Genomic DNA, 112451 nt, shown 5'->3' on the forward strand with positions numbered 1-112451 from the left:
GTAAAGTGGACCCATCAGTCAAGACACTTTGCCGCTTAGTTTAAGCTGTGCCCATTTCCAATTCCACAGCTGCATGGCGCTGCCCCGTAATTCCTGCATTTTTCTGCTCGCCGTCATCGTCGCCAAATTTATCGACGATCAGTGCGCCGCCGCCGATCCCCGACCTGTAGACGCGATCCGGCGTTTCATAACGGAGTGCCTGATGCGGGCGCTCCGCGTTGTAGAACGCAAAATACTGCGCCAAGCCGACCATCAGCTCCGCCATGTTGGCATACCCTTTCAAGTACACGTCCTCATACTTCACGTTGCGCCACAGGCGCTCCACGAAGATGTTGTCCAGTGCCCGCCCGCGGCCGTCCATGCTGATCGCTACGCCTTCGCGTTTCAGCACACCAGTAAAGGCCGTGCTGGTAAATTGCGAGCCCTGGTCGCTGTTAAACACTTCCGGCCTGCCATGGTGGCGCAGTGCATCCTCCAGGCAGTCCACGCAGAACGACGCGTCCATGCTATTGCTGATGCGCCAGGACAGCACCTTGCGGCTGTACCAGTCAATCACGGCAACCAGGTAGGCGAAGCCCCGCGCCAGCCTGATATACGTCAGGTCTGTACTCCACACCTGGTTTGGCTGCGTGACCGCCACGCCGCGCAGCAGATACGGGTAGACCTTGTGCTCTGGGTGCGGCTTGCTCGTCGCCGGCCCCGGCGCCATGCCTGCCAAACCCATCCCGCGCATCAGGCGCTGTATCCGCTTGCGATTGACGCAGTAACCGCGCCCTCGTAGGAACACCACCATGCGCCGGCTGCCATAGAACGGCCGGTTCGTGTACTCCTCGTCGATCAAGCTGCGCAGCTGGCTATCCTCTTCGGTCAGACATTGCTCACGCGCTGCAGCTTCCATCCGTCGATAGACCGAAGAGCGCGGAATGCTTGCCAGCTCGCACTGCATCGTCAGCGGCATATCGTCGTCCCGCTCGATCCATCGTGCTCGTCCCGCCGGACTCATTCCCCTAGCTTTTTTTTAAGCCAATCCACCTGCATCTTCAGCTTGCCGATCTCGCTATACAGCTTGTCCTCGGGGCTGCTTTCATCGACCGGTTTGGGGCCGCGCTTAACGTCGAACAGGGCACCGGCATTCTCCAGGATCTCTTTCTTCCACTGACCGACAAGCACCGGATGCACACCGTACTCTTGCGCGATTTCCGTGACCGTCTTCACCCCGCGCACAGCCTCCAAAGCCACCTTGGCCTTGAATTCCGCCGTATGCACCCTGCGTTTTTTGCCTTCACTCATTTGCTATCATCCTTTCGCGGACGACAGCTTAAACCACCGTCTCAATTTCGGGGGCCACTATAGNCGCCGTATGCACCCTGCGTTTTTTGCCTTCACTCATTTGCTATCATCCTTTCGCGGACGACAGCTTAAACCACCGTCTCAATTTCGGGGGCCACTATAGTGGTTCGGATATACCTGTTGCGCAAACCGATGCCATTCTCCTTGCTCAAGGCTGGCAGAAGATCCCCTCCGATTACGAACGAACCGCTGTTTTATGCAAGCAGGGCTACTCCGCACGGTACGATTACGCTGCAGGCTACGTTGGCACCTTGACTTTCGCTGGCGGCAGCCATAACTGCGGGAAGCTCGCTCACAAAGCTTGACACGGCACATCGCCGTTTTCAAATCTTTGTGAATCAGCTTATTTTTGCGACGAATGTCGGGCGAATACAAGTATGTTTGGTCACAAGCATACTGTTAGGTTGTGTCCCATGCGTACAGCATGGATTCGGGTTGGGGACTCGTAGTGAATCCCACAGAACTAACGCCCATAGGGAGCCGGAGCTCCCAAGCGCCAGGTATATGAGCCGATCGCGGCCAAGAGGATTTGGTATGGTGCTTCTCAGCTCTTAATTTGAATCGCCACAACTTCCTTCTGATTTCCGAAGCTGCAAATTCCACTGCCTTGAGGGGTATGGATAACGATCAACGGCTTGGCTTGAGCTTGGGCCGACAACACACCAGCAAGCAACTCTCTGTAAATTGGCGACTCTTTTAAGACGACAAGTTGAGTGCCTGACCAGTCTGCCGTGCATCCGGCAGGCGCTGGCGTGACTTCAATATGAGCGCCGTAACCGCCGACGATCACCGATTTAATGGTGAACGGGCCTTCGGTGGTATTTGCCGCCGACGCGATTGGCGCATGTGCTACAGCGATGGCGCACAAAGCGGAAGAAATCATGATTCGGCCGGTGGCTTTGAGAGAAGAAATGTTCATGTACAAGCTATTGAATGTGTTGAGTCCGCTATAAGAGCCGGTGAGTAATTAATCTTGTTTTACTGATAATGAGCACGAAGGATACTACTATTCGGAAATAAACTCCATTGGTTGTTGTTTTGGGGTTTGTGTGACACGACTATCCGGATTGTTGCAATAAGCGCCGAACCGGTTTATTATTGCGACAAATGTCACACAAAGGCTAATATGGTCACAAGTAGTCTGCTAAGCGGCATCCCCGGCATCCGGCACGGATTCGGAAGCGCGTCGTCGCTTGTTCCGGCCGAACTGGCGCCAGTCTGGGAATTGAGGCCTGCGAAGCGTCAGGTGCACGGCACCCGCGTCGCAGCAATTCATGAGGCGAAGCAGGAAGTGGGCGAAGCTGATGGCTTTCACACCGCTTTGCCGGGTCTTCCAGTCAGTATCATCACCGCCGACTGCGTTCCTTTGCTGCTGGTCCGCCGCGACGGCACGCAAATCGCCGCGGTCCATGCGGGTTGGCGCGGTCTGTACGACGGCATCATTCCCGCAGCACTGGCCGCGATGGGGGCGGGCGCGCCAGTTGTCGCCGCAGTCGGGCCTACCATCTGCGCAGCATGCTACGAAGTGAGCGAAGAGCTGGCAGAGGATTTCGCGCGGCGCTTCCCCGAGCTGCCGCGCAAGGTTGTATTGCCGGCGTACCGCCACCTCGACTTGCGCGCCATCGCCGAGCACCAGTTGCGCGCCGCAGGCGTTGAAGAAATCGAACATGTCGGCGGCTGCACCTGCTGTGCCCGCGATGCCGCAGGCCAACCCATTTACCGCAGTTACCGGCGTGGCGACCGTGGGTCGCAAATGCACTCCGGTCTGTACATCACCACCAAAGGAGAAAAATGAAGGTCATCGCATCCCTCTTCCTGTCCGCTTTCGCAACGGTCGCCATCGCGCAAGACCGCGATTGGAGCGCAGCGCAACAACCGTTCACCATTTACGGCAGCACCCATTACGTCGGCACTGCAGGGATCAGCGCGATTCTGGTGACTTCGCCGCAAGGCCACATCCTGGTCGACGGCACTACCGCCAAAGGCGCGGAAGTGGTGGCGGCGAACATCCGCACGTTGGGCTACAAGCTGAAAGACGTGAAATACATTCTTAGCTCCCACTCGCATGAAGACCATGCTGGCGGCGTCTCCGCCCTGCAAAAACTGACCGGCGCCACCGTGCTGGCCGGCACCGCTAACGTCGAAACTATGCGCACTGGTGTTTCGCCGAAGATCGACCCGCAGTTTGGCAGCCTGTCGAACTTTGCCGGCTCCGCAAAAGTGCGGGGCGTGACCGATGGCGAAGTAATCAAACTCGGCACGTTAGCAGTGACCGCGCACAGCACGCCGGGCCACACTGCCGGCGGCACAAGCTGGAGTTGGCAATCCTGCGAAGCAGAAAAGTGCAAGAACGTAGTGTTTGTTGACAGTGTGACCGCGGTATCGGCCGACAGCTACCGCTTTACCGACCATCCGGAAGTGGTGGCACAGCTGCGCAGCAGCTTCGCCACAATCGAAGGGCTCAAGTGCGACGTCGCGATTGCCGCCCATCCGGAGGTGAACGACTTGTGGGGTCGTCAGCAGCGTTCAGCGAACGAAGGCAGTGCGGCCTATGTTGACACCAATGGCTGCAAGACGATCGTGGAAGCTGGTCGGAAGCGTCTCGAAACACGCTTGGTAAGCGAAGGTAAGTAATCTGGACGGGCATCGCACTAGCGAGCGATGCCGCAGAAGTTCTTACCGTCCCGAGTCGCCGACGTTTAACTCTGAATTCTCTTTTGCTGCAGTCCCGGCTAAGCAAGCGCCAGTGCAGGTGACTCGAACCGATTTTCCCGTAGTTTGCGCAAGCAGCACGGAAGCGCAAGAATACGGTGTCTTCGGTCAGCGTGACCGCAGAATTTGCCGACACTTTCCGCTTTACCAACGATCCGGCTGTGGTTGCACGACTTGGAGATTTGCGTTCCCGCGAGTTTTCATATTACTATGCCTGCTATTTTGCCAACTAATCATCTCCGTCGGAGTGAATCGGACATATGCAGGGCAAGTAACAGGCCCAGGCTTTGATGTCAGATTCGCTCGGATCCACTTTGCCACTAATGGTGGAGATGGTGGGCAATAATACTGGGGGAAGCTCATGAAGCATCTGCGAATTATTCTAAGTCTCGTTTTCTGTATCGGTATGTCACTTTCCATGACGAATGCCATTGCCGGTGAATCGGTCGCGTCGCGCAAGGTGGTCGGCGTCGGATGTCATAACGGATGAGTGGTGTTCAGCGAGCGGCCGCAGGCCGTGGCGGTGCGACTGATTGGGAGTTACTCCAGATTCGACAAAATCCCCAGTTCTGGGATTCACTTCAATTTTGGGAAAAGGGCGCTCAAGTCCCGAACCCGTTTAGATGAGGATGGCCATATGTTAAATACGTCGCTCGCTAACAGGGTATTTCAGCTTTGGGAGTACAGTGTGAGTCACGGTAGTTTGTTGATTCGAAGTCCCCGCGGATCTGATTTTTCAACTAATCTCGACATTATTTGTTGTGGTGTTGAATACATAGCCGCGCCTAGGTTTTTGCGGAATTTGAATATTGTTGACCCAACTGGCCGGTGAAGAGCTCTCTTGCTTGGAAGTAAAGCTAGGTAAAAACATTGCTCCATCTTCTGTGTTAATTCTTAGTTCATCCGGCAATCGCTTTGCGGTTGTCGCCGCGAGCTTCAAATTCGAGGAAAATCAGTGTGACATTTTTGATTCTCCATTTGAAATATAGTGTTATGGTGAATATGTGCAATTGTTAGGTGTGATCCCAGATGGCAATGTCGCGGAGTCGTCGTAAAGTCTGCTCAAGTGGGGCAGCTAGTCTTAAACAGGCGTTTAAGCTGTTGTCCGTGATAGCGCCTGGGTTGTACATGCTCGATTGGGACGCAGATCGCCTGAGCCATAATGTTGAATTGCGTGAAGCGCTTTGCATAGAGCTGAGGAACGTCGATTCGCGCGATGCTCAACGGTAGCCGTCAGGGTAGCAGCGCTTAAGTGCTTGGTTCTATAGATGGCAAACGGCCTGCAAAGCCGTGTGTGCCGGTTCGATTCCGGGCTTCGCCTCCAAAACGTCAAGGTTTTGCCTCCCGTGAGCGGCAAATCTGGAGAAAAACCTCGCTATGGCGGGGATTTTTTGCTCGCCACGAATCGTTTGTGGAAACTCGCAGCCAATCACTCGGCCCGAAAGAGTGCGCTGGAGTCGGATATCATGCTGAATTTTTGCGTTCCGCATTGTCGGGATAAACGGAGGGATCAATTTTGTTTTCAAAAAGTAGAATTTGGTTTAGCGGACTGTTGGTGTTGCTCATCACAGCGGAAGCCGCTGCTGGTGGCTGCACGGTCACCGATATCCCTTCGCTTCAACTCTGTGTTGAGCAGATCAGTTCCTACAACAGCATTGAGATCACCAACGATCTGACATGTTCAGATTCGAGCTGCTGCGGACCGAACGGCACTGCTCTCATTTCCATCGCCAATCAAACTGATAAATTCCTCAACGGCAATGGCCACACAGTCCACCGCATGGGAAGTCAAAAGGTTTGCCCCGTCCTCAATATCGCGAATTCGAAAACCATTCGGGTCAATAAGCTGAACTTCGACGAAAATCAAAACTCAGCTTCCTGTACTTTGGACGAGATCATGCACGGAGGTTGTGCCAACACTCTGAACATCACGGGCAGCACCGATGTCGGCATCGACACTTTGGGTATTTATTATGGCAAAGGCTACCTCGTCGACATCGAAAACTCGAAGGACGTCTATGTGGGGCGCTCCATCTTCGCCGAGGGCGGAGCGGTCGGCGTCTATGTCGGACAGTTCCGTACAGGACTGCCGTCCAAGCATGTGCGGATCATGGATTCGATCTTTGCCCACATTCGGGCAAACGCGGTTGCCTTTGAGGGCGCGTTACCTGGCGACGCCGATGCCCCCAACCAGATTTCCGGCAATATCTTTTTGAAGAATCATTGGTCCGGCTTGTGGCCTGTTGAAGGCGGCGGGATCACAACCGGCGGGCAGTTGCTGATCGATGCTACCGACAATATCCAGGTCACCAACAATATCATCGCCGACGGTTACTGCGAAAACTGCACACCCAATCCAAACGTGACCGGAATCGAAATCGGCACCGGTGCCGGCGCCCGCGCGGAAACGACCTCAAGGCTCATGATCAGCGGGAATTACTTTTACAATCTCTCCGCGACCGCAATTCGAGTGAACCCGGGTTCAAGCGTGATAGGTGAGACCTTTGCGCCCGATAACCAAGTGGCTGGCGTTCTCGCCGTGATCGATCCCAATGGCGAGCCCGGGCCCTTTGCGAGTGCTGTCGGTTTTCCGGTTGCCACGCCGGTCTATCCTTTCACAGGTAACGGTGCGGCTTCTTCGAACCCCTACAGCAAGAGCGCCTACGGCTTTTACCGATATGGGACGAGCGAGCAACACATCGAGGCTCGTTTTGTAAACGAAGTTCCCGGCGCAATCTGGGAGGCAAGCTTCGCTCTGAGTCACATCCCCCGGCTGACGGGTGCTGGTGCGACTCAGCCGATCTATCGCTGTCTGAATTCGACGCAGCCGAAAGACGACTACTTATCTTTGGTTAGAAACTGCGAAGGCGGCGGCAAGCTGCACTCGATCGTCGGTTTCTCCTACGTTTCATCTGATACCCGTGTGATGCCGTTCTACCGCTGTGGCGTTCGCGGCCGTTCCGATCACTTCATCAGCTGGGACGCAAATTGCGAAGGGCAGTGGGTTGAAGGCCAGCTTGGGTATGCCGGGTATTAACAGCAAAGGCCTCTGATTCACAACGTGCCGCAGCACCGCTGCGGCTTCTCGGCTGGCGAGCTCGACTGGGCTATGGCATTGCCGATTGATCTTTATCCGTCTTCTTCTGCTTCGCGCAGTTTGAAGAAAGCACGGATCGTTCGAGAGCATCCGTGACCTGCTTGATTGCCTCTGGCGTGCAGTTTGCAACGGACGGTTTTGAGACAAATTGCGCAGGCTGACGGGTCAGGCTCTTGACGGCGATCACCGCAAGGACTGCTGCGGCGAGGACCGCGATAACCAGGTTCGTGCGAGATTTCAAAGGACGCTCCGTATCGATAGCCAAATAATGACGATGATACGATGCGGTCACGCTCGACGCAAAAAAGCCCGCCTGGTCAGCGGAGAAGCCTGCCAGGCCGGGAAGAAAGATGCCGCGATCGGTTCCGCCGGGCCAGCGCGCCATTCCGGTTTGGAGGCGGATTCGGGAGGCGCGCTGGGGACTGGGGAGCCGGCGGTCTGGATTACTTAGCCGGTGCGGCTTCCTTGGCAGCGGCTACTTCTTTGGATGCAGCGGTTTTTTCGGAGTGCTTGGTCTTTTTCACTTCCTTGGTCGCGCTGGAGTGCTCGTGCGATGCGGCTGGGGCAGCAACGGTGGCCGAGGAGGCTGGCGTCGCAGCTACTGCCGGGGTGGCAGGAGTTGCTGGAGTCGCCTTGGTGCCCTTTTCGGCTGGAACGGCTGGGGTGGCAGGAACGGCAGGAGTTGCTGGGGTGGCCGGAGCGGCTGCGGTGGCAGCAGGCATCGGGGCGGCAGCAGGTTTGGCTGCGTGGCCGCCGGCAGCCGGGGCTTGGGCGAAGGCAGCGGTTGCGAACAGGCCGGCGATCAGGGTGGCGATGGTCTTCTTCATGGTCAAGCTCCTCGGAGAGAAATTGGGTCAGTCGTTTCGGGTGTCGTGCACTATTGCCGTGTCACTGAGCAGAAAACGGCGGCCAATCGGCTGAAGTTGACGGGTATTACACATGGTTACATCTGCCAAAACTGCTTACAAAGTGCGGCAGATAACCGTCCCGCCTCGCCGCCGCCCGTACAGTGGTCCTATGAAGGATTCACTCAAGACCTACAAGGCGAAGCGAGACTTCAGCGTTACGCCGGAACCCGCAGAGGGAGGCCAGCCAGGACGGGGGCGGCTGGCCTTCGTTATCCAGAAACACTGGGCGCGGCGGCTGCATTACGACTTCCGCCTGGAGCTCGACGGCACCATGAAAAGCTGGGCCGTGCCGAAAGGCCCGAGCTACGATACGCACGACAAACGGATGGCGGTGCATGTCGAAGACCATCCGATTTCCTATAACGAGTTTGAAGGCACGATTCCCGAAAAGCAGTACGGCGCAGGGAAGGTGATCATCTGGGATCGCGGTACCTGGGAGCCGGTCGATGACCCGCACAAGGGCTATCGCGCCGGTAAGCTGGTCTTCAACCTGCATGGCCACAAGATGCATGGCCGCTGGGCGCTGGTGCGCATGCGGGGCAAGGGCGAGGACAAGGAGCCCTGGCTGTTGATCAAGGAGAAGGATGAATACGTTCGTCCGGCAGCTGATTTCAGCGTGGTGGACGAGATGCCGGACAGCGTCAAGGCGCTCGGCGCGGCCGTTGCGGCGCCGGCACCAGAGCGGCCGGCTGCACCGCGCATCAAGCGCTTGCCTGCCGAGCTTGAGCCCGAGCTGGCAACCCTGGTCGATGGCCCGCCTGCGTCGCCGGAAGACTGGCTGTTCGAAGTCAAATACGACGGCTATCGCCTGTTGGCCCGCATCGACGGTGGCGACATCACGCTGCACACCCGTAACCGCAACGACTGGACGCACAAGCTTGAGCCGCTGCGCGCTGCGCTTGCCAAGGCCAAGCTGCCGGACGGATGGTACGACGGCGAGATCGTGGTCCATAACGAAGAAGGCCGGCCGGACTTCGGTCTGCTCCAGCAAGCCTTCGATGGCCAGCGCACCAAGGACATCGTCTATTTCCTGTTTGACGCGCCTTACATGGATGGCGAAGATTTGCGCGGCTTGCCCCTCGAGCAGCGCCGCGCCAGGCTGGAGGCAGCTATGGCCAAGGTCAAAGACGACACGATTCGGCTGAGCGCCGTGCTGCAGGCCTCTCCTGATGAAATGCTTGCCGCAGCCTGCAAGATGGGCCTTGAAGGCGTGATCGGCAAGCGCCGCGACTCCACCTATACCGAACGCCGTTCGCGCGACTGGATCAAGCTCAAATGCGCCCAGCGCCAGGAGTTCGTGATTGGCGGGTACACTGACCCGCAAGGCAGCCGCACCGGCATTGGTTCGCTGCTGCTTGGCGTCTACGGCAAAGATGGCGAGCTGCATTACGCCGGCAATGTCGGTACCGGCTTCAATGACCAGACTTTGCGCGATCTCGCCGAAAAATTGAAACGATTGAGGGCCGACGAGAGTCCGTTCAGCGCGAGCAAGGCCGTGGCCCGCAAGGCGCATTGGGTCAAGCCGCAACTGGTGGCGGAAGTCAGCTTCGGCGAATGGACGCGCGGAGGTTCGGTGCGGCATGCTGTCTTCCAGGGGCTGCGCAAGGATAAAAAAGCGGCTGAAATCAGCCGCGAGGTGGCTGCCCACGTGGAGGAGGAAGCCGTGCAAAGCAAACTGCCCGCGTCACTCAAGGTGACCAATCCGGACCGGCTGGTCGACCCGGCCAGCGGCATCAAGAAGATTGACCTGGTGCGCTATTACGCCCTGGTGGCCGACCTGATGCTGGAACACACCAAGGGCCGCCCCGTAGCGCTGCTGCGGGCGCCGGATGGCGTTGGCTCGGAGCTGTTTTTCCAAAAGCACGCCGATGTGAGCAAGCTGCGCGGGTTGAAGGAGTTCCCGCGCGAGCTGGATCCCGATCACCCGCCAATGCTGGAAGTGGGCAGCACGCAAGCCTTGCTGTCTGCCGCGCAGTTCAATGTGATTGAATTCCACACGCAAAACGCCTTTGGGCGTACCTACGAGAAGCCGAACCGCATCCTGTTCGACCTTGACCCGGGCAGCGGTGTCGAATGGTCAAAGATCCAGGAGGCGGCGCAACTTGTGCATGCCTTCCTCGATGAACTGGGCTTGCCTTGCTTCCTGAAGACCAGCGGTGGCAAGGGGCTGCATGTGGTGGTGCCGATCAAGCCTTACTACGATTGGGATACGGTGAAGGCTTTCAGCAAAATGGTCGTCGAGCACATGGCGACAACCCTGCCGGACAGGTTTGCCTTCAAGAGCGGGCCGAAGAACCGGGTCGGCAAGATCTTCATCGATTACCTGCGCAATGGGCGCGGCGCAACCACGGTGGCCGCGTGGTCGGCCCGTGCGCGGCCGGGGCTTGGTATTTCGGTGCCGGTCGGATGGGACGAACTGGCCAGCTTGCGTGGCGGCGATCATTGGACCGTCGCCACCGCCCATACGCGGCTCGACGTCGGCAATACGCCGTGGGCGGATTACGCAAAGGCCGCCGTGGGCCTGGCGCCGGCAATGAAAGCGATCGGCGCGACAGGCTGATTCAGGCGGCCTTGCGGCGCGTGCCGCTGGACTTTGCGCTGGATTTGGCTGCGCTGGTGCGTTTCGCGGCGGATTTGGTGGTGGTTTTGGCGGATGAAGTGCTTGAGCGCGACGAACTTGTACGGCCTTTGCTGGCACCGGCGCCTGTGCTGCGGCGCGTGCGAGGCGTGCGCGGTTCGGCTTCTTCCTCCTCTTCCTCCGGTTCCTCTGCCGCAGCGCCTGCGGACTTGCCCTTGGAGCCGAGGCTCTGTTTGAGCAGCGCCACCAGGTCCACCACATTGCTGGCTTTCGGCACCGGCGATTCGTCGGAAGGTGCGGTGATCGTGTGCGTCTGGCCAGCCTTTACCTTCTTCTCGACCAGCTTGAGCACATCCTCGCGATAGGTGTCGTGGTATTCCTTGGGATTCCATTTCTCGCTCATGTCTTCGACCAGCGACAAGGCCATTTTCAGCTCCTTGTCAGTCAGGCCGGAATCGCCCGGCAGCTTGAGGTCTTCCGGATTGCGGATTTCGGTCGCATAACGCAGCGTATTCATGATGATGCCGTCGCCGACGGAAACCAGCGCGCATAGGTGCTGCCGGGTGCGGATCACCACCGTCGCAATCGCAATGCGGCCGGCCTTGTGCAGCGTCTCGCGTAGCAAGGCATAGACCTTGTCGCCACCGCGTCCGGGCGCGAGGTAGTAGGGTGTTTCATAGAAAGTCAGCGGCACGGAATCCGCATCGACGAAGGCCATGATGTCGATAGTCTGTGTGGCCTTCGGGTTGGCCAGCCGCAAGTCCTCGTCGCTGAGTACCACGTACTCGCCGTCCGAATACTCATAACCTTTGACGATATTGTCCCAGGTGACCTCTTTTCCGCTGCCTTTGTTGTATCGCTTGAAGCCAATCGGCGAGAAGTCCCGCTTGTCCAGCATGGTCAGGTCCAGGTCGTGCGATTCCACTGCCTTGTGCAGTTCCACCGGAATGTGCACCAGGCCGAAACTGATCGCGCCTTTCCAGAGTGCTCGTGCCATGATTACTCTCCGATACTCCCGGTAATCGGAAGGACGATACCGGTGATATAGCTGGCGCAGGAAGGCGCCGCCAGGAAAACGAAGGCCGGCGAAATCTCTTCCGGCTGCGCCGGCCGGTGCATATCGGTCTGTGAACCGAATTCCTTGATCTTGTCGGGCGACTGGTCGGCCGGGTTCAATGGGGTCCACACGGGGCCGGGCGCCACGGCGTTGACGCGAATGCCTTTCTCCAGCAGGTTGGATGCCAGCGACATCGTAAATGCATGGATCGCGCCTTTGGTGGTCGAGTAGTCCAGCAGTTTTTTCGAGCCGCGCAAGCCCACTACCGAGCCGGTATTGAGGATCGAGCTGCCGCTTTTCATGTGCGGCAGGGCGGCCTTGGCCATGTGGAAGTAACCGTAGATATTGGTTTTCATGGTCAGGTCGAAACGTTCCTCGGACAAGTCTTCCAGCGAACCGGCATGTTCCTGGAAGGCGGCGTTGTTGACCAGGATGTCGATCTTGCCGAAGCCACGCAGTACTTCGTCGATCGCATGGCGGCAGAATGCCGGGTCGCGCACGTCGCCTGGAATCAGGATGCAGCGCTGGCCCTCGGCCTCGATGTATTTCTTGGTCTCGTCCGCATCTTGCTGCTCTTCGGCCAGGTAGACCAGCGCCACGTCGGCGCCTTCGCGGGCATACAGCACAGCTACTGCGCGTCCGATGCCGGAGTCGCCACCGGTGATGACCGCGCTCATGCCGGCCAGCTTGCCGCTGCCGCAATAGTCTGGCGCCATGAATTGCGGCTTCAGTTGCATCTGGTGTTCGAGCCCGGGCTTTTCCAAGTGCTGTTCAGGCAGCGGCGGCGCCGGGAAATCGTGCGTTCCGGCTTGTGCCGGCTGCTTCTTTTCCTCAGGCTTTGGCTGCTTGGCGTCGCGCTGGTCCTGTTCTTGCTGGACGGTGCGCTGTTCGCTGCCAGCGCCAGTCTTTTGCTGCGAATTCGACATGGCTTCCTCCTGTGCTCGGAAGTCCAGTATTCGCCGCAGCAACGTTGCTAACCGTGCGCTCCCACACATAATAGGGATGTTGTCTGGAGTGAACTTGTGGCAAACTAAACCGCATGGCTAATGCTGCTGGCCGCCGACATCGTACCGGCCTTTTCCTCCATCCCGATCCCGCGCGACGCCAGGAATTTGTAGCGGCTTGCGCCGAATCGTTCGACCGTTTGCTGACTGCGGACAGCATTGCCAGCGCACGCTATGCGATGGGGCACAACAAGATCTCCCTGCTTGTCATTGACCTTGATGGCCCAGCCATGGCGGCCGGCAACGAGCTGGCCGCCTTGGTGCGAAGCCGGGCCGGCGCGCCGGTGCTGGTGCTGTGCCCTTATACGCGTTCCTCGACCATGGCTGAGCTGATGGCGCAGGGGCCGCTGGCTTATCGGATCACTCCCATTGCACCGGATGCCTTGCGCGACTCCGTGACAGCGTTGCTGGCCCCTGCCGCCAATACCAAAGCGTCAGCGCAGCAGCATTTGCTCGACCTGGAAGCGGATTTGAACGACCTGCTGTCGATCCAGCGTAGCTTGCAGCGTGCACTCTATGGCTCGGAAGAAATCGAACGCATGGGCGCCCGCATCTGCAATGCATTGTGCAGCTATCCCGGCATTTGCCACGCAGCGTTGCTGCAGGCGGTCGATGAGGGGCCATTGCGGCTGGTGGCGCAGGACGGCCGCATCGACCTCGATATCAAGGAAGTGCTGGGCGGGCGCGAAGAATTGCTGGAAGCGCCTGTGCGGCGCGGTGAGCTGGTGCTGCTCGACGCGCCCGCCAAGACCGGCGACCTGGAATTGACGGCCATGCTGGAAGAGCAGGGCGTGCACATGCTGCTGGCTTTCCCGCTGCGCGGCGAGCCCGGCGGCCCGCTGCTGGGCGCCATCAGCATGCTGTTTGACCGTCCCCTGGTCATGAGCCGCGAACATTTCAGTTGCTTCGGCTCAGCCGCACAACTGATCAGCTTCGGCATGGTGATGAGCGAGCTGCGCCACCAGAACAATGCGCTGGGGCTGGAAATCACCCAGATCACGCCATTCGACGGCTTGACCGGCGTTTCCAACCGGCGCCAGGGCGAGCACGTGCTGGACAGCGAAATCCGGCGCGCCCGCCGCTACAGCCTGCCGCTGGCCGTGATCGCTTTTGACCTCGACAGCTTCCGCACCATCAACGAGTTGCACGGCTACACAACAGGCGACCGCGCCCTGTCCATCCTGGCAGCCATGATCCAGTCGCGCCTGCGTAATTCCGACACCATGGCGCGCATGCGCGGCGAGCAATTCATGGTTGTCGCCACCCATACCGTAGCGATTGATGCCTACAAATTGGCCGAAGAGCTGCGCGAAACGATCGCCGCGACCGAACTGCCGGGTGGCGACAGCGTAACGGCCAGCTTCAGCGTGGCCCAGCTGGCGCCTGACGAAGGCGCTACCGAACTGGTAACGCGGCTGGAGGCTGCCCTGCATCGCGCCAAGCGGGCAGGCCGCAACTGCGTCGAACTGGCCATGGCACGCTAAAAAGGCGGCGGCCCGCTTTCGCAAGCCGCCGCAAAGCACGATAGATAGATGATGATCGTCATCCACGTGTGATATATTACATCCATAATAAAAATAATCAAGGAGAGGATCATGCGTGTCAGTAGGGAGCAAGCGGCCCAGAACCGCGAACGCATTGTTGAAACGGCATCCCGGCTGTTCCGGGAAAAAGGCTACGACGGCATCGGCGTGGCCGACCTGATGAAAAGCGCCGGCCTGACGCACGGCGGCTTTTACGGCCATTTCGCCTCCAAGGAAGACTTGCTGGCCGAAGCTTTCGGCAAGGCGATGGAAAATTCCGCAAAGCGCTGGCGCGAGCTGCTGGCCGAACGACCGGCCAATCCGCGCTCCGCACTGGCCCATATGTACCTGACTGCCAAGCACCGCGACAACCCCGGCAAGGGTTGCGCGCTGGCCTCGCTCGGCCCCGATGTGTCGCGGGTCGGTCCGGAAGTGCGGCAGGCGATGGACGACAGCTTCAAGGCGCAACTCGAGGCGCTGGCGCAGGCCCTTCCCGGCGAACCCGGGCAGGCAAGGCGCGATGCCATTGCTGCCTATGCCGCCATGGTGGGCGGCCTGGTACTGGCCCGCTCGGTGGCGGATAAAAAACAGTCCGACGAAATCCTGGCAGCGGTGCTGTCCTCCCTGGAACAGGATCGCTGATGTTGGCCTGGCTTCGAAGCTACCGGCGCGCGATGCTGCCGGGCGATATCAGTGCGGGTATCGTGGTGGCGATGATGATGATCCCGCAAGGCATGGCTTATGCGCTGGTGGCGGGCTTGCCGCCGGTGACAGGCATTTATGCCAGCATCCTGCCTCCGATCGTTTACGCGATCTTCGGCACCAGCATGACGCAATCGGTCGGCCCCATGGCGATCGTGTCGCTGATGACGGCGGCGATCATCGGCCCGATGGCGACAGCCGGTTCCGGCCTGTACTCGGTGCTGGCGGCGCAACTGGCGCTGGTGGCGGGCGCGGTGCTGCTGCTGTGCGGCCTGCTGCGGCTCGGCTTCCTTGCCAACTTCTTCTCGCGTCCCGTGATGAGCGGCTTTACCGTCGGTTCCGCGCTGGTGATCGCGTGGGGCCAGCTGAAGCCCCTGCTGGGGGTAGAGCTGCCGCACTGGCACGGCCCGAGCGCCGCGATGGGACTGGGTTCCGTGCTGCTGCTGGTACTGTCGCGCAGCCATCTTGCGCCCATGCTGCGCGCCCTCGGCATGAAGCCGGCGCGCGCGGACATGGCGACGCGCCTGGCGCCGATGCTGGTGGTGCTGCTTGGCCTGGTGCTGGTACAGTTGCTGGGGCTGGATGCGCTGGGCGTGAAAACCACCGGCAATGTGCCGAACGGCCTGCCGCAACTGAACCTGGCCATGTCGCAGGCGCACTGGCAGCAACTGCTGCAACCGGGCCTGCTGGTCGGCTTCGTGATCTTCATCATGAGCATGTCGGCGGCGCAGTCGCTGGCCTTGAAGCGCAATGAAAAGCTGGTCAGCAACCGCGAACTGCTTGGCTTGGGCGCGGCCAACCTGGCCAGCATGGTGTCGGGCGCATTTCCTGTTACCGGCAGCATGTCGCGCTCCGCAGTGAATTTTGCGGCCGGCGCGCAGACGCCCCTGGCCAGCATCATCACCGCCGCCTTGCTGGCGGTGGCGCTGGTAGCGCCGAACGGCTGGCTGGCATTGCTGCCGATGCCGGTGCTGGCGGCGACCATTATCGTCGCCGTGCTGGGCATGCTGGAGCTGGGCACACTGCGTACCGCGTGGCGCTACGACCGCGGCGATGCCCTGGCGTGGTTTGCCAGTGCCGCCGGCGTGGTGGCGCTGGGCGTGGAAGCGGGCGTGCTGGTGGGCGTGGCGCTGTCGATGGGCACCCTGATCTGGCGCGCCAGCCGGCCGCATATCGCGGTGCTGGGACGCATTGCGGGCAGCGAGCATTTCCGCAATATCGAAAGGTATCCTGCCGAAACCCGGCCTGGCTTGCTGGCCTTGCGCATCGATGCCAACCTGTTCTTCGGCAATGTGGAAGCGGTGCAGGAGCGCATCGAGGATGAATTGCGCAGCCACCCGACCGCACGCAACCTGGTGCTGGTGATGACGGCGGTCAGTTCGATCGATACTTCGGCGCTGTTTGCACTGTCGGAACTGAACACAAGCCTGGCGCGGCGGGGTATCGGCTTCCACCTGGCCGAGGTCAAGGGGCCGGTGATGGACCGCCTGCGCCAGTCCGACCTGTTGCAAACGCTGAACGGCGAAGTCTTCCTCAGCATCGACATCGCGGACAAAAAGTTGCAGTAGCCGCAGGATTGGGTATGATCGCTGCAACATGAGCGGCATATCCATCAAACGATTCTGGGCAGGCTTGCTACTCGCCGCGTGGGCGCTGACCGCCCTTGGCGCGGACCCTGCGGGTGCCCACGTCCTTTTGTTCAACTCCTACAGTCCGGGGCGCCCGGGGATCGACAGCGTCACCGACGCTTTCGTGCAGCGCCTGCGCGAAAGCGGCATTTCGCTCGATCATATCCATGTCGAATTCCTGAACCAGGAGCAGCCCAATGCGGCCCTGGTGGCGCCGGCGCGGCGCGCCTTGCTGATGGCGCAGTACGGCGGCGGTCGCATCGATATGCTGGTAGTGCTGCAGCAGCCGGCGCTGAACTTCGTCGTGCACGAGCTGGCGGACCTGGCGCCGGAGGCGCCTTTGCTGACCGACAGCGAGCCGTCGACGGTGCAACTGGCCGGCAGCCGGCGCCCGGTTTTCCTGTACACCATCGTTCCGGACCTGGGCGCCACCGTCAAGGACATCATGGACCTTTTGCCGCGCACGCGGCGCGTGGTGATACCGGGCGGCGTCAGTGAAGCCGACAGTGCTTTCCAGCGCCAGGCAGAAGTCGACCTGGCGCCGTGGCTGCGCCGCCTGCAGGTCGAATTCCTGCAGAACATGAGCTGGGCCGAACAAATGCGCTACATCGGCAACCTGACGCAGGATACCGTGGTGGTGACGGGCATGTTCAACCGCGATCGCGACGGCTATTCGCTGCCCACCATCGATGCCGCGCGCGACACGATGCGCGCGGCAAACGTGCCGGTGTTTGCGCTGTTCGACAGCATTGTGGGCGAGGGTGCAGTGGGTGGCGCGGTGCGCAACCTGCGCCAATCCGGGCGCGAGCTGGCGGAACACCTACTGGCCGTCATGGCAGGCCGGCTGGCCGCCAACGGCGCACTGACCAAGGTGCCGGTCGGGCCGGTGCAAAGCCTGTACGACTGGCGCCAGCTCGAACGCTGGCATATCGACCCTGCGCCGCTGCAGGGCGCAACCATCCTGTTCCAGCCACCGTCGCTGTGGCAAGCCTATCGCGGCGCGGTCCTTGGTGCTGGCGGCGTGATCGTCATGCTGGCCGGACTGCTGGCGGCAATGCTGGTGCGGCGGCGCCGCTTCGGTTGAATCCACCCGTGGCCTGATACGTTTCTGCACAATCGCGCCATTGACGCCGCTGGGCCTTTGGCCGTAAGGTACACTCCCGGAACCGTTACCAACCTGAGCTTCGGGAGCACCATGAAACAGATTGTCGCAGCACTCGCCATCGCAGCAGCCTTCAGTTCTCCATCCTTCGCAGCAGCCAAGCCCGGTAGTGCCGATGCCCGTTTCACCGCCATCCACAAGGCGGAATGGAAATGGCGCCTGCAACAGCGCCTGGAAGACGATGAGGACGATGTGCGCGGCGTTGAGAGCCGCCTGCCGAACGTCAGCCTCGCGGTGCAGGTGGAGCGCCAGAAAAAATGGGAAGACACGCTGCGCCAACTCGAAAGCATCAAGCCCGAACAGCTTTCGAACAAGGAGCGCATCAACTACCAGGTGTACCGTGCGCAGGTCGCCGCGCTGCTGGATAACCAGCGCTTCCGCGAATACGAAAAGCCGCTGAACGCCGACTCTTCGTTCTGGGGCAACCTGGCGGGCGAAGCGCGCAAATCCTTCCGCACTGCGGAAGACTACCGCAATTACGTGGCGCAATTGAACGACGTGCCGCGCTACTTCAGCGAAGAGATCACCAATATGCGCGCCGGCCTGGCGCGCGGCTTCACGCCGCCCAAGGTCACGCTGGAAGGCCGCGACAAGTCGATTACCTCGGTCACCGACGCCAAGCCGGAAGACGTGGTGTTCTTCAAGCCGTTCAAGGAAATGCCGAACGTGATCCCGGCCGCCGAGCAGCAAGCCCTGAAAGCTGAAGGCTTGAAAGCGATCCGCGAGAAAGTGATCCCGGCGCACGCCGAGCTGCTGAAATTCATGCGCGAGGAATACGTCCCGAAAGCCAAGGAAGCGCTGGCCGCTGAAAGCTACCCGGACGGCAAAGCGTATTACCAGTCAAAGATTGTTGAATTCACGACCACCACGCTGAGCGCCGACCAGATCCATCAGATCGGCCTGGACGAGATGGCGAAGATCCGCGCCGAGATGCAGGACGTGATGAAGCAGGTTGGCTTCAAGGGCGACCTGCCGGCTTTCCTGCAATTCCTGCGCACCGACCCGCAGTTCTATGCCAGGACGCCGGAAGAACTGCTGATGCGCGCGGCATGGATCGCCAAGAAGTTCGACGGCAAGGTCGCCGACTATTTCGGCCGCCTGCCGCGCAGCCGCTTCGCCATCATCCCGGTGGCGCCGGAGATTGCGCCGTTCTACACCTCGGGCCGCGGCGGCCCTGGCGGTTACTGGGTCAACACCTATAACTTGCCGGCCCGCCCGTTGTATTCGCTGCCGGCGCTGACCTTGCATGAATCGGCGCCGGGTCACGCTTTCCAGATGCCGATCGCGCTGGAGCAGAAGGGCCGCCCGCCGTTCCGCAACGCCTACATCTCCGCATACGGCGAGGGCTGGGCGCTGTATTCCGAACGCCTGGGCAGCGAGATGGGCATCTACGAGACGCCGTATGAAGTGTTCGGCATGTTGAGCTACCAGGCCTGGCGCGCATCGCGCCTGGTGGTGGACACCGGCGTGCACGCCAAAGGCTGGACCCGCGAGCAGGCGCAGCAGTACCTGATGGAGAATACGGCGCTGTCTTCGCACGAAGTCATGACCGAAGTGGATCGCTATATTTCATGGCCGGGCCAGGCGCTGTCTTACTACCTGGGCGAGATGGCGATCTTTGAAGCGCGCAAGAAGGCGGAAAAAGCCTTGGGCAGCAAGTTCGACATCCGCGCCTTCCACGACACCATCCTGGAGCTGGGTTCGGTGCCGCTGCCGGTGCTGCAGGCGCGCATCGACGAATTCATCGCCAGCGGCGGCAAGAGCCCTTATCCGAAGGAATAAGCGCACCTGTGTGGTGCATTGCCTTATGCTGGTGCAAAAAAAGTGAGAGAATCACTTGAAAATACTGGCATGAGTCTTGCAGATATAGGTCACATGACTGATCGCACTACACTGACCGTAACAAACCAGGGGAACCGTCCTATCCAGGTCGGCTCCCATTTCCACTTTTTTGAAGTCGATTCGGCGCTGCAGTTCGAGCGCTGGAAGGCGTATGGCATGCGGCTCGATATCGCGCCGGGAACGGCGCTGCGCTTCGAGCCGGGCAAGGCGCACACCATCACGCTGGTGCGCCTTGAGGGGGATGCGGAAGTGGCCGGCTTCAGTGCTGGCGCAAGACGATAGGCGCCATCAGTTCGGGATGCCTGCCGAGGTGGCCTTCGAAACCGGCGCGAATGGCCGCCATATCTGTTTCTTCGTCGCCGGTCATCCACACGTGCTCTGTCATGCCCAGGGTCTTGTTCGGGTAATCGATATACACCAGCACCAGCGGCACCTTGGCGGCCAGCGCCAGTTGGTAGAAGCCGCTTTTCCAGTAAGGCTTGTAGCCGCGCGTGCCTTCCGGCGTGATGCCGACCCAGTACCAGTCTTCCTTCAGCATGGCATCGGCCTGGGCCTGGATCAGGCCTTGCGGCGCACTGCGGTCAACCGGTGCGCCGCCCAGGTAATAGAACCAGCGGCCCAGCAGCGGGATCTTGAACAGGCTGTGCTTGGCCAGCCAGCGGAATGGCAGGTTCAGCGCCCATTTGCCGAGCAGCCCGATGATGAAATCCCAGTTCGAGGTATGTGGGTACACCACAGCGATGCCGCGCGGTTCCGGCAGCGGCTTGAACTTCATCTGCCAGCCGAATGCATGCAACAGGCGTAAGGCGACGCGCTGCTTTAGTGTTGGCAGTTTGTCCGCCTCTAGCTTATAGTAATTCATGCCTTCCCCATTGTTTTATTGGCACCATTAATTGTTAGTTACCTTTGGTGCCGAAAAATTGTGCGGCGGTATTCTATCCCGCCGGTCCTCCGGGCAGCAAGGTGAAATTATGACAAGGCAAGTCTTGTGCGTCGCCGCTACAACGGCAGCGCTGCCGGCGGCTTTGCTTGCCGCCGAACTGACGTTCGATGTCTGCCATGTGGCCGGCCTGGCCGAGGCAGCGGCGGCCTTGCGCGAACAGCACTTCCCGGTCGGCTTGCTGGTGCTCGATCACTGGGACGGCCCGCTCACTGAACTCGACCATTTCCTGCGCCGTCACAGCGGCCTGCGTTGGGTCGCCGTATTCCTGCCGCAGGCGCTGGAAGAAGCGGCTTTCCGCCAACTGGTGCACGATCACTGCGTCGATTTCCACACTTGGCCGCTGGACGCGGCGCGCCTCAGCCATACGCTGGGACATGCGCTTGGGCTGGCGGCACTTGCCGGGCTGGGGCATTTGCCGGAAGAGTGCCAGTCGATGCGGCTGACCGGGCGCAGCACAGCCATTACGCTGCTGCGCCAGCAGGTACTGAAAGTAGCCGGCGCCGACGCGCCGGTGCTGATCTGGGGCGAAAGCGGCACCGGCAAGGAGCTTGTGGCGCGCGCGATACATGAGCATTCGGGCCGCAGCGGCGGGCCCTTCGTGCCCATCAATTGCGGCGCGATCCCGGCCTCGCTGGTGCAATCCGAACTGTTCGGCTATGAGAAGGGCGCCTTTACCGGCGCCGGTCCCGGCAAATGCGGGCTGATCGAGTCGGCCAGCGGCGGTTCCATTTTCCTGGACGAAATCGGCGATCTGCCGCTGGAGCTGCAAGCCAACCTGCTGCGCTTCCTTCAGGAGAAAACCATTTACCGCGTGGGCGGGACGCGCAGTGTGCCGGTCGACGCACGGGTGATCGCGGCTTCGCACGTCAAGCTGAGCGAAGCGGTCGAACGCGGCCTGTTCCGGGAAGATTTGTTCTACCGGCTGAATGTCCTGACCCTGCAAGTGCCGGCCTTGCGCGAACGGCGCGACGACGTTGTGGCGCTCGCGCACGAAGTCTTCCACAGTTACGCCACCGAGCGTGCGCGCCGCGTGCGCGGCTTCAGCAACAGCGCCCTGCGGGCCCTGCGTGCGCACGACTGGCCCGGCAATGTGCGCGAATTGCTGAACCGCGTGCGGCGCGCGGCCGTGATGGCCGATGGGGCCTTGATCCACCCGCATGACCTCGAACTGGATGGGCTCGATAGCACCGCCGCTGCCGAAGACCTTGTCACTACGCGTGCCAGTGCTGAACGGATGGCGCTGCAAGGACGGATCGATGCCGGCCACAGCATTACCTCGGTGGCGCGCGAACTTGGCGTGTCGCGCATGACGCTTTACCGGCTGATGGCCAAGCATGGCATCCAGCGTCCTGCGCGGGGCGGCGAAGATTGAGGCTGCGAACAGCCGAGTAACAAAGATGTGACATTGCTGCGCCGCGTTTTTCTCCCCTTATCTCCTATGGTGGTAGGCAGGGCGTGGCTCCAGGCCTGTCACAGTTGCGTGACAAACTGGCCTCCGTGATGCATGCCACTTGCTGCGCCGCCGCACCAAAGTCGAGCAATTTCAACAGCTTAGTGAAGGTGGCATCAAGCTTGCGATATCGGTTCTGGCCCCAGCTTTGCGGGCGCTTGAAGAACACGACATCAGCGAGGACGAGATGAAGAAAACATTGCTTGCAGCAGCCATCGCACTGGCGATGGGTAGTGCATTCGCGCAGGAGACTCCGCCGCCCAACGTGAGCCAGGCCGGGCCGGGCGCCCAGGCCAACGACAATTCCACGGCCACCCAGGACAGCAGCCAGGCCAATGCCAACAACAACAGTAGCGGTGCGGCCGATGCGGCCGCCATCGGCGCCGCAGCAGCCAACAACGGCGCGACGGCGACATCATCAATGACCAATGCCTTCAATACTTCGACGGCGACCGCCGTCAGCACCCTGACCGGCACGGTCACCAATAACACCATCAACAATATCGGCAATGTAGCCAGCAATGGCGGCAATGCCAATGGCGGTGCGGGCGCCGGCGCGATTGCCGGCGGCGCAGCTGGCGGCAATGCGAACGGCAGCGGCGGCGCGGGCGGCATGTCCAGCGGCGGCGCCGGCGCGGCAGGTGCGGCTGGCGGCGTGGCATTCAATGGCAGCGCCCTCGGCGGGAATGGCAGCGGTGGCGGCGGATCGGGCGGGGCAGCGACTGCCGGCGCTGGAACTGGCGGCACCACCGGTGCTGGCGGCCTGGCTGCCGGTGCTGCGAGCGGCCGCGGTGGCGACGGTGCGCGCGGCGGTGAGGGCGGCGCAGGTGGTGCGGGCGGCGCAGTCGTGGCAGGCGCAGGCGGCGCCGGCGGTGCCGGCGGTGCGGCTGCGGGCGGCGCTGGCGGCCTGGTTGGAACTGCCGGCAGCGGTGCCGGCGGCGCCACTGGCGCTGCCACCGGTGCCCGCGGCGGCGACGGCGGCGCAACAGGTGCTGCCAGCGGCGGTGCGGGCGGGGCAGGCGGGGCAGGCGGGGCAGCAGGCGCCGGCGGCCTGGCTGGCGCGACTGGCAGTGTTGCGACCGGCGCGTCGACCTCGACGCAATCTTCGGCTGGCGGCGCAGCGTCAAGCGGCAGCGCCGGTTCCAGCAATACCGCGTCGAACGGCACCAGCGGCACCGAGCCGCTGACCATCCCCGGCATGGGCGACCAGAACAGCACTGGCGGCACCACCGGCACGGCCGACGGCCGCTCGGCCAATACCGGCAACGCCTCGACTTCCGGCGCCGGCACCAGTGGCGCTGGCGGCACCGGCGGCGCGGGCGGTGGCGGCGGTGCCGGTGCGGCTGGCGGCAGCGGCGCGGCAGCCAGCAATACCGCAGGCAATGGCGCTGCTGGCGGGGCCAATAGTTCGGGCGCCGGCGGCGGCAGCGGCGCGGTGGCGGCAACTGGCGGTGCGGGAGCGGCCGGCACCGGCGGCGCCGGCGGCGGCGGGGCGGCGGGCGGTAATGGCACCAGCACCGGCGGCGCGGGTGCGGCCGGCGGTGCGGGCGGGAATGGCGGCTCCAGCGGCATGGCAAGCAATACCGCTGGTTCGAGCGGCGGGGCCACCGGCGGTACGGGCGGCGCAGCGACGGGCGGCGCTGGTAGCGGTGCGGCCGGCACCGGAGGGGCTGCGACCAACGGCAGTGCCACGGCAGGCGACGGCGGTGCGGGCGGCGCCGGCGGCGGCGGCAATGTAGCTGGCGCGGGCGGCGATGGCGGCACCAATACCGCAGGCAATGCGACCGGCGGCAATGCCACGGGCGGCAATGGCGGGGCTGGCGGCAGCAACAGCGTTACTGCCGGCACCTTCGACATGTCGAACACCATGAGCGGCGTCGGGCAGTCGGCGGCGGGCATCATGGTGATCAGCCAGAACAACGGCATGTCCTCGCTGGTGCAGCAGAGTGTGAACGTGCAGGCCAACCTGGCCGTGGGTAAATAACCCGCGCGGCATCATGCGAAGCTTAGGCAGGCCAGTGCTAGTCCTGGCCCTGAGCGCCGCAGTGGCGCCGGGTCTGGCGGCAGCGTCCCCTTGGGTGGGCGCGCTGCCGCTTGGCCCGCTGTCTGCCGCGGCCGGCCCGCCCCCGCCCGAATCGCGGCCCGAATCGCGGCTCGCGCCCGTGGTTCCGCAGGTGGCAGGCAATGAGCGCCCCGCGCAGGATGAGCGCCTTGAACAGATGCGCGGCGGCAGCGATGCGCCGTGGAGCGATATGAAGCTGGCCGGCACCGTGGCTAACAACAGTGCGGTGAACGTCGTTACCGGTGCCAATATCGTAACTGACGGTGCGTTCAGCAACGCGTCGGGCATGCCGATGGTGATCCAGAACTCGGGCGCCAACGTGTTGATCCAGAATGCAACCATCGTCAACGTGCAGATCAAATGAGAGGCCTCATCAGCGTTCTGGCATTGCTGCCGGCATTTGCCGTGCAGGCCGCCGACTTTGCAGCCGGCGGCGCCAGTTTTATGGTGCCGGTGACCAGCCTGAAAGAGGCACGCTTCCGCACGACGGTGCGGCAGCAATACGATTTCAGTTGTGGCTCTGCGGCCTTGGCGACCTTGCTCAGCCACCACTACGACTTTCCGGTCACGGAACAGGAAATCTTCCGTGACATGTTCGTGCGCGGCGACCAGCCGCGCATCCGGCGCGAGGGCTTTTCCTTGCTGGACATGAAGCGCTATCTGGCCACGCGCGGCTTCACGGCGGACGGCTTCGAGCAGGCGCTGGACAAGCTGGCCCAGGCTGGATTGCCGGCGATCGTGCTAGTGGCCGATAACGGCTATCGCCACTTCGTGGTGATCAAGGGCGTGCAGGGCGAGCGGGTGCTGATCGGGGATCCGGCCGGCGGCACGCGCGCCTTGTCGCGCCAGGGCTTTGAAGCGATCTGGCAGAACCGCCTGCTGTTCGTGATCCATGGGCGGCCCGGCAAGCCGCACTTCAATGAAGCGGCGGACTGGCGCGTGGCGCCGCAGGCGCTGCTGTCGGAGGGCATTGTGCGCGACAGCCTGCGCGATGTGACACTGCCAAAGCTGGGCGCCAGTGATTTTTGAGAGGAGGTCGGCATGAAGCGAGGAATCGGCGCAGGTGCGTGCTGGTGGCTGGTGTTGGCGATGCCTGCCATGGCACAGGGCCCGCCTGAGGGCTGGGCTCCCGCGCCTGACGCGCAATTGGAACAAGCCCGTGGCGGTTTTGAGAACGCCAGCGGCTTGCTGGTAGCGCTGGGCGTCGAGCGCATGGTCGAAGTGAATGGCGTGGTGGTGGCGCGCAACCGCGTGGAGCTGGCCGACGTGGCGCGCTTGGCCAATTCGCCCGAGGCGGGTGCGGCCCTGGCGCCAATACTGGTGCAGAACAATGCGAACGGACAGTTGATCCGCAGCCTGACCACGATCGACCTGACGGTCAATGCGCTGTCGACCCTGAAAGGACTGAACCTGGAGGGCAACCTGCGCCAGGCATTAACCAACGTCATTGTGCCCCGCTAGGGAGGGAACGATGCTTGCAAAGAATTTCGCGGCCGGGATCATGCTCCTTGCGAGCCAGTCGGCGCTGGCCCAGGTGCCGACTGAACAGCGCAGCAATGCGGAACTGGCCGCCGAGCTGACCGAGTTGAAGCAGGCGCTGGCCGAACAGCGCGCCTTGCTGGAAGACTTGCGGCGCCAGGTGGCGGAGGAGCGGCTGGCTTCCGCGCGCGGCACCGGCGGTGCAGGTGCCGCGGCGGGCGCTGCGCAAAGCCAGCCGCAGCCCAACGTGCCGCCGCCGGGCGGTGCGCCGCAGCCGGCACTGGCCGTGGGACAGCCGCCGAAGCGCGACAGCAAACCGCCGGAAGTGGCGCCGATCTTTGAAAACCCTGGCGTGCTGACTGCGCGCGGCAAGTTGGTTCTTGAGCCCGCTTTCCAGTTCGGCTATTCCTCCAGCAACCGCGTTGCATTGGTGGGCTATACCATCATCCCCGCCTTGCTGATCGGCCTGATCGACGTGCGCGAAGTGAAGCGCAACACCAGCACAGCCACCCTGAGCGGGCGTTATGGCGTGAGCAACCGCACCGAACTCGAGTTGCGCCTGCCCTACATTTACCGCTCCGATTCCACCGTCAGCCGCGAAGTATTCACCGGCACGGCGGTCGAAAAAGTATTTGACGTCAGCGGCCATGCCGTGGGCGACGTCGAACTCTCGCTGCGCCACCAGCTCAATGATGGCGGCGCCGACAAGCCATACTATGTGGCGGGCCTGCGTTTCAAGACGCGCACCGGGCGCGACCCGTTTGACGTCGTGACGGACTGCGTGCGGCGCTGCATCGGCGAGAACGCGACCGGTACCGGCTTGCCGCTGGAACTGCCGACCGGTTCCGGCTTCTACGCCTTGCAGCCCAGCCTGACGTGGCTGTACCCGAGCGATCCGGCGGTCCTCTTCGGCAGCGTGAGCTACCTGCACAACTTCCAGCGCAAGAACCTGAGCCGTTTGGTGCTCGATGGCGAGCGCGAACCGCTCGGTACCGTGAAGCCGGGCGCGGTGATCGGTTTCAATTTCGGCGTTGGCCTGGCGCTGAATGAAAAAGCTTCCCTCAGCTTCGGTTACGACCATAGCTCGATCGCGCGCACGCGGCAGAATGGCGTTCCCGCACCGGGCTCGGTGCGCACGCAACTGGGCACCTTGCTGGTGGGGTTTTCCTACCGGCTGAACGCGAAACAGACGGTCAATGTTTCGGTGGGAGCCGGCTTGACGCGCGATACGCCGGACGTCTCCGTCATGCTGCGGGTACCGACGAGCATGTAGTTGCCGTTTACGCTAATCTAGCGTTTTGGCAACTAACAAGAGGGAGATCGCATGATCCTGAAAAAGCTCGCCGTACCGTTTGCAATCGCCGCCATTGCAGGCGCCGCACAAGCCGCAGCGCCGATGGCGAAAACCCAAGCTGGCTTCTACCGCATGAATGTGGGCGACTTCGAGGTGACCGTGCTGAACGACGGCACAATTGACCTGCCGATGGATCAGCTGCTGCACCAGAAGCCTGAGAAAACCAACAAGGCACTGGAGCATAATTTCCTGAAGACGCCGGTGGAAACCTCGGTCAACGCCTTCCTGGTCAACACTGGTTCGAAACTGGTGCTGATCGATACCGGCGCCGGCGGCCTGTTCGGCCCAACCCTGGGCAATATCCTGACCAGCCTGAAAGCGGCCGGCTACCAGCCAGAGCAGGTTGACGAGATCTACATCACCCACTTGCACGGCGACCACGTCGGCGGCCTGGGTGCGCAGGATAAGCCAGCCTTCCCGAACGCTGTGGTGCGCATGGACAAGCGTGATGCGGATTTCTTCCTGAGCAAAGCGAACCTGGATAAGGCCAGCGCTGAAGCGAAGGGCAATTTCCAGGGGCCGATCAGTGCGGTGTCCGGTTATGCAGGCAAGGTCAAGCCATTTGAAGGCAATACCGAACTGGTGCCAGGCGTGCGGTCGACTTCCAGCTATGGCCATACGCCGGGCCACACTACGTATGTGGTGGAGAGCAAAGGGCAGAAGCTGGTGCTGATTGGCGACTTGATGCACAACGCGGCGGTGCAATTCCCTGATCCGGGTGTGACGATCCAGTTTGACAGCGATTCGAAGGCAGCGTTGGCCCAGCGCAAGGCGGCGTTTGCGGAAGCCGCGAAGCAGGGCTATTGGATGGGGGCGGCGCACTTGCCGTTCCCGGGCGTGGGGCATTTGCGGGCGGAAGGGAAGGGGTATCGGTTCTTTCCTGTGAACTATTCTGCGAACCGTTAAACCGGTAAACCGGTAAACCGGTGTCTGACCCGCAGGGTCAGACACCTGGCCGTCCGGCTGGGATGCCGGTTTAGGCGAGCGCTGGATAGTCGGTATATCCTTCGGCCGACGGCGCATAGAACAACTCCGGTCGCTGCGCATTCAATGCCGCGCCAGTCTGCAGGCGGCGCGGCAGATCTGGATTGGCAATGAAGTCCTTGCCCCAGGCAATCGCATCCGCACGTCCTTCGGCCAAGGCCGCTTGCGCGCCCGCCACATCAAACTTCTCGTTGGCGATATAGACCCCGCCGAATTCGCGCTTCAGCAACGGGCCTAGCGAGTCATCGCCAACGGCTTCGCGGGCTGCGATGAAGGCAATGCCACGCTTGCCCAGTTCGCGCGCTACATAGCCGAAGGTTTCCGCGGGCGCCGAATCGCCCATGTCGTGCGCATCGCGGCGCGGCGCCAGGTGCATGCCAACGCGATCGGCACCCCAGACGCCAATCACGGCATCGGTCACTTCCAGCATCAGGCGGGCACGGTTTTCAATGCTGCCGCCGTATTGGTCATTGCGCTGGTTGGTCGAATCCTGCAGGAACTGGTCGAGCAGGTAGCCATTGGCGCCGTGGATTTCCACGCCATCGAAGCCCGCTTTCCTGGCGTTTTCGGCGCCCTTGCGATAAGCCTCGACCACGCCGGCGATTTCGGCGGTATCCAGTGCGCGCGGCACCGCGTATGGGCGTGGAGGGCGCAGCAGGCTGACATTGCCCTTGGCTGCAATTGCGCTTGGCGCCACCGGAGCCTGGCCGTCCAGCAGGCTAGGGTCGGAAATACGGCCCACGTGCCACAGTTGCAGCACGATCTTGCCGCCCTTGGCGTGCACCGCTTCGGTAACCAGCTTCCAGCCTTCAACCTGTTCGTCGGACCAGATGCCAGGGGTATTTTCATAGCCCACGCCCTCAGGAGTAACGGAAGTCGCTTCGCTGATGATCAGGCCAGCGGTGGCGCGCTGCGCGTAGTACTCGGCCATCAAGGCATTCGGCACGCGCTTGCCGCCAACGGCGCGCGAACGGGTGAGGGGCGCCATGATGACGCGGTTTTTCAGGGTCAGGGCGCCGATGGTGATGGAGTCGAACAGGGTGCTCATAAGGTATTCCTCTCATGCTCAATAAATTGCAGGATGACCTCCTCATTGCGCTTGAAGAAATTCCACTGGCCGATCCGCTGCACCGTTACCAGTCCCGCTTTTTGCAGGATGGTGAGGTGGCCGGAGACGGTCGATTGCGACAAGCCGGTCTGCTTGTCGATCATGCCGGCGCAGACGCCCAGGGACAGCGGCGCGACCTGTTCGCTGAACCAGGCGTCCGGCTCTTTCAGCCAGGACAGGATCTGGCGCCGGACCGGATTGGCCAGGGCCTTGTGGATTGCATCAATGTCAATTGAGTTGGTCATATTTCGGTGTTTCACGATAAGTATATCGGAAAATACCGATACATATATCGGAGCATGGCGATGAAATTCAAGACTTGTTTTTATGCTAAGTGGTAAAGCACCAGCGCTACGACGGCCGGCACGGTCTGCACGAAGATGATGCGCTTGCTCACGGTCAGGCCGCCCCAGATGCCGGCGACGGCAATGCACAGCAGGCCATAAGTAATGAAGGCGGAACGCACCGCCGGTTCACCATGTAACAAGCCGACAGCCAATGCCGCCACCAGGAAGCCGTTATAGCAGCCCTGGTTCGACATGGCCGGCTTGACGATGGCCGCCTTTTCCGCAGACAGTCCGAACACGCGGCGGCCGCGGGTATCGAAGAAGACGGTTTCCAGCAGGACGATATAAACGTGGATCAGCAGGACGATGGCGACGGCGATCTGCGCGAACAGCAGCATTGGGGAGCTCCCTGAAAGTTATGGACCCCAATGATATACTGTCGGCCTTCTCCTGCGGGGACGACCTCGCCGCAAGACCAGGGAGCCAGGCGGGGACGACCCCGTCATGACTTGGGAGAGCATCATGCATTGGATCGTCCTGTTACTCGCTGGCCTGCTGGAAGTAGTGTGGGCTGTCGGACTCAAATACACCGAAGGTTTCACCAAACTGCTGCCAAGCGCCGTCACGCTGGCCGCCATGGCCGGCAGCGTCATCCTGCTTGGGCTGGCGCTGCGCGCACTGCCGCTGGGAACCGCTTACGCCATCTGGACCGGCATCGGTACCGTGGGCACTGTCATCTGGGGCATCATGATGCTGAACGAGCCGGCCAGCGTGGCGCGCCTGGTGTGCATCGCCATGATCGTGCTTGGCATCGCCGGCCTGAAAATCCTCTCGCCGCACTAATCGCTGCGCGGGCCGACGCCCGATTCGCCCGACCAGCGTGCGTAGATACGCGCCAGTTCGCCGCTATCGCTCAGCTTCCGGACCGCAGCGGCCAGCAACGGCGCTGCCTGCGGCGGCGCCTTCTTGCTCACCCACAGGAACATCGAGTCTTCTTGCAGGATGGCGGGCACCAGCTTGACCTTGCCTTGCAGTTTTTGTTCGCGGATCAGCCAGTGCAGGGTCAACTCGTTCATATAGAAATAGCGCCCATGGCCGGCCAGGATTTTCCGCAGGTTGGTGACGTTGCTGCCGGTGCTGTCATCGACTGTAATGCCGCGTGCGCGCAACTGGTCGATATAGGCGGCGCCGCGGGAGGTTGTGACAAGGGCGTTGAGGCGAGCCAGGTCGTCCAGCGAATTGATTTCAGCGGTATCGTCGGCGGCCGCCGCCAGGCGTTGGCGCGAGATGTACAAAGGCTGGGGAATGGCGATGGCAATATGGCGGCGCAATGGCGTCGAAACCAGGGCGCAGGCAATATCGGCGTTGCCAAGGCGTAGATTCTGTTCGATTACCAGCGCCGAGCGGATGTCGTCCAGGCCCGTGAAGCGAATCCGCGGTTCGATGCGGGAGATGGCTGCAAGAATGTCGGGGCAGACCCCAGTGGATGCGCTGCCGTCTTGCTGGATCCATTTCGGCGGAAGGCTTTCCTGGCCGGTGACGCGCAATACAAGGTCGGCGGCACCCGCCATAAACGGCAGTGCCGCAAGCAGCAACGCGCTCGCTGCGCGCATCGGGTCAAGCGCGGCAAGTGGGAATATTTTCATATTGTTTACCCCCTTACCGCGATTTTAGAACTAATGGCTATCAGACGAAAGAGTCACTCACTTTGGCGAGGTAGAACCATTCGGCATTCGGTTTTGCATTGACGTCGGGGAACAACATATAAGCGTCGAACGGCGCCAGCACGGCACTGCCATCGGCGCGGCGGCCGATCTCGTCGCCGACCGACAGTCGGTCGAAGCTGGACCAGGTGCGGCTGAAAGCATCGGCGGGATCCAGTTTGTCGTGCACTTCGATCATCGACAGGTATTCCATGTCTTCCAGCGCGATTGGCTGCGGCTTGGGCGCGTCGATCAGGCCGAAATGGGCCAGTACGTTCATGATGGCGCGGTAGGCCACGTCAGGCGCATTCGGGTCGAAGTGCTGGCCGCATTCCAGGGTCAGGGCCATGCCGCCGGTGCTGCGCATGTATTCGGTAGTGCCGACGCCATATTTCAGGACGGTCTGCACTTCGCTGTGGTTGCGCAGGCGGCGCTGTACGCCGGCGCCATAGGTGGCCATCCAGCCGTCGACGAAGCGCTTGACGCCGAGGATGCGCGCCATGGCGCGTTCTTCCGCTTCGTGCTTGAAGGGTTGCAAGGTGCCGTCGTTATTGCGCGGACCCACCATGACGAAAGGCTGGCTCTGGGCGTTGAAGGAATGCAGGTCCAGCAGGATTTCATGCTGGCCGAGCAGGGGGCACAGCCAGTTGGCGATGTGGTCCTCGAAGTCTTGCGGGGTGTCGGTTGGGAACAGGTTGCGGTTCAGGTTACGATCGCCGGAGCGCTCGCCTTTCTGGTATGCCAGCGGATTGGTGATCGGCACGAAGGTCACGCTGCCATTCAGGATGTGCAGCTCGCCTTTGTCCAGTTGCTCCATGACGCGCAGGATGCCTTTGGTGCCGCAGGTTTCGTTGCCGTGCACGGCGCCAGTGATGATCAGGCGGCGGCCCTTGGCCTGGCCGGTGTAATTGACAGATTTGAAATGCATTTTGCTGGCGTCGGTCATGCTGTTCCCTGGTGGCGAATAAGTGGCCAATATTCTAGCGCAGGTACAATGCGCGCATGAATCGATCTTCCCGCGTCCATGGCCTGGATACTTTGCGCGCGCTGGCCATCATGCTGGTGTTTGCCAACCATTACATGTCCTTCGTCAGCCACCAACCGACCTTTGGCTGGTTCAGCGAAATCGGCTGGGCCGGCGTGGATTTGTTCTTTGCGCTTTCCGGTTACCTGATTGGTAACCAGGTGTTTTCCGCCTTGCGCGGGCCTGGCCTATCGCTGCCGAATTTTTATGCGCGCCGCTTGCTGCGGACCGTGCCGGCTTACCTGGCGGTGCTGGCTCTGTATGCGTACTGGCCGTATTGGGCGGGCAATTCGCCGCATGCGCCGTGGTGGAAGTACCTGACCTTCACCCTGAATATCAATCTCAAGCCGGGGACCCTGTTCTCGCACGCATGGTCGCTGTGCGTGGAGGAGCAGTTCTACCTGCTGTTGCCGCCGATCGCGCTGGCCATCGCTGCGGTCACACGGGCGGGATCCTCCCGCGCCCTTGCGCTGGCGCTGGGATGGGCGGCGCTGGTTTCCGCTATCGCGGCGGGGATGTGGCTGCGCGATGGCTGGTGGCAGCCGGCCATGGATCTTGGCGAGCGCGGAAGCCGCAGTTACTACACCCTTATCTACTACTCCACGCTGTCGCGCTTCGACGAATTGCTGGCAGGCGTCGCCCTGGCCATGCTGCGCAACTTCCATCCAACGCTATGGCAGCGCCTGACCCGGCATGGGAACTGGATGCTGGCTGCCGGTTCGGCATTGACGGCTCTGGCTTTCTGGCTGTTCCTCGAACACCACTTTAGCTGGGGCATGTCGGTCTTCGGCTACCCATTGCTGGGCGTAGCCTTTGCCACCTTGCTGCTGGCCGCCCTCAGCGAAGGCTCGCTGCTGCACCGCACCCGCATTCCCGGCATGGGCGCGATTGCCCTCTGGTCTTATTCGATCTACCTGACGCACAAGCAGCTATGCGTCCTGCTGGCCGACCATTGGGAGCCGGTCGACCTGGACTCGATCGCCATCATGATCGCGGCCAGCATTTTTGCCGGATGGCTGCTATATTTTGCGGTCGAAGCGCCGTTCATGAGCCTCCGCGAGCGCTTCATTCCGAACAACCTCAAACGGAGATCGAATGAAGCAACTGTTGGCAGCGTCCCTGTTACTCCTTAGCGCGCAAGCATTCGCACAGCCCGCCGCCGGACCTTTCGCGCGGATGGTCGTGATCCAGCCGAAGCCAGGCCAAAGCACAGCCTTCGAGCAAGGCTACCAGCGCCACCTCGAGTGGCACAAGGGCGCCAACGATCGCTGGACCTGGCATGGCTGGTCTTTCGTGCTGGGCGAGCGGCTTGGCATGTTCATGGATGGCACGTTCGGTCATGCGGCAGCCAACTTCGACGCCGCAGTGCAGCCGACAGGCGATGCGGCCGATAACGCAGCGAATGTCGTGCCCCATGCCGACTTCCTGAGTCACGGCGTGTTCCGCCGGCTGGATGCGGCCAGCGTTGGGCAGCCGCTGCCGGATGCGTCGCCGTTCCTGGCGATGGCGACGTACACCGTCGCACCCGGCGAGGAGACGGCTTTCGAACGCCAATTGGCGGCGGGAGCCACAGCGCCTGCCAACACCGGCCGCGCGGCGCCCCGGTTCACCTGGTATCGCTTGCAGATCGGTGGCGCCGGCGGCCAGTATGTGCTGATGCGCGCCGTGCCGAGTTTTGGCGCAGCGTCGGACTTGCCGGAAGTATTGCCGCCGGGGGCGAGGGCGCTGGTACGTGGCGTGCGCACCGAACTGCTGCGCTACCGCGCCGATATGAGCTACATCCCCAAGGACTAGCTGCGCATCTCAATGATGTTGTCGTTCCGGGCGTCGGTCAGGAAGGCAAACAGCGCACGCACGCGGGCCGGAGCCTCGTAGCCGTCGGTGGCTTCGATGGCGCGGCGCAGCCCCGCGGCCGCTTCGGCAGTATGCGGGCTATCATATGCGCGGATCAGCAAGGCGGCCAGTTGCGCCGCTTCGCGCTCGTGGTTCTGGCGCAGGCGCCGTTCGATCACGTCGATCACGACGCGTTGCATGCGTGGCGTGGGGTTTTCGATATGGGCAAACACCAGCGGCGTATTGGCGATCGCTTCGCAGATGCGGCGCTCGATGTCGTCGGCCTTGGTATCGGAGGGAATGTCGAAATACGCGCCCGCCCACCGGGTACGTGCGTACTGGTGGCCGGGCGGGAAGGCGTCGGCGGTGTCGAAGCCGAGCGCGTGGCTCAGCTTCTTCACCCAATCAATGATGATGGAGCTCATGGCGGCCATTGTACCGCCACTGCTTAGGCAGCGTGCGCTTCCTCGCCCAGGCGGCCGGCACGGAAGTCTTCGACGGCCTGGAAAATCTCGGCCTGCGAATTCATCACGAATGGGCCGTACTGCACGATCGGCTCATTCAGCGGCTTGCCCGACAACAGGATGAAGCGGCTGTCAGGACCAGCCTTGATGGTCACGCCATCGGCGCCCGCATTGTTGGCCAGGATCGCCATGCTCTGTGCAGGCACCGCCTTGCCATCCACCGTCACCTCACCACGATAGGTGTAGATGAAGGCGTTATGGCCCGCGCGGATCGCCTGGCTGAATGCTTCTCCAGCAGGCAGTTCCACGTCGAGATACAGCGGTTCCGTCACCTCGCGTTGCACTGCGCCTGCCACGCCCTGGCTTTCGCCGGCGATGATACGAACGGTTACACCGTTTGCGGTCTTCACCACCGGGATTTCACCGGCCTGGAAATCCTTGTACCAAGGCTGCTGCATCTTGTCCCTGGCAGGCAAGTTAAGCCACAACTGGAAGCCCTCCATCAAGCCTTCCGCCTGTTCCGGCATTTCGGAGTGGATCACGCCACGGCCGGCCGTCATCCACTGCACGCCACCGCTGGCCAGCAGGCCTTCATTGCCGGCGCTGTCGCGGTGCCGCATGCGGCCGGTCAGCATATAAGTGACCGTTTCAAAGCCGCGGTGTGGGTGGTCGGGGAAGCCTGCGATGTAATCGTTGGCTTGCTCCGAGCCGAAATTGTCCAGCATCAGGAACGGGTCGAGGCGACGCTGCAGTGGTTGGGTCAACACGCGATTGATCTTCACGCCAGCGCCATCCATCACGGCCTGGCCGCGGATAATCCGTTCCACTGTGCGGGTTTGTGCAATGTTGTCCATGTCTTCTTTCCTTTTAATTAAGCCAGCAGTTCTTCAACGCGTGCATCGGCAGCAGCCTTCTGCTGCGCGGCCACTTCCGGACCATAGCCCTGGCCTTCGATGAACACGTATTCCACGTCGGTCAGGCCAATGAAAGCCAGGAACATCTTCAGGTGCGGGAACTGGGTATCGGTTGGCGCATCCTTGTGCATGCCGCCGCGCGAGGTGGCGACATAGACTTTTTTCCCCTGCAGCAGGCCGAGCGGACCGTTTTCGGTGTACTTGAAGGTGACACCGGCGCGGGCAATCGCGTCGAACCAGGATTTCAGTTGCACGGTGATGCCGAAGTTGTACATCGGCGCGCCCAGCACGATCACGTCGGCCGCCTGCACCTGGGCGATCAGGGCGTCATCCAGGGCCACGCGGGCAGCTTGTTCAGCGCTGCGCTGGTTGGCTGGGGTGAACAGGGCCTGCAGTGCAGCTTCGTCCAGCACCGGGTGCGGGTTGGCAGCCAGGTCGCGTACTTCGACGGTGGCGCCCGGGTTAGCCGCCAGCAGCTTGTTCACGATATTGCTTGCCACGCGGGTGGATTCGGAGCCGGAGCTTTTTGCGCTGGAGTTGATTTGCAGGATGTTCATGGTGTGCTTCCTTTCAGTATTCGGTTAGTTGCTGCGATGGAGTAACTATAGCGGTTCCATATTTGATGCAGAAGACGTTAAAATGGATAACATTGTTCCATTGGTGGAACAAGGAGCCGAAAGATGACCGAACTCGACCCCAGCGACTTGCTGTTGTTCGCCCGTATCGTGGAATTTGGCAGCCTGAGCCAGGTTTCCGAGCGCCTGCAGTTGCCAAAATCGACAGTTTCCCGCCGCCTGACCCAGCTCGAGGCCAGGCTGGGCGAGCGACTGTTGACTCGTACCACCCGTAAACTGGTGCTGACGGAGTTTGGCGCCAGCTTGCTCGAACACGCGCGCCGGGTAGCGGAGGAGACCGAGGCTGCCGGGGCGCTGGCCCAGCACCGCCAACAGGCGCCCAGCGGCTTGCTGCGGGTGTCGATGCCGGCCGATTTTGCCAACGTCTACCTGGCGGCGATCCTGCCGGCGTTCATGGCCAGGTACCCGGGTATCAAACTTGAGCTGGACCTGTCGCCGCGGCGGGTCGACCTGGTGGCGGAGAATTTCGATATTGCGATCCGCATGGGGGCCTTGCCCGACGACGCCACGCTGGCGGCGCGCAAGGTGCTGATATCGAGTTGGGGGCTGTACGCCGCGTCGTCCTACACCGTGGTGCATGGCCTGCCCGAGCATCCGGACGACTTGTTCAAGCACGAACTCTTAAGCTTGCGGCCGATGCCGAATGGACTGGTGCGCTGGACGCTCACGCGTGGCAAGACGACCTGGGAGCGCGACCTGCCAGTGCGCTTGATGGCAAATTCGCCGGAGCTGCTGACGCGCATGGCCGCTACCGGCATGGGCATCGCTACCTGCACCACGCAGTTCGCGGCGCCACTGGTCGCGCGCGGTGAACTGGTGCGCGTGCTGCCCGACTGGTGCTTTCCTCAAGTCACCGGCTGGGCGGTCTTTCCTGGCCGCCGACTGATGCCGGCCAAGACGCGCGCTTTCCTGGACATGCTGGAATCCAATTTCGCCGATCAATAGTCCTCAACTATGCGGCGGAGAACTTGAAGTGTTGCCGGTGCGGCGTCGGGCCGCGCCAGATGAAACTCTCCATATAGTAATGGGCGAGCGTCAGGCCGGTGACCAGCCAGCCGATCGCGGCGACACGGTTGGCGCAATAGGTCAACCCGGCGGCGAGGCCGATGGCAAACGCCAGGTTCAGCAACCACACGGGAAGGAAGGGAATGGCGCGGTACAGCACATTCCAGCGCCGCGTGGCGTTGCGTGCCGCGTCGTGTCCAATGTAGACCACGAAACCGGAAACGTCGTGCAGGATGCGCACGAGCATGAGCCCGGCCAGCGCGTAAGGGGTGTGGAAGATCAGCAGCAGGGCGGTCGCAAACAACAGCACATTCATGACGAAGATGATCGCTCCCGCGCTGCTGTGGCGCGAACGCCAGACCAGCAAGCCGCCGCTGGCAAGCATCAGCATGAGCATCGGCCATGCCAGGTGGCCTGCCAATGCGGTCAGCACGGAAAATTGCGCGGTCCCTTCAAATTCGTTGGCCGCATAAGTCTGGAACGTTGCCAGCACCCCCAAGCCGATCGTGCTCCATTTGCAGACGGCAAAGGCTAGCGTCGGGCGCATGCGGGCGACGGCCAGCGACATGCCATATTGTTGTGCGACGATGTGATGCTGGGTGAGGATGAGGACGACGACCAGCAACAGCGACGCCGGCACGCCAGCGCTAACCAGGGCAAGCGGCAAGAACAAAATGCACAGTAGCCTGGCTGCCCGCTGCCGGTAGGCCGCCAGATATTCGGCATCGCACATGGTCTGGAAGCTGGACACGATGTGCGGCAAGCCGAAGAAGAAGGCCCATAGAGGAAACTGCTCGGGAATCCGGTGCGCAGGCGTTGCGGGCAGGAGGAGCAGGAATATGGCTGCCATCGGCAGCAAGGGAAGCAGCAGGGCGTATGGCATGCTAAACAGGCGCCCGGCGGGAATGGATGCGTTCATATGGCCCCCTCAGCGGTTTTTTGCGGTCAACAGGGCCACGCCTGCCAGCCTGGCGAGGGCGGCGCGCGAGCGGTCCTGGGAAGTTTCGGCCGATGTTCCGCTGGACGGCCATTGATTGGTGGCCGACACCATCAGCCCGGCGCCGCCGGCCAGCAAGCCGCGGTGCGGCCACAGCAGGAAGTCTTCGTAGCACATGGAGAAGGCGACGTTCAGTCCGTGCAGTGCAACCAGGTCGCTGCCGAAGATATTGGTCTCGGCGCCTTCTTCCAGGCCGAACTTCCAGTCCCCGACCGGCATTGGCACCATGGAAGACACGACCACGCCGCCGCCGTCCCTGGCCGTACCATAGCCGATCAGGGCATTGTGGAAACTGGTGCGTGCCGGGTTCCAGCTTTCTTCGCCGACCAGGACGGTGGCGCCGCGTTGCCTGGCAGCCTCGGACACGCGCTGCCACAGGGCCTGCTGCGAACGCCGGCTTGAGCCCGATATCGACTCCGGGAAGATGACAACCTTCGCGCCGCCAGCCAATTCGCGCATGGCGATGTCGGCCAGCATGTCGCGCCGCGCAGCCATGTCGTCGGACCACAGCTCCGGGCTCTTGCCGAGGTTAAGGGAAACCGCTTGCCAGCCCGCTGGCGGGACGGGCTCGCGGTAGCTGGCATTGGCCCCGGCGGACAGCGCCAGGAGGCAGGCGATCGCCATGTGGATGCGCCGCGTGTTCCATTGGCTGGCCACCAGCAGCGCCGCCAGCAGCGCAGTGAGCAGCAGCCCGGCCCATTGCCAGCCGGGATAAAGCAGGCCTGCCACCATCAAGGGCGAGCCCCAATGAAACAGCCCGACCGGCGGGATGGTGACCATGACCATCGCGACCAGTACCATTGCGGCACGGCGCGCTGCGCCTGCTGCCGGCGGGGCCAGCGCGAGCGCCCAGGGCAGGGACAGCAAGGCGGTATGCCCGGCCCACAGCGACAGGCTCGCGCCTGGCGGCAGGGACGGGAAAAAATAGCTGATGATGCCTGGCACGGCGCGCGTTGCCGTTCCATAGTAGGCAAAGGCGATGCAGAAGGCCGCGCCGCGCCGCCTGGCGCGGAACACCAGCACCGGCAGCAGGAGCAGCAAAGCCAGCGACGCCAGGCTTTGCTGGCCGGTCCATGCCACCATTCCCGTGCCTGCCGCGAGCAGGCACAGAATCGGCAGGGACAGGGCGGCACGCTCCCAGGGAAGCGCGCCGCCGGCGCCCTGGACGATCACTTCGCCGGATGGAATCCGCTCCATGATCGCCTGTGCCTCACTGGCCTTGCGGCTGGAAGATGATGTACAGCGGACCCTGCGTGCCGTGGTCCCAGTTCCAGGAGGTGGCGTTGCACAGCGTGCCGCTGCCGCATACCACGGTGTCCTTGGACGGGTTTTCCAGGTTGATGCTGTTGCGGGTGCCTGAGCCGCTCCAGCCGGACTGGGTGGCGCCGCTGAAGGCTGTATTGCTGATCGAGTAGCTCAGCGGCCAGTTCGACGAGTCGGTGGCGCAGGTGTCGCCCTTGGTGGAGCTGGCCTTGGCTTCGACGTAGCCTACCGGAGCACAAGTCACGCCGGCCGAGTTGACGGTAAAGCTGGTGCTGTTGCCTTTGTCGTTCATGCAGTGGGTGCCGGCACCGCCGGCCGTGACCGACACCGTCATCGCTTGCGCCGGCTTGGTCGGCAGGCTGATACAGGCGTTGACGTTGGCGCCGGCGCCAGCGTAAGCCGACCCTGCAAACATGGCGCTGCCAGCCAGGACCATTGCGCCGCCCATCGTTTTCATCGCTTTCATGATGTTTCCCCTTTCTTGGTGGTTGAAGACTGCGGAAATAACTGGAAATCAAAGAAGCAACAACGCCAGCAAGCCGAAGGCCGCATCACCCGCCGCCGCTGCCACCCCGGTTGCCGCGGCGGCCGTTGCGACGGCAGCATCGGCCGCCATGGTGGTCGCCGCTGTCACTGCGGCAAGCGTGGCCTCGGTTGCTGTCGCTGCCACGCCGGCGGCGGTAGTGGCGCCGACGTAGGCCAGGGCATCGCCGGCTACCGCACCGACATAACCCAGCGCCTCGGCGGCTGCCGTACCTGCATAGCCCAGGGCCTCGCCGGCCGCCGTGCCAACGTAGCCGCCGATCGCGCCGCCCAAGGACCCGCCAATCAAAGCGCCCGTGGTGCCTGCCAGCGCGGAGCCTGCATAGGCGCCCAGGCCGGTTCCCAGCGTGACGCCGATGGCGGTGCTGATGCCGGCGTCGGTGGCCACGCCCAGCAAGACGGTGGAGGCGCCCGCTACCGCGCCGGCAATCAGGCCGGTCGAGCCGACACCGGCACCCAGCGCCAGGGCGCCTGCCCCGGCCAGCACACCGGCGCCAATGGAAGCGACGGCGCTCACACCGCCGACGGCTGCTGTCACTGCCGCGCCATAGGTGATCGCCAGGTAGGCGCCGACACCGACCAGGGCCGCGCCCGCACCCGCGCCAACCCCGATTGCAGCCCACTCCAGCGCGTCATTGCCGGTCGGGTCGATATTGTTGATCGGGTCGCCGTTGCCGAAGCCATAGCGGTTGTCGAGGCGGGCGTTGTCGCGCGAAATGAAGCGCATGGTGCTGGCGTCGTAGTAGCGGGCCCGCAAGTACACCAGCTTGTTGTCGGGATCCGTGTATTCCTGGTTCCAGGCGAAGTTGTTGCTGGCGTCCAGGCCCAGGTTGACATCGGTTTCCTCGCCATAGGCCTGGTAGCTGGCGCTGCCCACCAGCTTGCCGGCCGCCATGCCCAGAACGGTGTCCTGGCGCTGGTTGGTGCCGTAATAGAAGGGCGCGCTGCCTTGCTTGTAGGCGGCAAACCGTTTCGAACCCACCAGCAGGAACTGGGTGGCGCTGCCGTTCTGGTAGCTGTTGACCATCTGCTGCGTGCTGTCGTAGTACATCTGGACGGTCGAAGACTGGGAAGCGCGCGTGGCCAGCAGCTCATTCGGGAAGTAACTGTAGCGCGTATTGCTGGCACCTTCGACGTTCAACAGCTTGCCGCGCAGGTCGTAGCGATAGCCATTGCCGTCGCCATCGACCACCAGCCGGCCGTTGGTATCGAAGGTCTGCGACTGCGCCTTGCCGCTGCCGACGGTATAGGACAGCAGCTGGTCGATGCTGTTGTAGGTGTACACCGTGGCCACCCCGTTCGAGGTTTTCTTCAGAACGTTGCCGTTGCCGTCGTACTGGTAAGTGTCGGCGCTGGTCACCGCGCCGCTGCTGTTCTTGACGGTATCGGCGGTGAGCTGGCTGAAGGCATCGTAAGTCCAGCTGCGCTGCTGGTTCAGGCTCACGTCGCTGCTCAGCGCCGAAGCCAGGGTGCTCGACACCATCTGGTTCAGCGCATTCAGCACGCAGTTTTCGTTGAGCAGGACCTGGCCGGCGGCCGATACTTTCTGGGTGGCGTTCTTGCGGTCATGCGCGTCGTATTGGTAAGTCTCGGTGTAGTTGTTGGCCAGGGTCACGCTTTGCGGGGCGCCGATCACGGTGTTCTTGCTGGTGTCGCTGTAATAGCCGTAGCTCAGCGTATCCTGGCCGTTCTTGACGGTGGCCAGCTGGTTTTGCTGCGTGTAGCTGTAGCTGGTGGTGGCGCCGCTGACGTCGGTCTGGGCGATCTTGCGGCTGTACTGGTCCAGCGTATAGGCCAGCGTCTTGCCGTCCGGGTAGCTGATCGAGGTGAGCACGCCATCCAGCGTATAGGCATTGGCCACGGCACCCGTGTTGTCGCTGGTCGACAGCAGGCGTCCATCCTTGTCATAAGCGTAGGCGATGGCGCAAGGCATGCCGCCCTCGGTCCAGGACTCCTTTGCTTTCTGGCCGTCAGCCGTGTACTGGTAGCTGATGACGCTGCCGTCGAACAAGGTCTTGGCGGTCACCTGGCCGTCGCCGTTGTAGGCATAGGCCTCCGACTGGTCCATATTGTTGGTGAGCCTGGTCATCTGGCCCAAGGCATCGTACTGGCACACGTCGCTGGCGACGCTGTAGTTGCGCTGGTCGGGATAGCTGACGCTGTTGCTGTGGCTGATCTCTTTCTTGTTCAGGTCGTAGGTGGTCTGCGTCAGGCGGGTGGAACCGTCCGGCGCGCTGAACTTGGCGCTGGCCTGCTGGCCTTCCGCATCGTACTGGTAGGCGTTGGCGAAAAGCTGCGTCTCCACGGCGCCGGCCAACTGACTGACTTGCGCCGTCTGCAGGTAGCCGAAACCGCCATAGCTGGAAGTGCGGCGCAGCGTGTACTGCGAGCCCTGGTCCGGGTTCTTGGTGTTCGGGTATTTCTCTTCCAGGATGGTATTGCCGCAATTATCCGAGACCGCTTTCTTCTGCGGTACGCCATTCAGGCTGGTCATGGCGGCGTTGGCGGCAAAGTCATAGGCCACGGTAGTCTGGTTCCGTTGCGGGTCAACCGAACTGGTGGGCTTGCCCAGGGAATTGAAGGCGGCAGTCGTCACATTGCCGAACACGTCGGTTTCTGCCACGACATTGCCGAGAATGTCATAGCGCTTGGTCGACAAGGGGCGCAGCGCGCCGGGATTTCCCGGCGTGCCATTGTCGTAACTGGCCGTTTCGCGTCCCAGGCAGTCGTAGACCGACTTGGTCTGGTAGCCCAGTGGCGTGGTCTTCAGCGTGCTGTTCTCGCCGTCCACCGTGGCGATCTTGTAGGCGTAGCTGGTCTGCAGGCCGGACGGCGTCACTGCGCTGATCAGGCGTCCAAGCCTGTCGTAGCTGTAGCTTGTCGTTGCGCCGGAAGGCTGGATGTCGGCCAGCTTTTTCCCGACCATGGTGCTGACCGTGTGCTTGCTGACAAAACCAAGGGCATCGGTAATCGTTGTGGTGACGGCAAAGTTGGCTGCGTCGAAGGCATAGGCGTACTGGGTCGTGCTTTGCTGTACCCCAGGGGCGTTCTTCCTGACCCATTGCAGCGTTTCGGATACTTCACGGCCAAAGGTGTCATACGCCATGTTCCGCGCTTTCCAGTCGTTCCAGGTGCTGCCGCCGTCGTTACTGTAGCTGACGGTGGCCGAGGCAACGGCCAGCCGGTTTGCCGTCAGCGAGTTGACGGTCTTGATCACCTGGTTGGTGATGCAGTCCTGCATGGTAGTGGTATTCGCCAGGCTGAAGATGGTCATGCCCGACGCAGTGTAGTAGGACGCCGACTGCTGCGTGTCCATGGAATAGGCTTCGCTGGCCGGCTTGTACGAACTCGACTGGATCGACGTGGTATTGCCGAAGTAGTCATACTGGTAGGCGCACTTGTTCTGCGGTACGCCGTTCGCGGAAGGGCTGGCAAAGAACAACTGCTCGGTCTGCTTCGGGCTCAGGTAGTTCGGTTGCTGGCTGTGCTTGTCCGGGGTCAGGTCATAGACCGAGTTCAGTTGCAGGAAGCCTTGCTGGTTGCCGCTGGCGTCGATGATGTAGGTGTTTTGCTGGACCGGCACGTGCGAGAAGCTGTACAGCGTATCGGTCAGTGCCAGGATATTGCTGGCGGCGTCCATGCTGCGCACTTCGACATTGTATTGGTACAGGGTGTTGTTACTGTCGAGCAGGCCGTCGGAAGTGCTGGACAGTGCATAGCCGGCCTGGTAGCCGGTGAAGGTATTGCCGCCGCTATTAGTGCCATAGGCATACTGGTAGTGCGACAGCAGATTGTTACCCTGGTCCATGTAGTACAGGTCGGAGATGGCGGGGATCGAATAGCTCCCGTTATTCGTATCGAGGAACTGGATGCTGGTGTAGCTGAAATTGGTGGTCTTGCCAGACGGGTAGGCGATCGAGCTGATGACGTTGAAGTCGCCTTGCGCGACTGTCGTGAAGCTGGTGACATGGCCGAGCGGGTCGACCAGGCTGCTGATCCCGCTGCTGGTGTAATTCAGTGTGGTGGTGCCGCCATCCGGGCAGGTAATGATGATCTGGTTCGGGTTGTAGCCAAAGCTGGTCTGCTGGCCGAAGCTGTCGGTGATGGTGTCCAGCAGGTTGTTGCTGGTGTATGCGTAATAGATGAAATTGCCGTAGCGGTCGGCCCGCATCAGCAGCTTGCCGGTGCTGTCGAAATAGTGGCAGGAGCCGTCGGTGCCGGAGAACGAGAACTGGTAGCTGGCGCCGGACTGTCCATAAGGCAGGGGCTGGCCGGAAATATTGTTGGTGAAGGCGAAGCCGTGATTGTTCTCGTACTTGAGGCCGGAAGCATAGCCGGTGGCGTCGGTCCAGTTGGGATCGATGATATAGCGCATGCCGTTGACTTCCAGCGCTTCGCCCGGGGTCAGGAAGGGGATGCCGAAACTCCAGTTGTCCGGCAAGCCGAGCCGGCCCGGCGTTCCCATCGAGTAGGAGAGCTGGATCGACAGGCCAATGCCATCAAGCTTGCCGACTTGGGTGACCAGCGGGATGTTGAGCATCAGCGATCCCGAGTTGGGGATCACGTTTTCAAATGCATTGGAAATCCGGTTGAACGCCTGTGAACCTTCAAAAGAGCTGCTCATGTTATTTCTCCAGTGTGGTAAGTGGGTGGCGTTGGCAGGGTGTGTGCATCAGCCGCTGAATCCATGTGGGCTGGAATATTTCCAGAGCGGTTTCCAGTAGCTTTCGATCAATGCGTTGACGGCGTCCGGTCCCTCGACCAGGTAATTGAATTCGGAGAGTGAACCAGGGTAGAGATTGTCCGAGCCGATGACATAGGCCTGGTCGTCGATGATCATCAGCTTGGAGTGGTTGCCTGGCGCCGATGGCACTTTCCTGAAGACCGAGCCGCTGGCCTTGATGAGGGACATGGCAGCACTGCCGATCACGCCTTCCCTGGGCGGCTTTTCCGATAGCGGCGGCTGCTTCAGGGTAGCGGTGTAGCCCTCGGGCGACAGGTCGGGCCACTTATACGTGAGGCCTTCGCCGGTACTGGACGCCGGTACCTGGTCGGTAAAGTAGAACGGGGCGACGCAAAGGCGCTTGAGCGCCTCGGCCCGCTTGCCATCGCTGTCGCCGAGCGGGGCATCGGTGGCGGCGTCATGGGTCATGTAGTACTTGATCAATTCGAAGGTACGGATGGCACCCGAGCCGAAGGAGTATTGGTCGCCCTCGGCGCCAGCGCCGGCGTCCAGCGGTGAGACGACGACGTCGACAGTGAGTTTGGGGTTGGCCAGCAACGCTTCCATCAGCCATTGGCAGACCACATGATCGGACCAGTTCTTTTTCCATGCGCTGACCAGGTCCATCTGCGACATGCAGATTTTTTCTTTGGCCTGCTTGATCAGGGTTTCCTTCATTACTTCAGAGCCCTTCTGGTAATCGCTTTCCTTGGGGCCGCTCCAGTATTTGCCGACGGACAGCATGCGGCTGGCGAGCTGGTACTCGTCAAAGCCGTCGTACCTGGTGTACACCACGCGCAGCGGGAAGACCTCGACCGCCAGGTCGCTCAATGTCTGCAGGTCGTCCGAGCGCGTGTCGCGCGTGCCGGCAGCAGGTGGTGTTGAGGCTGTTTCATCTGCGCCAGGCTGGACGCCGGAGCGGTGCAAGGCAATCAGCGCGGCCTGCCGTTGCTGCAGGTAGGCGGCGGCAGTCGCTTCGCGCAGCGGGTCGGCTGGCTTGCTGCGGTCCTTGTCGCCGTTTTTCCAGGACAGGCTGGCGGTATCCAGGTATTCCTTGGTCAGCAGGTCGGTACCGCAATCCCACATCCGGTCCAGGAACAGTTGCGAACCATAGGCCGCCGCGCCATGCACCACGCACGACAGGTCATGCACCGGCGGATAGCTGCGGAACAGGTCCATGTTCAGATTGTGCCCGCCCACCAAGGCTTCGCAGCCATCGACGGCGATGATCTTGGAGTGGTTCCAGGTCATCTTGGTATCGTCGGTGGAGATGATGCTGTCGCTGAACAGCTTTTGCGTCAGCGCCGACAGCACGCCTTCCTGCAGGCGGTAGAAGCGGCCCATCCAGATTTCCGGCATGCGTTCCCAGGAGGCCGAGCGCAGCCGCACCAGGCGCACCAGGGCTGCCTTGAAGTCGGTGTAATTGGCCGGTTCCATGAACGGCGACACCGGCGTCTGCCCGAACAGGAAGCGGAACTGGGTCGGTGCGCTGCGATCCATCGGCGTGCTGAGGGCGGTGTCGATGGCGCCAAGGATGGCGCGCACCCAGGCCGGGTCGGGGCTGTTCAGGGAAGACAGGTCGCAGCGGTAGCGCGCCTTTTGCATGACCTCGACGACTGCCCGCTCGAATTCCGCCTGGCGCACCAGGGCCTGCGGCATGATCTCTTTGCCGAACTGCATGCCCCAGACGTGGGGCGTGTCGAGGATCCTCAGGTAGTTAGGCCCGCCGAGCTGGCTGAAGTAGCTGCCAAGGTTCTGCTGCACATTGTCGATCTGGCTCATGGTTGCGTCTCCCTTGTGAGGTCTACAGGAACGTCCACGCCACGCGGCCGGTTTCGTTGCGCTCGCTGGTGACGGGATAGGCCAGCCGGTAAGGCGGATCGCCCACCACGTTGTCCATGTAATAGCTGTTGAAGGGGTTGCGGCCCGAGATCGACGAAATCCGGCGTACATAAGGGCGATAAGGCAGGCTGCTGGTGCGGGTGGCGCCGCCGCCCATGGCATCGAACTGCGCCGGGTCGGTGTGGATGCTGCGGCGCAGCTCGGGCAGGCTCTCGCTGACGGCCGAATGGACCGGGAAACTGATGCCCCACTGGGTCAGGTAGGCCCGCGCCAGCTTGTATACCAGCTTGGGGACCGGCGCGACGAAGCCGCTCACGTCCTCGGGCTGGTAGCCGCTGTTGGAGGTGCTGTTGCCGGCAACCGTGCTGTGCCGGCCGCGGCAGGCAAACAGCGCGTAGCCCTGCGGCTGCAGCGCATCGCCCGCCTGCAGCGGGTCGGCCTGCTGGTAATGGTCGGCGAGGGTGTCCCAGGTGCCGCCGAGCTCGATCGTCTCCTTGCCATCGGACAGGCCCAGCATTTTCCGGTTCGGACGCGGAATCACGGCCATGAACGGCTTGTCGCCCGGCTGGATTCCCATGTCCCAGCTATAGATGCCGACGTAGTTGCGCACATTGGGCGCCAGCTGGGTCAGGATGCCATACCACTCGCCGGTGCCCGGCACGGGGTCGATGGCAAAGATATTGATGGTGATGTCGCGCGAGCCGTAGGCATAGATGAACCATGCCGCCATGATGGCTTCCACCGCGCCGCGGCTGTGCCCGACCAGGTTGATATTGCGCGCGCCGCTGGCCAGCGCCAGGTTGGCAGTGTGCAGTGCCAGCGCGGCAGCAGCCCAGCCGATGACGGAGGAGGGCAGCGAGCGCTGGTCGCCGCCCGAGTATTTCCTGGCGTAGTCGAGCAGGGCTTGCGGTGCGTCCAGCGGGCCTTTCAGCATGAGAGGTTCGCTGCTGTCGCGTGGCTCGGCCCAGTCGTTTTCCCCCACGCCGCGCACCGTGATGCTGGGCTGGACTGCCTCCAGCGTGCCGGACAGCTCCAGGTGGATGCGCACCGGGATGTAGCCGGTTTGCGGACAGTAGATGCGGCGGTCGCTTTTGTCACGCGAGCGCTCGCCTTCGTCGCGGGTGCAGGCGGTGCCGGAGAGGCAGATGGTGAAGCTTGTATCAGGCATGTTCAGCTCCGTGGAAAAAGATCGTCAGGGCGGGTTAGTCGAATGTACTGCCCGCTTTCGGCCCTGGTAAGTATCGTGACCGTTACAGCGCACGTATCGATACGTAACAGGCGCCGATCAGGACGCGAAGAACTCCTTTAGTGCGCTGCAGATGGTGCAGGCCAGGTCTTCCTGCATGGCGATGCCGGGCGAGCCATGGCGGTCCAGTTGTTCGGACCAGACGATGGCGCCGGACTGGGTGCTGGTCAGGCGTACCGCGGCACGCACCAGTTGCTCATCGATGCGCACGCTGCCTTCCAGCCGGTAATCGGCGCCGTCCGGTTCGCCCTGCGCGATGTGGAACAGCACGTGGTCGCCGAAGGCACGGAACAGGTGGTGGCTCAGTTCTTCGCTCAGGCCTTGCGCGAACGGCATGCCGGCGGCTGGTGCGCTGGCGTTGCGTAGCTCATGGACCGCCAGCATGTAGCTGGCATGCTGCTCCTGCGAATCGCCGCTGCGGCGGCGGATCACCGGCATGTAGCTGCGGATCGGGATGGAGATTACGATGCCGTCCTGGCGGCCCGGCCCTGCATAGTAGGCCCGCAGCTTTTCGCGCAAACGGCCGACCTGGACTCGCACAATGGGATCTTCTCCAGTACTGTAGCAAGCAGGGTCACGGTCGAAGACTTCGATGCCGATGCCGTACTCGGTGGTGTCGCGTTCGGCCCCGGCCTGCCAACGTTCGACCAGAAAGCGCAGCAGTCTGCTTAAACGCGGTGCTTTGCGGAACATATCGTTGTTCAATATCCAGCCAAGACTGGCCTGGATCGTCGTACTGTCCGGCGGCACCGGCGTGTCGGCCGGGCAAGCCAAGGGAAAGTGCGGCAAGGCTCTGGCGAGCTGCAAGTTAGTATTGATGATGCGCTCCATGAGGTCGGTTGAACTGTTCCTCACTCTAGTGCGCAAGCAGCGTGCGGGTTCTTCCCTTTATCTTCCGGAGGCCAAGTGCCTGATTCGGCGAAAAAAAGCCCTGTGCCAAAAGCACAGGGCCGACTGGGGTGCAGCACGATACGCGCTGCCTTGCAGGGCTTAACCCTCAGGCTGGTTGGCCACTTCCGGATCGAAGGAGCCGCGCTTTTCTAGCGACATCTTGTCGTAGACCTTGAGCGTGATGAAGATCGACCCCGGCTCGGACACTTCGTTGCAAACGGTGAGCATCTTGCCGCTGCGGCTGATGGTAATGGTGCCAAGCTGCGACACGTCGCCCTTGATCTCAGGCGGATCGAAACGGTAATCGCACTGCTTGTCTTTCGGTTGGGTGAGCTGGAAGTTGAGGATGGTGTCCCGTGCACTGCAGTTGATCAGTTCGACGCAGTTGGGCAGGAGCCTGCCGGTCTCGTCTTCAGTCACCGTGACGACGATGTTCTTAAAAGATGCCAGGGGAATATACGGTTGCTGGTCGTAGAAACTCATTGCGCTTCCTTTTGATTGAAGTTAAGGGCCAAGGCTGGGACATAGCGGACTTGCTGGTGCTGCATTTTGTTCAGTTGTGCTTCTGCCATGCTGGCTGCGACCTCATCGCCGGCGCAATGCGCAGCACGCGCCCATTGGGACAACTGGCGGAATTCCGTTTCAGCGCCAAGGTCGGGCTTCAGCAGGCCGGCAGCCTGCTGGCAGGTGTTGCGGGCCGTGGCGCTATCCTGTTCGCTACGCTTGAACTCGGCGCGCAGCAGCAGGGTGCTGGCCAGCGAATCGCGCACAAGTGCATCCGTTGGCGCCACTTCGTGCAAGTGTTCGAGGGCTGCTGTGGCTGCCGCCAGCTGCCGGTTGGCTTCGTCGCGCTGCTGCAGCGACCAGTAGAGCTTGGCGCGTTGCTCGGCAGTCAGGGCGACCAGGCGCTGAAGGTTCCATTTCTTGGGCTCCAGCCGGACCAGCTCCGCCAGCTTCGCTTCCAGCGCTTGCAGGGCTGCAATGCGTGCGGCGGGTGGCGCCTGCCCGATCTTGATCTGCTCCAGTTGCACGGTGTAGAGCGCAGACTGCCAGCTGCGGTTGCTCGGGTCTTGCCTGGTTACCGCCTGCAGCAGCGACTCGGCGGTGGTGTAACTGTCGCGGGCGGCAGCGGTATCGCCGCGTTCGGCAAGCAGGCTGGCCTGGTGCCAAAGCGCGAAGGCGTAGCGCTGCGTCCACTGCGCATTGGCGGGCACTGCCTGGTGCAGGGCGAGGGTGAGCTCGGCTTCGCGCTGGTAGAGCGTCATGGCTTCCTGCACCAGGCCGAGCTTGGCGCATGCGCTGGCCAGCCAGGACAGGCTGTTGGCCAGGTCCATCTGCAAATCCTGCCGGCCGGGATTGCGCGCCAGGGCGCGGCTCTTCAGGGCAATCGATGCTGCGAATTCGTCCGCCGCATGACGGGTAGCGCCACGCCGCAGGGCCACGGTGCCCAGGTTGCTATGGGCATAGGACTGCTCGATCCAGCCGTCGATATCGCTTGGATCGGCGGCCGCCAAGCGGTTGCTGAAGTCGAGGTATTCGCTGAAGTAGCGTTCGGCAGCCGGCCAGTTGCGCTGGTCGAGGTCGATCTGGCCCAGCCAGAAGGCGTTGGCGCCGAGCGACTTGAGCAGGGACTTGTCCGGCGCAGCCTTTTCGTCCCAGCGCGAATACAGGATCTGGCGCGCCGCCAGCAAGGCCTTGGCAGCGCCGGCCGGGTCGGCCCGCGCCACCTTGATCTCGGCAATGACCTGCAGCGCCTTGGCTCGCTGCACCAGGGCGTTATCGTCATCTTTCGGATGCGCCGTGGACAGGTAAGACAGGGCGCGATTGCTGACACTGTCGAGCAGGTCGAGCCGGCCGATAGGGCGCAGCTTGTCGGTGAAGTCGCCCAGCATGAAGCCCATCAATTCCTCGGCTTCGATGCGGTGCTGCTCGGACGCCTTCTGCGAGGCCTGCGCCCACAGGCCGAGCACACTGGCCAGTAGTGCCAGCGCCGCCACCATGGCCAGCAGCGCGGCACGGCGCCGCTCATCGCGTTGCGCGCGCCGCAGCGATGCATGGATATAGTCCCGGTCCAGCGCGCTGAGCTGGAATCCCGGCGTTTGCAGCAGGTCGCGTGCCTGGTTCACCTGGGTGCCGCGCGGCAGCAGGAAGTCGCGGCTGCGGCTGCTCGACTGCCAGCGCGCCGCCTGCAGGCTGATGCGCGTGCGCAGTTGCAGGGCGTGGCGGTGGTTTTCGATCCAGGCAACGGCGCGCGGCCAGCGCCGCAGCAGGGCGTCGTGCGCGATGCCAAATGTCGGTACACCGGCGGTCAGGTCGCTGACGAACAGGCGGGCCTCGACCATGGCCTTGGCCAGCGCCTGGCTGGCGGCATCGGCCAGCGTCGCCCAAGGCAGGCGGCGCGAGGTCACCGGCAGGTCGTCTTCGGAAATGCAGACCAGTTGCGCCAGCATGCCGGGCAGGGCGGCAACCTGGGCCTCGTCCAGTGCCTGCGTCACCTGTTCCGCGCGTGCGCCGATCGCCCCCTCGATGCCACCCAGCGTGCGGAACACGGCGAAGCTCAATTCGCCGTCCGGGCCGCGTTGCTGGTACAACTGTTCCAGGCAGTACTGCAACAGCGGCAGCATGTCCGAGCGCGACTGGGCTTCGGCGCATAAGACTTCGTCCAGGCCGAGCCCGCTGTCCGGATCGGAGGCGAAGTGCAGGTTGGCGGCCAGTGCGGGCTGGCGGATGATCTGCGCGATCTCCGCCAGATCGGGCGGATCGAGGTCAATATGGCCGCCGCGCTGCTTCAGGTGCTTGAGTGGCGGATAGTTCGATAAATGCGGGTAGAAATCGTTGCGGCAGGCGAGCAGCACGTCGACGAAGCCGGACTGCGCCAGTTGTTCAAGGGTTGCGAGGAAGGCCATGCGCTCTGCCTCGTCTTCCGGCGGCAGGCGGAAGATGACTTCGAGGCTGTCGACGAAAAGTGCCAGCTTGTGCCCGGCCAGGCGCTCCTGCAATTGGGCCACCATGCCGGCCGTATCGTCGCGCAGGCGGCTGGCGAGGCTGGCTGCGCTGTCGCGCTCGAACGGCAGGCCCTGGCCGGCTTCGGCATCGAGCAGCACACTGCCGAGGGCCAGCAACAGGCCACCGTCGCCCATGTCGGCCAGGTCGAGGCACAGCGCGCAATCGCGCTCGAGCTGGGGCAGGACTCCGGCGCGGATAAGGGATGTCTTGCCCGACCCCGAGGCGCCGAGCACCAGCAACATGGCGCAGCCCTTGCCGGCCTGCTCATGCAAGCCATCGGCCAGCTGCCTGATCGCTGCCTTGCGGCCGAAGAAGATGGCGGCGTGCCGTTCGTCAAAGGCTTGCAGGCCGCGGAATGGCGAGGCGTGCAGCCATTCCCCGGCGACGCCTTCATAGTCGCGGACCACCTGGGCCACGGTCCGGTAGCCGCGTTTGTGAATGGTTTCTATATAGCGCGGCGTAGCGCTGGAATCGCTGAAGGCCTTGCGCAGTTGGGCGATGGCTTTGTGGATCGGGTTATCGCCGAAGGCGGTCGAGCCCCAGCATTCGTGCAGCAGCTGCTGCGCCGACAGGACTTCGCCCTGTCGCTGGCACAGGAAGAGCAGGACGTCCATCACGCGCGGCTCCAGCTGCCGCGTCTCTACCCCGTTCTCAATGGAGTTCGAAGCAGGATCGACCTGCCATTCGCCAAACCTGAAGCTCTTCACCGTCATTGTCTATGGGTCCTCGGTATAAGCCAGCGGAAAATATTGTGGGCAAGGCGACGGTTGACTCGCTTTTGCCGATGGCGCGATAAGACTGAGTGCGATCTTGCCACAAGGTGCTGGCCGGAAAATACGCGGTTTGTCACACTCTGGCCGTTCTTGCCCGCTGCCGGGGTGAATGTCATACTCGCGTTGCACATTTTCCGGGGGACGGATTCAAACATGAACGATGCATGCAGCTATCTGGAACTCTTTGCCGGTTCCTGGACCGGCGAGGAGGAAATCGCAGCTTCCAAATGGGGCGAAGGGGGCGTGGCTATCGCCTCGGTCACTGCGCGGCTCGACCTCGGCGGGCGCGTGCTGATTCAGGATTACAGTGCGCAACGCGATGGCAAGCCGTGGTTCCATGCGCATGCCGTGATCGCGTTCGACCAGCAAACCTCCGCCTTGAGCCTGCATTGGTTCGACAGCATGGGATTCGTCCCCGCCGCACCGGCGCCAGGGGAGTGGGATGGGCGTGCACTGCGATTCGTGCGCAGCTCGCCGCGCGGGCAGACGCGCCATACCTACGTTTCCATTGGACCGGCTTCATATGAGCTGATCCTGGAAAGTTCGTTCGACTCGGGCGCCAGCTGGCTGCCTGTGATGATGGGGCGCTATTCACGGGTGGGCGCCTGAAGTGCCGATAAGAACTCCTGGAGCTCATCGAAGAACTGTCGCAGCGTGAGCACGCTTACGCCAGCTACTTGCGTCGAGCACGCCCGCGCGAGATTTTGGCCGCGGGCATGACTCTCGTCACAAAGGTATGGGACTAAACGCGATTTCGTAAACGTCCACAACGAGATCGCCGCCTTCGCACTGAGTTACTTCAAGCGCGCGGTTAATGAAGTCGGGGAGAGGGGCAAGATGGTCCAATGCGCAAAGGAACAGCCGTTCTTCATCGGCGATGCCAAGCTGGCGATACGAGTTGAGGCAAATGAGCCCGGGATGGATGTCGAGCTTCGCGTACAGGCCACCAGGATTTTGGAATCCGTGCCCGCGAAAGTCTCTTGCATTGCGCGTCACTAACACATAGCCATCGGTTAATAGCTTGGGCAGCAAGCGCCAATCCGGCATTCCCAGTAGACCGCAGTCTCGTGCACAGGTTGCTTCGTGCCCAGCGTTAATGGCAGTTACCACCAGATGCGGCGACAGGCATTCATCGATGAAGAAGCGAAAGCTCATTGCCCTTTGAAAGGGACTATGGTCCTGCGGATCAGCTTCCAGCCCGGGTTCAATTCACCTAGGCTCCGGCTAGGAGTCCAGGGATGAAGTTGTGCGTATATTCTGGCCGCAGCAACGAGTTCTTCAGTGATGAAGGGGAAGGATTCCTTAACCTGATTAAAGCTCATTCCGCTGTCGAAGAAGCCCAGGACTGCATCGATGGGTGTTCTGGTTCCTCGAAACACCGGCTGGCCTCCGAGTATGTCATCGGAAGCTGTGATGGCCCTCAGTGCGTCCTCTTCGACTTCGGTTTTGGCAACAATATTCATGACGCCTCCCACTGCCAGTTTAGACCAAAGAGAGGCGAAGCATATTTGCGGCGCATCAAGCGCCATACCGCTTACTTCCGGTTGGCCATCATCTCACCCAGGCGAACCGGGCCGGCCGGTCGCCATTGATCGTTGAAGTGCAGCGTATCTTTCGGGAACAGCATGACGACGGTGGAGCCGAGAAGGAAGCGACCCATTTCTTCGCCTTTCTTGAACACATACTCGTTCTTCTTATAAGTCCATTCGGTCACCTTCTGCAGGCGGGGCGGATTGACGACGCCGTGCCATGTGGTGGCCATGCTGCCGACGATGGTCGCGCCCACCAGTACCAGCACGAATGGGCCGAAGGCGGTATCGAACTCGCACACCACGCGCTCGTTGCGTGCGAACAGACCCGGCACGCCGCGGGCGGTGGTCGGGTTGACGGAGAACAGCTCGCCTGGCACATAAATCATACGCTTCAAGCTGGCATTGCATGGCATGTGGATGCGGTGGTAGTCGCGTGGGCTCAGGTACAGGTTGGCGAAGCTGCCGTGTTCAAAGTGTTTGGCGAGCGACGCGTCGCCGCCGACCAGGGCAGTGGTGCTGAATTTGTGGCCCTTGGCCTGGAAGATCTGGTCGCCCTCAATCGCGCCGAACTGGGAAATGCGGCCATCGACCGGGCAGACGAAGTCGGCCTTGGCCAGCGGGCGGGCACCCGGCTTCAGCGCGCGGGTGAAGAATTCGTTGAAGCTTTGGTAGCTGGCGATGTCCGAGTTGGCCGCCTCGTCCATGTTGACATCGTACTTGGTCACGAACCAGCGGATCAGGCGGGTCGTCTTGTCGCCCGCCTTGGCACCCGCCACGCGGCCAGCGAAGTTGGTCAAGGCGCTTTTCGGGAGCAGGTATTGCGGCAATACGGCAAGTCGGGACACGGTTGGCATTCCAAAGATTGAAGATCCCGAATTATATCCTTGCTACCGTTTGCACCATAGGGTACAGTTGCGGCCAAGAATTATTTTCATTTTTTGCAATAATGATTCGCCTGACACTTGCCGCAACCGCCATCCTCGCCGCGACCCAGGCCATGGCCGAGGAACAGAAGCAGGAACCCGTCCAGAAAGTCGAAATCAAGGGCGCGGCCGAAGCCTATAACCCCCGCAAGGACGACACCGCCAGCAAGATCATCGTCAGCAGCGACGAATTGAAGCGCTATGGCGACACTTCGATCGGCGATGCGCTGAAGCGCGTGCCGGGCGTGTCGGTCGGCGCCGGCGGCCGCGATATCCGCATGCGCGGTCTGGGCAGCGGCTACACGCAAATCCTGTTGAATGGCGAACGCGTGCCGACGGGCTTCAATATCGAGACGCTGGCGCCCGACAGCATCGAACGCATCGAAGTGATTCGCGCCGCCAGCGCGGAGTTCAGCACCCAGTCGATTGCCGGCACGATCAATATCGTGTTGAAGAAGGCCGTCAAGACGGCGCAACGCGAGCTGAAGTTCGGCGTGAGCCACAGCAAGGAGGCGACCAACCCGAACGGCAACCTGATCCTGTCGGATAAGGACGGCAATTTCTCCTATTCGGTCAACCTGGGCGGCGGCCGCTACGAATTCGACCGCAACGGCCTTAACGACGAAGAACTAATCGACCTGACCGGCAAGCCGCTGCTGGACCGCCGCATGCTGACGCATGACCGCGGCCATGCGCGCGGCCTGGAGTTGTCGCCGCGCCTGAACTGGAACCTGGAGAATGGCGATACGCTGACTTCACAGTCCTTCATCAACCGCAATGTCTTCAAAAGCGCGATTGACCGCGGCTACGAGGTTGACGTGGGCCAGGCGCCATTCTTCGATGCCGTGCATATCAAGAATGAAAACAAGAACCTGTTCGGGCGCACTGACCTGAATTGGGTGCACAAGTTCGGCGAGGGCGCCAAGCTGGATGCCAAGATTGGCGGCCACCGCATGCGTACCAACGGCAAGTGGTTCGAGTCCGATGCGCACGAAGGCGCGCCCAACCTTCAGCACGACGTTTTCAGCGGCGTGCGCGAATGGGGCATCAGTAGTACCGGCAAATATTCGACGCCGATCGGGGCCGATCACTCGCTGGCAGCAGGCTGGGAGGCTGGTTACACGGACCGCGACGACTGGCGCAAGCAGCGCGACCTGTTCAGCGCTGACGGCGCGCGCGACGACAAGGACGAGGGCTACCAGGCTTCGCTGCGCCGCGCCGCCGCCTATGTGCAGGACGAATGGAGCGTGAGCAAGGTTTGGTCGGTCTATGCCGGCTTGCGCTGGGAGGGCATCCATACGCAAAGCTCGGGCGCCGGCTTCGACCCGGTCAGCAACCGCAGCAGCGTATGGAGCCCGCTGGCGCAAACCCTGTACAAGCTCCCCAACGGCAAGGACCAGCTGCGTGCGGCCCTGACCCGTACCTATAAGGCGCCGCAGGCGTCCACGCTGTCCGGCCGCCGTTTTACCGCCACCAACAACAGCCAGATCGAGCCAGACTGGATCGGCAACCCGAAGCTGAAGCCGGAACTGGCGACGGGCATCGACGCTTCGTATGAACTTTACTGGGGCGAGGGCGGCTTATTCAGTGTGGCCGCGGCGGCCCGCCGCATCAGCAACTTCACGCGCCGCAGCGTGTTCCTGGACGACACCGGCCGTTGGGTTTCCACGATGACGAATAATGGCCGCGCCGATGTGCGCAGCGTAGACGTGGAACTGAAATTCCCGATGAAGGCGGTGATGGACAAGGCGCCGGCGCTCGACGTGCGCGCCAGCGTAAGCCGCAACTGGTCGCGTGTCGATTCGGTGCCGGGCCCGCACAATACGCTGGACCAGCAAGTGCCGCTGACAGCCATTTTCGGCCTCGATTACAAAACCCCGGATGGCAGCTGGAGCATGGGCAGCAGTTTTAACCTGCGTACCAATGGCGAAGTCCACGTGGAATCGAATCGATATAGCTGGGCATCGGTAGCGCGCCAACTGGATGCTTACCTGGCCTGGAAACTGGATAGCAAGACGCAGTTGCGATTCTCCGCCTGGAATTTGCTGAAACAGGATTACCGATCGAAGACTATCTACAATACGGATATTGGATCGTTGAGCGCGGAACAGACTAGTTTTGGCGTGCGTAATATACGCCTGCAACTGGAGATGCGCTTCTGAAAGTAAATAGTTGTCTTATACCGGGATTTAATAGAAATGAAATAAAAAGCGCCGCCTGTCAAATGTGTGGCGCTTTTTTTTTAATATGGTTAAATTATGTAGATAAAATCATCGCAACTATGGTACATTGCGGGAAAGAAATCTCACACTTTGTCACACTTTGATTTTTCATACACTTAGGGTAAAGAAAGATGACAACCTACCAAGAATACCAAGCGAAAATTGCTGAATTGCAAAACCTGGCGGCAGATGCGCGCAAAGCCGAAGTGCAAAAAGCCAAAGAACAGATCTGGGCGCTCATGCGTGAACACGACGTGACGCTGGCTGATCTCGGTCCAGCGGCCAAGAGCAATAAGCCGGTCAAGCCGCGTGCCCGCGTGCCAATGAAATACCAGGACCCGGTATCGGGGTCCCAATGGACCGGCCGTGGCCGGGCGCCGAAATGGCTGGAAGGCAAGAAGAAGGAAGACTTCCTGATTAAATAAGCCGATCACGGCGAGAGGGGCGGATTAATATCCGCCCTTTTTCTTTTTATACGGCGAGAATATGTCGAGCTTAGCTTTGCGGCCGCTGCTGGCGGCTTTTCTGCTTTCCTTTGCCTCATCCGTGCTGGCGGCCAGGCCGGTGCTCCTGACGCCTGAGCGCGTCTGGACGGGCGAAGGAGCAGCCCACGCTGGCTGGTCGGTACTGGTGTCAGATGGCAAGGTGGCCGCTGCCGGCCCGACGGCCGGCGTCACGGTTCCGGCTGACGCCGAGCGCGTGGCCTTGCCGGGCAAAACGCTGCTGCCCGGCCTGATGGACCTGCATTCGCATGTTCTGCTGCATCCGTATAACGAAACGAGCTGGGACGACCAGGTGCTGAAGGAGCCGGAAGCCTACCGCGTGCTGCTGGCTGCGCGCCATGTGCAGGCGCAGCTCCAATCGGGCTTTACCACCTTGCGCGACCTGGGTTCGGAAGGCGCTGGCTATGCCGACGTTTCGGTCAAGCGGGCGATCGAGGAGGGCGTCTTGCCCGGCCCGCGCCTGTTCGTGGCGACGCTGGCGATTGTGGCCAGCAGCAGCTACGGCCCGAATGCCAGGTCCTACCGGCCGGACATGGCGCTGCCAGTCGGCGCCCAGGAAGTGACCGGCGTCGACGAAGTGGTCAAGGCGGTGCGCGAACAGTCGGCACGTGGCGCCGACTGGATCAAGGTGTACGCCGATTACCGCACCGGCCCGGATGGCTCGGCACACGCCACCTTCAGCCAGCAGGAGCTTGATGCCCTGGTGACGACCGCCCACGGCTCCGGGCGGCGCGTATCGGCCCACGCGGCGACCGATGAAGGAATGCGCCGCGCGGTCCTGGCGGGCGTGGACACCATTGAACATGGCTATGGCGGCAGCGAAGCCACCTTCAAGCTGATGGCCGAACGCAAAGTTGCCTATTTCCCCACCCTGGCCGCGCCGGAAGCGACCAGCGAGTATTTCCAGAAGCATGTGCGGGGTGGGGCGCCGACGCCTTCGATGCAGGCTGCGGCAAAGGCTTTCCAGCTTGCGCGCAGGGCCGGAGTGACAATTGGCCTGGGCAGCGACGTCGGCGTATTTGCCCACGGCGGCAGCGCGCGCGAGGCGGAGTGGCTGGTCAAGCTGGGCATGACGCCAACCGAGGCGCTGCGGGCGGCGACCGTGGTCAATGCCGCGGTGCTTGACCGGGCCGGCTCACTGGGCCAGATCAAGCCGGGCTACCTGGCCGACCTGGTGGCGGTGGAGGGCGATCCGACGGCTGATATTACGGCCTTGTACCATGTTGCCTTTGTGATGAAAGGCGGCATTGTCTATCGAAACGTGCGATGATGAAGTATGTCCGCGATCCCCTTATTCCCGTTGCATACGGTGCTGTATCCGGATGGGTACCTGCCGTTGCAAATCTTCGAGGTGCGCTATCTCGATATGGTGAAGCGTTGCATCGAACATAAGGAAGATTTCGGCGTCGTCGCGCTGGTGCAGGGCGATGAAGTGCGCAAGCCGGACCAGCACGAAACCCTGTGCGCGGTCGGCACCATGGCGCATATCGGGGAATGGAAGGCGATCATGCCGGGCCTGATGCAGTTGCGCTGCTGCGGGCGCCAACGTTTCCGCATCGTTTCGGCCGAACAGCTAAAACATGGCTTGTGGATGGCCGACGTGTCGCCGATCGAGGACGATATGACGGTTCCCGTTCCTTCCGAGCAGCAGGATGTGGCGGACAGCCTTGGCATCCTGATCCAGACCTTGCAGGAGCGTGGCATCCCCGCCGGGCAGATGCCGATGCAGGCGCCGTACCGCCTGCAGGAGGCGGGCTGGGTGGCGAATCGCTGGTGCGAACTGCTGCGCCTGTCGCTGTCACAAAAGCAGCTTTTGCTGGCGCAGGAGAATCCGGTACTGCGGCTGGAGCTGGTGCAGGATGTGATGGTCGAACATGGCCTATTGAATTAGGCTATCGCTGGCTCTATGCGCGTTCCTGGCCCCGGCGTTACACTGGACGCATGTACCTGCCTACTGCTTTCGCTGAAGACCGCCTTGAAGTCAAACATGGGCTGATCCGGGCGTATCCGCTCGGGATGCTGATTATTCCTGGCGCTGCGCCAACTGCGGACCTGGTGCCATTCGCGCTTTACCCCGATGAGGGCGAGGTCGGCCTGGGCGTGCTGCGTGCGCATGTTGCGCGCGCGAACCCGGCCTGGCGTGCACTGGCCGGGGGCAGCGGCGAATGCCTGGTCGTGTTCCAGGGACCGGAGGCGTATATCAGTCCTGGCTGGTACGCGTCCAAGGCCATTTCCCATAAGGTGGTACCGACCTGGAATTACGCGATGGTGCAGGCGCGCGGAGTGGCGCGCGTGGTGGAAGATGCAGCCTGGCTGCGGCGGCAGCTCGGCGACCTGACGGCCGTGCAAGAGAATGGCTTGCCGGAGCCTTGGGCAGTGTCGGATGCGCCGCCCGATTTTGTGAACGGGCTGCTGAAGGCGATTATCGGGATCGAGATTCCGATCGCATCGCTCGTGGGCAAGTGGAAAGTGAGCCAGAATCGCGGCAGCGCGGATGCCGAGGGGGTGGTGGCGGGCCTGAAGGCGCGCGCCGCGGCGGCCGGAAGCGAGACGCCGGCGCCCGATGGCGCGGCAGCGATGGCTGCGCTGGTCGCGCAGCGCATCGCCCCGGACGTCAAGCCGGGCTGAGTTCTTCTTCCTGGGCGTGAACGTGCATTGACCACGTTACACCGGCGATCAGCAGCACGATGGCGGCGATTTCCAGTGGACGCGGAAATTGCTGCTTGTAGATAAAGCCGTACATCAGCGCGAACAAGGTCTCGAACAGGATCAATTGCCCGGACAAGGTAATCGGCACGCGGCGGCTGGCGATATTCCACAGGTGGTTGCCGATCACCGATGCGCCGAGGGCCAGCAGGCTATTGCAGATCCAGAACAGGGTCCAATCGCGTCCCGATGCCGCGCCAGCAGCGCCGGTCACGTCGGCGTGGAAGATGGCGAAGGCAATCCCGCCCACCACCAGGGCAATCAGGCCGGTCGATAAACCATACAGCGCCGACCATTCCGCGCTGCTGTAATGCGGATTGCGTTTCAGGTAGCGCGCATTATCCAGCGTGTACCAGCTCCAGCACAGCAGGGCGCCGGTCGCGCACGCCACGCCGATCACCGTATTCAGCATCGATGCGCCGGCGGCCGCGGCATGCTGGAACACGTCGATATTGATGCAGGCGATGCCCGCGCCGGTCACCAGCAAAGGCATGGTCAGTTGGCGCAGCGGTACCGCGCCGTGGTCGTTGCGCCCCATCAGGGTCACGGCAATCGGCAGCACGCCGATGATCAGGGAGGTCGGCGCCACGCCGGCCAGCTTCACGCCCAGCGCCAGGAACATGTAGTAGACCAGGTTGCCTGCCAGTGCGTGCCGCAGCAGCGCGAAATAGTCATCGCGCTCGAGCCGGCCGACCAGGTTGCGCAAGCGTGGTAGCATCAGGACCAAGGCAATTGCGCCGTAGGCGACATAACGGCCGACAGCCATCTCCAGCGGCGTAAAGGCCGACAGCAATTCCGGCACGATGAACACCATGCCCCACATCGCGCCCGCCAGCAGGCCGCACACCATACCAGTCCACATGCAATATTTCCCTATTTAAACCTGCGACAGTTTCGCACAGCTTGCGATATCGTGCTGAATCATGGACAAGACGTTGATCGCCGCGTTGCAGCGCGAGGCGCGGCCACTGGAAACGGCGGAGGACCTGGACTTCCTGCTCGACTGTATCGGCGACGCATCGCTGGTGCTGCTGGGTGAAGCCACCCATGGCACCCGGGAGTTCTACCGCTTGCGCGCCGACATCAGCAAGCGGCTGATCGTCGACAAGGGCTTCGACGCGATCGCGGTCGAAGCCGATTGGCCGGACGCCCTGCGTGTCAGCCGCTACGTGCAGCATGGCGGCGACGACATGAGCGCCGACCAGGCACTGTCAGGCTTCAAGCGCTTCCCCCAATGGATGTGGCGTAACCACGAAATCGTGGACCTGGTGAACTGGCTGCGCGTGCATAACCACCACGTCGCCAGCCCGGCGCGCCGCTGCGGCTTCTACGGCCTGGATTTGTACAGCCTGCAGCAATCGATGCACGCTGTGATTGACTACCTGGACCAGGCCGACCCGCAAGCGGCAGCCCGCGCGCGGCAACGGTATGGCTGCATCGACCACTTTGCAGAAGATCCGCAGCGCTACGGCTACGCGACCAGCTTCGGCATGAAGCCCGACTGCGAGGCCGAAGTGCTGCGCCAACTGGTCGACATGAACCGCGCCGCCAACGAGCACCTGCGCACCGGCATGGTGCCGGATGAATTCTTTTATGCCCAGCAGAATGCGCGCGTGACGCGCAATGCGGAGGTGTATTACCGTGCCATGTTCAAGGGCCGCGACGAATCGTGGAATGTGCGCGATTCGCACATGGCGGAAACGCTGCAAGCTTTGCGCGAGCATCTCGGCCAAGCCATCGGCAGGCCGGCACGCATCGTGGTGTGGGCGCATAACTCGCACCTGGGCGATGCGCGCCATACCGAAATGGGCAGGCATGGTCAGTTGAACCTGGGCCAGTTGGTGCGCGAGCGTTATCGTCCGCAGGACAGCTTCCTGCTCGGTTTTACCACCCATGCCGGCAGTGTGACGGCGGCCAGCGATTGGGATGGGCCGGCCGAACTCAAGTCCATTGTGCCGTCGCGGCCCGACAGCGTCGAGCACGTGCTGCACGAGGTGGGAGTCCCGGCCTTCCTGTTGCCGCTGCGAGGCCGCAGCAGTGCTCTGGCGCGGGGCGGCACTCGTTTGCTGGAAAGGGCGATTGGAGTGATCTACCGCCCAGATACGGAGCGCATGAGCCATTACTTCTTCGCCGACGCTGCGCAGCAGTTCGATGCGCTGATCCACATCGACCGCACTACGGCGCTCAGGCCGCTGGAGCGGTCAGCCCTGTGGCACCACGAGGAGCCCGCCGAAACTTATCCATCCGGCTTGTAGCGCGGCGAGGACTGCCAGGTTCACGACTACGGTGAGCCAGAACTTGGCCAGGAACGAGGTTTTGGACGATTTGTGGCGCAGGAGCTGCTGTGCCGCGAAGCCGCCGGGCCAGCCCCCGGCCAGCCCAAGGAGGAGCAGGGTGCGCTCGGGCGTGCGGCGACGGCACTGGCGAGCCGCCGACTTGTCCAGCGCATAAGCAATGAAGCACACCGCGCTGGCGACTGCATACAGCGCGGCGGCAAACAGCATCAGAAGTAGTTCAGGCCGAGGGCGGCCTTCACTTCATCGGTGGTGCGGGCGGCGACTTCGCGCGCGCGCATGGTGCCTTCCTTCAGCACTTGCATGATGTAGCCCTTATCCTTGGCCAGCTCTTCGCGGCGGGCGCGGATCGGTGCCAGCATGTCCTGCAGCACGGCTTCCAGGCGCTTCTTGACGACGGAGTCACCCAGGCCGCCACGCACGTAGTGGTCCTTCATCTCCTGCAGGCTGGCCTTGTCGGTGTCGAAAGCATCCAGGTAGATGAAAGCGACGTTGCCTTCCAGGTGGCCAGGATCCGAGACCTTCAGGTGCAGGGGATCGGTGTAGACCATTTTCACGGCGGCAGTGATTTCGGCTGCGCTGGCGCCCAGGTTGATCACGTTGCCCAGCGACTTGGACATCTTTGCCTTGCCATCGATGCCAGGCAGGCGGCCCACTTCCGGCACTACGGCCTTGCACTCGACCAGGATGTCCTTGTTGGCCAGGCGGTTGAACTTGCGCACGATCTCGTTGGTCTGCTCGATCATCGGGATCTGGTCTTCGCCGACCGGCACGACGGTGGCCTTGAAAGCCGAGATGTCGGCAGCTTGCGAAGCTGGATAGGTCAGGAAGCCGGCCGGGATGTCGCGCTCAAAGCCGCGCAGGACGATTTCCTGCTTCACGGTCGGGTTGCGCTCCAGACGGGCCACGGTGACCATGTTCAGGTAATAGAAGGTCAGTTCGGCCAGTTCCGGGATCTGGGACTGGATCAGGATGGTCGACTTGGCCGGATCGATGCCGCAGGCCAGGTAATCCAGCGCCACTTCCACCACGTTACGGTGCACCTTGTTGGTGTCTTCCATATTGTCGGTCAGCGCCTGCGAGTCTGCCAGCATGATGAACTGCTTGTAGTCGTCCTGGTAGGAGACGCGATTGCGCAGGCTGCCCACAAAGTGGCCGAGGTGCAGCGGACCGGTCGGGCGGTCGCCGGTAAGGATAATCGGTTTGGGGTTGGATGCTGGCTGGCTCATAGGGTACTTTCTGCTTGCCCCTACCGATTGCGCCAAGAAAAACGCCACCTGGACAGAGGCGGCGTTGATATTAAAATCACATCACTTTTCAGTGGCCGCGCTAAGTCAGCGGCGCCACCAATTGCGGGAGAACAGATGTGATTGGATAAATTTCATCCCGCAATGGTTACAGTTCAGCGCGGCCCTGTCAAGCCCGCTCAGTAGCGGTTCGGGTTATTCGGCCGCGCGTCCACCCGGTTTGGCACGCCGTCGTTGTCGCGGTCGCGGTCATAACGGTTGGGGATGCCGTCGTGGTCACGGTCGCCGCGTTCCCAGCGGCCACGCTCCATGCGCCAGCGGCCATTGTCCATCTGGGCCCAGGCCGGTTCTCGCCAGTAGTAGCCGTGGCGGGCGCGCACGTATTTGCCGTTGACCCAAACGTGACGATGGCCATTCCAGCGCCAGTAGCCGGGCGTCCAGACAAAGCCGTTACGGGCGGGAGGGACGACTTCGTCACGTGGTGGCGGCGGGGCAACACGAACCACGACCACATCGGCGCTGGCAACCGGCGCCAGGGTCAATCCGCCGCCCAGGGAAGCTGCCAGAATGGTGGCAAAGAGTAGTTTTTTCATGTTTGGCTCCTTCCATTACTTGGTAGGGGTATTTTTGCTGAGCCTGCCCGACACGTATGTGCGCGCACTAGCTTTCATATTGGCATTGGTTTTCTAGTAATATTGCAAAAGTTTATGCCCTACCGGAGTCCCCATGCGTAGCTGCCTCACCCTTATTTCCCTGCTGCTGGCTTCCCATGCCGGCGCGCAAACCTCGCCCATGGCGCCGGATATCGTGCCCGGGTTCGATGCGCCGCAAGAGCAGGCCGATTACATCAAGCGGGTGGTGATGGTCCCGATGCGCGATGGCGTGCGGCTGCATACCGTGATCGTGGTCCCCAAGGGGGCCAGCAAAGCGCCGATCATCCTGACCCGCACACCGTACAGTGCAGACGGCCGTGCGCGGCGCAATGCGAGTCCATATATGCAGTCCACGCTTCCGCAGGGCGACGAAGTGTTCGGCCGCGATTTCATTCGCGTGTTCCAGGACGTGCGCGGCAAATACGGGTCGGAAGGCGATTACGTGATGACCCGCCCGGTGCGCGGCCCGCTGAATTCCAGCCAGACCGATAACGCCACAGATGCCTGGGACACCATCGACTGGCTGGTGAAAAATGTACCCGAGACGAACGGCAAGGTCGGCATGATCGGCTCTTCGTATGAAGGCTTTACCGTGCTGATGGCGCTGACCGACCCGCATCCGGCATTGAAAGCTGCCGTGCCAATGAGCGCCATGGTGGATGGCTGGCGCGGCGACGACTGGTTCCACAACGGTGCTTTCCGTGTCAATACGCTGGACTACATCGCCAGCCAGAACACGGTAAAGGGCCGCGGCGAGCCGCTGGCGACCGGCGCCTACGATGATTACGACGTGGTGTTGCGCGGCGGCTCGGTGGCTGGCCTGGCCCGCAAATATGGCCTGGACCAGCTCAATTTCACCAGGAAGCTGTTTGAACATCCCGCCTACGACAGCTTCTGGCAGGAGCAGGCGCTGGACCGCATCCTGGCCAAGCGCCCGCTATCGGTGCCGACCATGCACGTAGTCGGGCAGTGGGACCAGGAGGATATCTACGGGACCTACGTGACATACGCCGCACTGGAGAAGCAGGACAAGGACAACAAGCTGAATTTCCTCGCAGTCGGGCCGTGGCGCCACAGCGGTGTGAATTACGATGGCTCGGGACTGGGCGCGCTGCAATTCACCGGCGACACTGCGCTGGAATTCCGGCGCGACGTGATGGTGCCATTCCTGAAGCAGTACCTGCTCGATGGCGCGCCCGCAGCGGATACGCCACCGGTGCTGTCCTACCAGACAGGCAGCAACAAGTGGCAGCGGCTGGCGCAATGGCCAGTGTCGTGCGCGAACGGGTGCGCATCTGCTGCGAAGGCGGTGTACCTGCAGGATGGCTTCAAGTTGGCGTGGTCGCAGGCCGGCAACACCAAAGGCTTCGATGAATACGTGGCGGATCCGGCCAAGCCGGTGCCGTTCGTCCCGCGCCCTGTTCGCATGGGCGATGAGAATGTGTGGAAGCCATGGCTGGTGCAAGACCAGCGCTTCGTCAGCGACCGCACCGACGTGTTGAGCTATGTATCGGAACCGCTGAAGGAACCGCTGGTGCTGTCCGGCGCGCCGCAGGTGCACCTGGTGGCGTCGACCTCCGGCAGCGACGCGGATTGGGTGGTGAAGGTGGTCGATGTCTATCCGGACGAAGTGCCATCGCAAGCTAAGCTGGGCGGCTACCAGTTGCCGCTGTCGATGGACATCTTCCGCGGGCGCTATCGCGACAGCCTGGAGAAGCCGTCGGCCATCCCATCGAACAAGCCGGTGCAGTTCAACTTTGCGTTGCCGCCAGTGAACCACGTTGTACTGCCCGGGCATCGGCTGATGATCCAGGTGCAGTCAAGCTGGTTCCCGCTGTATGACCGCAATCCTCAGACCTTCGTGCCGAACATCTTCCTTGCGACGCCAGGCGACTACAAGAAGGCGACACAGCGCGTGTTCCATGGCAGCTCGATCGAACTTCCGGTGGTGGAGAAGCAATGAGCGTTCGCAGCAAATTCTTTGGGTTGGCGCTGGTGCTCTTGTTGTCCGCGTGCGCATCCGCTCCGCGGCGGGAGGTCGCGGCGAATTATGTTTCGCCCAACTTTGTGCTGCCAAAGCCTAACTCCTTGATCGTCCTGCTACCGGCACGGGCCGAGACGGAGGATATGGGGCCAGGGGCCACCATGCTGATGAATGCACTGCATCGGCATTTGAATGCTGCCGGCTACAAGGTGGTGGCACTTGATCAAGCAAGTCATGACGCTATCTGGAGCCAGGAAGTCGAGGCGGTTGGCGGCATCTATGATCCGAATAGTGGCGCAGTGCGCCAACGCGAAGTAGCCCAGGCGATTGGCCATCTGGTTCAACGCGTGTCAGCCGAAACGGGGGCCTCCCTTGTAATCATGCCTCGGCTGCAATTGCGCGAGGCCGAGATTTCCGGCATGTCTGCACTGTGGGACGGCCAGCAGCGGCGTGTGCCCACGTTTGGCACGGGAGCCGGTACGTTCACTCAAAGCGGTTCAACGCTGGGCTTGTCGGTTAGCCTGCAAATGCTCGCGACCAGCGGGGAAACGGTAGTGAGTAGCTTCGGTGGCGCTTTGCTTCCATACCGGGTAAATGCGAGAACTGCCAAGAATGAGGTCCGCGCCGATTTGTTTGCCAACGATTCCGAGATTGCAGAGGGAACGGCAATTGCGCTGGCTCCCTTGCTGGGCAAGCGATAGCTTGACCTTGTCAGATTTACCTTGTGGACTCTAGAAAGGAGGTTCGTTCAAATGCTGCAAACAGCAAACTACCGAATCACAAATAATGGAGCAACATATGCAAGTACACATCTTCAGGGGACCGGGCCGCATTTTCGCCTTCACCGCACAACCATCGGGTGAGAACCTGCCGCAGAAGTATGCACCGTGGTCGGAATTCAAGACCATCGAACTTCGCAAGGATGAGCACACGCCAGGTGTAGATGCGAACGAGTGCCTGAGCGACATCGAGACTTATGGAGTACACGTCACCGATGCGCACGCCCGCATTACTGAGGACGCAATTCGTTAGGCGATTTGCACACCAGTTGGTGGCTTCGCCCACCAACCACCGGTCTGTCGCGACGAGTTGTGGCAGATCGGTGATGCAGCGCTGATCGGCGCACTGTAATTGCTCTTCGCATTGAGCACTCTTTTTAACAATTTGCGCCATCCACATGATGGTGAGTAAGGCAGCGGACCATGGCATCCTATTCTGAAAGGAGCGGACGTGCCCCTTCGTTCGAGGTCGAATATCGATTTCTCTCCGCTGATGAAGGCGGCCGCACGCTACCGCCTCACCAGCATACCCGTTGGGACTTTTTGTATGAAGGCGATGACGCGGAACGGGATGGGATCTGGATGATCTGGCCGGAGTTCATTTCGGACGATCGGCAGGCCTTGCCGGATGGCGTGGTGCCAATGGAGGGGCGGGCTCTGATGTTCATCGTCAACCTTGACAACGAGCGCTTGCACCGGGAGCGAATTTCAGTCGGTACTCGCGGTGCGTTTGTTGAAGGCCCGAAGCGAGTCGCGGAGTGCACGGTGGTCGCGCTACATGGCCTCGCACGTGTCGTTGAGTAAAAGCTTTTTCGGTAATCAGATGGCATTGGAATATTTGAGCTTATTTCTCCTTGCAGGAAATGTGATGAGCGCCGGCGATGCTCGAACTGAACCCACAGTCCTCATGGTGGATATCAACCACTTCCGGACAGAGCAAGTTGAACGTGGGCGGGCAACTGCGAAGGACGACATCGCGAATGGACGCCAAGCATTCTATTTGGGCACTTGCAGCTTTCCTTCTCCTGCGTCGAAAGCCGAAGTTCGAAGAATCGAGCGCACAAAGAGAGGCTTGATGAGGATTGAGGTCAAGCCCAGGGAGTACGATGCTTGCAACGATGTGATTGAGCCAGCTGTGCGGATAGAAGCGTTCGTCGAAGGCTATAACGATGTTAGCGGTGCGGAACTATCCCGTCGTCACGGTGAAAATTGGTACCAGAAGGTAGGGCAGTAGGATGGCGAGTCGCCGTTCATTGAAGATTGAACACCATCGGAAGCAATTGATAACATTAGGGACCATATGCGTTTGATCCGCATCGCAATCTATTCGACAGTTTTGTCAGTGTTGACCAATGCTGGCTTTGCCATGGCGGCGCCGCCGGCGAACAACTCGGAACCACTCAAATGCGAATCCGGTCCGGTTACCAGGGTGTTCGGGAACTCACAATGGCTAGTTTATGGTTGCGTTGACGGCCGCTCAATGGTCGCCGTTACTGCACCTGGGAATTCGGCATTTCCGTTTTATTTCATGGTCTTTGAAGGACCTAAGGGATATGAAGTGGTGGGTGAGGGAACGGGAAGCAGGGACGCTTCAGCAGGCGCCTATTCCGAGCTCAAGGCTCTTACGGTGCAAGAAATTAAGGCACTGATTGCCGAAGCCGGCCGGGTTAAGAAATAGTGCACAAACTCTTGAAAGAAGTAGCAAATGGATGAAGCAGTCAGACGCGAGATATTGACGTTGGCCAGGGCTGCCCACGACCTGACCGAATCATCCTACCAGGAGATCCCGTCGAAACGCGGCGAGTCGGGATGGAATGAAAAGCAAAGGGTTCTACTTGCTGACATGGCGCTTCATCTGCTGCAAACGGCACTTAGGGAGGGTGAGATGTCGGAAGAAGGGCTGAAAAGGAACCTGTTTTCTATCTTGACGATTTCCGACCAAATGATTCCTGGCCATGAACTGAAAACTGTCGCCGACAAGCTGTACTCCGCTTAGGCCGGTTGCCATGGCACGAGAGCGCAATTTTGTTTCAGAAGGGATCGGGGCATGCTTCGGATAGAAGAGAACGAGAGCGAGTATACGGACGATTTTGCGGATACAGGCGAAATCGGCGAGCTCGCGCGCGGCGACATTTATGAAGGGGAAAACGGCGTGGCGTTCTACAAGGCGCGCTGGTTCTCTGAAAGTAAAAGCGAAATCGAACTGCTGATCGTGCTGGCTCCGATCGCGGCGAATGGAGGTTATTGTTCTCTCGCTTTCCGATATGGATCCGACAAGCTTCGATTGGTAGAGCCGTCCGGCATCTGGATCGACTGGACGCCGGTCGCACTTCCCATTTCCCTGCACGAGGCCAACACGATTCACACTGGAGCCCGGGATCAAGCGCTTCAAATTGCTGCGTTTGTCCTTGAGAATGACAGCGCAATCCGCGAGTATGCGAAGGTGTGGTGACTGACCGATGAAGGGGCTGGATGCGTAGACGGAGTGAAATTGGGAGCATAGCGAGCGGCATGTTGCATTCGTTCGTAAGCCGGAACAATAATCTAGGAGGTTATTGGGGCATCGGTGTGCTTTACCTTTATGCGCAACAAGTGGGTGAGCTGACGGTAACGCTTGATATCTTGAGCGGATCAGTGGATCCGCCGGCTGCCCGTCTGCCGCGCATATACCAGCAGCCGCATTTCGCGGGACTCATTTGGCAGTACAGAACGATGCTGCATACCTTGCTGAACAAGCGCGATGTGCCGCATGCCTGGGTTGCCGAGGCAGTATTCCGCATCGAATTCGAGAGCCAGCTCGCCGAACCGGCTTATCCGAGTGCTGGTGAGAACTCCAGGGCATTTGCATGCAGCCTGTCGGTCAAGGACGATCTTGGACGGCTGCGTGTGTTTCGCGTCGATGGTTGGTGCTGGCCTCATAATCCTTGGCGAGAGTCGAAGAGTGCACAGGCGTGATAGATTTGAGCGGCTTAGACTCAAACATTACTGAACTTGTTGAAGACAGGGGGAAATACAATTGAAGTATTCAGCGGTCCTTCTCATTGCTGCTGCGCATACTGGTGTCAGCGCGGCCGAACCTGTTGTAACTGGGGGCGCAGCGCCGAAAGCGCAAGCGCCGTATACATTTATCGAAGGCAAAGTACCGGAAGACGTGCAGCCGGATGGGAATTCGATTGTGTTCGAAGGGCCGAACGAGATGCTGGTCATCGATACCGGCCGCCACCCCGAGCACACCGACAAGATCATTGCCGTAGCAAAGGCGCGAAACAAGCCGATTACAGCCATCATCAACACGCATTGGCACCTTGATCACGCGACTGGCAATGCCCGCATTCGCGCCGCGTACCCAGGCGCCAAGCTTTATACAAGTACGGCCGTTGAGGGCGCGCTGAAAGGCTTCTTGATCCGGAACGTTGACAAGGCAAAGGCTCGTCTGGACGATCCATCCGTGCCCGAACCGCGCAAAGCCGATACCCGCTTGTACCTGAATGCGATCAATGATCCTGCCAACCTGGTTCCCGACCATCCGGTGAAGGGAACGATGTCAGTCAAGCTGGGAGAGCGCGAGTTGAAGCTGCACCTGGCACAGTACGCGGCCACCGAGGGCGATGTATGGGTTCATGATCCGGCCAGTAAGACCGTCTTCGTCGGTGACCTGGTGGTGGTGCCGCTGCCATTCTTCGATACGGGATGTGCGGAAGGGTGGCGCGAGGCGCTGGCCGAGATTGACCGGCTTGATTTCCAGACTTTGGTGCCGGGGCACGGCCTGCCGATGGATCACGCCACATTCTCCAGCTACCGTAGTGCGTTTGATGCCTTCACAGCGTGCGCGGAGAGCAGCCAGCCTACGGCAAGCTGCGTCGCGACCTGGATGCAAAAGGGGGCGCAGTTCGTCGCCATGCATCCGGACCCGAAATATTCCGAGGATGCGCTGGCCTATTACGTAGACCAGGTGCTGCGGGTGCCCGCAAAACGCTCCGAATACTGTGGAAAACCGAATGCAAGTTCACGATAAGCTGATTAAAGAAGCCGCCAAACGCCATTTGGCGCCGCTTGGCGGGATCCAGAAGGGCCGGTCCCGGATCTGGCTGGTGGATTGCGGGTGGTACGCAGCGGTGGTTGAATTCCAGCCCAGCTCCTGGAGCAAAGGCGCTTACCTGAACGTAGGCGCGCATTTTCTATGGAGTTCGACGACTGCCATTTCATTCGACTTTGGTTATCGAAAAGAAGGTCACGTGGAGTTTGTGGACGAGCAGCAGTTTGCTGCGGAAGCAGACCTTCTTGCACAACGGGCGGCGCAGGAAGTAGGGTTGTTGCGGACGAAGCTTCACAGCCCGCTGGCCGTGCATTCCATGACTCCCAAAAATACTGGGGAAGAGTGGATCGATCGCTTCCATCGCGGCGTCTCGCTTGGATTGGCGGGGCGGGCTGCCGATGCTGCATTCGTCTTGGATTCTAAGCAAGAGGAGTCTGCTCAATTGATTCCGCTTCTTCCAGATGCGACGGCGTTCGAGAAGAGGATCGTGGAGCAGATTGAGGTTCGTCGCAATGCGCTGAAGTTGCCGGCGCTGAATGGAGCGCTGTGGAATTTGGGAACGACTAATGCTTAAACTGTATAAATTTTCAGCGGGCAAGAAGGAATATTGGGAGACCTGGGAGAACGAAAACGGGTCCCACACGGTCCATTGGGGCGAACTTGGCACACGAGGTGAATCGAAGAACGTGAAGAAGACACTGCTGAAGAATGCTGAGAAGCAGATTCAGGCAGAGATTGATTTGATCATGGAAGACGGCTATCGGTCGATTGCTGATGATGATCATCGCACACTGTTGATCGAGTACGCGGTGCAGGGAATGGGTTCTGCGGAAGACCTGCAGAAGCGCCATCGGCTGCAAGAGCGGATGGATGAAACGCTAGGTTGGACCGGCCTGGGCGCCTGCGATGGCGGCAGCATCGGCAGCGGATCAATGGAAGTATGCAATTTCGTGGTGGATTTCGAGATCGCAAAGCGCGTCATTGAGCAGGACCTGGCAGGGACTGAATTTGAGAATTACACGCGAATCGTTGACGAGAACGCGTGTGATGAAGACTAACTTTACGGGCTCGGTCGCAGGCATGCGCAGCGGTTACAGCGAAACGGAGCTGGCCCAGATTTCACGCCTGTACGACATTGAGATTGCCGGGGATTTCCGGCTGTTCCTGTCGGAAGCAGGACGGACGTCAGGTTGTGGACTGGGCGAGGGCGCATTTGGGCTTGAACTGGACTTCTTTCCTTACGGTTCATCCAACGTAAGGTTCCAGGTCCTTCGCCAGCACCAATTGCGGGAGGATTTCTTGAGCCTCGCCTTCGACGAGATGAAGGCCCAACAGCAGTACGATATCAACAAGACGAAGATGAACGAGTTCGTTGAAGGAAAGCCGTTCTTTCTCTCTTGTGAAAACCAGACGCATTACTTCTTTATTTCGACAGCCGAAGGCAACGGCCTGGTTCATCGATTTGATGAGAACAGCGGGGATGTGATCCGGTCCGAGTTCAGGCTCGAAGAGTACCTGGCGAAGATCCTGGTTCCGACTGAGCCCTCGGGGCGCATATGGTGCGGCGAACTACTTGTCCCGTAGCTGTCAGGTCAAGCAAGCCGCATCAGGACTGCGCCGGCGGCGATTGCTGCGATGGCAAAGGCGCGTTTGCTGCCGATACGTTCGGCGAGGAAGAATTTCGCAATCAGCGCTGCAAACAGGATGGAGGTTTCGCGCAGGGCTGCGACGGCTGCGAGCGGCGCGACGGTCATCGCCCACAGCGCGAGCCCGTAGGCGCCGAGGGTGCCGGCGCCGCCGAGAATGGCGACTTTCCAGAATTGCCTGGCGTAGTCGCGCAACTCGCGTGCGCAGCGCAGGAGGCACCAGGCCAGCAGTCCGATAGCACTCAGGACGTGCAGCCACATGACGTAGGCGGCTGGAGCCGTGGACGCTCGGACCCCGAGGCCGTCGACCAGCGTGTAGGCGGCGATGACGAGGGCATTCAGCAAGGCGTAAGCGCTTGAGCGAGGGCGGGAGCTGGCGTCTTCGTCGCCGGCGCCCGCGGCCCGGGTCGCGAACCAGAGGCCAAAGATGCCGCCGCTGATGCAGGCCACTGCCGCATATTGGGTGAGGCTAAGGTGTTCGCCGAGCAAGGGCACGCTGGCGAGTGCGACCAGGAGCGGCGCGCTGCCGCGCATCAGCGGGTAGGCGTGGCTCATGTCGCCATGCCGGTAGGCGGCGGCCAGCAGGCCGTAGTAGGCGTAATGGATGATGGTGGAGGCCAGTGCGTAAGGCCAGCTTGCGGCGGCCGGTTGCGCGAGGAATGGCAGCAGCGGCAGCGAGATCAGCCCGGCGCCGCTTGCGACCAGCACGCTGCTCAGGAAGGGATCGCGGCCTTTCTTGACCAGCGCATTCCAGCCGGCATGCAGCAGCGCGCCGCACAGGACGATGGCGACAACCGAGGGCGCCATCAGCGGGGACGCACGCTTTCGGCCAGGATTTCTGGCCGATGGTAGCGTTGGAAGCCTTCCATCACCACGTTCGACTTGGCGGCACGCTCCAGCAATTCGAGCAGCACGGCGCGGTCATCCGGATTCAATGAGGAACGCGAGACGTAGACGCCGGTCTGCTGCCAGGGTAGCTCGGGAATCGGCTCCAGGCGCAGCCGGTCCAGCATGCCGTTCACCCGCGTTTCGCGGTTGATGGCGCCGGCCAGGATGGTCGGTCCCATGATCGTGATGTCCACCGCGCCAACGTATAGCAGGCGTGCGATGGCGCTTGGCTCTACCTCGGTGAACAATCGTCCCTGGCGCGCCAGTTCGCGCACGATGGCCTGGTAAGCTTCGCCGTAATCATAACCGCGAACGATCGCCACGCGCAGGTCGCGCCGGTCCAGCAGGTCCTGGGCATTGGTGATCTGGGGCCGCGGGCTTTGCAGGGAGATCAGCACGGCGCGGTGTCCAACCATCGGCACGAAGATGCCGTTGACGTCGCGTGCCGGGGTGCGGGTAGCAGGCACCAGCAGGTCGGCTTTGCCGGATTCAAACAGCAGCTCCTGGCGCGCACGCGGGACCGAGATGAAGGTGAAATGGCAACCGGCGCGCGGGCCGAGGCTGCGGAATATCTCGGGATAGATTCCGCTATAGGTTCCGTTGCTGACAATGACGCTGACGCCGGTGGTGGAGACCGGCACCACGATGTCGCGCGAGCAGTCGGCATGCGACGGCAAGGCCGCCGCCGCAAAGGGCAGGGCGGCGAGCAACTGGCGGAAGAAGCTGTGCGCGCGTGCGGTCATTTGCGGATTATGCGCTTGTTTCCGTGGTCGCTGTGGTGGCCATGTGGTGCTGGCGGAAGTAGCGGCGGGCGACGTAAATGCCTACGGCCTGCATCGCGGCACACAGGAAGAACGTGCTGCCGATGCGCCAGTCGCTCGGGGGCAGGTGGCTGACCGTGCCCAGGATTGCGCCGCCCAGCAGCGGCATGATCACCGTGCCAAGGCTGCTGATCGACTGCAAAGAGCCCATCAATTCCCCCTGTTCGTTGGCCGGGGTGGACTTCGATAAGATGCCTTGCAATGCCGGGCCGGCGGCGAATGCCAGCAGGTTGCACAGAATGAAGACGTACATCATCCAGCCGTGGGTGGCCAGGCCGTACAGCATATAAGTGATGGCGCCCGAGGTCAGCCCCAGCAGCGACAAGCGCACCTCGCCGAATCTGCGGATCAAGACGCCGAGCAGGCCGGCCTGCACCACGGCAGCCGTCAGGCCGACGCAGAACAGGGCCGCGCCATTCTCCGCCGGGCTCCAGCCGAAGCGGAAGTGGGTGTACAGCACCCAGGTCGATTGCAGCATCATCTGCGCGCCGGTCACCAGGGCGAAAGTGATGACCAGGCCGCGGATATCCTGGCGCCGCGCCAGTTTGGCCAGCGAATTGAACGGGTTGACCGACACCAGCTTGAACCTGGTGCGCTGCGCTTCCGGCAGCGATTCCGGCACAAAGAAGTAGCCGTAAATGAAGTTGGCAAAGGATAGCGCAGCCGCTACGTAAAACGGCAGGTGCAGGTTGACGTCGCCCAGCAGGCCGCCCAGCATCGGGCCGCAAATGAATCCCAGGCCGAACGTGGCGCCGATCTTGCCGAAGCTCTTGGCGCGGTCTTCGTGGGTGGAGATGTCGGAGGCGTAAGCCGAGGCCACCGACATGCTGGCCGAGGACATGCCGCCGATCACGCGGCCGATGAACAGGCAAGCCAGGTTGGGCGCCCAGGCCGTGGTCAGGAAGTTGATGCCCATGCCGGCCATGGAATACAGCAGCACGGGACGGCGCCCGACACGGTCGCTGATCGCGCCCAGCATCGGCATGAAGATGAACTGCAGCAGGCCGAAGGTGGCGCCCAGGATGCCGTACCACAGCGCATGCAGTTCGCGGTCCTGCACGTACTGGCCAACCAGGATTGGCAGCACCGGCACGATAATCCCGATGCCCAGCATGTCGATGAAGATGCTGACCAGGACGAAGTTCAGGTTGCCTTTCGACTTGGTGCTTGGTGCGATCTCGCTCATGCTGCCACCGCCCATTCTGCGACAAAGCTGTCGCGGAAGGCCAGCAAGTCCCGCAGGCGCTGCTCGCCCAGCGCGCGGCCGGCGGCGGTCTGCATGGTGCCGGGCAGGGTAGCCAGCTTCACTTCGATGTGGTCCAGGGAGTAGATCTTGTCGTTGCGCTCGCGGTTCACGGCCAGCGGATCTTCCGGATGGGCCAGCGCGGTGCCCATGCGGCCTGCGATATAGAACATGCGCGCCAGGCCGACTGCGCCAAGGGCGTCAAGGCGGTCGGCGTCCTGCACGATGCACGCTTCCAGCGTGGTTGGCTGCAGCGCAGCGGAGAAGCTGTGGGTTTCGATGGCGTGGGCTACCGCGTCCAGCCGGTCGGCCGGGAAGCCTGCTTCAGCCAGTTGGGCGCGTGCCAGCACGGCGGCCTGGCGCGAGGCGAGGTGGCGTTCCGGGTGGTTCTTCGGCAGGTTGACCAGGTCGTGCAGGTAGCAGGCAGCCATCACGACCAGGCGGTCGGCCTCGGGATGCTGTTCCAATAACAGGTTTGCGTTGCGCCACACGCGGTGCAAATGATTGGTGTCGTGGGCGCCATCGTCGCCCGCTGCTGCGCTGGCCAGCGCCACCAGGCGCTGCTGCCAAGTGCTCAGAGAGATATCCATAAAACCTTGATTCCGTTTTTAGCTGCGCAATTGTGCCATGTATTTATCGCAAGCTTGTATGTTTCTCTAGAGCAAAATTCTTGGTGATTATTTTATTGGTCTACGGTAACATTATGCTGTCATCGTTCATAAGTGAAAAATTATCATGACCACAACTACCAACCAAGCCGCCGAGTTCCTGGCCTTTACCCTGGGGCAGGAAGAATACGGCATCGATATCCAGAAGGTCAGCGAGATCCGCAGCTACGAAAGCCCGACCCGCATTGCCAGCGCGCCGGACTACGTGAAAGGCGTGATCAACCTGCGCGGCCTGATCGTGCCGATCATCGACATGCGCGTGCGCTTCCAGCTTGGCGAGCCGACCTATGGCCCGTTCACTGTGGTCATCATCCTGCACATCGGCACCCGCACCGTGGGTATCGTGGTGGATGCCGTGTCCGATGTAACGACCCTGCAGCCGGAGCAGATCAAGGCTGCGCCGGACATCAGCGGTTCGATGGATACTGAATACATCACCGGCCTGGGCACCATCGATGACCGCATGCTGATCCTGGTCGATATTGAACGCTTGATGTCTTCCGCTGACATGGGCCTGATCGAGAAGATGGCGGCATGAAATTCCTGAATAACCTGAGTATCGGCAAACGCCTGGCATTCGGCTTTGCCGTTACGCTTGCACTGTCCATCGTGATTGCCGCCATCGGCGTGTGGCGCCTGCAGCAGGTGGCGGGCGCGACGCGCCATATGATGGAGACCCCGCTGGCCAAGGAGCGCATGATCTCCGACTGGTATTCCAAGATCGATAGCGCTATCCGCCGCACCACGGCGATTGCCCGCAGCAGCGATGCGACGCTGGGCTCATTCTTTGCCGAGGAATCGAAAGCATCGAGCGCCACCTCGGCCGAACTGCAGAAGAAAATCGAACCGCTGATCAGCGACGCCGACGAGAAAGCCTTGTGGGACCGCGTGATGGAGCAGCGCAAGGCCTATATCGCTTCGCGCGACAAGGTTGCCAAGCTGAAGACGGATGGCGAACTGGAACAGGCGAACGAAGTTTTTGAAAAGACTTACCGCCCGGCTGCCGCGCAATACCAGGACCTGGTGCAGGACCTGCTGTCGATGCAGCGCGGGAAGATCGATGCCATCGGCAAGGAGATCGACAGTATTTCGACCAACAGCCGCAGCCTGTTGACGGTGCTCGCCGTGCTGGCGGTGGCATTCGGCGCGGCATGCGCCTTCATGCTGACCAAGGGCATCACCACGCCACTGTCGCGTGCAGTGGAAGCGGCGCGCCGCGTGGCGGCGGGCGACCTGACCGGCGACATCCGCGTGCACGGCAACGACGAAACCGGCCAGCTGCTGGGCGCGCTGCGCGACATGAACCAGGCTTTGCTGAACATCGTCAGCGAAGTGCGCAACGGCACCCATTCGATCACCATCGCTTCCAGCGAGATCGCGGCTGGCAACCAGGATTTGTCGGCGCGTACCGAGCAGCAGGCGGCGTCGCTGGAGGAAACCGCTTCGTCGATGGAAGAACTGACTTCGACCGTCAAGCAGAATGCCGATAACGCACGCCAGGCCAACCAGTTGGCTGGCGCCGCGGCCTCGGTGGCACGCAAGGGAGGCAGCGTGGTGTCGGAAGTCGTGGGTACCATGGAGTCGATCGATGCTTCTTCGCGCAAGATCGTGGACATCATCACCGTGATCGACGGTATCGCGTTCCAGACCAATATTCTGGCGTTGAATGCGGCGGTGGAGGCGGCGCGCGCCGGTGAGCAGGGCCGCGGCTTTGCGGTCGTGGCGTCGGAAGTGCGCAACCTGGCGCAGCGCTCGGCGGCGGCGGCGAAAGAGATCAAGGGATTGATCGGCGACTCGGTCGAGAAGGTCAATGCCGGCACGCGCCTGGTGTCGGATGCTGGTAACACGATGGAAGAAATCGTCTCCAGCGTGCAGCGCGTTTCGGACATCATCAGCGAGATCACGGCTGCCAGTGCCGAACAGAGCTCCGGCATCGATGAAGTCTATAAGGCCGTTGGCCAGATGGACCAGGTCACGCAGCAGAATGCGGCGCTGGTGGAAGAAGCTGCGGCTGCCGCTGAATCCATGCAGAACCAGGCCAGCAACCTGGCTGAGGTGGTCAGCGTGTTCAAGGTCCGTTAAGCAGCACTTTCGCGGATCGCCTGTTGCGACAGGCGGTCCGCATCGCCATTTTTATGGCGCGGTACCCAGCGTACATTCACTTGCCCCAGGGCCGACAGCAAGTGCCCTACGCGGGCCCGATGTTCCTCCAGCGCTTTGGCCCCGGCGCTGGGCGATAACAGCACATCCTGCACCACGACCTGGCTGTCGCCGTACACCAGCAATTCCGGCACGCCTAATTCCACCGCTTTTTCCAGCGCCGCAATCAGGGCGAGATACTCCGCGTCGCCACTGCTGCCGTGGTCTGCGCGGCGGCTGATTTCTATCCGTTCGCCGGCGGGGCCCGACAACAGCACGCCGATGCCGATGCGGCCGGGATTGGGATGGGCGGAGCCGTCGAACCACGCATGCCATGCAGCGGCGGAGGCGGGGACTGGCTGGCGCGCGAGTTTTTCAGCGCGCGCACGTTCTTGTTTAATTGACATACGTAAATTATTTTGCAACACTTGCGGCTCGTTTCAGCCTCCACTTTAACAGGTGATTGTGAGCCTTACTGCCGAACAAATCCTGGCGCTTGCGCCGGACGCTGCATCCGCCAAAGCTGGCACCGGGCAGGCCAGCCTTTCCAAATGGTCCGGCCTCGGTGGCCATGCACAAGCCCTTTGGGGACTGTGCCAGGGCAGCGGCAAGGAGCCTTATCGCGCCCAGATCGACCTGGCCGGCCCCGCCTTCAAATGCAATTGCCCGAGCCGCAAATTCCCCTGCAAGCATGGCATTGGCCTTTACCTGCTGTACGCGCGCGACAGCGCTGCCTTCAAGGAGACCGATGCGCCGCAGTGGGTGAGCGACTGGCTGCAAAGCCGCGAAGAGCGCAGCGAGAAGAAGTCTGCCAAGGAGGCGGAAGCTGCGACGCCGGAAGCGATCGCGGCGCGCGAGGCGAGCCAGCAAAAACGCCAGGAAAAACGCCAGGGCAATGTGGAAACCGGATTGGCCGTGCTGGACGCCTGGCTGGAAGACCTGGCACGTGACGGCCTGGCGACGCTGCGCAGCAAGCCCTCCAGGGACTGGGATGCGATGGCGGCCCGCCTGGTCGATACGCAAGCGCCGGGGCTGGCCTCGCGCGTGCGCCGCCTTGGGCTTTCGATTTACGGCGGGAGCGGCGATGGCTGGGAGCTTGCCGCTGCGCGCGAATTGGCCCAGTTGGCGCTTGTGCGCCAGGCCTATGCGCGCCTGGCATCGCTGCCCGTCGGTTTGCAGCATGAGGTGCGCTCGGCCATCGGCTGGGTGACCAGCCAGGAAGATGTGCTGGCGCAGCCTGGTGTCCACGATCGTTGGCTGGTGCTTGGCGCCCGCTCGATGGAAGATGGGCGCGTAGGAAGTTGCGCGACGTTCCTGCGCGGAGAGAGCAGTGGGCGCTGGGCCATGCTGCTGCAGTTTTCCGCCGGCAGCCAGGCCCTGCCGCCGGCGCCGCCGACCGGTGCAATCTACCAGGGCACGGTACATTTCTACCCGGCTGCGGTGCCGATGCGCGTGGTGTTTGCCGACGACATGAAGCTGCGCAATGCTGCACCTGGCGTGCCGCCCGCAGTAGCGCCGACGTCATTCGCGATCGAGTTCGAACGCTACGCGCAGGCCCTGGCCGCCAATCCCTTCCTCGAATCCTGGCCGATGGTGCTGGAGCAGGTCACGCCGGTCCATGAGGCGGGCAATGCCATGCCGTGGTCGCTGCGCGCTGCCAATGGCGATGCGCTGGCAGTGGATGCAGCGTTCCTCCAGGGCTGGCAACTTCATGCGTTGGCGGGCGGCCATCCCTTGCGGGTGTTCGGCCTGTGGCAGGGTTATTCTTTCATTCCGCTGTCGGCCTATGTGGACGGCCGCACCTTTAATCTCGACACCGATGCAACTGCCAGTTAATTTGCATAAATCCGTGCTGGCGGGTACCAGCCGTGTTCCGTTCGATGCTGCCAGCGGCGTAACGCCTGCTTTGCTGCCGGTAGCCGGGCAAAACTTGTGGCAGGCGCTTGCCGCGCAAGATCTTTGGCAGCGCGCCGGTTTCCTGCCCGCCGGAGCAATGGAAGCGCCGGCAGGCGCGGTCCCCGATGGTGCGGCGTGCCCACGTGCCGCCGAAGATATTTTGCTGCTGCTGATGCGCGGCATGCACGCGGCCTTGCTGCCAACCTGGCTGACGCTGGCGCATGCAAAAGGCGTGGCCGTGCCGCACGCCTGCCTGGTTCCCTTGCTTGAACAGGGCATGGGCAAGCCGGCCTTGCGCGAAAAGCTGTTGCCGGTGCTTGGGGAGCGTGGCCGTTGGCTGGTGGCGCAAAACCCTGAGTGGATTTCGAAATATGTTGCCGGCTCCGATGATGCCGCTGCCGTGGACCTGGCCTGGAATACCGGCGGCCCACCGCAGCGCGCGGCAGCCTTGCGGGCAATGCGTTCCGCAGATCCTGCTGCCGCCCTGGCCACCTTGCAAGGCGGCTGGGCGCAAGAGGCGGCCGACTTGCGCGCGGCCTTGTTGCCGTGCCTGGAAGTGGGCTTGTCGCTGGCCGACGAACCATTCCTTGAGGCTGCGCTGGACGACAAGCGCAAGGAGGTGCGAGGGATCGCGCGCGAGCTGCTGGCCGCCCTGCCAGGATCCCAGCTCAGTGCGCGTTGCGCCGCTCGCATGGACGCTTTGCTTACGCTGCTGCCAAGAGGCGAGGGCCAGTTGCCGGCACTGGAAGTGTCCCTGCCGGAAGCATGCGACAAGGCGATGAAGCGCGACGGCGTTGGCGTCGAGAACCCCTATCACATGGGTGAGAAGCAGGCCTGGCTTTTCAATATGATGCAGTGCGTTCCTCCGTCGCATTGGTCGGAGCGCTGGGAACAGCCGCCGGCAGGTGTCCTGCAGGTGCTGCAGGCCAATGATTTCGGACGCGTGTTGCAGGAAGGCCTGGTGCACGCCGTCGGCCTGTCCGCCCGGGCGGGGGACGGGCAGGCTGCCGACTGGTTCGTGGCAATCCACGCATCGAAAGTGCCGAATGCCCGCGTGTTGTCGGCCAGGTTCGCCGATATGGCGATGGCCTTGCCGCCATCCGGCCGCGAGCGCGTGCTGCATGCGTGGCTGGAGTGCGGCAATGGCAGCGGCGTGCCGGATGCACTGCTGCTGGCGAGGTCGATGGCGAGCGAAGGCGGCGCCCAGGTGTCGCTGGCCTCATCGCGCCTGTTGCTGGGCCGCCTGCAGCAGATGATGCGCGAGAAGGATACGCCGGGTTACGGCATGAAGTATGAGTTCGAAACGATGGCCGGCCTGCTGGACATCGGTGAAATGGAATACCTGGAACAGGGATGGCCCGAACCGGATTGGGCGCATTGGGACAATTGGCGCCAGCTGGTCGATGAGCTGAAAGAAGCCCTGCGCTTCAAGAACACGCTGCACCGCAGCTTTACGGACAATAAGGAGTGAGCATGGCTAACGAGATCAAAGTACTGCGCCAGAGCGCCGAACAGCAGTTTGCACATGAACTGGCGGCATTGAAAGAGGCCGACCAGCGTCAGCGCCCGCCAAATTGGGAATTGTCGCCGTGGGCGGTTGCCACCTACCTGTTGGGCGGCACCCTGGATAACGGCTTCGAGATTACGCCAAAGTACATCGGCAAGCGCCGCATCATCGAGATCGCCGTGGCCACGCTGGCCACCGACCGCGCCTTGCTGCTGCTTGGCGTGCCCGGCACGGCGAAGTCCTGGGTGTCAGAGCACCTCGCGGCGGCCATCAGCGGCAACTCGAACCTGGTGGTGCAGGGCACGGCCGGCACGGCGGAAGAAACGATCCGCTACGGCTGGAACTATGCGCAACTGCTGGCCAAGGGACCGAGCCAGGATGCCGTCGTGCCAAGCCCGGTGATGCGCGCCATGCGCACCGGCAAGCTGGCCCGCATTGAGGAATTGACGCGCATTCCATCCGAAGTGCAGGACAGCTTCATCAGCCTGTTGTCTGAGAAAATCCTGCCGATTCCGGAACTGGACGAATATGTACAGGCCGCCAAGGGCTTTAACGTGATCGCCACTGCGAACGATCGCGACCGCGGCGTGAACGACCTGTCCAGCGCCTTGAAGCGCCGCTTCAACACTGTGGTGCTGCCGCTGCCGGACAGCGCGGACGAAGAAGTGAGCATTGTCGAAAGCCGGGTGGCCAGCCTGGGACGCGCGCTGGAGCTGCCGATCGAGAAGCCTGCGCTGGAGGAAATCCGCCGCATCGTCACCATCTTCCGCGAGCTGCGCTCCGGCCAGACCGATGACGGCAAGATCAAGCTCAAATCGCCGAGCGCCAGCATGAGCACTGCCGAAGCGATTTCCGTGGTCACCAACGGCATGTCGCTGGCGGCGCACTTCGGCGACGGCATGCTGCGCGGTGCGGACATGGCGTCGTCGGTAGTGGGCGCCATCGTCAAGGATCCGGTGCAGGACCGCGTGGTCATGCTTGAGTACCTGGAAACCGTGGTCAAGGAACGCGAAGGCTGGAAAGACCTTTACCGCGCCTGCCACGCTGTGCTCTGATGGCCCTGCATTTCTTCGGCATCCGCCACCATGGCCCGGGTTGCGCGCGCAGCCTGGCGCAGGCTTTGCAGCAACTGCAGCCGGATGCCATCCTGATCGAAGGCCCGCCGGAAGCGGACGAATTGCTGCCTTTGTCCGCGCATGCGGAGATGCGGCCGCCGGTGGCGCTGCTGGTGTACGCACCGGCCATGCCGCAACATGCCTCGCATTTCCCGTTTGCGGAGTTTTCGCCGGAATGGCAAGCCATCCAGTATGGCCAGGCGCATGGCGTGCCGACACGCTTTATCGACCTGCCGATGGCGCATACTCTCGCAGCGCATATGTCGGTGGCGGCGGAGGAGGGCGCAGAGGGCGATAGCACGCCGCAGCCAGTGCAGCGCAGCGGCGACGCAATGGCCCAACTCGCGCAAGCGGCCGGTTTTTCCGACTTCGAGACCTGGTGGGACCACCTGGTGGAACAGCGGCACGACAGCCTGGAACTGTTCGCCGCCATCGAAGAAATGATGTCGGTGGCGCGCAAATCGTTGGAGGAGCCGTTGTCGCCGCGCGAAGCCCAGCGCGAAGCCCATATGCGCCAGATGATCCGCGCCGCCCAGAAGCAGGGCTACGAGCGGATCGCCGTGGTGTGCGGGGCCTGGCACGTGCCGGCGCTGCGGGACATGCCAACTGCGAAACATGACAAGGACGTGCTCAGCGACCTGCCGAAAGCCAAGGTTGCCGCCACCTGGACGCCGTGGAGCTATGGCCGCCTGAGTTTCGACAGCGGTTACGGGGCCGGCGTGCAAGCCCCGGGCTGGTACCACCACTTGTGGAATACGCCGCAAAGCGCATCGACCTACTGGCTGACCGATGCCGTGCGCCTGCTGCGCAAGAATGGCCTGGATGCCTCCTCGGCGCACGTGATCGAGGCGCTGCGCCTGTCCGAAAGCCTGGCTGCCTTGCGCGATCGTCCCCGCGCCGGCCTTGGCGAGCTGCTTGAATCGCTGCAAAGCGTGCTGTTTGGCGACAGCGAGGCGCCGCTGCGCCTGATCGAACGCGAGTTGCTGGTCAACGACCGCCTCGGCACGGTGCCGGCCGAAACGCCGACCCTGCCGCTGCCGGCGGACGTGCGCCAGCTCCAGAAAAGCTACCGCATGGCGCCGCGCGCCGACCAGCAAGACCTTGAGCTGGACCTGCGCCAGCCCAAGCATATGGAGAAGAGCGTGTTGCTGCACCGCTTGTCCCTGCTGGGCATCGATTGGGGGCGCACCCGGGCGGTCAGCGGCAAAAGCGGCAGCTTCCATGAGAAATGGGTGCTGGCGTGGGAGCCGGATTTTGAAGTACGCCTGATCGAAGCCAACGTCTGGGGCGCCACCGTGGAAACCGCGTGTAATGCGCGCCTGATCCACCTGGCGCGCAACGCAACCCGCCTGGCCGACGTGACCGGACTGGCCGAACAGATGCTGCTGGCCGATGCCCGCCATGCGGTGCCGGAAGTGATGGCACGCATGCAGGCCCTGGCCGCCAGTACCCATGAAGCGGGCGCCTTGCTGGAAGCGCTGGCGCCCTTGGCCAATGTGCTGCGCTACGGCAGCACGCGCAATACCGATACGGCCAGCGTGGCGCAGGTGATGGACGGCCTGGTGCAGCGTGCCTGCATCGCCTTGCCGCTGGCGGCACGCGGCATCAACGAGGAAGCGGCGCAGAAGCTGCTGCAGCAACTGCTGCAGGCGAATAATGCAATCGGCTTGCTGCAAAAGCCAGAACATCGGGATGCCTGGCTGGAGGCGCTTGAGCAATGCACGCGCGGCCAATCGAACCCGCTGATCGCCGGCCGTGCCGTGCGCATCCTGCTGGAACAGCAGCGGTGGCAGGTGGCGCAGGTGGCACAAGCGCTGTCGCTGGCCTGCACCAATCCGATCCAGCCCTTGTCCAGCGCCGAATGGCTGGAAGGCTTCCTGCAGGGCAGCGGCTTGCTGCTGGTGATGAACGAGCAGCTCTGGCAGATCCTGCAAGCCTGGGTTGCCGGCCTGCCCGGCGAGACGTTCATGGAATTGCTGCCGCTGCTGCGTCGCACTTTCGCCACCTTCGAAGCGGCGGAGCGGCGCCAGTTGGGGCAGCGTGTGGCGACCGGCACGGTGGCATTGGCATCGGCAATGTCCAGCGCCGGAACGGATGAGGCCCGGGCCAGCCTGGTGCTGCCGGTGTTGGCGGCCTTGCTCGGACCAATTGAGACAAACGAGGTGGCAGCATGAGCGTCAAGCAGTGCTCGCAAGAAGAACTGGAACGGCGCTGGCGCCTGATGCTGGGCAGTGAAGCGGACAACCTGCCGCTGCAGCAACAGGATGCGGCGCTGGACCGCACCCTGGCCGCGCTATACGATCCGGGCGAACGGCGCGGCGGGCTGCAAGGCTCGGCGCCGAACGTGGCGCGCTGGCTGGGCGATATCCGCGAATACTTCCCTAGCAGCGTTGTGCAATTGATGCAGAAGGATGCCATGGACCGCCTCGGCCTGCACCAGATGCTGTTGGAGCCTGAAATGCTGCGCAGCGTGCAACCCGACGTGCACCTGGTGGCCACCATGCTGTCGCTGAACCGGCTGATGCCGAGCAAGACCAAGGAAACCGCGCGCCAGGTGGTGCGGCAAGTGGTGCAGGAGCTTGAACGCAAGCTGTCCAATCCAATGCGACAGGCGGTCAGCGGCAGCCTGAATCGCGCTGCCCGCAACAAGCGGCCGCGCCATAACGAGATCGACTGGCTGCGCACCATCAAGGCCAACCTGCGGCATTACCAGGCCGACTACCAGACCATTGTGCCGGAACAGCGCGTCGGCTTCGCGCGCAAGACGCAAGCCTTGCGCGACATCGTGCTGTGCGTCGACCAGAGTGGGTCGATGGCGCCGTCCGTGGTGTATGCAAGCATCTTTGCCGCAGTGCTGGCGACCATCAAGGCGGTCAGCACGCAGGTAGTGGTGTTCGACACGGCGGTCGTGGACTTGACGGATTTACTCAGCGACCCGGTCGAAGTGCTGTTCGGTACCCAGCTCGGCGGCGGCACGGACATCAACCGCGCCCTGGCTTACTGCGAGACCCTGGTACATCGCCCGCAAGAGACGATTTTCGTCCTGATCAGCGATTTGTATGAAGGTGGCAATGCGGCGCAAATGCTGGCGCGCGCGCAGGCCATGGCGGCCAGCGGCATGCAGATGATTTGCCTGCTGGCCCTGGACGACAATGGCGCACCGAGTTTCGACCGGCACCACGCGGCGCAATTTGCTGCGATGGGAATTCCTTGCTTTGCCTGCACGCCGGACAAGTTCCCCGACTTGATGGCGGCTGCCATCCGCAAGCAGGACATGGCCGCCTGGGCCGCGCAACAGGATATTGCTGTTGCGGGCTAGGCGGCTGCCTTCACGCGCTGTTAGCGGCGGTGCGGGTTGTCGGGGCGGCGGTCGTAGCGGTTAGGCACGCCGTCGCCATCGCGGTCGCGGTCATAACGGTTTGGCACGCCATCGTTGTCGCGGTCGCGGTCGTAGCGGTCCGGAATGCCGTCATGGTCGCGGTCCCGATGGCGGTCCCAGTTGCGATCGCGGTAGTAGTAATTGTCGCGGTGGTAATCGCGGTAGCCGTAGCTTGGGCCCTGGATGTAGGTCGGACGGCTGTCGTAGACGGCCCAGCCGCCCTCGCGCCATCCCCAGCCGTTATCGACACGAACCCATTGCGACGGGTTGTAGCGGTAGCCCGGGCGTTCCTGCAGCCAGTGGCCGGCCATCCATACGTGGCGGTAGCCGTCCCAGCGCCATACGCCAGGGGCCCAAACGTAGCCGTAACGCGGTGGCGGCACGCTTTCAAAACGCAGTGGTGGAGGAGCGTTGCCGATCACGACGCTGAAATCAACCTGCGCCAGCGCGGCGGTCGGTGCTAATGCAACCGTGCCAAGTGCCAGGGCGGCTGCAGCGATGAGTTTCGATTTGAACATGGCTTTTCTCCTGTTTGGTGATGCGCTGAGTTCAATATACCAAGCGCGCCGCCGCAGAGAAAAGCCTGATTCAGTTTTTTACAAATCCCGCAGGGAAGTAACAATTGCTCAGATCTTGCCGCCCTGGGCAGCCTTGCGTTCTTCCGCCAGCGAGGCTTGCTTTTCCGCTTCGCTCATGCGCTTGGCCGCCACCACCACCACCGGCACTGCGGGCGCCGGCTGGGCGGCGCTGGCGTAGCTTGCAGGGGCCGCGGTTTCACCGACACGGTTTTCATACATGAAGTCGGCGGCGCAGGCCAGGCCGATAAAAGCGATGAACAGGGCTTCGAAATTACGCAGGGCTTTCATGATGTTCTCCGGTTGAGGACTATCCATGTGCACACTGTATCCATGCGGCCTGGCGCCAGCCATCGCCGTGCGACAAGCTGTCCAAAACGTGGTGTGAAATGCAAAAAAACGGGGGCTTGGCGCCTGAATCCCGAACAGAAGGGAAAACCACCTTCATACGGAACGAATGGATGGGCTGACCCTGTGCCAAGATAAGGAGGTGTGTATTGGGTGCCTGGTGCCCCTGTTACAATCGACAGGCGCAGGGTCAGACAAGGAGTAGGAAATGTTCAAGATGTTTGGTTTTGGCGGCGTGAAGTGCCCGCGATGCGAGCACCGCAACGGCGACAGCTCCGACTACTGCAGCCATTGCGGCCTGTCGCTGGGTGCGCCGCGCAATGAGCCCGTGTTGCGCGATAACCGCTGGATTCCGGCTAACGATGAGCTGGCGGTATTTTTTGGCGTGCGCCAGCTCTCCGGCATCTTTACCAAAACCTTGCACGTGCCGGCTGCGACACGCGCTTTCATCCTGCAGGGCGAACAGGTTTCCGAAGTGCCGCAAGGCGATTATGAGCTGGAAGGCTTTTTCGCCAGAATGGGCAAGTTGCTGCGTGACGAGCGGGGCGAAATCCTGATTACGCGTACTTCGCCACTGCCGGTCGAGTTCAATTTCACGGACCTGCATAGCGCCGAATACCTGAAACTGGCCGCCCACTTCACGGTTGGCCTGCTGGTGAACAATGTGCAAGTCTTTGCACGGCATTTCATGACCGCGCCGGGCACTGTCAGCACGCTGCAACTGCATGATTTGCTGGCGCCATCAATGCGCCAGCTAGCGGCGGAATTCCTGGGCAGCCGTTCGGTGCGCGATATGGCCAATTCCAACGCGCTGCGCGAACAGCTCAACGAACGTTTGCACAGTGCATTGGGCCAGCGCCTGGCCGAATTCGGGCTGGCGGCCGTGCAGGTGGAAACCTTGTCACTTCGGCATGATAAATATGATGACAACCGCGAGCGCGAGGGCAGCCTGTTCCTGGTTGCCGACGAACGCCAGCGGCAACTGGAGCACGTCAAGCAGCTCGACCAGCTATACAACGAGGAAGAGTGGCAGGCCATCAGTCGGCAGGAGCAGAAGATGCGCAGCGATTTCCGCCGGGCGGAGTTGAAGGCCGAAGCCGAAGAGCAGATGCAAGCCATCCGCGCCCGTGAGATCGACTTGTATGGCCGCATTGTCGAAGCCAAGAGCCGCAAACAAGCTTTCGAACACGGCGCCGGCGTGGCGCTGGCCGACCTGGAACATGAACTGGCGCGCCACAAATCCCTGCACGCCGGTGAGACCGCGCAATGGGACCAGGTACGCCGCCTGGCCCAAATCAAGATGCGCACCGAGATGGAATTGGCGCAGCAGGCCGGCCTGGAGGAAAAGGCATTGGCCAGGCAGCGCTTCTCGCACCAGTTGTACCAGCAGCAGCTCCAGCACCGCATCCAGCAGGCGCTCGCCATTGAAGACGAAGAGCACCGCCGCAATCAGCTCAAGCTCTTGCGCAAGGCCGAGAACGATGCCCAGCAGCGCGAGCAGGAAATCGAAGCCGAACATCATCGCGCCAAATTCCAGGGCCTGGCGCTGGCCAATGCTGCCCGCCATCGCGAGGCGGAGCGCATCGGCGAGTGGGAAGAAGAGCAGCACCTGGCCCGCAAACGCGAGCTGGCGCGCGGCGAGGAAGCGAAGGATGCCAGTTCGAACGTCCACGTGGCCGAGATCAGCGCCAAGCTGGAAGAATTGAAGCGCAGCGGCGCCGCGGCCGAAGCGGTCGCCCAATACGAAAAGCTGCTGCGCACCATCGAGGCCGACGGCGTGCAGCAACGCCAGGGGCAAAACCTGGCACGCCAGGCCATGCTCGATCAGGTGGCGGTTGAGGAGCAACGGCTGGAACTGAAGCTGCGCGACCAGGAAGCGCAATGGCAGCAGTCGCTGAAAAAGATGGAAGTGGAGCGCGAAGAGCGCTTTAACCGCTGGAAGGTGGAGTACGACAGCATGGTGGCGCAGCAGCAGCACGCTGCCGACCTGGCCCGCATCGACATCGACCGCCTGGAAGCAATCGGCCGCATGAGCGATACGGCCAAGATTGCGCTGGCGGCGACGCCGAATGCCGAAGCGCTGGCGCGCCTGATGCGCCAGCAGGCGCAGGCGGCAATGTCGCCCGAACAGCTGCAGGCGCTGGCCGGCGTGGTGGCCGCCGAAAACAGCATTACCCCCGCCGAAGCGCTGCGCCTGGCGCGCGAGGACGTGCGGGATGAGCGTATGTACCGCGACACCGTGGGCGACAAGGAGCGCCAGCACCAGCTTGACCTGCTGCGGGCGCAAGCCAGCGTGGGGGCGACGGCGGCGCGCCGCTGCCGGAATGGCCATGCGGTGCCGACCGATTGCGGCGATGCGAAATTCTGTCCGGAATGCGGGGCGCCGCTAGCGAGGTAAAGCACGAGAGAGATGCAGACAGCCCGAGACAAGATTCGCGAACTGCGTGCCCTGCACGAAGATGGCCTGTTAAGCCTACAAGAGTTCGACCGCCGCAAGAATGCCATCCTGGACGCCGAGTACGCGCCGCCGGGAGGGGCTGCCGCACCCATCACCATCCTGCGCCAGGGGACCGAACTTGGCCTGATGGCCGGCCAGGAAATCGGCCCGCACAACCGGCGCTACCGGCTGGAGCGCCTGATCGGCATGGGCGGCATGGGACAGGTATGGCAAGCCACCGACCTGGCAACCCATGCGGAACTGGGCCACAGCGCCGTGGTTGCGCTGAAGATCCTGCCGCCGCAGCTGACCCAGAGCCCGGCCCACGCCAAGCTGCTGATCGAAGAAGCGACCCAGGCGCGCCGCCTGGCGCATGACAATATCGTGCGCGTCTACGAATGGGCGCAAGACCCGGCTACATCCAGCTATTTCATCATCATGGAATGCCTGGAAGGCCTGGACCTCGATGCCTGGCTGGCGGAACACGGCAAGGCCAGCCTGGCGCAGGTCGAGCAGATGCTGCGGCCGGTGGCCAATGCACTGCAATATGCCTGGGACAAGCACCGCCTGGTGCACCGCGACCTCAAGCCGGGCAATGTGTTCCTGACCAAGGCCGATGAGATCAAGTTGCTCGATTTCGGCATCGCTTCACGCGCGCGTTCGACCGGCACCGATCTGGGCATGGCGACGCCGAACGCGGGCACCGCCGGCTATCGCGCACCGGAGGCCGGCACAAGCCAGGGCGCACCCCGTCCCCAGGTGGATGTCTACGCGGTCGCGGTCATGATCTACCAGCTCCTGGAAGGACGGCTGCCGTTCGACCAGCATACCGCTTTGCTCGAGCCGGCCAAGCCGGCGGCGCTCAATGCGCAGCAATGGGAAGTGCTGAAGCGCGGCTTCGCCAACCGGGCCGGCGAGCGGCAGCAATCGGTTGCGCAATTGCTGGATGCCTTGCAGCAGGCGGCTGAACCAAGTGCCGAAGAAGCAGCCCGGCGCGACGCAGCGCGCTTGGCCGGGCTGGCTGCATCGCAGCAGCAGGAGCGCGAGGCGCGTGCTGCGCGCGAACTGCGTGCCCGTGCCGATGCCATTGCCCGCGCCGAGGAAGAGGAGCAGCGCCGCCAGAAGGAAGTGGAGCAGTCCGCAAGGCGCAAGGCAGAAGCCCTGGCAACGGCGCAGGAAAAAGCGCGCCAGGAGCAGTTGCGGCGCGAACAGGAGAAACAGCGCAAGGCGCAAGCCGAGCAGGAAGCCAAGGAGCGCAAGGAGCGCTTGCGCCAGCAACTGATTGCGCGCCGTGACGCCGATGCGCTGAAAGCCCGCCAGGCCGAGGAAGAATACCAGCGCAAGATGGCGCAATTGAAGGCGGAAGCAGCCTATCGCGCCGAACAGGAGCGTCACCGCAAGGAGCAAGCCGCACGCAAGGCAGCCGAACTGGCGGCCCTGCTGCCCTCTGCCAGCAGCCCGGTGGCCGATGCGGAAGGCGTGCTGCGCGACCGCTTTACCGATGGCAGCGGCGTCGGGCCGGACCTGGTATTGATCCCGACCGGACGCTTCCAGATGGGCTCTTCCGACCACGAGCACAAAACCGCTGTCAAGGCAGGCGCCCAGAAAACCTGGCTGGACAAGGAATTGCCGGCGCATTGGGTCGGCATCGAGCACTCGTTCGCGCTGGGCCGCTATCCGGTGACAGTCGGCGAATGGCTCGGCTTCGTCAAGGCGACAGGCTGGCAATCGAAGCTGGACGTGGATTGGCAGCAGCCCGGTTTCGCACAGGACGACCGCCATCCCGTGGTGTGCGTAAGCTGGCACGATGCACAGCTTTACCTGCAATGGCTCAGCGAAAAAACCGGCCAGGAATACCGCCTGCCCAGCGAGGCAGAATGGGAATACGCCTGCCGCGCCGGCAGCCACACTGCCTTCAGTTTCGGCGACCAGATCACGCCGGAGCACGCCAACTACGACGGCCATTTCACCTACAACGACGGCCCCAAAGGCAACAGCCACGGCGGCACGACGCGCGTCGGCAGCTACCAGCCCAATCCCTGGGGCCTGTTCGACATGCACGGCAATGTATGGGAATGGACGCAGGATACGGTGCACGATAATTATCTCGGCGCGCCGATCGATGGCAGCGCGTGGGAGCAGGGCGGCGACAATGCCCGCCGCATCCTTCGCGGCGGGGCCTGGCTGTACCAGCCGCGCTATCTCCGCTCGGCCCTGCGCAACGGCTATTCGGCACTGCTGGCGAACGATGTGGTGGGCTTCCGCGTGGCACGCAAGTTGGTGTAAATTGCGGGATAAACCAACAAGCAGGAAATCACCATGACCGTTAAAGTAGCCCGCGATCAGTCGCTCCCAATGCGCAGCATCCTTCATGTGCGCAACCACATCGTCTCCGTCGACGGCACCATTGAAGAAGGCGGCAACGATGCCGGCCCTTCGCCGCACGACCTGTACGACGCCGCCGTCAGCGCCTGCAAGGCCCTGACCGTAATCTGGTACGCCCGCCGCAAAGGCATTCCGGTCGAAGATGTACAAGTCACCACCGAGCGCGATGCAAGCGAAGAGCGCAAGGGCGTATACCGTCTGGCAGCGACGCTGCACCTGAGCGGCGACCTGAGCGAAGAACAGCGTGAAGAGTTGCTGGCCATCTCGCAGAAGTGCCCAGTGCACAAGCTGATGACGGCAGTGACTACCGAAATCTCCACCAGACTGGGGTAATCGCCATGAACATTGCGCAACTCCTGAAAGGTCACGAGAAGGACCTGGGCGGCGGCTTCGTCGTGCGCCGCTACCTGCCGGCGGCAGTCAAGCAGGCGGTGGGGCCCTTCATTTTCTTCGACCATTTCGGCCCGGTCGACGTGCCGGTCGATGCCGACCATGACGTGCGGCCGCATCCGCACATCGGCCTGGCGACTGTCACTTACCTGTTCGAGGGGGCAATGGAGCACCGCGACAGCCTGGGCACACTGCAGCGCATCGAACCGGGCGCCATCAACTGGATGACGGCCGGCCGCGGCATCGTGCATTCGGAGCGCACCCCGAAGGACCTGGTTGGCGTGCCTCATCGCACGCATGGCCTGCAGCTATGGGCGGCCTTGCCCAAGGCGCATGAGGAGGACGAGCCATCGTTCGCCCACACGCCGGCAGCGGCAATTCCGGAGATAGTGGTCGACGGCGCCAAAGTGCGCGTGCTGATTGGTTCGGCCTTCGGCCAGACTTCGCCGGTGAAGACCTTCAGCCAAACGCTGTACCTGGATGTGAGCCTGAAAGCGGGCCAGCAATTGAGCCTGAGCGGACTGCCGCAGGAAGCGGCCGTCTATCCGGTCAGCGGCTCGGTCGACGTCGACGGTGCACCGGTGCCGCAAAACACCATGGCCTTGCTTGACACTTCGAGTTCGAAGCGCGTCACCGCCAACACTGATACGCAGTTCGTGATCATCGGCGGCGAGCCGCTCGATGGCCAGCGTTTCCTGTTCTGGAATTTTGTTTCGTCGAGCAAGGAGCGCCTGGTCAAGGCAGCAGACGATTGGGAAGCGCAGCGTTTCGACAAGGTTCCCGGCGAAACGGAATTCATTCCGCTGCCGAAAAGGCCTGCAATCGCAACTTAAGCGGTAGCTTCGGCTGGCGGCAAGTGCGCGGCGCCGCTGCGCACGATCCAGTGTTCGGGATAAGGATCGCTGGCGAAGCGGGTATGGGCCGGAACGCGGCTCAGCTTTTCCTGTTTCGGCGTTGGCGCCAGCGCGGTTTCCTTGCCGGTGAGCTGGTCGATATGCCAGAAGCCGCCCTGGTGGTGCATCAGCAGCGGCAGGCTGGAGGCTTTGGGCAGGGCGTTGTGGCGCGGCAGCGGGTAGCCGGGATGGGTGTCTGCCGCCAGCAGAACGAAGCATTCTGCGCGCGCGCCTTCGTCGATGCGGTGCAGGATCACGCCATGCGGCATCACGGCGCTGACTTCCAGCAGCACGATGCCTTTGATGCTGGCGCTCAATTCAATCTTCATGCCGGTGCGCAGCGGCACCGGTTTGTTCTTGCCCGGCCAGACGCCATCGAGCAGCAGGCCGTAACGCGACACGTCCTCGATTTCGAAGCCATTGCGGGTACGGCGGATGACTGCGTGGCGGCCGGACAAGCGGCGCGTCAGGCCGGCGCAGTCGGGGCCTTCGGCGCTGAAGTGGTGCAGCAGCACGTCGGCTTCCGGATCGGCCAGTTCGAAGCGGCCGAACGATACTTCTTCCATCGCAAACAGGCGGATGTGGCGGCAGGCGCCGTTTTCCGGCGCGGCATTGATGAAACTGGCCGCCAGGGTAGGGTGGGGATGCGAAGGGCCGCTGCGCGGCTGCTCGATCTCGATCAGGTCTTCATCCCAGGCAATGGTCGAATAGCCTACATCCACCTTGCCCGTGGGCTCGCCGAGGTCGAGGTGGGCGATGCCGGCGTTGCGGGCGGTGACGTCGATGTCCATGGTGTTGCCGCCCTGGGCGGAAACACGGGCGATCGCGGCGTCGTCGGCCATCACGCGCACATTCTTGTGCGTGCTGAGGAAGGTGCGGTGGATTTCATTCAGGCTGGCGTCGACGCGCGGCACCAGGATGACAAAAGTGCATTCCCACTGGCGCTGGGCGTCATCGTCCTTGCTGACGATTTCGGCATGGATCTGGTACTGGCCATGTTCCTTGCCGCGCGAGGAAAATTCCACGAACACCGGGCGCCAGTCGCCGTGTACGGAGCGGATGAATTGCTGCTGCAAGGCGCCATTCGGGATCAGTTCCGAGCGCAGGCGGATCGACAATTGCGGCCCGCATTCCTGCGGCATGCCGCGCAATTCCATCTTGAGCGATTGCCGGCCGCCGGCCGCACGGGGATCAAAACCACTGATGTGCAACTGGGGATGGACGCGTGCGGGTGCAGAATAGCCTGCGACCGGGATGGCCGGCGGGCCGCTGCGGGCATTGCGCATATTGTTCAGCAGCTCATAGCTGCCGCCTTCCGCCTCGGCTGCCGGCTGCGCGTGGCCGCCGGCGCAAGTGCTTTCCCCTGGCATGACCCAGTAGGTGCAATGCGGATGGTCTGGGTTACAGCACTTGTTCATGGAAAGACGTTGGTAGGGATACCGCAACTTTACGCGTTTACCCCGTTGCTTGGCAACACGGCTTTCCTTCGATAAAGGGTGTTTTTACCCCTGTATTCGTCGCGCACCAAAAGCGCAACGTTTTGCTGTCAGATTGGCATGCAAATGGGCGAAAAAAAACCCGGCAACTGCCGGGTTCTTGTCTGATTACCAACGACCGTGGCCGTGGCCATGTCCGTGGCCGCGGTAGTAGCGGTCGCCGTAGTAGTACACCGGGCGCGGTTCAACGTAGACCGGGGCCGGCTCGTAGTACACGCGCGGGGCTGGTTCGTAGTACACGCGTGGCGGCGGGTTGTAGTAGACCGGCGCTGGCTCGTAGTAGACCGGGGCCGGCTGCGAGTACACGCGGGTCTCGACGTAGCCACGGCTGTGACGGCCGGTCGGCAGGGAGTTACCAACTGCAGCGCCTACCAGGCCGCCTACCACTGCACCGCCGCTGCCATTCTGGCTGCCGATTGCGGCACCGATTACGGCACCTGCTGCGGTGTTGAAGTCACGGTCGCCCGCGGCAAAAGCGGCGGAGGAAGCGGTCAGGGCTGCGCCCATCAGCATCAGCCCGGCAAAACGTTTGTTGAACATGGTAAGTCCCCTTTCAATCTCTGTTGGAGTGTAGATTATCCAAGCGCGAAATCTTGCGCCAGTGCATATACACATTCTTACAAACTCCACAGAGGAGAGAGAATTGTATCGTTAAGTTGCCCTCCCAGCAGGAACTTATTAAATACGCTATTGTGTCAAGTTCCGAGCGAAACTTAACCTTCTCACAGGAAACGCATGAACCTCCGCAAGCCCGCACTTTCCGCCCTGTTTATCTGCCTGCTGGGCGCAGGCTTCTCCGGCATCGCGAGTGCCGCCAGCCCGAGCGACGCCGCCACCCTGGACAAGATCCGCGATGCGGCGATGCAAAGCGATTACTCCTACCAGCGCCTGGAAGACCTGACCGACCTGGTCGGCCCGCGCCTGTCCGGTTCCGCCGGGGGCGCCGCCGCCGTGGAACAGGTGGCTGCCGCCATGCGAGCCCTGGGCGCCAAGGTCACCCTGCAGCCGGTCAAGGTGCCGCACTGGGTGCGCGGCGAAGAGAAGGGCGAACTGGTCGATTACAAAGGCCGCCCGGCCAATGTCACGCAGCGTGTGGTGCTGACGGCACTCGGCGGCTCCGGCGCTACCCCGGCCGCGGGCCTGACCGCGCCGATCGTGGTAGTGCACGATTTCGATGAACTGAAAGCCCGCGCGGCGGAAGTGAAGGGCGCCATCGTACTGTTCGACGTGGTGTTCGACCAGGGCATGGCGGACCGCGGCCTGGCAGGCAACGCCTACGGCCAGGGCTCGCGCTACCGCACCAACGGCCCACGCATGGCGGCAGAACTGGGTGCGGTGGCGGCCCTGGTGCGCTCGGTCGGCGGCGCTGATTACCGCCTGCCGCACACCGGCGCCACCAACCTGAAAGACGGGCAGCGCATTCCTGCCGCAGCCGTCACGGCGGAAGACTCCATGCTGATCGGCCGCCTGATGAAGCGTGGCCAGGTCAAGATGAAGCTGACCCTGACCCCGCAGATCCTGCCCGATGCCGATACCTTCAACGTGATCGCCGACCTGCCGGGCAGCGACAAGTCCGACGAAGTCGTCATCGTTTCCGGCCACCTCGATTCCTGGGACCTGGCCACCGGGGCGCATGACGATGGCACTGGCGTCACCACTTCGATGGGGGTGCTGGAGACCATCAAGAAACTGGGCCTGCAGCCGCGCCGTACCATCCGCATGGTGGCATGGGCCAATGAAGAGAATGGCCTGAAGGGCGGCAACACCTACTTCGAAGCCAATAAGGGCAAGCTGGAAAAGCAGTTCGCCGCGATTGAGACCGACGGCGGCGTAGGCCGCACCTTCGGCGTCATGGGCAGCGTGCGCCGCGAAGCGGAGAAGTATTTCGCGCCTGTAACCAACGCGCTGCTGCCAATTGGCGCCGGCGTGTTCAACCGCCGCGACTCGGCTTCGGGCTCGGACGTGCACCAACTGGAAGCGGGCGGCGTGCCGGCCTTCATGCCTTACGTCGATACCAGCGCCTATTTCAACTACCACCACACGCCGGCCGACACCTTCGACAAGGTCGACCCGGTGAACATGAAAAAGCACGTGGCCGTGATGTCGGCGCTGGCCTGGTACCTGGCCAATACCGACGACCCGATCGGCCGCGCGCCGGAACCGCTGAAATAAGAGAAATTACAGGGCGTTGATGGGGATCTTGAGGTAACGCACGCCGTTATCCTCGGCCTCCGGCAGGTGGCCGGCGCTGAGATTGACCTGGATGGCAGGCAGGATCAGCACCGGCATCTGCAGCGTGGCGTCGCGCTTGGTGCGCATCGCCACGAAATCTTCTTCGCTGACGCCGTCGCGGATATGGATGTTCGCGGCGCGCTGCTCGGCCACCGTCACTTCCCAGCGCGGCTCGCGGCCTGCAGGCGGGTAGTCGTGGCACATGAACAGGCGCGTTTCCGGCGGCAGTGACAGCAGGCGGTGCACCGACTTGAACAAGTCGCCGGCGCAGCCACCAGGAAAGTCGCAACGCGCGCTGCCCACGTCCGGCATGAACATGGTATCGCCGACGAATACTGCATCGCCCACCTGGTATGCCATGTCGGCCGGCGTATGGCCCGGCACGTGCAGCGCGCGTGCCTTCAGCTTGCCGATCGTGAATTCCTCGTCGGCCTCGAACAAATGGCCGAACTGCGAGCCGTCTTCCTTTTCGTCCTTGCGGTTGAAGATCGCCGAGAAGGCATGCTGCACCTTGCAGATGCCGGCGCCGATGCCGATGCGGCCACCCAGCTTTTCCTGCAGGTAGGGCGCGGCCGACAGGTGGTCGGCGTGGGCGTGGGTTTCCAACAGCCAGCTTACGGTCAGGCGATGTTCGCGCACGAAGGCGATGATCTTGTCGGCGGCCGTCGTCGCAGTGCGGCCGGCCTTTGGATCGTAATCAAGTACTGAATCGACGATGGCGCAATCGCTGCCGTCAGCCTCATAAATCACGTAGCTGACCGTGGAGGTAATGGGGTCGAAGAACCCTTGGATCTCAGGCTTCATATCAGGATAGTAGGATGATTCAAGCCCAACTATTATAAAGAATCCTGATATAGCGGGCGAGGCTTATTCGTTTTACGATGCAAGTGATCTGTGTGGCGGGAAAAACTGTCGCCGTGATAAGATTTTCGACAGTGCTTCCTGAAAGAGAGGCCGCCATGCCCAAAGCTGGCTATTCACTGATGTGGGGACTGGTTACTGGCTGTATCTGCAGCCGGTCACTATCGGCAATCGCTGCCGCCGGCGGCGCAGCCACGCCGGAAAACTTTGCCAACCTGTCGCTTGAAGAATTGAGCGACGTGCGCGTGGTATCCGTTTCAAAGCGCGAAGAGAGGCTGGGCGATGCGCCGGCTTCGGTATTCGTGATCACCGCTGACGACATCCGGCGCAGCGGTGCGCGCAGCCTTGCCGAAGCGCTGCGCATGGCGCCCAACCTGCATGTCGCGCAGACGCCTGCCGGCAATTACATCATCACAGCGCGCGGCTTTGCCGGCAACAGCGCCAACAAGCAGTTGGTGATGATCGATGGCCGCTCGGTGTATACGCCGCTGCTTTCCGGCGTGTCCTGGGACGTGCAGCAAGTGCCGATCGACGCCATCGAACGGATCGAAGTAATCAGCGGGCCTGGCGGCACCCTGTGGGGCACCAATGCGGTCAATGGGGTGATCAATGTGATTACCAAGCCTGCCGCGTCCACACTTGGAGCGATGGCCGACCTGCGTTGGGGCCAGGCGCAGTCAGGCGCGGCCTTCCGCTATGGCGCCGCAATGGATGATGGCGCCTGGCGCGCCTACGGCATGGATTACGCGATGCCGCACGGCGAAACGCTGGCCGGCAAAGCGCTGGGTGATGCCTGGCACAATGCGCAGGCGGGCTTCCGGGCGGATTGGCTGCGCGGCAGCGATGCGCTCACGGTGCAGGGCGATGTGTACCGCATCGGCGCCGGGCAGGTCGTGACGCCGCCGGCGCTTCCTTTGCCGGCTGCATCCATGCGCGGTGCCAACCTGATGGGACATTGGACCCGCCAGCTTTATGGCGGCGCCAGCCTGTCCGTGCTGGCCTATTACGATCGAACGCAGCGCGACCAGACTGGCGCGTATAAAGAGAATCTGGATGTCGCCGACCTGCAGGCGCTCTATAACTTCGCTCCCCTTGGCCGGCACACGCTGGCGGCGGGCGTTGAATACCGCTTCGCTCTCGACCGGGTGTCGGTCACCAGCGGTACTGCCTTCCACCCAGAGCGTGCCGCCATGCATTGGGCCAGCCTGTTCGGGCAGGACACCATCGCCCTCGGCGAGCAGCTAAGCCTGACGGGCGGATTGCGGCTGGAGCGCAATAAGTACACCGGTACTGAGGTTCTCCCCAACGTGCGGCTGGCATGGAAGGCGACTCCGTCGACTTCCTGGTGGGCGGCCTTGTCGCGCACCGTTCGGGCGCCATCGCGCGTTGACCGCGAAATCTTTATCAATGCCGGGTCGCGCGGCACCCTGACCGGCGGCCCGAATTTCCAGTCCGAGACGGCGCGCGTGCTGGAAATCGGCTTGCGCCAGCAATTCGGCAACCACGCCAGTTATTCGCTCACCGCCTATCGCGCCCTGTACGACAAGCTGCGCACCATCAAGCCAGTGGCGCCGTTGGCTTTCGAAATCGGCAATGGCATGGAAGGCGAAACGCGCGGCCTGGAAGCATGGGGCAGCTACCAGGCTACGACCGATTGGCGCCTCAGCGCGGGCCTGACCCTGATGCACGAAGAATTTTCGCTCAAGCCGGGCGAACTCGATTTCGGCAACCGTTCGGTCACCGGTAACTCGGATCCACGCCGCGTGGCCAGGCTGCGTTCCTCGTACACGCTGGGCGAAGGGCGCGACCTGGACCTGACCTTGCGCTATGTCGGCCCGCTGCGCTTTACCGCAGTAGCGGGCTATACGGCGCTGGACGTCAACTTCAACTGGCAGCTCAAGCCTGGCCTGGAGCTGGCGCTGGGAGCCAGCAATGCGCTGGACCGCGACCACGAGGAATTCAGCGGCACCAACCGCCTGTCGCTGGGGCGGGGCGCCTATGCCAGGGTCATAAGCCGCTTCTAAGGCGGGCATGGTAATATCGCTGCCCATGAAATCCGTGATCCGTGTCATTGCGCTTTGGCTGATGCTGGTGGCTTTGCCTTTGCAGGGCTTCGCTTCGGCCAGCATGCTGCTGTGCGCTACGGGCAATCCCGTCGAGCCGGCTACCCAGGCGGCGCAGGGCCCACACCATGATCATGCGGCCATGTTGGCATCTGCCCAGCAGGAAGGCGACAATGGCGGCCATTGCGCCGGCAACGCATACGGCGGCGCGATGGGCGCTTGCTGCGTCGGCGCCGCGCTGGCTTACGCCTTGCCGCAACCGGCCTCACATCCCCAGCTTGCCGAGCGCCTGCACCTGCCCGAACCCGTACCGCCACCGCCGGTCGACCTTGCCCTTCCCAAGCGCCCGCCGCGGGCGATCCTTGCCTGATCCATGCCAGCCAAGGCGGCTGGCCCCATCCTGCGACCCCGCGCAGGACGACCAAGCATTGGAAAGACAATCATGAAACAAGCATTCAAGCTGGCGGCAATGGCCGCCGCGGCTGCGCTGCTCTCCGGCTGCGCCACGTTCTCGAACGATGGCGGCTTCGGCGCAGTGGCGCAAGCCACCAAAAGCCACAGCGGCGCCGAGACGCGCCTGCTGCGCAATGACGATGACCTGCGTGCCCTGGACGAACAGCTGAAAAAGCTGCTGGCGGAGCCGTTGGGCGCTGACGCAGCCGTCCAGATCGCACTGGTGAACAACCGCAGCCTGCAAGCGCGTTACTGGGACCTCGGCATCGCCGAAGCGGAACTGGTGCAGGCGGGCCGCATGGCAAACCCCGGTTTCAGCTTCAAGCGCACCCATGGCGGCGGCGAGGTCGGCATCGAGCGTACCCTGAGCATGAACTTCATCCAATTGCTCACGCTGCCGCTGGCCAGCCGCATCGAATCCCGGCGTTTTGAACAGGTCAAGCTGGAGCTGACCGGTGAAGCTGTGGCGATGGCCCACCAGGCGCGCCTGGCGTGGATCGAGGCCGTGGCGGCGCAGCAGGGCGTCGCGTATGCCCAGCAGGTCAGCGACGCGGCAGATGCCAGCGGCGAACTGGCGCGGCGCATGCAGGCCGCCGGCAACTGGAGCAAATACGATGCGGCCAAGGAGGAGGCCTTCCACGCCGACGCCATGGCCGACGTGGCGCGTGCCCGCAAGGCTGCCACCGCCAGCCGCGAAAAGCTGACGCGCATCCTGGGACTATCCGGCGTGGAAGCCACCAGCTACCGCTTGCCGGAACGCCTGCCGGACCTGCCGGCCAGCCCGCGCAAGATCGACGATGCCGAAGCGGCCGCGATGCGCGACCGCCTCGACGTGCAGGCAGCCCGCCTGGCGTCGCAACACACGGCAAATACCCTCGGCCTGACCAAGGCCACGCGCTTCATCAACGTGCTGGAATTGAGCGGCATCAGCGAGCGCGATGGCGAGCGCCGTTCGCATGGTTATGAGATTTCGGTGGAAGTACCATTGTTCGACTGGGGCGGCGCCCGTGTCGCGCATGCCGAGGCGACTTATATGCAGTCGGTCAACCTGCTGGCCGCGGCGGCAGTCAATGCCCGCAGTGAAGCGCGAGAGAGCCGGCAGGACTACCAGGCTTCCTACGAGCTGGCCAAGCATTACCGCGATGTGGTGATACCGCTGCGCCAGAAAATCTCAGAGGAGACCCTGTTGCGCTACAACGGCATGCTGCTGTCTGTGTTCGAGCTGCTGGCCGATGCCCGCGAACAGGCGACCGCCGTCAATAACTACATCAACGCGCTCAAGGAATACTGGATCGCGGACGCCAATCTGGATGCCGCGATTGGCGGTAAAGGAGTACAGCAATGAATAATCCCCTCAACAAGCGCCGATCTTTCCTCGCCAACGGCGCCGCTGCCCTGATCGGCGCGGGCCTGGTGAGCCGTGCCGGCGCCGCCGGTTTGCCGGAAGCCCCGGTGCAAGCAAGCGCTTCGACCGCGCCGCCGTTGATGCCGCCAAATGGCCGCCCATACAATCCTGTCGTCACCCTCAACGGCTGGAGCCTGCCGTGGCGCATGAAGGATGGCGTCAAGGAGTTCCACCTGGTTGCGGAGCCGGTGGTACGCGAAATCGCGCCCGGTATGTACGCCAAAATGTGGGGCTACAACGGCCAGAGCCCGGGACCGACCATCGAGGTGGTGGAGGGCGACCGCGTGCGCATTTTCGTCACCAACAAGCTGCCGGAGCACACCAGCGTGCACTGGCATGGCCAGCTCCTGCCAAGCGGGATGGATGGCGTGTCGGGCGTGAGCCAGCCCGCCATCCAGCCGGGCAAGACCTTCGTCTATGAATTTGTCGCAAAACATGCCGGGACTTTCATGTACCATCCCCATGCTGACGAAATGACGCAGATGGCGATGGGCATGATGGGCTTTTGGGTAACCCACCCGAAAGACCCGCGCCAGCACGCGGTGGACCGCGATTTCGTGTTCCTTCTCAGCGCATACGATATCGAACCCGGGAGCATGGTCCCCAAGGTCAACACGATGACGGACTTTAATATCTGGACATTCAATAGCCGCGTTTTCCCCGCGATCGACCCGCTGGTCGTGCGCCAGGGCGACCGTGTGCGCATCCGCGCCGGCAACCTGACCATGACCAACCACCCGATCCACATCCACGGCCACCGCTTCGAAGTGACCGGTACCGACGGCGGCTGGGTGCCTCCGACGGCGCGCTGGCCGGAAGTGACCACCGACGTTGCCGTAGGCCAGATGCGCGCCATCGAATTCATCGCCGACAACCCGGGAGACTGGGCCTTCCATTGCCACAAATCGCACCACACCATGAACGCCATGGGCCACAACGTGCCGACCCTGATCGGTGTCGACCACAAAGGCGTGGCGGAGAAGATCAACAAGCTGGTGCCTGGTTATATGGTGATGGGCGACAAGGGCGGCTCGATGGGCGGCATGGAGATGGAAATCCCCGAGAACACGCTGCCGATGATGACCGGTACCGGCCCGTATGGCGATATCGAGATGGGCGGCATGTTCACCCTGATGAAGGTGCGTCCGGACCAGAAGAAGGGCGATTACACCGATCCGGGCTGGTACAAGGCGCCGAAAGGCACCACGGCCTATGAGTGGACCGGCGAGCTGCCGCCGCCTGTTTCCGCACCCAATGCGCCGCCGCCTGCAGGCGTGCAGCCGGTGGAAGTGACCCGCGACAAGAAGGGACACGATCATCATTAAGCAATTGCGCTACCTGGGGAAGTGGAGCCTGTTGGCCGGCATCATTGCCGTGCTGGCCGGAAGCGCGTCCGCTTTCTTCCTGGTGGCGCTGGACGTGGCGACCGCCTGGCGTGAAGCCTATCGCTGGGTGGTTTGGCTGCTGCCGCTGGCCGGCTTTGCCGTCGGCTGGATCTACCTGCATGTCGGCAGCCGCGTCGAAGCGGGCAATAACCTGCTGATCGACGAGATCCACGATCCAAAGAATGTCGTGCCGCTGCGCCTTGCGCCGCTGATCCTGTGCAGTACCGTGGTGTCGCACCTGTTCGGCGCCTCCGTCGGCCGCGAGGGAACGGCGGTGCAGATGGGCGGCGCGCTGGCCGACCAGCTCACCCACGTATTCCGCTTGCCGCGCGAAGACCGCAGCACGGTCCTGATGGCCGGCATCAGCGCTGGTTTTGCTTCGGTGTTCGGCACCCCGCTGGCCGGTGCGATCTTCGGGCTGGAAGTGCTGGTGGTGGGGCGCATGCGGTTTACGGCGATCTACCCTTGCATGCTGGCGGCGCTGCTGGCCGACCAGGTCACGCGCGCCTGGGGCGTGGGACACACGCATTATCCGGCGGGCACGCTGGGCGCCCCGGATGGCCCTCTGCTGCTGGCGCTGGCCGGCATCGTCGCTGCGGGCATTGTGTTTGGCCTGGTGGGGCGCGCGTTCGCCGCTGCCGCGCATGGCTTGTCGGCGTGGTTCAAGGAGCGCTTTGCCTATGCGCCGTTGCGGCCACTGGCCGGTGGCGCCGTCATCGCGCTGGTGGTCGGCGCCGGCAGCGCTTCCGGCATCGACTTCCACCGCTACCTGGGCCTTGGCATCGGCCCAATGGTGGAAGCATTCCGCGTGCCGCTCGACTGGTGGGACTGGCTGGGAAAATTCGTGTTCACCGTTGGCTCGCTCGGCTCCGGATTCAAGGGCGGCGAGGTGACGCCGCTGTTCAATATCGGTGCCACACTGGGCAACGTGCTCGCTCCTCTCCTGCACCTGCCGTTCCCGCTGCTGGCGGCAATCGGCTTCGTCGCGGTGTTTGCCGGCGCCGCTAACACGCCGCTGGCCTGTACCGTGATGGCGATGGAATTGTTCGGGCCCGGAATCGGCCCCTACGCCGCACTGGCCTGCGCGGTTGCCTTCATGTTCTCGGGCCACTCCGGCATTTACCGCGCCCAACGGCGCCCGTCAGCCGAGTAAGCGCTGTTCCAGGCTCTGCGCGTCGAATGGCGCATGCACTTTCACGTCGTTGTCGAAGTAACAGTAGATGTCGCGGCTGGCGCGCTTGGGCGGCGCGCTGTCGACGATCAGTCTGGCGTCGCCGGGCTGATGGCCGCTTGCCCAGGTGCGGATGCGGGCTGCCCAGCGATCGAGTGACTGCTGCGTGTACCCGCTGGCGTAAAGCTCCTTTTCGCCGTGCAGGCGAAGGTACATGAAGCTGGCGGTCACGTCCTCATAGTCAGGCCATTTGCCTGCCGTATCTGCGACCACCAGCGCGACTTTATACTTGCGCAGCAGTCGCACGAAAGCGGGATCGGCGAACGACTCGTTGCGGATTTCGACTGCGTGCAGCAGCTTGCGCTTGGCGTCGGTCTCGGTGGCGCAGCGGCCGTTCATGCGCGGCTCGTGGCGGCTTGCGAGAGCCGATGCTTGTTCGGTATCGCGCGGCAGCAGGCTGAGAAAGTGCTCGAACAAGTCTTCGTCAAACTTGAAATTGGGCGGGAACTGCCACAGGAATGGCCCCAGTTTTTCCCGTAGCAGCAAGACGCCGCTGGCGAAGACGTTGGCCAGCGGCTTTTCGGGTTCGCGCAGGCGCAGGATATGCGTGATGTAGCGATTGCCTTTGTGGGCGAACACGAAATCGCCAGGGGTGGCGTCGTACCAGGCCTGGTAGCTTTGCGGCCGCTGCAGCGAGTAAAAGGATCCGTTGATTTCAATGGTGCGCACGGCGCGCGAGGCAAATTCCAGCTCGCGTGCCTGCGTCAGGTCGGGCGGATAGAATACGCCGCGCCAGGGAGTATAGCGCCAGCCCGAAATGCCGATCCTGGTCACCGTGCCAGGCGCTTCAGCGTGCCGAGCATTGCCAGGCCGGCCAGCAACATTGCGTACTGACCAGGCTCGGGGATGGGCAAGGGCTCGCCGCCGACCGATATGGCGTCGAAGGCCAGGCCGGAGTCGAAATCCTGGTCGTCCCAGTTGGTCACGCCGAATTCGAGCCGGTATTTGCCGGCGTTGGAAATGGCGTATTGCGCCCGCACCCAGCCAGTGGCGCCGCAGCCGGCGTCGTAGCAGTCGTCCGAATCGGGCCCCAACGGCGCCCACTTGGTCCGGCCCGGTGCGACGGCGACGGGGAAGGGTGTCAGCGTCGCGATGGGCGCAGGCATGTCGAAGCCGGGAATTGCGTTGCCATTTTCGTTGGTGCGGGCGGTGAACAGGAGCGCCACTTGCTTGTCGTCGGCGTCCAGCAGGCGCGCCCATGCATAGTCCGCGTAACCCGCGCCATCGGTCGTCACATAGTTGAAGCGAAAGTCCAGCGCGGCATGCGCGTCGGCCATGAACGAAACCGAGCGCAGGATCGAGCCATTCGTTGCTTCGCCCACGCCACCGACGCCGGGCAGCGCGACTTCGCTGGTCGAATTGTAGCTGGAGATCCAGCCATAGGCGCTGCCGCCGCCCGGCGCGAGTCCGACGACGCCGTTGGCTCCCAGTGTGCCGCAATTGCCGGTACAGCGCCACGGCGCGGGAAGACCGTCGTCAAAAGTGCCGGCGAAAGCGGGCGCGGCCAGTGTTGAACATGCTGCGCAAGTGGCGAGCATCAGAAAGTTTCTTTTGTTCATTTTGCTGCCCCGTCGAAGAGAACGCCATCATTCTCCCCGCATGGGGCGCGTCTGCCGAAAGATTGCCGCTATCGTGCGGGCGGGAGCAATAGTCAGTTTCGACAGGGAAACGCTTTATCTGAATGGAGCAGCCGGGCCCGGCCAGACGGTATCGGCCAGTGGACGGCCCTGGCAGCGCGATGGGTCGACGAGGGCGCCGGTCTGTACGCCGCGGCAGGCCCAGATCTGGCTGCCGTTTTCGCCGGTGTAGCGGTCCCATGCCCATTCGCGGTCGGTGTTCGGGGAGGCGGTCGTGTAGGTCGGCTCGGAATACCAGTCGTCGTTGTACAGGCCGATCGTGCCGCCAACGCCGATGCTCACATCATTATGCTTGCTGGCTGCGACGGCCAGCGCGACCACGCCGGCCGCTACGCCAACCGTCACCCAGGTTTCGCGTTCCTTGATGACGCCAGGGCAGGCCGCTTCCGCTACACCCCGGCGGCCCAGTTCCATGCGCAGCGCATTGGAAAAGTTCATGTCGGGCGAACCCGTGGCGAGCGTCTTGCACATCTCGAACTCGCTGGCCGCCGACGGATTGGCATAAAAGCTCTGTGCACCGATGCCGGCGCAACCAGTGAGGAGCGCAGCAATGGCTGCGACGGGAAGCAGGGTTTTCATCCCCCTAGTATAACAAGCCCGGAAGCGCCCAAGTCATGCCAAGCGCCAGTTGGTGCGGTGCGCCGGGCGTTTTCGCAACGCAATCGTGCGGTTCGAGGATGGTCGCATCATTGGCGCTTGTTACGCCAGGCGCAGGCGGCGCGTGTGGAAATCGAATTCATAAATCTCCCCGTAACGGCCCCATTCGACGGCGGTGCGCATGATGCGGCGCGCCTCCTCGGGTTCATTCGATTCCAGTAGCGGCGACAGCACCTGTTCTTCCGGCAGCGCTCCGTCTGCGGAGGCTCGCAGCATGCTGTAAATGTGTTGCGGCAGAGTGACGTGCGCCAGCAGCTGGCGGCCGAAGATGGCTTGGCGCCCGGCATGGTCGGCGGCTTCATAGCGCCGGCCTAGTGTGGTCATGGTAATGTCGCCGCCTTCCACCGTGGCCAGGCCGAGCTGGGACAAAGCCTCGCAGGCCGGGAACAGGGCCTCGTCCGGCAGTTCGCTTTCGTCCGATAGGCGCGGCAAGTCGGCGCGGCCGTTAAAGCCATCCGATGCCAGCAGGGACAGGACTGCTTCGATGCGTTCGATGTCGGCATCGGGCAGGCGGTAGTCGGGGCCAGCCTCGCGCGCTGGCACCGCAGCGGGCGCGCGCATGGTCATCAGGCCGTATACCTCGTCCACCAGTTGGCGCACGGCGGGGCTGTCCGGGTTGCGCGGGCGTGGCAGGTCGATGCGGATTTCGGTGCGGATGCGGCCCGGATCGCTGGAGAGCATGATGATCCGGTCGGACATCATCACGGCCTCCTCGATATTGTGCGAAACGACCAGGATGCCGCGGGTTGGAATGCGGCCGTGATCCCACAGCTCCAGGATGTCGTCGCGCAAAGTCTCGCCAGTCAGCACGTCGAGTGCGGAAAACGCTTCGTCCATCAGCAGCACGTCCGGATTGGTGACCAGCGCTCGGGCAATGCCTACGCGCTGGCGCATGCCGCCGGACAGCTCGCGCGGCAGGGCGCCTTCAAAGCCGGACAGGCCCATCAAATCCAGCATGGCCCCGCTGCGTGCTGCGCGTTCGTCCGCAGCCACACCTTGCGCCTCCAGGCCCAGTTCCACATTCTGTTGAACCGTCAGCCAGGGGAACAGGGCGAACGACTGGAACACCATGGCAATGCCAGGCACAGGTTCCGCCAGCGGCGCACCGCGATACTTGGCAGCGCCGGCATCGGCCTGCACCAGGCCCGCGATAATGCGCAGCAGGGTCGATTTGCCGGAGCCGGACTTGCCAAGCAGCGCGACGATCTCGCCCGACTCCAGCGCAAAGTCGACGCCGTCGAGCACGGTGCGGCTGGCGCCATCGCCAGTGCGGAAGGATTTGCCGACGCCTTGCAGGTCGACCAGGATTTCTTTTTTCATGCCTGCTCCTGATACAAACGGCTCCAAACGAAGCGGTTGATTGCCATTACAAATACACACATAACGCCGATGCCGAGGGCGATACGGGGGAAGTCGCCGGCATCGGTCATCTGCTTCACATAACTGCCCAGACCATGCGCCACCAGCGTGGTTTTGCCCCAGGTGACATATTCGGCCACGATGCTGGCGTTCCACGAACCACCGCAAGCGGTAACGGCGCCGGTCACATAGCTCGGGAACACCGCCGGCAGGTAGACCCGCCGCCATTTCAGCCAGCCTTTCAAGCCCAGGTTTGCTGCCGCCAGGCGCAAGTCGGTAGACAGGGTGGAAGCACCCGCCACGACGTTGAACAGGATGTACCACTGGGTGCCGAACACCATCAGGGGACTGAGCCAGATGTCCGGATTGAGCCCCAGGTGCAGCACCGAATACACCACCACCGGGAACAGCAGGTTGACCGGGAACGCGGCCAGGAACTGCGCCACCGCCTGGATCTTCTGCGCATAGCGCGGCCGCAGGCCGATCCACACCGCCACCGGCACCCAGAACAGTGAAGCCAGCGCAATCAGCACCGCCACGCGCGCCAGTGTCGCCAGGCCCAGGCCAAATACGCCGGCAGCCTCGCGCCAGCCCACCTCGGTATGGATGAAGGCGGCAACGCGGTAGCTGGCCCACACCGCAAGCACCAGCAGCAGGGTATCGGCCGCGCGTGCTGGCAGGCGCCAGCGGCGCGCAGCCTTTCCGGCGACGGCCGTGTCGACCGGGCGGGCCGGGAACCAGCCGAGGGTCGAACGCATCAGCCTCCAGGCCTTGCCGGTCAGGCGGCTGGCGATGCGGCTGCGGCGCACCCAGTCCAGCAGCCAGGAACGGCGGCCCACTTCTCCATCCAGCTCTTCAAAGCGGAACTTGTCCGCCCACACCAGCAAGGGGCGGAAGAACAACTGGTCATACATGACGATGCCGACAAACATGGCGCCGATGGCCCAGGCGATGGCGCGGCCGTTCTCGGCTTCGATCGCCACCGCGATGTAGGCGCCGATGCCAGGCAGCTTGACGTCCTGGCCGGCGACGGAAATCGCTTCCGCAGCGACCAGGAAGAACCAGCCGCCCGACATTGACATCATCATGTTCCACAATAAGCCAGGCATGGCGAACGGCAGCTCGAGCCGCCAGAAGCGCTGCCAGGCCGACAGGCGGAACATGCGGCTCGCCTCATGCAGTTCGGCCGGCACGGCGCGCATCGACTGGTACAGGCTGAAGGCCATATTCCAGGCTTGCGAAGTAAAGATCGCGAAAATGGCCGCGCACTCGACGCCCATCTGGCTGCCGGGGAACAGGGCGATGAAGGGCGCAATGGCGATCGCCTGGAAACCCAGTACCGGTACCGACTGCAGCACGTCGAGCAGCGGCACCAGGACTTTTTCAGCCAGCCGGTACTTGGCCGCCACCGCCGCGAACACGAAGGCGAACACCAGCGAAACGCCCAGCGCCGCGAACATGCGCAAAATGGTGCGCAAAAGATAATAGGGCAGTGCCGCCGGATCGAGGCTGACCGGCATAGGCTGGCCAAGCACGAAGGGACGTGCCATCTGCATGGCGCCATAGGCGACAGCAATCAACACCGCCAGCACGAGCGGCAACAATGCCCAGTCCCAGCGATTGGGACGCGTAGTGATAGATGCGAACATCAGGCTCTCCGCAAGGATGCGGGCCCGCGATCGTGCGCGCTTGAATCATCATCCGCTCATGGCAGATGACGGTAGGACAGGAGCCCTGGACGTGATCGTGCCGTTATGCGATGCCGAAGTGAATTCGGTGACAACTATGACTCGAACAAGTGCCCATGAAAGGGGGCTCCAGAAAATGATAACGGGGCGGAGTGTAGGCGGATGTGATACCCCTAGTCAACTTAGGGAATCACTTAATTTGAGAGTGCCCCGGGCCGGAATCGAACCGGCACGGCCTTGCGGCCAACGGATTTTAAGTCCGGTGTGTCTACCAATTTCACCACCGGGGCACCGGTTGGAGCCCGCTATTATGACATGTCTGTTGGTTAACATCCAGTAGTAGCAATTCTGGCAACGCTTGTAATCGCTGCGGAATGTTGTAGCATGCTGGTCGCAGAATTCCCTTGAAAGACCCCATGCAAATCAAGATTAATGACGTCCTGCGGGACTATATTGAACCGTTGACCGAGGCCGAGCGCACTGCGCTGGAACGCAGCCTGCTGGCCGAAGGTTGCCGCGATGCGCTGGTGCTGTGGAACGATGTTCTGGTCGATGGCCATAACCGTTATTCGATCTGCCAGCAGCACGGCATTCCTTTCAAAGTCACCCAGAACACGAGCTTCAAGGATATTGAAGACGTGATGCTCTGGATGATCGACAACCACCTGGGCCGCCGCAGCGTGTCGGACTTCCAGCGTGGCGTGCTGGCTCTGCGCCAGCAGGAAATTCTGGGCAAGCGCGAACAGATCGTGAAGGAGCAGGCCAAGGCGGAAGATGCCGCCATTGCGCCGCCGGACCCGGAAACCGAGGAACCGGCAGCGCCGCCAAAAGCCAAGGCCAAGCGGGAGGACATCGCCCGCGCCGCGCGCCTGAGCGCCAACACCCTGGGCCAGATCGAAAAGATCACCCGCAGCGCCACGCCAGAGCTGGTGGATGCCGTGCGTTCCGGCACGATCTCGATCAATGCCGCCGCCACCGTGGCCTCGCTGTCGGAAGAAGACCAGAAGTCGGCCGTCGCAGGCGGCCGCAAATTCCTGCAGCAGGCGGCCCGTGAGATCCGCGAACAGCGCGCAGCCAACCGTCCGGCAAAGGCGCCGAAAGAGGATGCGGGCGAGGGCCATTACGAAGCGGCGGAGCGTCCGGCTCCGCTGACCGAGGTGGAAGTATTGCGCCTCGAGATCTCGCAACTGAAGGAAAAGAATGCCGCGCTGCGCGCTGAAAACGCCGAACTGCGCGAACGCATTGCACAACTGGTGGAGCAATAAAGCATGCTAAAGCTGAATGCCGCGCTGATCGCGTTCTGTGCCATTCCTGCGATTGCCGCCCCGGCCGCGCCACAGGCGGCGGGGGCACTGAGTCCTGCGGAAGTGCTGCGCCTGCATGCGATTGCCAAGCGCGTCACCATCCTGCGCGACAAATGGGGCATTCCGCATATCTATGGCAAGACCGACGCGGATGCGGTATTCGGCATGATGTATGCGCAATCGGAAGATGATTTCAAGCGCATCGAACTGAATTTCATCAACGCGATGGGCCGCCTGGCGGAAGTGGAGGGCGAGAAGGCGCTGTACCAGGACCTGCGCATGAAGCTTTTCATCACGCCCGAGCAGCTGAAGGCCCAGTACAAGGCCAGCCCGGACTGGCTGAAGAAGCTGATGATGGGCTGGGCCGATGGCCTGAACTTCTACCTGCAAACGCACCCGCAGGTGCAAGCGCGCCTGCTGACCCGCTTCGAGCCCTGGATGGCTCTTAGCTTCAGTGAGGGCAGCATCGGCGGCGACATCGAATCCGTCAACATCGAGCAGTTGAAGGCGTTCTACAGCAAGCGCCCGGCGCCAGCCTTGGCCGCCGTTGGCAGCGACCTGGATCATGAACCGCGCGGCTCGAACGGCTTTGCCATCGCGCCTGCCCTCAGCAATTCGGGCCACGCGCTGTTGATGATCAACCCGCACACCTCGTTCTACTTCCGGCCCGAGATCCACGTGAACAGCCAGCAAGGCCTCAATGCCTACGGCGCCGTCACCTGGGGCCAGTTCTTTGTCTACCAGGGCTTCAACGACCGCATCGGCTGGATGCACACTTCCGGCGGCGGCGACGTCATCGACGAATACCTGGAAACGGTGGTCGAGAAGGACGGCAAGTTCTTCTACCAGTACGGTAAAGAGCTGCGGCCATTCCGCACCGAGAATGTACGCCTGCCCTATAAAGCTGAAGACGGCAGCATGGCCGAAAAGACCGTGACCGCGTACTTCACCCATCGTGGCCCGGTCGTGCGCGAGCAGAACGGCAAATGGGTGTCGGTGGCGATGATGAATGAGCCGCTGAAGGCGCTGACGCAATCCTTCATCCGCACCAAGGCGCGCAACTATCCGGCCTTCTACAAGTCGATGGAGCTGCGTACCAACTCGTCGAACAACACGGTATACGCGGACGCGGACGGCAATATCGCCTATTTCCATGGCAATTTCATGCCGGTGCGCGACCAGCGTTTTGACTACACCAAGCCGGTCAATGGCGCCGAGCCTGCGACCGACTGGAAAGGCCTGCACCAGGTGCGCGAAACCATCCAGCTGTTCAATCCGAAAAATGGCTGGATCCAGAACACCAACAACTGGCCGTTCTCGGCAGCCGGCGCCTACAGCCCGCGCCCTGAAAGTTATCCGGCCTATATGTCGGTCAACCC

Annotated in this window: 106 protein-coding genes and 1 tRNA gene (1 of these 107 running past the window's edge); 60 read left to right on the forward strand and 47 right to left on the reverse strand. The window is 62.3% G+C overall.

Going from position 1 to position 112451, the window contains the following annotated elements; genetic code table 11:
• Positions 1–40 precede the first annotated feature (40 nt).
• Positions 41–1290 (reverse strand): IS3 family transposase gene (locus ASD58_RS26435; protein ID WP_229210118.1). Its coding sequence is split into 2 segments (ribosomal slippage): positions 41–1005 and positions 1005–1290, totalling 1251 coding nucleotides; the frame shifts between segments, so codons are not numbered across the junction.
• A 604-nt stretch (positions 1291–1894) separates the two neighbouring features.
• Positions 1895–2269 (reverse strand): hypothetical protein, encoded by a 375-nt coding sequence (locus tag ASD58_RS31520; RefSeq protein ID WP_156401509.1) that lies wholly within the window; start codon positions 2267–2269, stop codon positions 1895–1897.
• 207 nt (positions 2270–2476) lie between these two features.
• Between ASD58_RS31520 and ASD58_RS26445 the strand changes: the two genes are divergently transcribed.
• The 3 genes from ASD58_RS26445 to ASD58_RS26460 all read left to right on the forward strand — a co-directional run bounded on the left by ASD58_RS26445 (position 2477) and on the right by ASD58_RS26460 (position 7099).
• Positions 2477–3145 carry a polyphenol oxidase family protein gene (locus ASD58_RS26445; RefSeq protein WP_082565703.1) on the forward strand — a complete coding sequence of 223 codons (669 nt, stop codon included), beginning with the start codon at positions 2477–2479 and terminating at the stop codon, positions 3143–3145.
• Positions 3142–3984 carry an SMB-1 family subclass B3 metallo-beta-lactamase gene (blaSMB, locus tag ASD58_RS26450; protein ID WP_057264831.1) on the forward strand — a complete coding sequence of 281 codons (843 nt, stop codon included), beginning with the start codon at positions 3142–3144 and terminating at the stop codon, positions 3982–3984. The genes ASD58_RS26445 and blaSMB overlap by 4 nt, the downstream gene beginning before the upstream one ends.
• A 1630-nt stretch (positions 3985–5614) precedes the next feature.
• Complete coding sequence (locus ASD58_RS26460; RefSeq protein WP_057264835.1) at positions 5615–7099, forward strand: hypothetical protein; 1485 nt, start codon at positions 5615–5617, stop codon at positions 7097–7099.
• Positions 7100–7169: 70 nt separating this feature from the next.
• On the opposite strand, the gene trbK is transcribed toward ASD58_RS26460, so the two are convergent.
• Positions 7170–7544 (reverse strand): entry exclusion lipoprotein TrbK, encoded by a 375-nt coding sequence (gene trbK / locus ASD58_RS26465; RefSeq protein WP_057264837.1) that lies wholly within the window; start codon positions 7542–7544, stop codon positions 7170–7172.
• Positions 7545–7602: 58 nt separating this feature from the next.
• The gene (locus ASD58_RS26470) at positions 7603–7986 is read right to left on the reverse strand and encodes a hypothetical protein (protein ID WP_057264839.1); all 384 of its coding nucleotides are present in this window, start codon (positions 7984–7986) and stop codon (positions 7603–7605) included.
• A 190-nt stretch (positions 7987–8176) separates the two neighbouring features.
• Here ASD58_RS26470 and ligD point away from each other — a divergent pair, with 190 nt between their 5' ends.
• Positions 8177–10627, forward strand: coding sequence for a DNA ligase D (ligD, locus tag ASD58_RS26475; RefSeq protein ID WP_057264841.1), 2451 nt, complete (start codon positions 8177–8179; stop codon positions 10625–10627).
• Between the two features lies 1 nt (position 10628).
• Here ligD and ASD58_RS26480 read toward each other — a convergent pair whose 3' ends face one another.
• Entirely contained in the window at positions 10629–11642 is a 1014-nt protein-coding gene (locus tag ASD58_RS26480) for a Ku protein (RefSeq protein ID WP_057264843.1), read from the reverse strand.
• 2 nt (positions 11643–11644) lie between these two features.
• A complete protein-coding gene (locus ASD58_RS26485; RefSeq protein WP_057264845.1) occupies positions 11645–12628 on the reverse strand; it encodes an SDR family oxidoreductase in 984 nt (327 codons plus the stop codon).
• A 113-nt stretch (positions 12629–12741) separates the two neighbouring features.
• Here ASD58_RS26485 and ASD58_RS26490 point away from each other — a divergent pair, with 113 nt between their 5' ends.
• From ASD58_RS26490 to ureB, 6 genes are all read left to right on the forward strand, one after another.
• Positions 12742–14190 (forward strand): diguanylate cyclase, encoded by a 1449-nt coding sequence (locus tag ASD58_RS26490; RefSeq protein ID WP_082565704.1) that lies wholly within the window; start codon positions 12742–12744, stop codon positions 14188–14190.
• 111 nt (positions 14191–14301) lie between these two features.
• Complete coding sequence (locus ASD58_RS26495) at positions 14302–14871, forward strand: TetR/AcrR family transcriptional regulator (RefSeq protein ID WP_057264847.1); 570 nt, start codon at positions 14302–14304, stop codon at positions 14869–14871.
• Positions 14871–16499: a SulP family inorganic anion transporter gene (locus tag ASD58_RS26500; protein ID WP_057264849.1), complete on the forward strand. Its 1629-nt coding sequence runs from the start codon at positions 14871–14873 to the stop codon at positions 16497–16499. Before ASD58_RS26495 ends, ASD58_RS26500 begins: the two co-directional genes overlap by 1 nt.
• A 28-nt stretch (positions 16500–16527) precedes the next feature.
• The gene (locus ASD58_RS26505; RefSeq protein WP_057264851.1) at positions 16528–17643 is read left to right on the forward strand and encodes a hypothetical protein; all 1116 of its coding nucleotides are present in this window, start codon (positions 16528–16530) and stop codon (positions 17641–17643) included.
• A 111-nt stretch (positions 17644–17754) separates the two neighbouring features.
• Positions 17755–19503, forward strand: a complete 1749-nt coding sequence (locus ASD58_RS26510) for a DUF885 family protein (RefSeq protein ID WP_057264853.1) — start codon at positions 17755–17757, stop codon at positions 19501–19503.
• 69 nt (positions 19504–19572) lie between these two features.
• Positions 19573–19845: an urease subunit beta gene (ureB, locus tag ASD58_RS26515; protein ID WP_057264856.1), complete on the forward strand. Its 273-nt coding sequence runs from the start codon at positions 19573–19575 to the stop codon at positions 19843–19845.
• Here ureB and ASD58_RS26520 read toward each other — a convergent pair.
• The gene (locus tag ASD58_RS26520; protein WP_057264858.1) at positions 19823–20425 is read right to left on the reverse strand and encodes a 1-acyl-sn-glycerol-3-phosphate acyltransferase; all 603 of its coding nucleotides are present in this window, start codon (positions 20423–20425) and stop codon (positions 19823–19825) included. The genes ureB and ASD58_RS26520 overlap by 23 nt on opposite strands.
• 109 nt (positions 20426–20534) lie before the next feature.
• On the opposite strand from ASD58_RS26520, the gene ASD58_RS26525 reads away from it, so the two are divergent.
• From ASD58_RS26525 to ASD58_RS26555, 7 genes are all read left to right on the forward strand, one after another.
• The gene (locus ASD58_RS26525; protein WP_057264860.1) at positions 20535–21878 is read left to right on the forward strand and encodes a sigma-54 dependent transcriptional regulator; all 1344 of its coding nucleotides are present in this window, start codon (positions 20535–20537) and stop codon (positions 21876–21878) included.
• A 265-nt stretch (positions 21879–22143) separates the two neighbouring features.
• Positions 22144–23940, forward strand: a complete 1797-nt coding sequence (locus tag ASD58_RS26530; protein WP_057265370.1) for a hypothetical protein — start codon at positions 22144–22146, stop codon at positions 23938–23940.
• A 34-nt stretch (positions 23941–23974) separates the two neighbouring features.
• Positions 23975–24382: a hypothetical protein gene (locus ASD58_RS26535; protein WP_057264862.1), complete on the forward strand. Its 408-nt coding sequence runs from the start codon at positions 23975–23977 to the stop codon at positions 24380–24382.
• Positions 24379–25047 (forward strand): C39 family peptidase, encoded by a 669-nt coding sequence (locus tag ASD58_RS26540; RefSeq protein WP_057264864.1) that lies wholly within the window; start codon positions 24379–24381, stop codon positions 25045–25047. Before ASD58_RS26535 ends, ASD58_RS26540 begins: the two co-directional genes overlap by 4 nt.
• Positions 25048–25059: 12 nt before the next feature.
• On the forward strand, positions 25060–25479 hold the full coding sequence (locus ASD58_RS26545) for a hypothetical protein (protein ID WP_057264866.1): 420 nt from the start codon (positions 25060–25062) through the stop codon (positions 25477–25479).
• A 10-nt stretch (positions 25480–25489) separates the two neighbouring features.
• Positions 25490–26770 (forward strand): acetate kinase, encoded by a 1281-nt coding sequence (locus tag ASD58_RS26550; protein ID WP_057264867.1) that lies wholly within the window; start codon positions 25490–25492, stop codon positions 26768–26770.
• Between the two features lie 51 nt (positions 26771–26821).
• Complete coding sequence (locus ASD58_RS26555) at positions 26822–27757, forward strand: MBL fold metallo-hydrolase (RefSeq protein ID WP_057264869.1); 936 nt, start codon at positions 26822–26824, stop codon at positions 27755–27757.
• A gap of 70 nt (positions 27758–27827) precedes the next feature.
• Here ASD58_RS26555 and ASD58_RS26560 read toward each other — a convergent pair whose 3' ends face one another.
• From ASD58_RS26560 to ASD58_RS26570, 3 genes are all read right to left on the reverse strand, one after another.
• Complete coding sequence (locus ASD58_RS26560; protein ID WP_057264871.1) at positions 27828–28883, reverse strand: alkene reductase; 1056 nt, start codon at positions 28881–28883, stop codon at positions 27828–27830.
• Positions 28880–29188 carry a helix-turn-helix transcriptional regulator gene (locus ASD58_RS26565; protein WP_057264873.1) on the reverse strand — a complete coding sequence of 103 codons (309 nt, stop codon included), beginning with the start codon at positions 29186–29188 and terminating at the stop codon, positions 28880–28882. The genes ASD58_RS26560 and ASD58_RS26565 overlap by 4 nt, the downstream gene beginning before the upstream one ends.
• Positions 29189–29268: 80 nt before the next feature.
• Positions 29269–29628 (reverse strand): DUF1304 domain-containing protein, encoded by a 360-nt coding sequence (locus ASD58_RS26570; protein ID WP_057264874.1) that lies wholly within the window; start codon positions 29626–29628, stop codon positions 29269–29271.
• Positions 29629–29752: 124 nt separating this feature from the next.
• Here ASD58_RS26570 and sugE point away from each other — a divergent pair, with 124 nt between their 5' ends.
• Positions 29753–30073 carry a quaternary ammonium compound efflux SMR transporter SugE gene (gene sugE / locus ASD58_RS26575; RefSeq protein ID WP_057265372.1) on the forward strand — a complete coding sequence of 107 codons (321 nt, stop codon included), beginning with the start codon at positions 29753–29755 and terminating at the stop codon, positions 30071–30073.
• On the opposite strand, the gene ASD58_RS26580 is transcribed toward sugE, so the two are convergent.
• Both ASD58_RS26580 and ASD58_RS26585 read right to left on the reverse strand, forming a co-directional pair.
• The gene (locus ASD58_RS26580) at positions 30070–30876 is read right to left on the reverse strand and encodes an ABC transporter substrate-binding protein (RefSeq protein WP_082565706.1); all 807 of its coding nucleotides are present in this window, start codon (positions 30874–30876) and stop codon (positions 30070–30072) included. The genes sugE and ASD58_RS26580 overlap by 4 nt on opposite strands.
• 40 nt (positions 30877–30916) lie before the next feature.
• Positions 30917–31879, reverse strand: coding sequence for a succinylglutamate desuccinylase/aspartoacylase family protein (locus ASD58_RS26585; RefSeq protein WP_057264878.1), 963 nt, complete (start codon positions 31877–31879; stop codon positions 30917–30919).
• 56 nt (positions 31880–31935) lie between these two features.
• On the opposite strand from ASD58_RS26585, the gene ASD58_RS26590 reads away from it, so the two are divergent.
• Both ASD58_RS26590 and ASD58_RS26595 read left to right on the forward strand, forming a co-directional pair.
• Entirely contained in the window at positions 31936–33090 is a 1155-nt protein-coding gene (locus ASD58_RS26590; protein WP_057264880.1) for an acyltransferase, read from the forward strand.
• On the forward strand, positions 33053–33751 hold the full coding sequence (locus ASD58_RS26595; protein WP_057264882.1) for a hypothetical protein: 699 nt from the start codon (positions 33053–33055) through the stop codon (positions 33749–33751). The genes ASD58_RS26590 and ASD58_RS26595 overlap by 38 nt, the downstream gene beginning before the upstream one ends.
• On the opposite strand, the gene ASD58_RS26600 is transcribed toward ASD58_RS26595, so the two are convergent.
• The 3 genes from ASD58_RS26600 to ASD58_RS26610 are packed head-to-tail and all read right to left on the reverse strand — an operon-like array spanning position 33748 to position 35725.
• Positions 33748–34215 carry a hypothetical protein gene (locus tag ASD58_RS26600; RefSeq protein WP_057265373.1) on the reverse strand — a complete coding sequence of 156 codons (468 nt, stop codon included), beginning with the start codon at positions 34213–34215 and terminating at the stop codon, positions 33748–33750. The genes ASD58_RS26595 and ASD58_RS26600 overlap by 4 nt on opposite strands.
• A 23-nt stretch (positions 34216–34238) precedes the next feature.
• Positions 34239–35108, reverse strand: coding sequence for a pirin family protein (locus tag ASD58_RS26605; RefSeq protein WP_057264884.1), 870 nt, complete (start codon positions 35106–35108; stop codon positions 34239–34241).
• Between the two features lie 17 nt (positions 35109–35125).
• Positions 35126–35725, reverse strand: a complete 600-nt coding sequence (locus tag ASD58_RS26610) for an FMN-dependent NADH-azoreductase (RefSeq protein ID WP_057264886.1) — start codon at positions 35723–35725, stop codon at positions 35126–35128.
• A gap of 123 nt (positions 35726–35848) precedes the next feature.
• Here ASD58_RS26610 and ASD58_RS26615 point away from each other — a divergent pair, with 123 nt between their 5' ends.
• Positions 35849–36748, forward strand: coding sequence for a LysR family transcriptional regulator (locus ASD58_RS26615; RefSeq protein ID WP_057264888.1), 900 nt, complete (start codon positions 35849–35851; stop codon positions 36746–36748).
• 7 nt (positions 36749–36755) lie between these two features.
• Here ASD58_RS26615 and ASD58_RS26620 read toward each other — a convergent pair whose 3' ends face one another.
• The 9 genes from ASD58_RS26620 to ASD58_RS26660 all read right to left on the reverse strand — a co-directional run bounded on the left by ASD58_RS26620 (position 36756) and on the right by ASD58_RS26660 (position 52032).
• Positions 36756–37727 (reverse strand): hypothetical protein, encoded by a 972-nt coding sequence (locus ASD58_RS26620; RefSeq protein ID WP_057264890.1) that lies wholly within the window; start codon positions 37725–37727, stop codon positions 36756–36758.
• Positions 37728–37736: 9 nt separating this feature from the next.
• Entirely contained in the window at positions 37737–39002 is a 1266-nt protein-coding gene (locus ASD58_RS26625; protein WP_057264892.1) for a hypothetical protein, read from the reverse strand.
• 13 nt (positions 39003–39015) lie between these two features.
• On the reverse strand, positions 39016–39534 hold the full coding sequence (locus ASD58_RS26630; RefSeq protein WP_200951724.1) for a hypothetical protein: 519 nt from the start codon (positions 39532–39534) through the stop codon (positions 39016–39018).
• 48 nt (positions 39535–39582) lie between these two features.
• Positions 39583–44235, reverse strand: a complete 4653-nt coding sequence (locus ASD58_RS26635) for an RHS repeat-associated core domain-containing protein (protein ID WP_057264894.1) — start codon at positions 44233–44235, stop codon at positions 39583–39585.
• A 48-nt stretch (positions 44236–44283) separates the two neighbouring features.
• The gene (locus ASD58_RS26640) at positions 44284–46116 is read right to left on the reverse strand and encodes a hypothetical protein (RefSeq protein WP_057264896.1); all 1833 of its coding nucleotides are present in this window, start codon (positions 46114–46116) and stop codon (positions 44284–44286) included.
• Positions 46117–46138: 22 nt separating this feature from the next.
• Complete coding sequence (locus tag ASD58_RS26645; protein WP_057264898.1) at positions 46139–47344, reverse strand: hypothetical protein; 1206 nt, start codon at positions 47342–47344, stop codon at positions 46139–46141.
• A gap of 117 nt (positions 47345–47461) precedes the next feature.
• Positions 47462–48277 carry a hypothetical protein gene (locus tag ASD58_RS26650; RefSeq protein WP_156401510.1) on the reverse strand — a complete coding sequence of 272 codons (816 nt, stop codon included), beginning with the start codon at positions 48275–48277 and terminating at the stop codon, positions 47462–47464.
• A 135-nt stretch (positions 48278–48412) separates the two neighbouring features.
• Positions 48413–48796 carry a hypothetical protein gene (locus ASD58_RS26655; RefSeq protein ID WP_057264902.1) on the reverse strand — a complete coding sequence of 128 codons (384 nt, stop codon included), beginning with the start codon at positions 48794–48796 and terminating at the stop codon, positions 48413–48415.
• Complete coding sequence (locus ASD58_RS26660) at positions 48793–52032, reverse strand: winged helix-turn-helix domain-containing protein (protein WP_057264904.1); 3240 nt, start codon at positions 52030–52032, stop codon at positions 48793–48795. The genes ASD58_RS26655 and ASD58_RS26660 overlap by 4 nt, the downstream gene beginning before the upstream one ends.
• Before the next feature lie 213 nt (positions 52033–52245).
• Between ASD58_RS26660 and ASD58_RS26665 the strand changes: the two genes are divergently transcribed.
• Positions 52246–52701: a DUF1579 family protein gene (locus ASD58_RS26665; RefSeq protein ID WP_057264906.1), complete on the forward strand. Its 456-nt coding sequence runs from the start codon at positions 52246–52248 to the stop codon at positions 52699–52701.
• A gap of 117 nt (positions 52702–52818) precedes the next feature.
• Here the strand turns inward: ASD58_RS26665 and ASD58_RS26670 are convergent, their stop codons facing one another.
• The 3 genes from ASD58_RS26670 to asd form a co-directional block, all read right to left on the reverse strand.
• On the reverse strand, positions 52819–53247 hold the full coding sequence (locus ASD58_RS26670; RefSeq protein WP_057264908.1) for a DUF5615 family PIN-like protein: 429 nt from the start codon (positions 53245–53247) through the stop codon (positions 52819–52821).
• Entirely contained in the window at positions 53244–53555 is a 312-nt protein-coding gene (locus ASD58_RS26675; RefSeq protein ID WP_162253068.1) for a DUF433 domain-containing protein, read from the reverse strand. The genes ASD58_RS26670 and ASD58_RS26675 overlap by 4 nt, the downstream gene beginning before the upstream one ends.
• Before the next feature lie 71 nt (positions 53556–53626).
• Complete coding sequence (asd, locus tag ASD58_RS26680) at positions 53627–54478, reverse strand: archaetidylserine decarboxylase (protein ID WP_057264912.1); 852 nt, start codon at positions 54476–54478, stop codon at positions 53627–53629.
• Positions 54479–54570: 92 nt separating this feature from the next.
• On the opposite strand from asd, the gene ASD58_RS26685 reads away from it, so the two are divergent.
• The 5 genes from ASD58_RS26685 to ASD58_RS26705 all read left to right on the forward strand — a co-directional run bounded on the left by ASD58_RS26685 (position 54571) and on the right by ASD58_RS26705 (position 59900).
• Positions 54571–56709 (forward strand): TonB-dependent siderophore receptor, encoded by a 2139-nt coding sequence (locus tag ASD58_RS26685; RefSeq protein ID WP_057264914.1) that lies wholly within the window; start codon positions 54571–54573, stop codon positions 56707–56709.
• Positions 56710–56900: 191 nt separating this feature from the next.
• Complete coding sequence (locus ASD58_RS26690) at positions 56901–57194, forward strand: H-NS family nucleoid-associated regulatory protein (RefSeq protein ID WP_057264916.1); 294 nt, start codon at positions 56901–56903, stop codon at positions 57192–57194.
• Between the two features lie 61 nt (positions 57195–57255).
• Positions 57256–58542 (forward strand): amidohydrolase family protein, encoded by a 1287-nt coding sequence (locus tag ASD58_RS26695; protein WP_057264918.1) that lies wholly within the window; start codon positions 57256–57258, stop codon positions 58540–58542.
• A 6-nt stretch (positions 58543–58548) separates the two neighbouring features.
• Positions 58549–59163 carry an LON peptidase substrate-binding domain-containing protein gene (locus ASD58_RS26700; protein ID WP_057264920.1) on the forward strand — a complete coding sequence of 205 codons (615 nt, stop codon included), beginning with the start codon at positions 58549–58551 and terminating at the stop codon, positions 59161–59163.
• A 50-nt stretch (positions 59164–59213) separates the two neighbouring features.
• Positions 59214–59900, forward strand: a complete 687-nt coding sequence (locus tag ASD58_RS26705) for an FMN-binding negative transcriptional regulator (protein WP_057264921.1) — start codon at positions 59214–59216, stop codon at positions 59898–59900.
• Here the strand turns inward: ASD58_RS26705 and ASD58_RS26710 are convergent.
• Entirely contained in the window at positions 59887–60840 is a 954-nt protein-coding gene (locus ASD58_RS26710; RefSeq protein ID WP_057264923.1) for a DMT family transporter, read from the reverse strand. The two genes, ASD58_RS26705 and ASD58_RS26710, sit on opposite strands and share 14 nt — an antisense overlap.
• Positions 60841–60901: 61 nt before the next feature.
• Between ASD58_RS26710 and ASD58_RS26715 the strand changes: the two genes are divergently transcribed.
• Positions 60902–62233, forward strand: a complete 1332-nt coding sequence (locus ASD58_RS26715; RefSeq protein WP_057264925.1) for an erythromycin esterase family protein — start codon at positions 60902–60904, stop codon at positions 62231–62233.
• Here ASD58_RS26715 and ASD58_RS26720 read toward each other — a convergent pair.
• The 3 genes from ASD58_RS26720 to ASD58_RS26730 form a co-directional block, all read right to left on the reverse strand.
• Positions 62180–62482, reverse strand: a complete 303-nt coding sequence (locus tag ASD58_RS26720) for a DUF1294 domain-containing protein (RefSeq protein WP_057264926.1) — start codon at positions 62480–62482, stop codon at positions 62180–62182. The genes ASD58_RS26715 and ASD58_RS26720 overlap by 54 nt on opposite strands.
• Positions 62482–63501, reverse strand: a complete 1020-nt coding sequence (trpS, locus tag ASD58_RS26725) for a tryptophan--tRNA ligase (protein WP_057264928.1) — start codon at positions 63499–63501, stop codon at positions 62482–62484. Before trpS ends, ASD58_RS26720 begins: the two co-directional genes overlap by 1 nt.
• Before the next feature lie 197 nt (positions 63502–63698).
• Complete coding sequence (locus tag ASD58_RS26730; RefSeq protein ID WP_057264930.1) at positions 63699–64112, reverse strand: thrombospondin type 3 repeat-containing protein; 414 nt, start codon at positions 64110–64112, stop codon at positions 63699–63701.
• A 133-nt stretch (positions 64113–64245) separates the two neighbouring features.
• Here ASD58_RS26730 and ASD58_RS26735 point away from each other — a divergent pair, with 133 nt between their 5' ends.
• The 13 genes from ASD58_RS26735 to ASD58_RS26795 all read left to right on the forward strand — a co-directional run bounded on the left by ASD58_RS26735 (position 64246) and on the right by ASD58_RS26795 (position 72555).
• Positions 64246–66135: a CocE/NonD family hydrolase gene (locus ASD58_RS26735; RefSeq protein ID WP_057264932.1), complete on the forward strand. Its 1890-nt coding sequence runs from the start codon at positions 64246–64248 to the stop codon at positions 66133–66135.
• On the forward strand, positions 66132–66857 hold the full coding sequence (locus tag ASD58_RS26740) for a hypothetical protein (protein WP_057264934.1): 726 nt from the start codon (positions 66132–66134) through the stop codon (positions 66855–66857). The genes ASD58_RS26735 and ASD58_RS26740 overlap by 4 nt, the downstream gene beginning before the upstream one ends.
• A 97-nt stretch (positions 66858–66954) precedes the next feature.
• Positions 66955–67188, forward strand: coding sequence for a hypothetical protein (locus ASD58_RS31525; protein ID WP_156401511.1), 234 nt, complete (start codon positions 66955–66957; stop codon positions 67186–67188).
• 170 nt (positions 67189–67358) lie between these two features.
• The gene (locus ASD58_RS32005) at positions 67359–67739 is read left to right on the forward strand and encodes a hypothetical protein (RefSeq protein WP_057264939.1); all 381 of its coding nucleotides are present in this window, start codon (positions 67359–67361) and stop codon (positions 67737–67739) included.
• Positions 67714–68169 (forward strand): hypothetical protein, encoded by a 456-nt coding sequence (locus ASD58_RS26755; RefSeq protein ID WP_156401512.1) that lies wholly within the window; start codon positions 67714–67716, stop codon positions 68167–68169. Before ASD58_RS32005 ends, ASD58_RS26755 begins: the two co-directional genes overlap by 26 nt.
• A gap of 66 nt (positions 68170–68235) precedes the next feature.
• On the forward strand, positions 68236–68613 hold the full coding sequence (locus ASD58_RS26760; protein WP_057264942.1) for a hypothetical protein: 378 nt from the start codon (positions 68236–68238) through the stop codon (positions 68611–68613).
• A 27-nt stretch (positions 68614–68640) separates the two neighbouring features.
• On the forward strand, positions 68641–68931 hold the full coding sequence (locus ASD58_RS26765) for a hypothetical protein (protein ID WP_057264945.1): 291 nt from the start codon (positions 68641–68643) through the stop codon (positions 68929–68931).
• Between the two features lie 51 nt (positions 68932–68982).
• Complete coding sequence (locus tag ASD58_RS26770; protein WP_057264947.1) at positions 68983–69387, forward strand: hypothetical protein; 405 nt, start codon at positions 68983–68985, stop codon at positions 69385–69387.
• A gap of 59 nt (positions 69388–69446) precedes the next feature.
• On the forward strand, positions 69447–69890 hold the full coding sequence (locus ASD58_RS26775) for a hypothetical protein (protein WP_156401513.1): 444 nt from the start codon (positions 69447–69449) through the stop codon (positions 69888–69890).
• A 61-nt stretch (positions 69891–69951) separates the two neighbouring features.
• Positions 69952–70950 (forward strand): MBL fold metallo-hydrolase, encoded by a 999-nt coding sequence (locus tag ASD58_RS26780; RefSeq protein ID WP_057264950.1) that lies wholly within the window; start codon positions 69952–69954, stop codon positions 70948–70950.
• Positions 70934–71545 carry a hypothetical protein gene (locus ASD58_RS26785; protein ID WP_057264952.1) on the forward strand — a complete coding sequence of 204 codons (612 nt, stop codon included), beginning with the start codon at positions 70934–70936 and terminating at the stop codon, positions 71543–71545. The genes ASD58_RS26780 and ASD58_RS26785 overlap by 17 nt, the downstream gene beginning before the upstream one ends.
• On the forward strand, positions 71538–72029 hold the full coding sequence (locus tag ASD58_RS26790) for a hypothetical protein (protein ID WP_057264954.1): 492 nt from the start codon (positions 71538–71540) through the stop codon (positions 72027–72029). Before ASD58_RS26785 ends, ASD58_RS26790 begins: the two co-directional genes overlap by 8 nt.
• Positions 72016–72555, forward strand: coding sequence for a hypothetical protein (locus ASD58_RS26795; protein WP_156401514.1), 540 nt, complete (start codon positions 72016–72018; stop codon positions 72553–72555). Before ASD58_RS26790 ends, ASD58_RS26795 begins: the two co-directional genes overlap by 14 nt.
• An 8-nt stretch (positions 72556–72563) precedes the next feature.
• Here ASD58_RS26795 and ASD58_RS26800 read toward each other — a convergent pair whose 3' ends face one another.
• The 4 genes from ASD58_RS26800 to ASD58_RS26815 are packed head-to-tail and all read right to left on the reverse strand — an operon-like array spanning position 72564 to position 76159.
• Positions 72564–73424 (reverse strand): EamA family transporter, encoded by an 861-nt coding sequence (locus ASD58_RS26800; protein WP_057264958.1) that lies wholly within the window; start codon positions 73422–73424, stop codon positions 72564–72566.
• On the reverse strand, positions 73424–74248 hold the full coding sequence (locus tag ASD58_RS26805; protein WP_057264960.1) for an ABC transporter substrate-binding protein: 825 nt from the start codon (positions 74246–74248) through the stop codon (positions 73424–73426). Before ASD58_RS26805 ends, ASD58_RS26800 begins: the two co-directional genes overlap by 1 nt.
• 7 nt (positions 74249–74255) lie before the next feature.
• Positions 74256–75512 carry a TCR/Tet family MFS transporter gene (locus ASD58_RS26810; RefSeq protein ID WP_057265377.1) on the reverse strand — a complete coding sequence of 419 codons (1257 nt, stop codon included), beginning with the start codon at positions 75510–75512 and terminating at the stop codon, positions 74256–74258.
• Complete coding sequence (locus ASD58_RS26815) at positions 75509–76159, reverse strand: HD domain-containing protein (RefSeq protein WP_057264962.1); 651 nt, start codon at positions 76157–76159, stop codon at positions 75509–75511. The genes ASD58_RS26810 and ASD58_RS26815 overlap by 4 nt, the downstream gene beginning before the upstream one ends.
• Positions 76160–76304: 145 nt before the next feature.
• Here ASD58_RS26815 and ASD58_RS26820 point away from each other — a divergent pair, with 145 nt between their 5' ends.
• Together ASD58_RS26820 and ASD58_RS26825 are read left to right on the forward strand one after the other, a co-directional pair.
• Positions 76305–76775 carry a chemotaxis protein CheW gene (locus ASD58_RS26820; RefSeq protein ID WP_057264964.1) on the forward strand — a complete coding sequence of 157 codons (471 nt, stop codon included), beginning with the start codon at positions 76305–76307 and terminating at the stop codon, positions 76773–76775.
• Positions 76772–78319: a methyl-accepting chemotaxis protein gene (locus tag ASD58_RS26825; protein ID WP_057264966.1), complete on the forward strand. Its 1548-nt coding sequence runs from the start codon at positions 76772–76774 to the stop codon at positions 78317–78319. Before ASD58_RS26820 ends, ASD58_RS26825 begins: the two co-directional genes overlap by 4 nt.
• Here the strand turns inward: ASD58_RS26825 and ASD58_RS26830 are convergent.
• The gene (locus tag ASD58_RS26830; protein ID WP_057264968.1) at positions 78316–78783 is read right to left on the reverse strand and encodes a ribonuclease HI family protein; all 468 of its coding nucleotides are present in this window, start codon (positions 78781–78783) and stop codon (positions 78316–78318) included. The two genes, ASD58_RS26825 and ASD58_RS26830, sit on opposite strands and share 4 nt — an antisense overlap.
• Before the next feature lie 58 nt (positions 78784–78841).
• Here ASD58_RS26830 and ASD58_RS26835 point away from each other — a divergent pair, with 58 nt between their 5' ends.
• From ASD58_RS26835 to ASD58_RS26855, 5 genes are read left to right on the forward strand one after another with little or no spacing between them, the layout of a single operon-like run.
• The gene (locus ASD58_RS26835; protein WP_156401515.1) at positions 78842–80212 is read left to right on the forward strand and encodes an SWIM zinc finger family protein; all 1371 of its coding nucleotides are present in this window, start codon (positions 78842–78844) and stop codon (positions 80210–80212) included.
• On the forward strand, positions 80196–81743 hold the full coding sequence (locus ASD58_RS26840) for a DUF5691 domain-containing protein (RefSeq protein ID WP_156401516.1): 1548 nt from the start codon (positions 80196–80198) through the stop codon (positions 81741–81743). Before ASD58_RS26835 ends, ASD58_RS26840 begins: the two co-directional genes overlap by 17 nt.
• A 2-nt stretch (positions 81744–81745) precedes the next feature.
• A complete protein-coding gene (locus ASD58_RS26845; RefSeq protein WP_057264974.1) occupies positions 81746–82834 on the forward strand; it encodes an AAA family ATPase in 1089 nt (362 codons plus the stop codon).
• On the forward strand, positions 82834–85068 hold the full coding sequence (locus tag ASD58_RS26850; RefSeq protein ID WP_057264976.1) for a DUF5682 family protein: 2235 nt from the start codon (positions 82834–82836) through the stop codon (positions 85066–85068). Before ASD58_RS26845 ends, ASD58_RS26850 begins: the two co-directional genes overlap by 1 nt.
• Positions 85065–86213 carry a VWA domain-containing protein gene (locus ASD58_RS26855; protein WP_057264978.1) on the forward strand — a complete coding sequence of 383 codons (1149 nt, stop codon included), beginning with the start codon at positions 85065–85067 and terminating at the stop codon, positions 86211–86213. The genes ASD58_RS26850 and ASD58_RS26855 overlap by 4 nt, the downstream gene beginning before the upstream one ends.
• A 20-nt stretch (positions 86214–86233) precedes the next feature.
• Here the strand turns inward: ASD58_RS26855 and ASD58_RS26860 are convergent, their stop codons facing one another.
• Together ASD58_RS26860 and ASD58_RS26865 are read right to left on the reverse strand one after the other, a co-directional pair.
• Positions 86234–86791, reverse strand: a complete 558-nt coding sequence (locus ASD58_RS26860) for a YXWGXW repeat-containing protein (RefSeq protein WP_057264980.1) — start codon at positions 86789–86791, stop codon at positions 86234–86236.
• 108 nt (positions 86792–86899) lie between these two features.
• Entirely contained in the window at positions 86900–87139 is a 240-nt protein-coding gene (locus ASD58_RS26865) for a hypothetical protein (protein WP_057264982.1), read from the reverse strand.
• Positions 87140–87404: 265 nt separating this feature from the next.
• Here ASD58_RS26865 and ASD58_RS26870 point away from each other — a divergent pair, with 265 nt between their 5' ends.
• The 4 genes from ASD58_RS26870 to ASD58_RS26885 are packed head-to-tail and all read left to right on the forward strand — an operon-like array spanning position 87405 to position 93241.
• The gene (locus tag ASD58_RS26870; protein WP_057264984.1) at positions 87405–89594 is read left to right on the forward strand and encodes a zinc ribbon domain-containing protein; all 2190 of its coding nucleotides are present in this window, start codon (positions 87405–87407) and stop codon (positions 89592–89594) included.
• A 12-nt stretch (positions 89595–89606) separates the two neighbouring features.
• The gene (locus ASD58_RS26875; RefSeq protein ID WP_057264986.1) at positions 89607–91919 is read left to right on the forward strand and encodes a bifunctional serine/threonine-protein kinase/formylglycine-generating enzyme family protein; all 2313 of its coding nucleotides are present in this window, start codon (positions 89607–89609) and stop codon (positions 91917–91919) included.
• Positions 91920–91952: 33 nt separating this feature from the next.
• Positions 91953–92351, forward strand: coding sequence for an OsmC family protein (locus ASD58_RS26880; RefSeq protein WP_057264988.1), 399 nt, complete (start codon positions 91953–91955; stop codon positions 92349–92351).
• Between the two features lie 5 nt (positions 92352–92356).
• Positions 92357–93241, forward strand: a complete 885-nt coding sequence (locus tag ASD58_RS26885) for a pirin family protein (protein ID WP_057264990.1) — start codon at positions 92357–92359, stop codon at positions 93239–93241.
• Here ASD58_RS26885 and ASD58_RS26890 read toward each other — a convergent pair.
• Both ASD58_RS26890 and ASD58_RS26895 read right to left on the reverse strand, forming a co-directional pair.
• Entirely contained in the window at positions 93238–94671 is a 1434-nt protein-coding gene (locus ASD58_RS26890) for an FHA domain-containing protein (protein ID WP_057264992.1), read from the reverse strand. The genes ASD58_RS26885 and ASD58_RS26890 overlap by 4 nt on opposite strands.
• 234 nt (positions 94672–94905) lie before the next feature.
• Positions 94906–95337 (reverse strand): glycine zipper 2TM domain-containing protein, encoded by a 432-nt coding sequence (locus ASD58_RS26895; RefSeq protein WP_057264994.1) that lies wholly within the window; start codon positions 95335–95337, stop codon positions 94906–94908.
• Positions 95338–95532: 195 nt separating this feature from the next.
• Here ASD58_RS26895 and ASD58_RS26900 point away from each other — a divergent pair, with 195 nt between their 5' ends.
• A complete protein-coding gene (locus ASD58_RS26900) occupies positions 95533–96969 on the forward strand; it encodes a M20/M25/M40 family metallo-hydrolase (protein WP_057264996.1) in 1437 nt (478 codons plus the stop codon).
• Positions 96970–96975: 6 nt separating this feature from the next.
• Here the strand turns inward: ASD58_RS26900 and ASD58_RS26905 are convergent, their stop codons facing one another.
• Complete coding sequence (locus ASD58_RS26905; protein WP_057264998.1) at positions 96976–97833, reverse strand: MBL fold metallo-hydrolase; 858 nt, start codon at positions 97831–97833, stop codon at positions 96976–96978.
• A gap of 155 nt (positions 97834–97988) precedes the next feature.
• Between ASD58_RS26905 and ASD58_RS26910 the strand changes: the two genes are divergently transcribed.
• The 5 genes from ASD58_RS26910 (at position 97989) to ASD58_RS26930 (ending at position 104349) form a co-directional block, all read left to right on the forward strand.
• Positions 97989–99914 carry a TonB-dependent siderophore receptor gene (locus tag ASD58_RS26910; protein ID WP_057265000.1) on the forward strand — a complete coding sequence of 642 codons (1926 nt, stop codon included), beginning with the start codon at positions 97989–97991 and terminating at the stop codon, positions 99912–99914.
• Between the two features lie 25 nt (positions 99915–99939).
• Positions 99940–100323: a hypothetical protein gene (locus ASD58_RS26915; protein ID WP_057265002.1), complete on the forward strand. Its 384-nt coding sequence runs from the start codon at positions 99940–99942 to the stop codon at positions 100321–100323.
• A 72-nt stretch (positions 100324–100395) separates the two neighbouring features.
• Positions 100396–101751: a TolC family protein gene (locus ASD58_RS26920; RefSeq protein WP_057265005.1), complete on the forward strand. Its 1356-nt coding sequence runs from the start codon at positions 100396–100398 to the stop codon at positions 101749–101751.
• Entirely contained in the window at positions 101748–103136 is a 1389-nt protein-coding gene (locus ASD58_RS26925; protein ID WP_057265007.1) for a multicopper oxidase family protein, read from the forward strand. Before ASD58_RS26920 ends, ASD58_RS26925 begins: the two co-directional genes overlap by 4 nt.
• The gene (locus ASD58_RS26930; protein WP_373994484.1) at positions 103132–104349 is read left to right on the forward strand and encodes a voltage-gated chloride channel family protein; all 1218 of its coding nucleotides are present in this window, start codon (positions 103132–103134) and stop codon (positions 104347–104349) included. The genes ASD58_RS26925 and ASD58_RS26930 overlap by 5 nt, the downstream gene beginning before the upstream one ends.
• On the opposite strand, the gene ASD58_RS26935 is transcribed toward ASD58_RS26930, so the two are convergent.
• The 6 genes from ASD58_RS26935 to ASD58_RS26960 form a co-directional block, all read right to left on the reverse strand.
• A complete protein-coding gene (locus ASD58_RS26935; protein WP_057265011.1) occupies positions 104338–105201 on the reverse strand; it encodes a DUF72 domain-containing protein in 864 nt (287 codons plus the stop codon). The two genes, ASD58_RS26930 and ASD58_RS26935, sit on opposite strands and share 12 nt — an antisense overlap.
• On the reverse strand, positions 105198–105965 hold the full coding sequence (locus ASD58_RS32400; protein ID WP_057265013.1) for an NF038132 family protein: 768 nt from the start codon (positions 105963–105965) through the stop codon (positions 105198–105200). Before ASD58_RS32400 ends, ASD58_RS26935 begins: the two co-directional genes overlap by 4 nt.
• Positions 105966–106100: 135 nt before the next feature.
• Complete coding sequence (locus tag ASD58_RS26945) at positions 106101–106643, reverse strand: hypothetical protein (RefSeq protein WP_057265019.1); 543 nt, start codon at positions 106641–106643, stop codon at positions 106101–106103.
• Positions 106644–106763: 120 nt separating this feature from the next.
• The gene (locus ASD58_RS26950; protein WP_057265020.1) at positions 106764–108041 is read right to left on the reverse strand and encodes a nitrate/sulfonate/bicarbonate ABC transporter ATP-binding protein; all 1278 of its coding nucleotides are present in this window, start codon (positions 108039–108041) and stop codon (positions 106764–106766) included.
• Positions 108038–109729 carry an ABC transporter permease subunit gene (locus ASD58_RS26955; RefSeq protein WP_057265021.1) on the reverse strand — a complete coding sequence of 564 codons (1692 nt, stop codon included), beginning with the start codon at positions 109727–109729 and terminating at the stop codon, positions 108038–108040. Before ASD58_RS26955 ends, ASD58_RS26950 begins: the two co-directional genes overlap by 4 nt.
• A gap of 245 nt (positions 109730–109974) precedes the next feature.
• Positions 109975–110058 (reverse strand) — tRNA-Leu (locus ASD58_RS26960).
• Between the two features lie 126 nt (positions 110059–110184).
• Here ASD58_RS26960 and ASD58_RS26965 point away from each other — a divergent pair.
• Positions 110185–111033 carry a hypothetical protein gene (locus tag ASD58_RS26965; RefSeq protein ID WP_057265023.1) on the forward strand — a complete coding sequence of 283 codons (849 nt, stop codon included), beginning with the start codon at positions 110185–110187 and terminating at the stop codon, positions 111031–111033.
• A 3-nt stretch (positions 111034–111036) separates the two neighbouring features.
• Positions 111037–112451 carry the 5' portion of a penicillin acylase family protein gene (locus ASD58_RS26970; RefSeq protein ID WP_057265025.1) on the forward strand. It continues 787 nt past the right edge of the window, so the window shows 1415 of its 2202 coding nt (coding positions 1–1415); its start codon is at positions 111037–111039; the stop codon falls past the right edge of the window.

Origin of the sequence: Duganella sp. Root1480D1 (assembly GCF_001427305.1) — a bacterium.
Classification (GTDB): domain Bacteria; phylum Pseudomonadota; class Gammaproteobacteria; order Burkholderiales; family Burkholderiaceae_D; genus Rugamonas.

What these genes read in the sequence shown, in the direction of transcription:
- ASD58_RS31520 (WP_156401509.1), bottom strand. Translation starts at nt 2,269, where the DNA reads ATGAACATTTCTTCTCTCAAAGCCACCGGCCGAATCATGATTTCTTCC.
- ASD58_RS26445 (WP_082565703.1), top strand. Translation starts at nt 2,477, where the DNA reads ATGGTCACAAGTAGTCTGCTAAGCGGCATCCCCGGCATCCGGCACGGA.
- blaSMB (WP_057264831.1), top strand. Translation starts at nt 3,142, where the DNA reads ATGAAGGTCATCGCATCCCTCTTCCTGTCCGCTTTCGCAACGGTCGCC.
- trbK (WP_057264837.1), bottom strand. Translation starts at nt 7,544, where the DNA reads ATGGCGCGCTGGCCCGGCGGAACCGATCGCGGCATCTTTCTTCCCGGC.
- ASD58_RS26470 (WP_057264839.1), bottom strand. Translation starts at nt 7,986, where the DNA reads ATGAAGAAGACCATCGCCACCCTGATCGCCGGCCTGTTCGCAACCGCT.
- ligD (WP_057264841.1), top strand. Translation starts at nt 8,177, where the DNA reads ATGAAGGATTCACTCAAGACCTACAAGGCGAAGCGAGACTTCAGCGTT.
- ASD58_RS26480 (WP_057264843.1), bottom strand. Translation starts at nt 11,642, where the DNA reads ATGGCACGAGCACTCTGGAAAGGCGCGATCAGTTTCGGCCTGGTGCAC.
- ASD58_RS26485 (WP_057264845.1), bottom strand. Translation starts at nt 12,628, where the DNA reads ATGTCGAATTCGCAGCAAAAGACTGGCGCTGGCAGCGAACAGCGCACC.
- ASD58_RS26490 (WP_082565704.1), top strand. Translation starts at nt 12,742, where the DNA reads ATGGCTAATGCTGCTGGCCGCCGACATCGTACCGGCCTTTTCCTCCAT.
- ASD58_RS26495 (WP_057264847.1), top strand. Translation starts at nt 14,302, where the DNA reads ATGCGTGTCAGTAGGGAGCAAGCGGCCCAGAACCGCGAACGCATTGTT.
- ASD58_RS26500 (WP_057264849.1), top strand. Translation starts at nt 14,871, where the DNA reads ATGTTGGCCTGGCTTCGAAGCTACCGGCGCGCGATGCTGCCGGGCGAT.
- ASD58_RS26505 (WP_057264851.1), top strand. Translation starts at nt 16,528, where the DNA reads ATGAGCGGCATATCCATCAAACGATTCTGGGCAGGCTTGCTACTCGCC.
- ASD58_RS26510 (WP_057264853.1), top strand. Translation starts at nt 17,755, where the DNA reads ATGAAACAGATTGTCGCAGCACTCGCCATCGCAGCAGCCTTCAGTTCT.
- ureB (WP_057264856.1), top strand. Translation starts at nt 19,573, where the DNA reads ATGAGTCTTGCAGATATAGGTCACATGACTGATCGCACTACACTGACC.
- ASD58_RS26520 (WP_057264858.1), bottom strand. Translation starts at nt 20,425, where the DNA reads ATGAATTACTATAAGCTAGAGGCGGACAAACTGCCAACACTAAAGCAG.
- ASD58_RS26525 (WP_057264860.1), top strand. Translation starts at nt 20,535, where the DNA reads ATGACAAGGCAAGTCTTGTGCGTCGCCGCTACAACGGCAGCGCTGCCG.
- ASD58_RS26530 (WP_057265370.1), top strand. Translation starts at nt 22,144, where the DNA reads ATGAAGAAAACATTGCTTGCAGCAGCCATCGCACTGGCGATGGGTAGT.
- ASD58_RS26540 (WP_057264864.1), top strand. Translation starts at nt 24,379, where the DNA reads ATGAGAGGCCTCATCAGCGTTCTGGCATTGCTGCCGGCATTTGCCGTG.
- ASD58_RS26545 (WP_057264866.1), top strand. Translation starts at nt 25,060, where the DNA reads ATGAAGCGAGGAATCGGCGCAGGTGCGTGCTGGTGGCTGGTGTTGGCG.
- ASD58_RS26550 (WP_057264867.1), top strand. Translation starts at nt 25,490, where the DNA reads ATGCTTGCAAAGAATTTCGCGGCCGGGATCATGCTCCTTGCGAGCCAG.
- ASD58_RS26555 (WP_057264869.1), top strand. Translation starts at nt 26,822, where the DNA reads ATGATCCTGAAAAAGCTCGCCGTACCGTTTGCAATCGCCGCCATTGCA.
- ASD58_RS26560 (WP_057264871.1), bottom strand. Translation starts at nt 28,883, where the DNA reads ATGAGCACCCTGTTCGACTCCATCACCATCGGCGCCCTGACCCTGAAA.
- ASD58_RS26565 (WP_057264873.1), bottom strand. Translation starts at nt 29,188, where the DNA reads ATGACCAACTCAATTGACATTGATGCAATCCACAAGGCCCTGGCCAAT.
- ASD58_RS26570 (WP_057264874.1), bottom strand. Translation starts at nt 29,628, where the DNA reads ATGCTGCTGTTCGCGCAGATCGCCGTCGCCATCGTCCTGCTGATCCAC.
- sugE (WP_057265372.1), top strand. Translation starts at nt 29,753, where the DNA reads ATGCATTGGATCGTCCTGTTACTCGCTGGCCTGCTGGAAGTAGTGTGG.
- ASD58_RS26580 (WP_082565706.1), bottom strand. Translation starts at nt 30,876, where the DNA reads ATGAAAATATTCCCACTTGCCGCGCTTGACCCGATGCGCGCAGCGAGC.
- ASD58_RS26585 (WP_057264878.1), bottom strand. Translation starts at nt 31,879, where the DNA reads ATGACCGACGCCAGCAAAATGCATTTCAAATCTGTCAATTACACCGGC.
- ASD58_RS26590 (WP_057264880.1), top strand. Translation starts at nt 31,936, where the DNA reads ATGAATCGATCTTCCCGCGTCCATGGCCTGGATACTTTGCGCGCGCTG.
- ASD58_RS26595 (WP_057264882.1), top strand. Translation starts at nt 33,053, where the DNA reads ATGAAGCAACTGTTGGCAGCGTCCCTGTTACTCCTTAGCGCGCAAGCA.
- ASD58_RS26600 (WP_057265373.1), bottom strand. Translation starts at nt 34,215, where the DNA reads ATGAGCTCCATCATCATTGATTGGGTGAAGAAGCTGAGCCACGCGCTC.
- ASD58_RS26605 (WP_057264884.1), bottom strand. Translation starts at nt 35,108, where the DNA reads ATGGACAACATTGCACAAACCCGCACAGTGGAACGGATTATCCGCGGC.
- ASD58_RS26610 (WP_057264886.1), bottom strand. Translation starts at nt 35,725, where the DNA reads ATGAACATCCTGCAAATCAACTCCAGCGCAAAAAGCTCCGGCTCCGAA.
- ASD58_RS26615 (WP_057264888.1), top strand. Translation starts at nt 35,849, where the DNA reads ATGACCGAACTCGACCCCAGCGACTTGCTGTTGTTCGCCCGTATCGTG.
- ASD58_RS26620 (WP_057264890.1), bottom strand. Translation starts at nt 37,727, where the DNA reads ATGAACGCATCCATTCCCGCCGGGCGCCTGTTTAGCATGCCATACGCC.
- ASD58_RS26625 (WP_057264892.1), bottom strand. Translation starts at nt 39,002, where the DNA reads ATGGAGCGGATTCCATCCGGCGAAGTGATCGTCCAGGGCGCCGGCGGC.
- ASD58_RS26630 (WP_200951724.1), bottom strand. Translation starts at nt 39,534, where the DNA reads ATGAAAGCGATGAAAACGATGGGCGGCGCAATGGTCCTGGCTGGCAGC.
- ASD58_RS26635 (WP_057264894.1), bottom strand. Translation starts at nt 44,235, where the DNA reads ATGAGCAGCTCTTTTGAAGGTTCACAGGCGTTCAACCGGATTTCCAAT.
- ASD58_RS26640 (WP_057264896.1), bottom strand. Translation starts at nt 46,116, where the DNA reads ATGAGCCAGATCGACAATGTGCAGCAGAACCTTGGCAGCTACTTCAGC.
- ASD58_RS26645 (WP_057264898.1), bottom strand. Translation starts at nt 47,344, where the DNA reads ATGCCTGATACAAGCTTCACCATCTGCCTCTCCGGCACCGCCTGCACC.
- ASD58_RS26655 (WP_057264902.1), bottom strand. Translation starts at nt 48,796, where the DNA reads ATGAGTTTCTACGACCAGCAACCGTATATTCCCCTGGCATCTTTTAAG.
- ASD58_RS26660 (WP_057264904.1), bottom strand. Translation starts at nt 52,032, where the DNA reads ATGACGGTGAAGAGCTTCAGGTTTGGCGAATGGCAGGTCGATCCTGCT.
- ASD58_RS26665 (WP_057264906.1), top strand. Translation starts at nt 52,246, where the DNA reads ATGAACGATGCATGCAGCTATCTGGAACTCTTTGCCGGTTCCTGGACC.
- ASD58_RS26670 (WP_057264908.1), bottom strand. Translation starts at nt 53,247, where the DNA reads ATGAGCTTTCGCTTCTTCATCGATGAATGCCTGTCGCCGCATCTGGTG.
- ASD58_RS26675 (WP_162253068.1), bottom strand. Translation starts at nt 53,555, where the DNA reads ATGAATATTGTTGCCAAAACCGAAGTCGAAGAGGACGCACTGAGGGCC.
- asd (WP_057264912.1), bottom strand. Translation starts at nt 54,478, where the DNA reads ATGCCAACCGTGTCCCGACTTGCCGTATTGCCGCAATACCTGCTCCCG.
- ASD58_RS26685 (WP_057264914.1), top strand. Translation starts at nt 54,571, where the DNA reads ATGATTCGCCTGACACTTGCCGCAACCGCCATCCTCGCCGCGACCCAG.
- ASD58_RS26690 (WP_057264916.1), top strand. Translation starts at nt 56,901, where the DNA reads ATGACAACCTACCAAGAATACCAAGCGAAAATTGCTGAATTGCAAAAC.
- ASD58_RS26695 (WP_057264918.1), top strand. Translation starts at nt 57,256, where the DNA reads ATGTCGAGCTTAGCTTTGCGGCCGCTGCTGGCGGCTTTTCTGCTTTCC.
- ASD58_RS26700 (WP_057264920.1), top strand. Translation starts at nt 58,549, where the DNA reads ATGTCCGCGATCCCCTTATTCCCGTTGCATACGGTGCTGTATCCGGAT.
- ASD58_RS26705 (WP_057264921.1), top strand. Translation starts at nt 59,214, where the DNA reads ATGTACCTGCCTACTGCTTTCGCTGAAGACCGCCTTGAAGTCAAACAT.
- ASD58_RS26710 (WP_057264923.1), bottom strand. Translation starts at nt 60,840, where the DNA reads ATGTGGACTGGTATGGTGTGCGGCCTGCTGGCGGGCGCGATGTGGGGC.
- ASD58_RS26715 (WP_057264925.1), top strand. Translation starts at nt 60,902, where the DNA reads ATGGACAAGACGTTGATCGCCGCGTTGCAGCGCGAGGCGCGGCCACTG.
- ASD58_RS26720 (WP_057264926.1), bottom strand. Translation starts at nt 62,482, where the DNA reads ATGCTGTTTGCCGCCGCGCTGTATGCAGTCGCCAGCGCGGTGTGCTTC.
- trpS (WP_057264928.1), bottom strand. Translation starts at nt 63,501, where the DNA reads ATGAGCCAGCCAGCATCCAACCCCAAACCGATTATCCTTACCGGCGAC.
- ASD58_RS26730 (WP_057264930.1), bottom strand. Translation starts at nt 64,112, where the DNA reads ATGAAAAAACTACTCTTTGCCACCATTCTGGCAGCTTCCCTGGGCGGC.
- ASD58_RS26735 (WP_057264932.1), top strand. Translation starts at nt 64,246, where the DNA reads ATGCGTAGCTGCCTCACCCTTATTTCCCTGCTGCTGGCTTCCCATGCC.
- ASD58_RS26740 (WP_057264934.1), top strand. Translation starts at nt 66,132, where the DNA reads ATGAGCGTTCGCAGCAAATTCTTTGGGTTGGCGCTGGTGCTCTTGTTG.
- ASD58_RS31525 (WP_156401511.1), top strand. Translation starts at nt 66,955, where the DNA reads ATGCAAGTACACATCTTCAGGGGACCGGGCCGCATTTTCGCCTTCACC.
- ASD58_RS32005 (WP_057264939.1), top strand. Translation starts at nt 67,359, where the DNA reads ATGGCATCCTATTCTGAAAGGAGCGGACGTGCCCCTTCGTTCGAGGTC.
- ASD58_RS26755 (WP_156401512.1), top strand. Translation starts at nt 67,714, where the DNA reads ATGGCCTCGCACGTGTCGTTGAGTAAAAGCTTTTTCGGTAATCAGATG.
- ASD58_RS26760 (WP_057264942.1), top strand. Translation starts at nt 68,236, where the DNA reads ATGCGTTTGATCCGCATCGCAATCTATTCGACAGTTTTGTCAGTGTTG.
- ASD58_RS26765 (WP_057264945.1), top strand. Translation starts at nt 68,641, where the DNA reads ATGGATGAAGCAGTCAGACGCGAGATATTGACGTTGGCCAGGGCTGCC.
- ASD58_RS26770 (WP_057264947.1), top strand. Translation starts at nt 68,983, where the DNA reads ATGCTTCGGATAGAAGAGAACGAGAGCGAGTATACGGACGATTTTGCG.
- ASD58_RS26775 (WP_156401513.1), top strand. Translation starts at nt 69,447, where the DNA reads ATGTTGCATTCGTTCGTAAGCCGGAACAATAATCTAGGAGGTTATTGG.
- ASD58_RS26785 (WP_057264952.1), top strand. Translation starts at nt 70,934, where the DNA reads ATGCAAGTTCACGATAAGCTGATTAAAGAAGCCGCCAAACGCCATTTG.
- ASD58_RS26790 (WP_057264954.1), top strand. Translation starts at nt 71,538, where the DNA reads ATGCTTAAACTGTATAAATTTTCAGCGGGCAAGAAGGAATATTGGGAG.
- ASD58_RS26800 (WP_057264958.1), bottom strand. Translation starts at nt 73,424, where the DNA reads ATGGCGCCCTCGGTTGTCGCCATCGTCCTGTGCGGCGCGCTGCTGCAT.
- ASD58_RS26805 (WP_057264960.1), bottom strand. Translation starts at nt 74,248, where the DNA reads ATGACCGCACGCGCGCACAGCTTCTTCCGCCAGTTGCTCGCCGCCCTG.
- ASD58_RS26810 (WP_057265377.1), bottom strand. Translation starts at nt 75,512, where the DNA reads ATGAGCGAGATCGCACCAAGCACCAAGTCGAAAGGCAACCTGAACTTC.
- ASD58_RS26815 (WP_057264962.1), bottom strand. Translation starts at nt 76,159, where the DNA reads ATGGATATCTCTCTGAGCACTTGGCAGCAGCGCCTGGTGGCGCTGGCC.
- ASD58_RS26820 (WP_057264964.1), top strand. Translation starts at nt 76,305, where the DNA reads ATGACCACAACTACCAACCAAGCCGCCGAGTTCCTGGCCTTTACCCTG.
- ASD58_RS26825 (WP_057264966.1), top strand. Translation starts at nt 76,772, where the DNA reads ATGAAATTCCTGAATAACCTGAGTATCGGCAAACGCCTGGCATTCGGC.
- ASD58_RS26830 (WP_057264968.1), bottom strand. Translation starts at nt 78,783, where the DNA reads ATGTCAATTAAACAAGAACGTGCGCGCGCTGAAAAACTCGCGCGCCAG.
- ASD58_RS26840 (WP_156401516.1), top strand. Translation starts at nt 80,196, where the DNA reads ATGCAACTGCCAGTTAATTTGCATAAATCCGTGCTGGCGGGTACCAGC.
- ASD58_RS26845 (WP_057264974.1), top strand. Translation starts at nt 81,746, where the DNA reads ATGGCTAACGAGATCAAAGTACTGCGCCAGAGCGCCGAACAGCAGTTT.
- ASD58_RS26850 (WP_057264976.1), top strand. Translation starts at nt 82,834, where the DNA reads ATGGCCCTGCATTTCTTCGGCATCCGCCACCATGGCCCGGGTTGCGCG.
- ASD58_RS26855 (WP_057264978.1), top strand. Translation starts at nt 85,065, where the DNA reads ATGAGCGTCAAGCAGTGCTCGCAAGAAGAACTGGAACGGCGCTGGCGC.
- ASD58_RS26860 (WP_057264980.1), bottom strand. Translation starts at nt 86,791, where the DNA reads ATGTTCAAATCGAAACTCATCGCTGCAGCCGCCCTGGCACTTGGCACG.
- ASD58_RS26865 (WP_057264982.1), bottom strand. Translation starts at nt 87,139, where the DNA reads ATGAAAGCCCTGCGTAATTTCGAAGCCCTGTTCATCGCTTTTATCGGC.
- ASD58_RS26870 (WP_057264984.1), top strand. Translation starts at nt 87,405, where the DNA reads ATGTTCAAGATGTTTGGTTTTGGCGGCGTGAAGTGCCCGCGATGCGAG.
- ASD58_RS26875 (WP_057264986.1), top strand. Translation starts at nt 89,607, where the DNA reads ATGCAGACAGCCCGAGACAAGATTCGCGAACTGCGTGCCCTGCACGAA.
- ASD58_RS26880 (WP_057264988.1), top strand. Translation starts at nt 91,953, where the DNA reads ATGACCGTTAAAGTAGCCCGCGATCAGTCGCTCCCAATGCGCAGCATC.
- ASD58_RS26885 (WP_057264990.1), top strand. Translation starts at nt 92,357, where the DNA reads ATGAACATTGCGCAACTCCTGAAAGGTCACGAGAAGGACCTGGGCGGC.
- ASD58_RS26890 (WP_057264992.1), bottom strand. Translation starts at nt 94,671, where the DNA reads ATGCCAGGGGAAAGCACTTGCGCCGGCGGCCACGCGCAGCCGGCAGCC.
- ASD58_RS26895 (WP_057264994.1), bottom strand. Translation starts at nt 95,337, where the DNA reads ATGTTCAACAAACGTTTTGCCGGGCTGATGCTGATGGGCGCAGCCCTG.
- ASD58_RS26900 (WP_057264996.1), top strand. Translation starts at nt 95,533, where the DNA reads ATGAACCTCCGCAAGCCCGCACTTTCCGCCCTGTTTATCTGCCTGCTG.
- ASD58_RS26905 (WP_057264998.1), bottom strand. Translation starts at nt 97,833, where the DNA reads ATGAAGCCTGAGATCCAAGGGTTCTTCGACCCCATTACCTCCACGGTC.
- ASD58_RS26910 (WP_057265000.1), top strand. Translation starts at nt 97,989, where the DNA reads ATGCCCAAAGCTGGCTATTCACTGATGTGGGGACTGGTTACTGGCTGT.
- ASD58_RS26915 (WP_057265002.1), top strand. Translation starts at nt 99,940, where the DNA reads ATGAAATCCGTGATCCGTGTCATTGCGCTTTGGCTGATGCTGGTGGCT.
- ASD58_RS26920 (WP_057265005.1), top strand. Translation starts at nt 100,396, where the DNA reads ATGAAACAAGCATTCAAGCTGGCGGCAATGGCCGCCGCGGCTGCGCTG.
- ASD58_RS26925 (WP_057265007.1), top strand. Translation starts at nt 101,748, where the DNA reads ATGAATAATCCCCTCAACAAGCGCCGATCTTTCCTCGCCAACGGCGCC.
- ASD58_RS32400 (WP_057265013.1), bottom strand. Translation starts at nt 105,965, where the DNA reads ATGCTCGCCACTTGCGCAGCATGTTCAACACTGGCCGCGCCCGCTTTC.
- ASD58_RS26945 (WP_057265019.1), bottom strand. Translation starts at nt 106,643, where the DNA reads ATGAAAACCCTGCTTCCCGTCGCAGCCATTGCTGCGCTCCTCACTGGT.
- ASD58_RS26950 (WP_057265020.1), bottom strand. Translation starts at nt 108,041, where the DNA reads ATGAAAAAAGAAATCCTGGTCGACCTGCAAGGCGTCGGCAAATCCTTC.
- ASD58_RS26955 (WP_057265021.1), bottom strand. Translation starts at nt 109,729, where the DNA reads ATGTTCGCATCTATCACTACGCGTCCCAATCGCTGGGACTGGGCATTG.
- ASD58_RS26965 (WP_057265023.1), top strand. Translation starts at nt 110,185, where the DNA reads ATGCAAATCAAGATTAATGACGTCCTGCGGGACTATATTGAACCGTTG.